General features: G+C 60.9%; 106 protein-coding genes and 1 riboswitch (2 of these 107 cut by a window edge). Of the genes, 28 read left to right on the forward strand and 78 right to left on the reverse strand.

Annotated features, from left to right (window positions below):
• Nucleotides 1-2,346 carry the 5' portion of a putative bifunctional diguanylate cyclase/phosphodiesterase gene (locus tag QUE41_RS19090; RefSeq protein ID WP_286340545.1) on the reverse strand. Its footprint begins 228 nt before the window's first position, so the window shows 2,346 of its 2,574 coding nt (coding positions 1-2,346); it begins with the start codon at nucleotides 2,344-2,346; its stop codon lies off the left edge, out of view.
• Between the two features lie 93 nt (nucleotides 2,347-2,439).
• Here QUE41_RS19090 and QUE41_RS19095 point away from each other — a divergent pair, with 93 nt between their 5' ends.
• Entirely contained in the window at nucleotides 2,440-3,057 is a 618-nt protein-coding gene (locus QUE41_RS19095) for a uracil-DNA glycosylase family protein (protein ID WP_286340546.1), read from the forward strand.
• Between the two features lie 12 nt (nucleotides 3,058-3,069).
• On the opposite strand, the gene QUE41_RS19100 is transcribed toward QUE41_RS19095, so the two are convergent.
• The 3 genes from QUE41_RS19100 to hemE all read right to left on the reverse strand — a co-directional run bounded on the left by QUE41_RS19100 (nucleotide 3,070) and on the right by hemE (nucleotide 6,282).
• Nucleotides 3,070-3,984, reverse strand: coding sequence for a pseudouridine-5'-phosphate glycosidase (locus QUE41_RS19100; RefSeq protein WP_286340547.1), 915 nt, complete (start codon nucleotides 3,982-3,984; stop codon nucleotides 3,070-3,072).
• Nucleotides 3,978-5,072, reverse strand: a complete 1,095-nt coding sequence (locus tag QUE41_RS19105; RefSeq protein ID WP_286340548.1) for a PfkB family carbohydrate kinase — start codon at nucleotides 5,070-5,072, stop codon at nucleotides 3,978-3,980. Before QUE41_RS19105 ends, QUE41_RS19100 begins: the two co-directional genes overlap by 7 nt.
• A gap of 145 nt (nucleotides 5,073-5,217) precedes the next feature.
• Nucleotides 5,218-6,282 (reverse strand): uroporphyrinogen decarboxylase, encoded by a 1,065-nt coding sequence (gene hemE / locus QUE41_RS19110; RefSeq protein ID WP_286340549.1) that lies wholly within the window; start codon nucleotides 6,280-6,282, stop codon nucleotides 5,218-5,220.
• A 421-nt stretch (nucleotides 6,283-6,703) separates the two neighbouring features.
• Here hemE and rsd point away from each other — a divergent pair, with 421 nt between their 5' ends.
• Nucleotides 6,704-7,195: a sigma D regulator gene (gene rsd / locus QUE41_RS19115; protein ID WP_286340550.1), complete on the forward strand. Its 492-nt coding sequence runs from the start codon at nucleotides 6,704-6,706 to the stop codon at nucleotides 7,193-7,195.
• 102 nt (nucleotides 7,196-7,297) lie between these two features.
• On the opposite strand, the gene acnB is transcribed toward rsd, so the two are convergent.
• Nucleotides 7,298-9,895 (reverse strand): bifunctional aconitate hydratase 2/2-methylisocitrate dehydratase, encoded by a 2,598-nt coding sequence (gene acnB, locus QUE41_RS19120; RefSeq protein WP_286340551.1) that lies wholly within the window; start codon nucleotides 9,893-9,895, stop codon nucleotides 7,298-7,300.
• A 278-nt stretch (nucleotides 9,896-10,173) separates the two neighbouring features.
• Nucleotides 10,174-11,181: a DUF4382 domain-containing protein gene (locus tag QUE41_RS19125; RefSeq protein ID WP_286340552.1), complete on the reverse strand. Its 1,008-nt coding sequence runs from the start codon at nucleotides 11,179-11,181 to the stop codon at nucleotides 10,174-10,176.
• A gap of 137 nt (nucleotides 11,182-11,318) precedes the next feature.
• Here QUE41_RS19125 and hxpB point away from each other — a divergent pair, with 137 nt between their 5' ends.
• Nucleotides 11,319-11,966, forward strand: a complete 648-nt coding sequence (gene hxpB / locus QUE41_RS19130) for a hexitol phosphatase HxpB (RefSeq protein WP_286340553.1) — start codon at nucleotides 11,319-11,321, stop codon at nucleotides 11,964-11,966.
• 53 nt (nucleotides 11,967-12,019) lie between these two features.
• On the opposite strand, the gene QUE41_RS19135 is transcribed toward hxpB, so the two are convergent.
• From QUE41_RS19135 to ampD, 8 genes are all read right to left on the reverse strand, one after another.
• Complete coding sequence (locus tag QUE41_RS19135; protein ID WP_286340554.1) at nucleotides 12,020-14,245, reverse strand: patatin-like phospholipase family protein; 2,226 nt, start codon at nucleotides 14,243-14,245, stop codon at nucleotides 12,020-12,022.
• Between the two features lie 171 nt (nucleotides 14,246-14,416).
• Nucleotides 14,417-18,778: an EAL domain-containing protein gene (locus QUE41_RS19140; protein WP_286340555.1), complete on the reverse strand. Its 4,362-nt coding sequence runs from the start codon at nucleotides 18,776-18,778 to the stop codon at nucleotides 14,417-14,419.
• Between the two features lie 154 nt (nucleotides 18,779-18,932).
• Nucleotides 18,933-20,357 carry a dihydrolipoyl dehydrogenase gene (lpdA, locus tag QUE41_RS19145; RefSeq protein WP_286340556.1) on the reverse strand — a complete coding sequence of 475 codons (1,425 nt, stop codon included), beginning with the start codon at nucleotides 20,355-20,357 and terminating at the stop codon, nucleotides 18,933-18,935.
• A 127-nt stretch (nucleotides 20,358-20,484) separates the two neighbouring features.
• A complete protein-coding gene (gene aceF, locus QUE41_RS19150) occupies nucleotides 20,485-22,146 on the reverse strand; it encodes a pyruvate dehydrogenase complex dihydrolipoyllysine-residue acetyltransferase (protein ID WP_286340557.1) in 1,662 nt (553 codons plus the stop codon).
• A 14-nt stretch (nucleotides 22,147-22,160) separates the two neighbouring features.
• On the reverse strand, nucleotides 22,161-24,824 hold the full coding sequence (gene aceE, locus QUE41_RS19155; RefSeq protein ID WP_286340558.1) for a pyruvate dehydrogenase (acetyl-transferring), homodimeric type: 2,664 nt from the start codon (nucleotides 24,822-24,824) through the stop codon (nucleotides 22,161-22,163).
• A 68-nt stretch (nucleotides 24,825-24,892) separates the two neighbouring features.
• Complete coding sequence (pdhR, locus tag QUE41_RS19160) at nucleotides 24,893-25,648, reverse strand: pyruvate dehydrogenase complex transcriptional repressor PdhR (protein WP_028107720.1); 756 nt, start codon at nucleotides 25,646-25,648, stop codon at nucleotides 24,893-24,895.
• Between the two features lie 585 nt (nucleotides 25,649-26,233).
• Nucleotides 26,234-27,082, reverse strand: a complete 849-nt coding sequence (gene ampE, locus QUE41_RS19165) for a beta-lactamase regulator AmpE (protein ID WP_286340559.1) — start codon at nucleotides 27,080-27,082, stop codon at nucleotides 26,234-26,236.
• Nucleotides 27,083-27,655, reverse strand: coding sequence for a 1,6-anhydro-N-acetylmuramyl-L-alanine amidase AmpD (ampD, locus tag QUE41_RS19170; RefSeq protein WP_286340560.1), 573 nt, complete (start codon nucleotides 27,653-27,655; stop codon nucleotides 27,083-27,085).
• A 45-nt stretch (nucleotides 27,656-27,700) separates the two neighbouring features.
• On the opposite strand from ampD, the gene QUE41_RS19175 reads away from it, so the two are divergent.
• From QUE41_RS19175 to yacG, 9 genes are all read left to right on the forward strand, one after another.
• The gene (locus QUE41_RS19175) at nucleotides 27,701-28,201 is read left to right on the forward strand and encodes a retropepsin-like aspartic protease family protein (RefSeq protein ID WP_286340561.1); all 501 of its coding nucleotides are present in this window, start codon (nucleotides 27,701-27,703) and stop codon (nucleotides 28,199-28,201) included.
• Nucleotides 28,202-28,207: 6 nt separating this feature from the next.
• Nucleotides 28,208-29,047 carry a carboxylating nicotinate-nucleotide diphosphorylase gene (gene nadC, locus QUE41_RS19180; protein WP_286340562.1) on the forward strand — a complete coding sequence of 280 codons (840 nt, stop codon included), beginning with the start codon at nucleotides 28,208-28,210 and terminating at the stop codon, nucleotides 29,045-29,047.
• 251 nt (nucleotides 29,048-29,298) lie between these two features.
• A complete protein-coding gene (locus QUE41_RS19185) occupies nucleotides 29,299-29,721 on the forward strand; it encodes a pilin (RefSeq protein ID WP_286340563.1) in 423 nt (140 codons plus the stop codon).
• 9 nt (nucleotides 29,722-29,730) lie between these two features.
• Nucleotides 29,731-31,296: a type IV-A pilus assembly ATPase PilB gene (gene pilB, locus QUE41_RS19190; protein ID WP_286340564.1), complete on the forward strand. Its 1,566-nt coding sequence runs from the start codon at nucleotides 29,731-29,733 to the stop codon at nucleotides 31,294-31,296.
• A complete protein-coding gene (locus QUE41_RS19195) occupies nucleotides 31,293-32,525 on the forward strand; it encodes a type II secretion system F family protein (protein ID WP_286340565.1) in 1,233 nt (410 codons plus the stop codon). The genes pilB and QUE41_RS19195 overlap by 4 nt, the downstream gene beginning before the upstream one ends.
• Nucleotides 32,526-32,560: 35 nt before the next feature.
• Nucleotides 32,561-33,442: a prepilin peptidase gene (locus QUE41_RS19200; protein ID WP_286340566.1), complete on the forward strand. Its 882-nt coding sequence runs from the start codon at nucleotides 32,561-32,563 to the stop codon at nucleotides 33,440-33,442.
• The gene (gene coaE / locus QUE41_RS19205) at nucleotides 33,439-34,044 is read left to right on the forward strand and encodes a dephospho-CoA kinase (RefSeq protein WP_286340567.1); all 606 of its coding nucleotides are present in this window, start codon (nucleotides 33,439-33,441) and stop codon (nucleotides 34,042-34,044) included. Before QUE41_RS19200 ends, coaE begins: the two co-directional genes overlap by 4 nt.
• Nucleotides 34,037-34,792 (forward strand): cell division protein ZapD, encoded by a 756-nt coding sequence (locus tag QUE41_RS19210; protein ID WP_286340568.1) that lies wholly within the window; start codon nucleotides 34,037-34,039, stop codon nucleotides 34,790-34,792. The genes coaE and QUE41_RS19210 overlap by 8 nt, the downstream gene beginning before the upstream one ends.
• On the forward strand, nucleotides 34,789-34,989 hold the full coding sequence (gene yacG, locus QUE41_RS19215; RefSeq protein ID WP_286340569.1) for a DNA gyrase inhibitor YacG: 201 nt from the start codon (nucleotides 34,789-34,791) through the stop codon (nucleotides 34,987-34,989). Before QUE41_RS19210 ends, yacG begins: the two co-directional genes overlap by 4 nt.
• 54 nt (nucleotides 34,990-35,043) lie before the next feature.
• Here yacG and mutT read toward each other — a convergent pair whose 3' ends face one another.
• From mutT to QUE41_RS19230, 3 genes are all read right to left on the reverse strand, one after another.
• Nucleotides 35,044-35,424, reverse strand: coding sequence for an 8-oxo-dGTP diphosphatase MutT (mutT, locus tag QUE41_RS19220; protein ID WP_286340570.1), 381 nt, complete (start codon nucleotides 35,422-35,424; stop codon nucleotides 35,044-35,046).
• 69 nt (nucleotides 35,425-35,493) lie between these two features.
• Nucleotides 35,494-38,181: a preprotein translocase subunit SecA gene (gene secA / locus QUE41_RS19225; protein WP_286340571.1), complete on the reverse strand. Its 2,688-nt coding sequence runs from the start codon at nucleotides 38,179-38,181 to the stop codon at nucleotides 35,494-35,496.
• A gap of 70 nt (nucleotides 38,182-38,251) precedes the next feature.
• Nucleotides 38,252-39,157 (reverse strand): M23 family metallopeptidase, encoded by a 906-nt coding sequence (locus tag QUE41_RS19230; protein WP_286340572.1) that lies wholly within the window; start codon nucleotides 39,155-39,157, stop codon nucleotides 38,252-38,254.
• Nucleotides 39,158-39,188: 31 nt separating this feature from the next.
• On the opposite strand from QUE41_RS19230, the gene QUE41_RS19235 reads away from it, so the two are divergent.
• The gene (locus tag QUE41_RS19235) at nucleotides 39,189-39,638 is read left to right on the forward strand and encodes a DUF721 domain-containing protein (protein WP_286340573.1); all 450 of its coding nucleotides are present in this window, start codon (nucleotides 39,189-39,191) and stop codon (nucleotides 39,636-39,638) included.
• Nucleotide 39,639: 1 nt separating this feature from the next.
• On the opposite strand, the gene lpxC is transcribed toward QUE41_RS19235, so the two are convergent.
• From lpxC to zapE, 25 genes are all read right to left on the reverse strand, one after another.
• The gene (gene lpxC / locus QUE41_RS19240) at nucleotides 39,640-40,551 is read right to left on the reverse strand and encodes a UDP-3-O-acyl-N-acetylglucosamine deacetylase (RefSeq protein WP_286340574.1); all 912 of its coding nucleotides are present in this window, start codon (nucleotides 40,549-40,551) and stop codon (nucleotides 39,640-39,642) included.
• Nucleotides 40,552-40,648: 97 nt separating this feature from the next.
• Nucleotides 40,649-41,878, reverse strand: coding sequence for a cell division protein FtsZ (gene ftsZ / locus QUE41_RS19245; protein ID WP_286340575.1), 1,230 nt, complete (start codon nucleotides 41,876-41,878; stop codon nucleotides 40,649-40,651).
• A 96-nt stretch (nucleotides 41,879-41,974) separates the two neighbouring features.
• Nucleotides 41,975-43,210, reverse strand: coding sequence for a cell division protein FtsA (gene ftsA / locus QUE41_RS19250; protein WP_286340576.1), 1,236 nt, complete (start codon nucleotides 43,208-43,210; stop codon nucleotides 41,975-41,977).
• 7 nt (nucleotides 43,211-43,217) lie between these two features.
• Entirely contained in the window at nucleotides 43,218-43,967 is a 750-nt protein-coding gene (locus QUE41_RS19255; RefSeq protein ID WP_286340577.1) for a cell division protein FtsQ/DivIB, read from the reverse strand.
• A 6-nt stretch (nucleotides 43,968-43,973) separates the two neighbouring features.
• Entirely contained in the window at nucleotides 43,974-44,888 is a 915-nt protein-coding gene (locus QUE41_RS19260; RefSeq protein ID WP_286340578.1) for a D-alanine--D-alanine ligase, read from the reverse strand.
• The gene (gene murC / locus QUE41_RS19265; RefSeq protein WP_286340579.1) at nucleotides 44,881-46,332 is read right to left on the reverse strand and encodes a UDP-N-acetylmuramate--L-alanine ligase; all 1,452 of its coding nucleotides are present in this window, start codon (nucleotides 46,330-46,332) and stop codon (nucleotides 44,881-44,883) included. The genes QUE41_RS19260 and murC overlap by 8 nt, the downstream gene beginning before the upstream one ends.
• A complete protein-coding gene (gene murG / locus QUE41_RS19270) occupies nucleotides 46,325-47,416 on the reverse strand; it encodes an undecaprenyldiphospho-muramoylpentapeptide beta-N-acetylglucosaminyltransferase (RefSeq protein ID WP_286340580.1) in 1,092 nt (363 codons plus the stop codon). Before murG ends, murC begins: the two co-directional genes overlap by 8 nt.
• Nucleotides 47,403-48,581, reverse strand: coding sequence for a cell division protein FtsW (gene ftsW, locus QUE41_RS19275; protein WP_286340581.1), 1,179 nt, complete (start codon nucleotides 48,579-48,581; stop codon nucleotides 47,403-47,405). The genes murG and ftsW overlap by 14 nt, the downstream gene beginning before the upstream one ends.
• Complete coding sequence (gene murD / locus QUE41_RS19280) at nucleotides 48,582-49,874, reverse strand: UDP-N-acetylmuramoyl-L-alanine--D-glutamate ligase (protein ID WP_286342980.1); 1,293 nt, start codon at nucleotides 49,872-49,874, stop codon at nucleotides 48,582-48,584.
• Between the two features lie 8 nt (nucleotides 49,875-49,882).
• On the reverse strand, nucleotides 49,883-50,965 hold the full coding sequence (gene mraY / locus QUE41_RS19285; protein WP_286340582.1) for a phospho-N-acetylmuramoyl-pentapeptide-transferase: 1,083 nt from the start codon (nucleotides 50,963-50,965) through the stop codon (nucleotides 49,883-49,885).
• Nucleotides 50,966-52,330 carry a UDP-N-acetylmuramoyl-tripeptide--D-alanyl-D-alanine ligase gene (locus tag QUE41_RS19290; RefSeq protein WP_286340583.1) on the reverse strand — a complete coding sequence of 455 codons (1,365 nt, stop codon included), beginning with the start codon at nucleotides 52,328-52,330 and terminating at the stop codon, nucleotides 50,966-50,968.
• Nucleotides 52,323-53,792, reverse strand: coding sequence for a UDP-N-acetylmuramoyl-L-alanyl-D-glutamate--2,6-diaminopimelate ligase (gene murE / locus QUE41_RS19295; protein WP_286340584.1), 1,470 nt, complete (start codon nucleotides 53,790-53,792; stop codon nucleotides 52,323-52,325). Before murE ends, QUE41_RS19290 begins: the two co-directional genes overlap by 8 nt.
• Complete coding sequence (locus tag QUE41_RS19300; protein ID WP_286340585.1) at nucleotides 53,779-55,590, reverse strand: penicillin-binding transpeptidase domain-containing protein; 1,812 nt, start codon at nucleotides 55,588-55,590, stop codon at nucleotides 53,779-53,781. The genes murE and QUE41_RS19300 overlap by 14 nt, the downstream gene beginning before the upstream one ends.
• The gene (ftsL, locus tag QUE41_RS19305) at nucleotides 55,587-55,901 is read right to left on the reverse strand and encodes a cell division protein FtsL (protein WP_286340586.1); all 315 of its coding nucleotides are present in this window, start codon (nucleotides 55,899-55,901) and stop codon (nucleotides 55,587-55,589) included. The genes QUE41_RS19300 and ftsL overlap by 4 nt, the downstream gene beginning before the upstream one ends.
• Before the next feature lie 2 nt (nucleotides 55,902-55,903).
• Complete coding sequence (gene rsmH / locus QUE41_RS19310; RefSeq protein ID WP_286340587.1) at nucleotides 55,904-56,854, reverse strand: 16S rRNA (cytosine(1402)-N(4))-methyltransferase RsmH; 951 nt, start codon at nucleotides 56,852-56,854, stop codon at nucleotides 55,904-55,906.
• Nucleotides 56,854-57,312 carry a division/cell wall cluster transcriptional repressor MraZ gene (gene mraZ / locus QUE41_RS19315; RefSeq protein WP_286340588.1) on the reverse strand — a complete coding sequence of 153 codons (459 nt, stop codon included), beginning with the start codon at nucleotides 57,310-57,312 and terminating at the stop codon, nucleotides 56,854-56,856. Before mraZ ends, rsmH begins: the two co-directional genes overlap by 1 nt.
• A 368-nt stretch (nucleotides 57,313-57,680) precedes the next feature.
• Nucleotides 57,681-59,702 (reverse strand): hypothetical protein, encoded by a 2,022-nt coding sequence (locus tag QUE41_RS19320; protein ID WP_286340589.1) that lies wholly within the window; start codon nucleotides 59,700-59,702, stop codon nucleotides 57,681-57,683.
• 82 nt (nucleotides 59,703-59,784) lie between these two features.
• Nucleotides 59,785-59,865, reverse strand: a riboswitch (cyclic di-GMP riboswitch).
• A gap of 467 nt (nucleotides 59,866-60,332) precedes the next feature.
• Nucleotides 60,333-60,770, reverse strand: a complete 438-nt coding sequence (locus tag QUE41_RS19325; protein ID WP_286340590.1) for a ClpXP protease specificity-enhancing factor — start codon at nucleotides 60,768-60,770, stop codon at nucleotides 60,333-60,335.
• Entirely contained in the window at nucleotides 60,763-61,392 is a 630-nt protein-coding gene (sspA, locus tag QUE41_RS19330; RefSeq protein WP_286340591.1) for a stringent starvation protein SspA, read from the reverse strand. The genes QUE41_RS19325 and sspA overlap by 8 nt, the downstream gene beginning before the upstream one ends.
• A 92-nt stretch (nucleotides 61,393-61,484) precedes the next feature.
• Entirely contained in the window at nucleotides 61,485-62,180 is a 696-nt protein-coding gene (locus QUE41_RS19335) for a cytochrome c1 (RefSeq protein WP_286340592.1), read from the reverse strand.
• Entirely contained in the window at nucleotides 62,180-63,391 is a 1,212-nt protein-coding gene (locus tag QUE41_RS19340; protein WP_417345003.1) for a cytochrome b, read from the reverse strand. Before QUE41_RS19340 ends, QUE41_RS19335 begins: the two co-directional genes overlap by 1 nt.
• 2 nt (nucleotides 63,392-63,393) lie before the next feature.
• Nucleotides 63,394-63,984 carry a ubiquinol-cytochrome c reductase iron-sulfur subunit gene (gene petA, locus QUE41_RS19345; RefSeq protein WP_286340593.1) on the reverse strand — a complete coding sequence of 197 codons (591 nt, stop codon included), beginning with the start codon at nucleotides 63,982-63,984 and terminating at the stop codon, nucleotides 63,394-63,396.
• A 284-nt stretch (nucleotides 63,985-64,268) separates the two neighbouring features.
• Complete coding sequence (gene rpsI / locus QUE41_RS19350) at nucleotides 64,269-64,661, reverse strand: 30S ribosomal protein S9 (RefSeq protein ID WP_028107756.1); 393 nt, start codon at nucleotides 64,659-64,661, stop codon at nucleotides 64,269-64,271.
• Between the two features lie 16 nt (nucleotides 64,662-64,677).
• Nucleotides 64,678-65,106, reverse strand: coding sequence for a 50S ribosomal protein L13 (gene rplM, locus QUE41_RS19355; RefSeq protein WP_136850633.1), 429 nt, complete (start codon nucleotides 65,104-65,106; stop codon nucleotides 64,678-64,680).
• Between the two features lie 238 nt (nucleotides 65,107-65,344).
• Complete coding sequence (gene zapE / locus QUE41_RS19360) at nucleotides 65,345-66,454, reverse strand: cell division protein ZapE (RefSeq protein ID WP_286340594.1); 1,110 nt, start codon at nucleotides 66,452-66,454, stop codon at nucleotides 65,345-65,347.
• A 139-nt stretch (nucleotides 66,455-66,593) separates the two neighbouring features.
• Here zapE and QUE41_RS19365 point away from each other — a divergent pair, with 139 nt between their 5' ends.
• The 3 genes from QUE41_RS19365 (at nucleotide 66,594) to degS (ending at nucleotide 69,595) form a co-directional block, all read left to right on the forward strand.
• Nucleotides 66,594-66,983 (forward strand): Z-ring associated ZapG family protein, encoded by a 390-nt coding sequence (locus QUE41_RS19365; RefSeq protein WP_286340595.1) that lies wholly within the window; start codon nucleotides 66,594-66,596, stop codon nucleotides 66,981-66,983.
• Between the two features lie 76 nt (nucleotides 66,984-67,059).
• Complete coding sequence (locus tag QUE41_RS19370; RefSeq protein WP_286340596.1) at nucleotides 67,060-68,421, forward strand: Do family serine endopeptidase; 1,362 nt, start codon at nucleotides 67,060-67,062, stop codon at nucleotides 68,419-68,421.
• 97 nt (nucleotides 68,422-68,518) lie between these two features.
• On the forward strand, nucleotides 68,519-69,595 hold the full coding sequence (gene degS, locus QUE41_RS19375) for an outer membrane-stress sensor serine endopeptidase DegS (protein ID WP_286340597.1): 1,077 nt from the start codon (nucleotides 68,519-68,521) through the stop codon (nucleotides 69,593-69,595).
• A 35-nt stretch (nucleotides 69,596-69,630) separates the two neighbouring features.
• Here degS and QUE41_RS19380 read toward each other — a convergent pair whose 3' ends face one another.
• The 9 genes from QUE41_RS19380 to QUE41_RS19420 all read right to left on the reverse strand — a co-directional run bounded on the left by QUE41_RS19380 (nucleotide 69,631) and on the right by QUE41_RS19420 (nucleotide 76,186).
• Nucleotides 69,631-70,104 (reverse strand): methylated-DNA--[protein]-cysteine S-methyltransferase, encoded by a 474-nt coding sequence (locus QUE41_RS19380; RefSeq protein ID WP_286340598.1) that lies wholly within the window; start codon nucleotides 70,102-70,104, stop codon nucleotides 69,631-69,633.
• The gene (locus QUE41_RS19385; protein WP_286340599.1) at nucleotides 70,101-71,555 is read right to left on the reverse strand and encodes a DNA-3-methyladenine glycosylase 2 family protein; all 1,455 of its coding nucleotides are present in this window, start codon (nucleotides 71,553-71,555) and stop codon (nucleotides 70,101-70,103) included. The genes QUE41_RS19380 and QUE41_RS19385 overlap by 4 nt, the downstream gene beginning before the upstream one ends.
• 98 nt (nucleotides 71,556-71,653) lie before the next feature.
• The gene (murA, locus tag QUE41_RS19390; RefSeq protein ID WP_286340600.1) at nucleotides 71,654-72,913 is read right to left on the reverse strand and encodes a UDP-N-acetylglucosamine 1-carboxyvinyltransferase; all 1,260 of its coding nucleotides are present in this window, start codon (nucleotides 72,911-72,913) and stop codon (nucleotides 71,654-71,656) included.
• Nucleotides 72,914-72,929: 16 nt separating this feature from the next.
• Nucleotides 72,930-73,181, reverse strand: coding sequence for a BolA family protein (locus QUE41_RS19395; protein ID WP_286340601.1), 252 nt, complete (start codon nucleotides 73,179-73,181; stop codon nucleotides 72,930-72,932).
• A gap of 19 nt (nucleotides 73,182-73,200) precedes the next feature.
• Nucleotides 73,201-73,488, reverse strand: a complete 288-nt coding sequence (locus tag QUE41_RS19400; RefSeq protein ID WP_286340602.1) for an STAS domain-containing protein — start codon at nucleotides 73,486-73,488, stop codon at nucleotides 73,201-73,203.
• On the reverse strand, nucleotides 73,485-74,123 hold the full coding sequence (locus tag QUE41_RS19405) for an MlaC/ttg2D family ABC transporter substrate-binding protein (protein WP_286340603.1): 639 nt from the start codon (nucleotides 74,121-74,123) through the stop codon (nucleotides 73,485-73,487). The genes QUE41_RS19400 and QUE41_RS19405 overlap by 4 nt, the downstream gene beginning before the upstream one ends.
• Nucleotides 74,124-74,134: 11 nt before the next feature.
• Nucleotides 74,135-74,602, reverse strand: a complete 468-nt coding sequence (gene mlaD, locus QUE41_RS19410) for an outer membrane lipid asymmetry maintenance protein MlaD (protein WP_286340604.1) — start codon at nucleotides 74,600-74,602, stop codon at nucleotides 74,135-74,137.
• Between the two features lies 1 nt (nucleotide 74,603).
• Nucleotides 74,604-75,386 carry a lipid asymmetry maintenance ABC transporter permease subunit MlaE gene (mlaE, locus tag QUE41_RS19415; RefSeq protein ID WP_286340605.1) on the reverse strand — a complete coding sequence of 261 codons (783 nt, stop codon included), beginning with the start codon at nucleotides 75,384-75,386 and terminating at the stop codon, nucleotides 74,604-74,606.
• Nucleotides 75,383-76,186: an ATP-binding cassette domain-containing protein gene (locus QUE41_RS19420; RefSeq protein ID WP_286340606.1), complete on the reverse strand. Its 804-nt coding sequence runs from the start codon at nucleotides 76,184-76,186 to the stop codon at nucleotides 75,383-75,385. The genes mlaE and QUE41_RS19420 overlap by 4 nt, the downstream gene beginning before the upstream one ends.
• A 295-nt stretch (nucleotides 76,187-76,481) precedes the next feature.
• On the opposite strand from QUE41_RS19420, the gene QUE41_RS19425 reads away from it, so the two are divergent.
• The 11 genes from QUE41_RS19425 to QUE41_RS19475 all read left to right on the forward strand — a co-directional run bounded on the left by QUE41_RS19425 (nucleotide 76,482) and on the right by QUE41_RS19475 (nucleotide 84,190).
• Complete coding sequence (locus QUE41_RS19425) at nucleotides 76,482-77,444, forward strand: calcium/sodium antiporter (protein WP_286340607.1); 963 nt, start codon at nucleotides 76,482-76,484, stop codon at nucleotides 77,442-77,444.
• A 17-nt stretch (nucleotides 77,445-77,461) separates the two neighbouring features.
• Nucleotides 77,462-78,436 carry a KpsF/GutQ family sugar-phosphate isomerase gene (locus QUE41_RS19430; protein WP_286340608.1) on the forward strand — a complete coding sequence of 325 codons (975 nt, stop codon included), beginning with the start codon at nucleotides 77,462-77,464 and terminating at the stop codon, nucleotides 78,434-78,436.
• A gap of 5 nt (nucleotides 78,437-78,441) precedes the next feature.
• Entirely contained in the window at nucleotides 78,442-78,990 is a 549-nt protein-coding gene (kdsC, locus tag QUE41_RS19435; protein WP_286342982.1) for a 3-deoxy-manno-octulosonate-8-phosphatase KdsC, read from the forward strand.
• Nucleotides 78,987-79,541, forward strand: coding sequence for an LPS export ABC transporter periplasmic protein LptC (gene lptC, locus QUE41_RS19440; RefSeq protein ID WP_286340609.1), 555 nt, complete (start codon nucleotides 78,987-78,989; stop codon nucleotides 79,539-79,541). The genes kdsC and lptC overlap by 4 nt, the downstream gene beginning before the upstream one ends.
• Nucleotides 79,528-80,070 (forward strand): lipopolysaccharide transport periplasmic protein LptA, encoded by a 543-nt coding sequence (lptA, locus tag QUE41_RS19445; RefSeq protein WP_286340610.1) that lies wholly within the window; start codon nucleotides 79,528-79,530, stop codon nucleotides 80,068-80,070. The genes lptC and lptA overlap by 14 nt, the downstream gene beginning before the upstream one ends.
• Nucleotides 80,067-80,798 carry an LPS export ABC transporter ATP-binding protein gene (lptB, locus tag QUE41_RS19450; protein ID WP_028107776.1) on the forward strand — a complete coding sequence of 244 codons (732 nt, stop codon included), beginning with the start codon at nucleotides 80,067-80,069 and terminating at the stop codon, nucleotides 80,796-80,798. The genes lptA and lptB overlap by 4 nt, the downstream gene beginning before the upstream one ends.
• A gap of 67 nt (nucleotides 80,799-80,865) precedes the next feature.
• Nucleotides 80,866-82,317, forward strand: a complete 1,452-nt coding sequence (locus QUE41_RS19455) for an RNA polymerase factor sigma-54 (protein WP_286340611.1) — start codon at nucleotides 80,866-80,868, stop codon at nucleotides 82,315-82,317.
• A 23-nt stretch (nucleotides 82,318-82,340) separates the two neighbouring features.
• The gene (gene hpf / locus QUE41_RS19460) at nucleotides 82,341-82,628 is read left to right on the forward strand and encodes a ribosome hibernation promoting factor (protein WP_028107778.1); all 288 of its coding nucleotides are present in this window, start codon (nucleotides 82,341-82,343) and stop codon (nucleotides 82,626-82,628) included.
• A 2-nt stretch (nucleotides 82,629-82,630) separates the two neighbouring features.
• Entirely contained in the window at nucleotides 82,631-83,077 is a 447-nt protein-coding gene (gene ptsN / locus QUE41_RS19465; protein ID WP_286340612.1) for a PTS IIA-like nitrogen regulatory protein PtsN, read from the forward strand.
• Complete coding sequence (rapZ, locus tag QUE41_RS19470) at nucleotides 83,074-83,940, forward strand: RNase adapter RapZ (protein ID WP_286340613.1); 867 nt, start codon at nucleotides 83,074-83,076, stop codon at nucleotides 83,938-83,940. Before ptsN ends, rapZ begins: the two co-directional genes overlap by 4 nt.
• A complete protein-coding gene (locus QUE41_RS19475) occupies nucleotides 83,918-84,190 on the forward strand; it encodes an HPr family phosphocarrier protein (protein WP_286340614.1) in 273 nt (90 codons plus the stop codon). The genes rapZ and QUE41_RS19475 overlap by 23 nt, the downstream gene beginning before the upstream one ends.
• A 51-nt stretch (nucleotides 84,191-84,241) precedes the next feature.
• Here QUE41_RS19475 and pmbA read toward each other — a convergent pair whose 3' ends face one another.
• Nucleotides 84,242-85,582, reverse strand: a complete 1,341-nt coding sequence (gene pmbA / locus QUE41_RS19480) for a metalloprotease PmbA (RefSeq protein ID WP_286340615.1) — start codon at nucleotides 85,580-85,582, stop codon at nucleotides 84,242-84,244.
• Between the two features lie 120 nt (nucleotides 85,583-85,702).
• On the opposite strand from pmbA, the gene yjgA reads away from it, so the two are divergent.
• On the forward strand, nucleotides 85,703-86,227 hold the full coding sequence (gene yjgA, locus QUE41_RS19485) for a ribosome biogenesis factor YjgA (RefSeq protein WP_286340616.1): 525 nt from the start codon (nucleotides 85,703-85,705) through the stop codon (nucleotides 86,225-86,227).
• A 47-nt stretch (nucleotides 86,228-86,274) separates the two neighbouring features.
• Here the strand turns inward: yjgA and QUE41_RS19490 are convergent, their stop codons facing one another.
• From QUE41_RS19490 to QUE41_RS19615, 26 genes are all read right to left on the reverse strand, one after another.
• Entirely contained in the window at nucleotides 86,275-87,129 is an 855-nt protein-coding gene (locus QUE41_RS19490) for a TonB-dependent receptor (RefSeq protein WP_286340617.1), read from the reverse strand.
• A gap of 36 nt (nucleotides 87,130-87,165) precedes the next feature.
• The gene (locus tag QUE41_RS19495; RefSeq protein WP_286340618.1) at nucleotides 87,166-88,320 is read right to left on the reverse strand and encodes an ABC transporter permease; all 1,155 of its coding nucleotides are present in this window, start codon (nucleotides 88,318-88,320) and stop codon (nucleotides 87,166-87,168) included.
• Nucleotides 88,317-89,390, reverse strand: coding sequence for an ABC transporter permease (locus tag QUE41_RS19500; protein WP_286340619.1), 1,074 nt, complete (start codon nucleotides 89,388-89,390; stop codon nucleotides 88,317-88,319). Before QUE41_RS19500 ends, QUE41_RS19495 begins: the two co-directional genes overlap by 4 nt.
• Nucleotides 89,387-90,361: an HlyD family secretion protein gene (locus QUE41_RS19505; RefSeq protein WP_286340620.1), complete on the reverse strand. Its 975-nt coding sequence runs from the start codon at nucleotides 90,359-90,361 to the stop codon at nucleotides 89,387-89,389. The genes QUE41_RS19500 and QUE41_RS19505 overlap by 4 nt, the downstream gene beginning before the upstream one ends.
• Complete coding sequence (locus QUE41_RS19510; protein WP_286340621.1) at nucleotides 90,358-91,725, reverse strand: TolC family protein; 1,368 nt, start codon at nucleotides 91,723-91,725, stop codon at nucleotides 90,358-90,360. The genes QUE41_RS19505 and QUE41_RS19510 overlap by 4 nt, the downstream gene beginning before the upstream one ends.
• A 168-nt stretch (nucleotides 91,726-91,893) precedes the next feature.
• Nucleotides 91,894-93,342, reverse strand: coding sequence for a metalloprotease TldD (gene tldD, locus QUE41_RS19515; protein ID WP_286340622.1), 1,449 nt, complete (start codon nucleotides 93,340-93,342; stop codon nucleotides 91,894-91,896).
• A 25-nt stretch (nucleotides 93,343-93,367) separates the two neighbouring features.
• Nucleotides 93,368-94,180: a carbon-nitrogen hydrolase family protein gene (locus tag QUE41_RS19520; protein WP_286340623.1), complete on the reverse strand. Its 813-nt coding sequence runs from the start codon at nucleotides 94,178-94,180 to the stop codon at nucleotides 93,368-93,370.
• A gap of 8 nt (nucleotides 94,181-94,188) precedes the next feature.
• Nucleotides 94,189-98,094 (reverse strand): YhdP family protein, encoded by a 3,906-nt coding sequence (locus tag QUE41_RS19525; RefSeq protein WP_286340624.1) that lies wholly within the window; start codon nucleotides 98,092-98,094, stop codon nucleotides 94,189-94,191.
• Nucleotides 98,091-99,563 carry a ribonuclease G gene (rng, locus tag QUE41_RS19530; protein WP_286342983.1) on the reverse strand — a complete coding sequence of 491 codons (1,473 nt, stop codon included), beginning with the start codon at nucleotides 99,561-99,563 and terminating at the stop codon, nucleotides 98,091-98,093. Before rng ends, QUE41_RS19525 begins: the two co-directional genes overlap by 4 nt.
• Nucleotides 99,564-99,596: 33 nt before the next feature.
• Complete coding sequence (locus QUE41_RS19535) at nucleotides 99,597-100,160, reverse strand: Maf family protein (protein WP_286340625.1); 564 nt, start codon at nucleotides 100,158-100,160, stop codon at nucleotides 99,597-99,599.
• 2 nt (nucleotides 100,161-100,162) lie between these two features.
• A complete protein-coding gene (gene mreD / locus QUE41_RS19540) occupies nucleotides 100,163-100,645 on the reverse strand; it encodes a rod shape-determining protein MreD (protein WP_286340626.1) in 483 nt (160 codons plus the stop codon).
• Nucleotides 100,638-101,486: a rod shape-determining protein MreC gene (mreC, locus tag QUE41_RS19545; protein WP_286340627.1), complete on the reverse strand. Its 849-nt coding sequence runs from the start codon at nucleotides 101,484-101,486 to the stop codon at nucleotides 100,638-100,640. The genes mreD and mreC overlap by 8 nt, the downstream gene beginning before the upstream one ends.
• An 18-nt stretch (nucleotides 101,487-101,504) precedes the next feature.
• Nucleotides 101,505-102,545: a rod shape-determining protein gene (locus tag QUE41_RS19550; RefSeq protein WP_286340628.1), complete on the reverse strand. Its 1,041-nt coding sequence runs from the start codon at nucleotides 102,543-102,545 to the stop codon at nucleotides 101,505-101,507.
• 204 nt (nucleotides 102,546-102,749) lie between these two features.
• Nucleotides 102,750-105,065, reverse strand: coding sequence for a DUF6701 domain-containing protein (locus QUE41_RS19555; RefSeq protein WP_286340629.1), 2,316 nt, complete (start codon nucleotides 105,063-105,065; stop codon nucleotides 102,750-102,752).
• A gap of 1,608 nt (nucleotides 105,066-106,673) precedes the next feature.
• Nucleotides 106,674-107,105 carry a hypothetical protein gene (locus QUE41_RS19560; RefSeq protein ID WP_286340630.1) on the reverse strand — a complete coding sequence of 144 codons (432 nt, stop codon included), beginning with the start codon at nucleotides 107,103-107,105 and terminating at the stop codon, nucleotides 106,674-106,676.
• The gene (locus tag QUE41_RS19565) at nucleotides 107,095-107,868 is read right to left on the reverse strand and encodes a PulJ/GspJ family protein (protein ID WP_286340631.1); all 774 of its coding nucleotides are present in this window, start codon (nucleotides 107,866-107,868) and stop codon (nucleotides 107,095-107,097) included. The genes QUE41_RS19560 and QUE41_RS19565 overlap by 11 nt, the downstream gene beginning before the upstream one ends.
• The gene (locus QUE41_RS19570; RefSeq protein WP_286340632.1) at nucleotides 107,868-108,356 is read right to left on the reverse strand and encodes a type II secretion system protein; all 489 of its coding nucleotides are present in this window, start codon (nucleotides 108,354-108,356) and stop codon (nucleotides 107,868-107,870) included. The genes QUE41_RS19565 and QUE41_RS19570 overlap by 1 nt, the downstream gene beginning before the upstream one ends.
• Nucleotides 108,346-108,825, reverse strand: a complete 480-nt coding sequence (locus QUE41_RS19575; protein WP_286340633.1) for a pilus assembly FimT family protein — start codon at nucleotides 108,823-108,825, stop codon at nucleotides 108,346-108,348. The genes QUE41_RS19570 and QUE41_RS19575 overlap by 11 nt, the downstream gene beginning before the upstream one ends.
• 19 nt (nucleotides 108,826-108,844) lie before the next feature.
• Complete coding sequence (locus QUE41_RS19580; RefSeq protein ID WP_286340634.1) at nucleotides 108,845-109,315, reverse strand: prepilin-type N-terminal cleavage/methylation domain-containing protein; 471 nt, start codon at nucleotides 109,313-109,315, stop codon at nucleotides 108,845-108,847.
• 84 nt (nucleotides 109,316-109,399) lie between these two features.
• A complete protein-coding gene (locus tag QUE41_RS19585) occupies nucleotides 109,400-109,906 on the reverse strand; it encodes a prepilin-type N-terminal cleavage/methylation domain-containing protein (protein WP_286340635.1) in 507 nt (168 codons plus the stop codon).
• 31 nt (nucleotides 109,907-109,937) lie between these two features.
• On the reverse strand, nucleotides 109,938-110,528 hold the full coding sequence (locus tag QUE41_RS19590; RefSeq protein ID WP_286340636.1) for a prepilin-type N-terminal cleavage/methylation domain-containing protein: 591 nt from the start codon (nucleotides 110,526-110,528) through the stop codon (nucleotides 109,938-109,940).
• A gap of 101 nt (nucleotides 110,529-110,629) precedes the next feature.
• On the reverse strand, nucleotides 110,630-111,106 hold the full coding sequence (locus QUE41_RS19595; RefSeq protein WP_286340637.1) for a hypothetical protein: 477 nt from the start codon (nucleotides 111,104-111,106) through the stop codon (nucleotides 110,630-110,632).
• Nucleotides 111,107-111,108: 2 nt separating this feature from the next.
• A complete protein-coding gene (locus QUE41_RS19600) occupies nucleotides 111,109-112,326 on the reverse strand; it encodes a type II secretion system F family protein (protein WP_286340638.1) in 1,218 nt (405 codons plus the stop codon).
• Between the two features lies 1 nt (nucleotide 112,327).
• Nucleotides 112,328-114,082, reverse strand: a complete 1,755-nt coding sequence (locus QUE41_RS19605) for a GspE/PulE family protein (RefSeq protein WP_286340639.1) — start codon at nucleotides 114,080-114,082, stop codon at nucleotides 112,328-112,330.
• Nucleotides 114,079-115,248: a tetratricopeptide repeat protein gene (locus QUE41_RS19610; protein ID WP_286340640.1), complete on the reverse strand. Its 1,170-nt coding sequence runs from the start codon at nucleotides 115,246-115,248 to the stop codon at nucleotides 114,079-114,081. Before QUE41_RS19610 ends, QUE41_RS19605 begins: the two co-directional genes overlap by 4 nt.
• A protein-coding gene (locus tag QUE41_RS19615; protein ID WP_286340641.1) for an ExeA family protein crosses the window boundary here: on the reverse strand, nucleotides 115,245-115,343 show its end. 819 nt of this gene lie beyond the right edge of the window; only the last 99 of its 918 coding nucleotides appear in the window; the start codon falls outside the window, past its right edge; the stop codon is at nucleotides 115,245-115,247. Before QUE41_RS19615 ends, QUE41_RS19610 begins: the two co-directional genes overlap by 4 nt.

Below are 115,343 nucleotides of genomic sequence, written 5' to 3' on the forward strand. Positions count from 1 at the left end.
CAGGTTACGGACGAAACAACCGTCGATCTTCACATAGTCCACCGGCAGCTGACGCAGGTAACCGTAGGAGGCGAAGCCTGAGCCGAAGTCATCCAGGGCGAAGGCAAATCCTCGGCGGCGCAGGGCATGGAGGATCTCCAGGGCCCGGCTTTCGTTGGCAATCGCCGCGGTCTCGGTTACCTCGAAACAGATGCAGTGAGGCGGGATGTTCAGGCTCTTGGTGAGATCATCAATGTAATCCACCAGGCCGTCACTGGAGAGGGTGGTGCCGGACAGGTTCACCGACAGCACCTGAATCTCCCACAACTCAGGGTGGCGGGCCAGCCATTCGAACGCCTTGCGCACTACCGCCCGGTCGACGGTGGGCATCAGGTTGAAGCGTTCTGCGGCAGCGATGAACTGCCCCGGCGCCAGGATACTGCCGTTCTCTTCCCGAATCCGCAGCAGAATCTCCATCCGGCGTCGCTCCGTCTTATGGGATATCGCCTCAATGGGCTGGAAGAACAGCACCAGGTTGTCGTTGATGATCGCCTCGTTGATCTTCATGGCCCAGGCCGGAGCGTTGCGCTGATGGGCCATATCCTGATCCAGGGAGTCGAAGAAGTGGATCTGACTCTCGCCCTTGGTCTTGGCCGCCTGACAGGCCAGCTCGGCATCTTTGAACACCTCCCTGGGGGTGCTCTCCAGCCCGCGGTGGAAGGCCACACCTATGTGAATGCCGACGGTATAGCTGCCGGAGTCCCAATAGAGGGTGATGGCGCGGACCTTGTCCATCAGCACCTTGAGTTGGCGTGCCGCCTCCAGGGCGGTGGTGTTGGCCAGCACCAGGGCAAACTCATCGCCGCCGATGCGGGCCAGGAAGTCGCCCTTACGGATGCAACGGGCCATTGCCTCGGACACATCCTTGAGCATGCGATCCCCGGCCTCGTGACCACAGCTGTCGTTGATCAGCTTGAAGCGGGCCAGGTCCATGTAGCAGATGGCGTGCTGACCGTCGTCGCTCTCCAGGTTCTGCAGGAACTGATCGAAGCTCTGACGATTGTAGAGCGAGGTGATCACATCGTACTGGGCCTTGCGCTTGAGTTCGCGCTTGAGCAACTCGGAGCGGGTGATGTCCTTGAGGATCACCACGGCGCCCACACACTGCCCCTCCGCTCTGTCCACCCGGGTGATGCTGAAGTCCACCATCCGCGCCAGCTGCTCCCGGGCCAGTTGCACCCGTCCCTCTTCATGAAGCTTGCCGCCATTGAGCAGGGCCACCAGCATGGCATCCAGCTGAGCCCCGGAATTTCCGGGCATGATGGCGGACAGGGGTTTGTGTAGGACCTGGTCGGTTTTCAGCCCCAACAACAACTCGGCCACGGGGCTGAGCTGGATCACCCGCCCCTCCTGGTTGACCATGATGGCCGCATCGGACACCGCATTGAGGGCACTGTGCTGAAACAGGTGGCTTACGGAGATCTCTTCGGACAGGGAGTTGATCAGCTTGGTCAGTTTGCGGGTGGCACTGCTGCCTTTGAGCTTCAGAGGCTTGTGCCAAAGCTTATTCTGCTGATGATTCTCCAGAGCCCCCTTGAGCTCCTGAGCTGGCACCAGCAACTGCCGCCGCAACTGGAACAGCATCACCCCCAGCATCAGCGCGATGGCGCCGATGAACAGGGCCATCAGCGACCACAGCAGGTGGCTCTTCTGCACCCGCTGCCACTGATGGAAGGTGGCGGTCACCCAAAGGGGTTCGCCGGAGAAGGTGGCCACAGGGATGCTGATGTTGCGGCCGATGCGTGACTCGGGCAACAGCAGCAGCTCGCCGATGAGTTCACTGGCGTGACTCAGCGCCTTGAAGCGCTCCGGTGTCAGCTCCTGAATCAGGGCCAGTCCGCGCCAGGCCTTGGTCTGGGCCGGCAGCACCACCACGGTATAGTAACGCTCCCCAAGCGCCATCACGCCACTGCGTTCATACTGAAAGGTGCCCACGTTGAACAGACGGCTGTACTTGTCCAGTATTCCCTGTTCGGTGCCGGTGGGGCGCACCCCGTCCGGCAGCAGCAGACGCAGCTCGCCATGGTGGTTGATCACCAGAGGCACCCGCCCCTGAAGCCGGCTTTGGGCCAACAGGTGATTTCTGAGGGGAGGCTGGGCAACCAGGACGTCGGACAGGTCCCGGCTCTGGCGACGCAGTTCGGTCTCAAGCTCGTCCACCACACCAGCCAGGGTACGGCTGTGCAAGTCGGCGGTCATGGAGGAGAGGCCACTTTCCAGTTGCCAATAGAGGGCGCTGCCGATAAAGATCAATATCGGCAAGGCGATAACCGCAAGTTGTAGTGTAAAGCGCTTGGTTATGCTCATCGACGCCGGTGAGTCGGACCGCTACCTTTTGGAATGATGAAGGTCAAGTTACCGAAAATTCATGCCCTTTTAAATGGCAAATGCGAAATCGATATGGATTCTGATAGACAGGACGCGACAGAGCTCAAAAATGCTTCACAGGCACTGGCCAAACGCATAGGCCGATGCCAGTTGTGTAAAGATGTTCTGCCCCTGGGGCCTCGTCCCGTGGTGCAGTTTTCCAGCAGCAGCCGACTGCTCATCATAGGCCAGGCACCCGGGCTCAAGGTCCACAACAGCGGCATCCCCTGGAACGACCCCAGCGGTGTGCGGCTGCGGGAGTGGATGAACCTGGAACCGGAGCGGTTCTACGACCCAAGCCGGGTCGCCATCATGCCCATGGGTTTCTGTTACCCCGGGCGGGGCAGAAGTGGTGACAATCCGCCGGATCCCCGCTGTGCCCCGCTGTGGCATCAGCAGATTCAGGCATTGATGCCCAGGATTCGATTGACGATTCTGGTGGGCCAGTATGCCCAGCGGCACTACCTGGAAGGATTCAATTCCCTGACCGAGAGCGTACGCCGCTGGCGCACTCACCTGGAACAGGGAATCATTGCCCTGCCCCACCCCTCTCCCAGGAACAACCTGTGGCTCAGGCGCAACCCCTGGTTTGAGGCAGAACTGATAGCGCCGCTGCAACAGAGTGTGGCAGCGGCGCTCAAAGGCAATTAGCCGGATACAGGATTAGCTGCAGTAGGCGGCAGCAATCCTGGCACCCAGACGGGCATTGTTCAGCACCAGCTGGATGTTGGAGTCCAGGCTGTTACCACCGGTCAGCTCGCACACACGGGCCAGCAGGAAGGGGGTGGAGGCCTTGCCGCCGATGCCCTGCTCTTCCGCTTCCTTCAGGGCGGTTTCGATGGCGTCGGTGATCACCTGGGGCGCCATGGCGAACTCTTCTGGAATGGGGTTGGCCACCACCACGCCACCTTTCAGATCCATGGCCCACTTGGCCTTCAGCGCCTCGGCGATCGCTTCCGGGGTATCCAGGCGGTAATCGATGCTGTGCTCACTTTCACGGGTGTAGAACGCAGGCAGGCTGTCGGTCTGGTAGCCCACAACAGGCACCCCTTGAGTCTCCAGATACTCGCGGGTCAGGCCCAGGTCCAGGATGGACTTGGCGCCGGCGCAGATCACCGCCACGTCGGTGTTGGCCAGCTCCTGCAGGTCCGCAGAGATGTCGAAGGTCTCCTGGGCGCCGCGGTGTACACCACCAATGCCGCCGGTGGCAAACACCTTGATGCCGGCCATGGCGGCCAGAATCATGGTGGCAGCGACGGTGGTGGCGCCATCTTTCTTGGCGGCCACGATGAAGGGGATGTCGCGACGGCTCACCTTGGTGACCGCTTGACCGGCCTGACCCAGATGGCGAATCTGCTCCTCATCCAGGCCCACCTTCAGACGACCCTCGATGATGGCGATGGTGGCGGGGATGGCCCCCTGCTCACGAATCGCCTGCTCAACCATCAGCGCAGTTTCCACGTTGCGTGGATAGGGCATACCGTGGGAGATGATGGTGGACTCCAGGGCAACAACGGGCTGGTTGTTGGCCAGGGCTTGGGCCACTTCAGGCTGGATATCCAGATACTGCTCTAACATGATGGGGTCTCCTCCAGCAGACGCTCGACCGCCTGCTCTGACATGGTTGAATTGATGGTGTTGTCGGCAATCAGCGCCAAACGCGCCGCGCCCAGGGCAAAGTCGACACTGCGGTCCCATTGCCATTGATTCATAAAGCCGTGGGTCAGGCCGGCCATCAGGGCGTCACCGGCCCCGGTGACATTGTTGACCTGAGTGGCGGACGCCGGAATGAAGCGATGCTGCTGCCCGTCACTGGCAAAGGCCCCCTCGGCCCCCAGGCTGATCAGCAGGCGCTGGACCCCTCTATCGTGCAGGGCCGCCGCTACATCAGGCAGATCTTCCAGGCGGTTCAGCTGCCGGTCGGCCAGCAGGGCGGCTTCCATACGGTTTGGCTTCAGGGTGTGGATCTTCTCCAGGAAGGGTGCCAGTTTGCCCGCCTTCACCGTAGAGACCGGGTCCACCAGGATTGGCGTGTCCCCATGGCGGTCAAACAGATACTCCAGAGCGTCCTGGCTCAGGTTGGCATCCAGCACCAGGGCACTGGCGCGCTTGAAGATGCCGTCGCGCTTGGCCAGTTGCTCGGCGCCCAGACGTCCGATCAGCGACATGTCGTTCAGCGCCACCTGCATCTCACCGTCTGGACCGTGGATGGACAGGTAACTGCTGGTGGTGGCACCAGCGACGGTCAGACAGTGATCCACCCCAACGCCAGCCTCTCGGCAGGCCTGCTTCAGCTGTTCGCCCCAGTTGTCGTCCCCCAGGGCCCCCACAAACTGAACCCGGCTGCCCAGGCGGCCCAGATTGTCGGCGATGTTGCGACCCACGCCGCCGGCACTGCAGGTGAGGTGGCCGGGATTGGAATCCCCGCTGACCAGGGGCGCATCGGAACGGCCACAGAGGTCCATGTTGGCGCCACCGATCACCACGGCGTACTGCTCCGGTGCCAGAATGTAGCCCTTGCCCTGAATCGCCCCCTTGCGGGTGAGATTCATGATGTGACCAGCCACGGCGCTGCGACTGATGCCAAGACGGTCCGCCAGCTCCTGCTGAGGGATCAGGGGGTCCTGACGCAGTATGGTCAGAATCTGTAATTCCCGCTCGGTCATAAACATTTGTCCGGTTAACAAACTTATGTTTGAGATAATGGATCATCGGCGGGAAAAAGGGAAGGGGAAATTTTGCGATCCCCTCTAAAAAAACGGCGATAAAAAACCCGGCACTTGGCCGGGTTTTTTTAAGTCGAGCAGAACCTTACTTGTGGTAGGGCTCGGACAGCTCGTGTACGGCACGGATAAAGGCGCCGGCGTTCTCTGGATCCACGTGCTGGTGAATGCCGTGGCCCAGGTTGAACACGTGGCCGTTGCCAGGACCGAACTCTTCCAGGATGCGGGACACTTCGCCACGGATCTTGTCCGCTGGCGCGTACAGCCAGGAGGGGTCCATGTTGCCCTGCAGGGCCACCTTGTCACCCACACGCTGACGGGCCGCCTTCATATCCACGGTCCAGTCACAGCCGACGGCGTCACAGCCGGTGGCGGCGATGTCTTCCAGCCACTGGCCACCGCCCTTGGTGAACAGCACGACAGGCACCTTGCGGCCGTCGTTTTCACGGATCAGGCCATCAACGATCTTCTGCATGTACTGCAGGGAGAATTCGCGGTAAGCCGGGCCGGACAGGGCGCCGCCCCAGGTATCGAAGATCTGTACCGCCTGAGCGCCGGCCTTGATCTGGGCGTTCAGGTAGAGGATGACGGAGTCGGCCAGCTTGTCCAGCAGCATGTGCAGGGTGGCGGGCTCAGCGAAGGCCATCTTCTTGATCTTGGCGAAATCTTTGGAGCTGCCGCCCTCAACCATGTAGGTGGCCAGGGTCCAGGGGCTGCCGGAGAAGCCGATCAGAGGCACTTCGCCCTTCAGCTCGCGGCGGATGGTGCGGACCGCATCCATCACGTACTTCAGCTCACCTTCTGGATCAGGCACAGGCAGCTTCTCAATCACCGCCTTGCTGTCACACAAGGTTTCGAAGCGTGGGCCTTCGCCCTGCTCGAAGTAGAGACCCAGACCCATGGCATCTGGCACGGTCAGGATGTCGGAGAACAGGATGGCGGCATCCAGAGGGTAGCGACGCAGAGGCTGCAGGGTCACTTCGCAAGCCAGCTCGGCGTTGCGGCACAGGGACATGAAATCGCCGGCCTCGGCGCGAGTGGCGCGGTACTCAGGCAGGTAGCGTCCAGCCTGACGCATCATCCATACCGGGGTTTTATCTACGGGCTGGCGCAGCAGCGCACGCAAGTAACGATCGTTTTTCAACTCGGACATTTCGCTCATCCCTAACACGCAAGCGGTTCAAAAAGTGGCGCTATTGTAGCACCTGGACACAGCTTTATGACCACGGAGACGTGAGGAGATTCGCAAAATTAGTGGTCAAAAGTTTGAACTGTGACTCAAATTCAGTGGGAACTTATTCGTAACAAGGTATTGCACCTCACCCTCGCCTTTGGTATAAAAATAGCGCGCTAGCAAATAACGCAGAAGCTCGCGGCAAGCGAGCCCTGAAAGACCATATCTTCGGCCCCACAGCATTGCTGTGGGGTTTTTTATTGTACTGTCCCCCCAATACACCACAATCTGCCCCCGCCGCCCCGGGCTCTGCCGGACTAGGTCAAAAAAAACATTGATCAACTGCCCTTCCATTACTTAAATTTGAATCAATAGGATCGCAGAACAAGAGGGACAGGCTATGTTAACCAGACTCCAGAATGCGGTAGAACAGTGGGGGGGAAAGAACACACTCATTGACCAGTGGCTGAACAATCGGCGTCAGTTGCTGATTCACTACTGCCAGCTGGCTAACCTGCCCCCCTACGACAGCGCCCCTCACCTGCCCGACCCGGATGGGGTCCATCACTTCTGCAACCTGCTGGTCGACTACGTCTCCGAAGGCCACTTCGAGGTCTACGATCAGGTGGTCTCCGAGTGCGAGAAACACGGCGAGGAGTGCCGTCAGCTGGCCAGCCGCATCGTTCCCCAAATTGCCAAGAGCACCGACGTCGCCCTGGACTTCAATGACAAGTTCGGCGTGCCCTTCGACGAAGACGATGAACGGATGATGGAGCTGGATGAGTCCCTCTCTCGCCTGGGCCAGGCGATGGAGGAGCGCTTCGCCTTCGAAGACAAGTTGCTGGACACCCTGCATCGCCACTACAGCGAAGAGCTGCAGCCCCAGCCCTGACGCAGGGGAATCACCAGCTGATTGAGTTGGGTCTTAGCCTGTCGACCCAAATAAAAAAAGCCCCGCATCTCACGGGGCTTTTTGTCGTCCAGAGTGTCGGGGTTACACCGCGGTCTGGATGATCACCTCACCGGCCGGCTTGGTGTAGTGCTCCATCTTGTGGAAGTTCAGGTAACGGTAGGTGTCCGCCGCCTGGGCGTCGATCGCCTTGGCGTACTCCTGATACTCCTCGACACTGGGCAGTTTGCCCATGATGGAGGCCACCGCCGCCAGCTCCGCAGAGGCCAGGAACACATTGGCTCCGGTACCCAGACGGTTGGGGAAGTTACGGGTGGAGGTGGAGACCACGGACGCCCCGTCGGCCACCCGGGCCTGGTTACCCATGCACAGGGAGCAACCGGGCTGCTCGGTGCGGGCACCCACACGGCCATAGATGCCGTAGTAACCCTCATCGATCAGCTGCTGCTGATCCATCTTGGTGGGCGGCGCCACCCACAGACGGGTCGGCAATGCACCCTTGTGCTTGTCCAGCAGCTTGCCGGCGGCGCGGAAGTGACCGATGTTGGTCATGCAGGAGCCGATGAACACCTCATCGATGCTTTCGCCCTGAACCTCAGACAACAGGCGGGCATCGTCCGGATCGTTCGGGGCACACAGGATAGGCTCCTTGATCTCGGCCAGGTCGATCTCGATCACCTCGCAGTACTCGGCATCGGCATCGGCTTGCATCAACTCAGGGTTGGCCAGCCACTTCTCCATCGCCTGGATGCGGCGCTCGATGGTACGGCGGTCGCCATAGCCCTCGGCAATCATCCACTTCAGCATCACGATATTGGAGTTCAGGTACTCGGCCACAGACTCCTCGGACAGCTTGATGGTGCACCCGGCGGCGGAGCGCTCGGCGGACGCGTCAGACAGTTCGAACGCCTGTTCCACGGTGAGGTGGTCCAGCCCCTCGATCTCCAGCACGCGGCCGGAGAAGATGTTCTTCTTACCCTGCTTCTCCACGGTCAGCAGGCCCTGCTGAATGGCGTAGTAGGGGATGGCGTGCACCAGGTCGCGCAGGGTGATGCCAGGCTGCATCTCGCCCTTGAAGCGCACCAGTACAGACTCAGGCATATCCAGTGGCATCACACCGGTGGCAGCGGCGAAAGCCACCAGACCGGAACCGGCCGGGAAGGAGATTCCCAGAGGGAAGCGGGTGTGGGAGTCGCCGCCGGTGCCCACGGTATCGGGCAGCAGCATGCGGTTCAGCCAGGAGTGAATCACGCCGTCACCGGGGCGCAGGGAGATGCCGCCACGGTTCATGATGAAGTCAGGCAGGGTGGCGTGAGTGGTCACGTCCACCGGCTTGGGATAGGCGGAGGTGTGGCAGAAGGACTGCATGGTCAGGTCGGCGGAGAAGCCCAGACAGGCCAGGTCCTTCAGCTCATCACGGGTCATGGGGCCGGTGGTGTCCTGGGAACCCACTGTGGTCATCTTGGGCTCACAGTACTGGCCGGGACGAACACCGGCGACGCCACAGGCCTTGCCCACCATCTTCTGGGCCAGAGTGTAGCCCTTGCCACTGTCGGCCACATCGGCGGGACGACGGAACACCTCGCTGGTGCCCAGCTCCAAGGCTTCGCGGGCGCGGTCGGTCAGGCCGCGGCCAATGATCAGCGGAATACGGCCACCGGCACGCACTTCATCCAGCAGTACGTCGGTCTTCAGCTCGAAACGACACAGCTCTTCGCCACTGTCGGCGTTCTTGGCCACGCCCTCATAGGGGTAGATCTCGATGACGTCGCCCATGTTCATCTTGCTGACATCCAGCTCGATGGGCAGGGCGCCGGCGTCTTCCATGGTGTTGAAGAAGATGGGCGCAATCTTGCCACCCAGGCAGTAGCCACCGCCGCGCTTGTTGGGCACATTGGGGATGTCGTCGCCCATAAACCACAGCACCGAGTTGGTGGCGGATTTACGGGAGGAGCCGGTACCCACGACGTCGCCCACATAGGCAACGGGGTGACCCTTCTCCTTCAGCGCCTCGATGGTGCTGATGGGGCCAATCTCACCGTCCTTGTCCGGGGTAATGCCGTCACGGGCAGTCTTCAGCATCGCCAGGGCGTGCAGCGGGATGTCCGGGCGGGACCAGGCATCGGGGGCGGGAGACAGATCATCGGTGTTGGTTTCACCGCTGACCTTGAATACGGTCAGGGTGATCTTCTCAGCCAGTGCAGGCTTGGACAGGAACCACTCCGCTTCAGCCCAGGAGTGCACCACCTGCTTGGCAAAATCGTTGCCGGCGTTCATCTTGTCCACCACATCGTGGAAGGCATCAAACATCAGCAGGGTATGGGACAGAGCCTTGGCGGCCAGAGACGCCAGCTCGGCGTCATCCAGCAGGGCAATCAGCGGTTCGATGTTGTAACCGCCCTGCATGGTGCCCAGCAGTTCAGTGGCACGTGCCTTGCTCAGCAATGGGCTGGCGCTTTCTCCGCGGGCGACGGCGGTCAGGAAGCTGGCCTTCACATAGGCGGCTTCGTCTACGCCGGGGGGGATGCGGTTTTCCAGCAGGTCGACCAGGGTCTCCTCTTCACCGGCGGGGGGATTCTTCAGCAGCTCCACCAGGGCAGCGGTCTGCTCCGCGTCCAGGGGCTTGGGAGCGATACCTTGGTTTGCGCGTTCGGCAACGTGTTCACGGTAGGCTTCTAGCACGGCAAAATTCCTCTTTTACTGGCAGGCTTACAACGAAGCTGCTCGTCCTGTTGTTGATTCCGGATTCTTGGGCACTGCGTCAGATCACAGCGCGTTCCGGTTTTGCGTGGCGTTTTGGTTCCATTTTGTGATGAATGCCACATGTTTCTGGCTGTGGGCAGTATATCTGAATTAAAACGGAAGTTTAAATTGCAACCGCTCCGATGAGCCGGTTTTTTGGACTAAAGTTGAAGAAAGTGAAGCTGGGCGGCACCCAGGACAGGTGCCGCCGCGTTGGATCACAAAATGGGATCCAGGTCTTGAACAGTGGTCAGTCCAGGCTGGACCTGTACCGGAGTGTAGTGCTGGTAGAAGGTGAAGTCCTGCTCTTCGGTCTCGTGACTCTCGGGCAGATCGAAGTTGGCCACACAGGTATAGCCGATGCTGTAGGTCCCCTCTCCGATAAAGCCAAACTCATAGCGATACTCGCCGCTGGCCTCATCCAGGCTGATGTCGGCGGTGGCCACCGGCGCCACCAGAGGTGACCCATCCGGATACCCGGCGTCCCCCACCAGATCACCCATGGTGGTGCGGTCACGTTCCCCGGCAAACAGGTAAGCCACGTGACTGAACTCGGACACCTCCAGCAGAGAGGTCATGTCCGCCTCACACGCCTCTCTCTGCTCCACAGCCAGAACACCGGCGATGTTGCCGGCACCGGCCTCATTCACCAGTTGTACTGCGGTGGGCTTGATGAACATCCCCTCCTGGCCTTGTGGGTCCACCAGCCCCTGACGCAGATTAAACTCCGCCACGTAGTTGTTGATGCCGGTATTGATGGTAAAAGGCTGATTGAAGAAGATGCGCCCCGCCTCGTCGGTGTTGCCTCTGACACCCTGACAGCTGCCTTTGCTGTTCACTCGAAGCGGCACCACCCCCTGATCCTGGGTATTCACGTAAGACAGTTGCTGGGTACCGTCCCCGTCCAGGGCATAGAGGCACATGGTGTACTCGCCCACGGCCAGGGTCTGGCTGTTCACCAGGGTGGCGCTGTTGCTGCCGGTGTAATCCAGCAGGTCGACACTGTCCGGGCCCCCTTCACTCAAGTCGATCAGTATGGGATCGCCGCCGTCCTCGGGCACAAGCACCACTTCGTTGAAGAACAGCACCACTTCGTCCGCCTGCTCCACCGGCGCATCGGACACCGCCAGGGAGAACTGTCCTGTCTGTGGAGAGGAGGAGCCGCTGCTGCCGCCGCAACCGGCCACAAGCAGTGCCAAACTGATGATGGAAAGGGGTTTGATCATAGGGTCACCTTAGAAAAATAGGCTACACTGCCGGCCCGGCAAGGGCGGCAATGGTGTTGATATTGGGTTGAATGCCTTAACCTTAGTCAAAGCTGAAGGCCTTGCAAGGCACACATTCGCGAGTGAGAGGAGTCAAAATGGTCAAAGGGGTCGTTTTCGATATGGACGGCGTGTTGGTGGATTCCGAACCGTTCTGGCAACTTGCTGAAATGGAGGTATTTCCTCAACTGGGGGTACCCATCACCCTGGAAGACACCTTGAAAACCCAAGGATTGAGAATTGATCATGTGGTTCAGTTCTGGTTCAGCCGCCACCCCTGGCAAGGCGCCACCCCCAAGCAGGTGGAGCAACAGATCCTCGATGCCATGGTCAAGGTGATTCAGGAGAAAGGCCAGCCCATGGCCGGGGTACGTTCGACTCTGGACATCCTGCACCAGGCGGGGATCCCCATGGCGGTGGCCACCTCGTCCCCCCATATCCTGATGGAGACCACCCTGGAGAAACTGGCCATCGGCCACTACTTCCAGGCCACCTGCTCCGCCGAGCACCTGCCCCTGGGCAAGCCCCATCCCCAGGTCTACCTCAATGCGGTGGATGCCCTGAATCTCGAGGCTACCCAGTGTCTCGCCATCGAGGACTCCTTCAACGGCCTGCTGGCCGCCAAGGCCGCCAGGATGCACACCCTGGCGGTGCCCGATGCCGACCACAGGGGCGATCCCAGGTATGTGATCGCCGACAGGCAGTATCTCAGCCTGGAGGAGTTCTCCCTGGATCACTGGCGTTAGGCCGAAACGACGAAGGGCACCCGCAGGTGCCCTTCTTTTTTGGATTCGTCCCGTTAGAACCGCTTGCCCAGGAACAGGTAGAGGCTGGAGTCGCCGCTGTCCGCCATACCCCAGGCGATGGCCGCCGGCCCCAGCTTGGTCTCGGCACCGATAAACAGACTGCCGGCATAGATGAGGTCGTCCCAGTCTGCGTCATCCCGGGTCAGCCATACGTTGCCGGCCTCGGCGGAGAAGCCCAGGTACAGGGGCCAGGTGATCCCCAGCACTCCCTTACTCAGATCATAGGTGTACACCCCGGCCACCAGCCCCTTGTGACTGCCCAGCAGAGAGTCCCGGTAGAAGCCGGACAGGTTGAGGAAGCCACCCAGGGAGGTGAAGTGGACGAAGCTGATGCCGTCGCTGTCGATGGTCTCAAGTTCACTCTTGATAAAGAAGCTGTGCTGATCCCAGTTGGTGGCGCCGGTCCACTCCAGGTGGTAGACCAGAGACTCCTGCTTGTTGGTGGGCAGGCCATCGAAGGTCAGATTCGAGCGTTCGTCGATATGAGACACGCTCACCAGCAGCCTGTTGCCCTGGGTGGGGAACATGGCGCCATCCAGGGTATCGTAGCCAAAACTGAACATGGCACCGTGGAACTCGTAGTCCCCCAGTTTAGTCAACACCAGGGCGTGCTCATCGCTGACGTCCCCGGACTCATACTGATACCCCAGCTCCAACTGAGCCGCCAGCCCCAGGTTGATCCCCAGGCCCGCCATCCAGTTGTCCCGTTTCCGCTCGATGCTGCGGAAAGGGAAATCTGCCGAGGGCGAGATCCGTTCCCAGCGCTCCTGTTGCGCCTCGAACTGGGCGCGGCTGTACCAGCGGCCGTTGGCGTCCAGGGGCAGGTAAAATTCACTGCTGAGGCGGCGATTGGTCCCCAAAGACAACTCATTTCGCCACTGGCCATGGAGGCTGGTGATGTTGTTCATGGTGAAGGCGATGTCCAGGTTGGAGGTGGTGGGATTATCAAAGTCATCCTCAAACCTCAGCCCCAGTTCAAACAGGTGGGGGCCCCAGCTCTTGCCGTCGGTGTCCACCACCAGCACCCGCCCCTCGGCCCGCTCCTGAATGTAGGCGTCCACCCGCTCAAACTCGTTGAGGGCATAGACACGGGCGATGGCCTCCTCGATCTCATCCTGGGCCAGGGGTTGCCCGGGCTTGACCCCCAGGGCGGTAAGAATGCGGCTCTCCCCAACCCAGGAGTCGTTATCCAGTTCAATGGCCACCAGCTCTCCGGCGCCCTTATCTTCCCAGAAGCTGCGCAGAGCCTGCTTCTGGGCCCGGTAGCCGGCGTAGCGGGCCTCGGGCAGGGACAGTGCCCTGAGCTGCTCCAGCTTGGCCCGGGCCGCCGCTTCACCTCGGGGAATCATGTCTGGCATCAGGTCGAAGTCCGAGGTTCCCACCCCGTCGATCTCCGGCACCAGCAGGATATCCTGCTCACTCATCAGCGCCACCTGCTGATCCCGGGTCAGGTTGGTCAGGTAGCCGGTCAGCTGATCGACGATGTCGAACACCGACTTGAGATCGTCCTTCCCCTTGAGTGGGGTGCCGATGTCCACGGCGATGACAATGTCCGCCCCCATCGCCTTGACCACGGAGACCGGCAGGTTGTTGGCCATGCCGCCATCCACCAGCATATGGCCGTCGATCTCTATGGGTGCCAGGGCGCCGGGCACCGTCATGCTGGCCTGCATCGCCAGCACCAGGTTGCCGCTCTCCAGCACCACCTCACTGCGATCGGTGAGATCCGTGGCCACGGTACGCAGGGGGATGGGCAGATCATCGAAGTGACCCACCTCCGGAATGTTACCCACGGAGCGGCGAATCAGAGAGCGCATGGTCTGGCCCTGCAGGGCCCCCTTGGGAAAGCGCAACTCCCCCTCCCGGTACCCCATCTGGATCCCCAGGGGGAAGTCATCCCGCTGCTGCTTGTCGCGATAGGCGAGATCTTCCCTGGGGATGTCATCATCGAAGCCGGTATTGAAGTCCATGGAGAGAAGAATGGCTTCTATCTCGTCGGCGCTGTACCCCAGGGCATAGAGGCCGGCGACATAGGAGCCCATGGAGGTGCCGGCGATGTAGTCCACCGGAATCCGGTTCTGCTCCAGCACCCTGAGCACACCGATGTGGGCCGCACCCTTGGCGCCCCCCCCGGAGAGAACCACACCCACAGTGGGACGTTCGGTAGCCTGCAGCCAAAGTGGCAGGAGCAGCAGTAAAGCCAGCGTAGTGCGTAACATAGATCCCTCTAGGGCGCGTTGATCTTGGGCGATGACATTCAGTAAAAGAATAACGGAAGGCTATCAGGGAGTTTGGCTGGAGGTACAGTGACTTTGCATAAAAAACGGTAATAGACCCCGGGCTGTGGTTTGCGTCTTCAACGCACTCAACAGCCCCGGGGTTCAACCAACTCAGGATGAAGCCATCAGCAGTTCGTGTTCACTCGGGGTCCAGTTTGCCAGCCACTGACGACACTGTGAAGACGGCATCGGCCTGGCGAAGTGATACCCCTGAACCAGGTGACAGCCCTGGCTGCGCAGGAACGCCAGTTGATCCGGCGTCTCCACCCCTTCCGCCACCACGTCCAACTCCAGGTTACGGCCCAGATCGAGAATACTGCAGGTGATCGCCCGGTTGGCCTTGTTCTCCAGCATGGACTGGATGAAGGAGCGGTCGATCTTCAGGCTGTTCACCGCAAACTGGCTCAGGTAGGAGAGCGACGAGTAGCCGGTGCCAAAGTCATCCACCGCCACCGAGATCCCCAGCTCCCTCAGGGCCAGCAGGTGGGCCTGGGCCAGGTTGACCTGCCTCATCAGCACCCCTTCGGTGATCTCCAGACACAGCTGTTCCGGTGGAATGCCGGTGCTCTGCAGCACCGACTGGATAAACTCCACGTAATCGTACTGGCGGAAGTGGCTGGCGGAGACGTTGATGGAGAGTTTGAGATCCCCGTTCTCCGGCCAGGACATGAACTCCCGGCAGGCATTCTCCAGCATCCAGCGATCCAGGCGGATGATCAGGCCACTGGACTCCGCCAATTCGATAAAGAGATCCGGCGCCACCGGACTGCCGTCCTCCCGGTTCCAGCGCATCAGCGCCTCGACACCACACACCGAGTTGTCGGAAACGTCAAGCTGTGGCTGGTAATGGATCGCCAGCTTGTCCTGCTCCAGGGCCTGACGCAGCTCGTTCTCCATCTCCAGCTGGTAGGTGGCCTGGGCATCCCGCTCTCGGGTATAGAAGCAGGCGCGTCCCCGCCCCTCCTCCTTGGCGTGGTACATGGCCAGGTCGGCGTTCTTCAGCAGCTCTTCGGCCTGGCTGCCATCCTCTGGGTAGAGGGCGATGCCGATGCTCACCGACAGGTAGAGCACCTGCTGCTGCACCTGAATGGGCTCAGACAGCAGGCTGAGGATCCGCTCCGCCAGGGCCTCCACCTGCAGCCTGTGATTGAAGTCGCGCACTATGATGACGAACTCATCGCCGCCAAAACGGCAGACGGTGCCGCTGCCCCCCACCACAGAGGAGAGCAGGCGGCTCACCTCCACCAGCAGGGCGTCGCCGGTACCATGACCGAAGGTATCGTTGATGTGCTTGAACCTGTCCAGGTCCAGGAACAGCAGGGCCAGGGGATCATCCGGCGAAGCCTGCATCAGGGCACGGATCTGCTGGTCGAACTGGGAACGGTTGGGCAGGCCGGTCACCAAGTCGTAATTGGCCAGCTTCTGCAGCGCCACCTCCTGCTTCTTCCGCTCGGAGATGTCGGAAAACAGCACCACCAGATAGTCGCCGCCACTGTCCAGGGCCATATGGCTGAGGTTGAGCCACACCGGCACCTGACCGCGGCCGCGGCGGCGCATCTGGGCTTCGCCGCTCCAGCGACGCTGGCTCTTCATCTCGGCGAGGATCTCGGATTCGGTCAACAATGTGTCCGCCAGGCTCACCCCCTCCAGCGCCCCCTTGGGGTAACCGAGGATCGCCAGGGCCGACGGGTTGTGCGCAGTCACATTGTACTCCGCATCCAGAATCATCATCCCCTCGGTGGTGTTCTCCATGGCGTGGGCATAGAGGGTGTGCAGGTGAGCCATCTTGCGCACCTTGGTGCGGTCGGCGTACACCCCGGCCACCAGCAACGCCTGGCCGGTATCGGGATCCCGTTCGATCACCGTGCCGGTGGCCCACAGCCAGCGCCATTCGCCGATGGGACTGATGGCCCGGAATTCCACGTTGATCCGCTCCTGATCGCCGGCCAGAAGCTGTTTCCAGGCCTGGGCCACGGGCTGCAGATCCTGACGGTGCAGGGTCATCCCCACCCGGGGAATGCGCATCGGCCTGTTGGTGCGAGACAGGGTGGTCTGACGGTTTTCCACGTAGAAGCTGTCACTCTTGGCATCCCACTCCCAGATGTCTGACCCGCCCCCCTGCAACGCCAGCTGCAGTCTGTGCTGACTCTGGCGCAGTGCCTGGTTGATGCGACGCTGCCGGCGCAATTGATTGCGCCAGTTCACCGCAGTGACAAACAGCATCAGTATGGTGACCGTCAAAAACAGCAGCTGCATCCCCTGCCTGGCCCACCAGTGCTGCTCCACCTTGAAGTTGAGCCTCAGCGGCTCCCTTTGCCAGACGCCGTCAAACTCGCCGTACACCAACAGGGCGTGGTTGCCCGGTGGCAGACGGGACAGGGTGATGCTGGACTCCCCGTCCAGCTCGGTCATGCTGCTGGGCTTGCCGTCGAACACCAGCTGATAGCGGAAGTGAACCGCCGGGCCGGTGATGAGATTGGTGGTGCCCAGGTTGATGTTCACCAGCTCGAAGCTGGGGCGGATCACCATCTTCTGCATCTGGGGGATCAGGAACAGTTCGTTGCCACCCTCGTACTGCACCTTGACCGACTCCAGCTGGACGCTGTTGCTGCTCTTGGCCTCGGTGATGTGCATGGGGTCCACCCGCAGCAGCCCTGTGGTGGTGCCGACCACCAGGGTGTCGTCGGCCAGACGAAAGGCGGCGCCCTCATTGAGCTCGGTGTTAAACAGTCCGCCGTCGTTGCCCACGCTGGAGATGGTCCCGGTATCGCGGTTGTACCGTGCCAACACCTGTGGGCAGCCGATCACCGCCCCCTCCTGGGTCGGCTGGATAAAGTAGGGGGTGGTGCAGTTGAAGCGCCACTGCTCGTTCATGCGGAACGCCAGCTTGAGGCCGGTGTCCACCTCCAGGATCCCTTCGCCGAAACTGCCCACCAGCAGTTTGTCCGGCGCCACCTGAGCCATGGGGCCGAAGTGGTAATCGTCCGGGTCGCCGGGCAGCCAGTTCAGGGTGGATTCGAAACGCCGGTCCATCAACTGGTAGCGGCCAAACAGCTGCTTGCCCCCCAGCCACACCTCATGGCCCAGATCCAGGATGTTGCGCACCTCCATCAGGGGCTGGCCTTCGTCCAGGATCAGTTCAAGGGTGCGACGTTCGGTATCGAACAGATAGAGCCCCATATCGGTGGCCAGCCAGATCCGGCCCGGCCCCTCGGCCATGGTCAGAATCACCCGGTTGCTGAGATCCGGCAAACCGTCATCACCGGTGGCGATCCTGTGGCCCATCCCCTGCGCCCGGTCCACCATAAACAGCCCCTTGGTAGTGCCCACCAGCAGCTCGGTGTCCGAGATGGGCAGGGCACTGAAGGCGGCATCCAGGGCATCGAGGCCCTCCAGCAGCAGAGGCTTGACCGTCCGCCCGACCAGGTCCACCTCATCCACACCCTGGTCGTGGGAGACAAACAACTGCTCAGGTGTGCCACTGAAGCCCCACACCAGATCGGCGCCGATGGCGGGAGAGGTGTGGGTGGACAGACGGTCCAGCACATAGTCTTCCGGCTGGGACAGGGCGGCGATGCCGGCACTGATGGTGGCCACCCAGAGGTTGTCGCTGTCGTCCAGCTCCAGCTTGTGCATGCTGGCTGCGACATCGAACAGCTCTTCACTGCGGCCCATGGCGGTGACTTTCAGGTCCTTGCCATCAATGCGGAACAAGCCCAGGGTGGTCACCACCCACAGATTGCCCTTGCTGTCCTGCTGGATGTCGCGCACCGAACGTCCCACGGGGTCGATGCGGATGAAATTCTGCCCCTGACGCAGATACAGTCCCCGGGTGGAGGTCAGCCACAAGCGGCCCTGACGGTCGGAAAACAGGGTGGTGAGGTTGCCCCGCTCCTTGGGCCAGGGGGCGGACTCCAGAACCTCCCCCTCCATGGAGAAGGTAATTAACTGGTTGCGGGTGCCGGTGACCAGGGTATCGCCGTGGTGCACCAGACCTTGAAAGAAGTGCTTCTGGGCGCCAATCACCGACAACAGGGTGGCCTGCTCCTCGGCCAAATCGAACCGGTAGAGCTGGCCCATCTCGTTCAGTACCCAGAACAGCTGGCCCTCGGCGTCGGTCAGGGCGGTAGAGCCTCCTCCCTGGTAATCCGTGTAGCTGTCACGGCCGAGCATGGAAACCTGGTTGTGGGCCTCATCCAGCAGGAACAGATCATGCTCACTGGAGATCAGGATCTGATTGTCTGGCAGGGTTCGTACCCGGGTCAGAGTGAAATCAGGCAGGAGGACGGTATCGGAGAAACGATCGAGGCGGCGAACCTTGTGGCTGGCGATGCGGTAAAGCCCATCGTGGGTGGTCACCCACAGTTGTCCCCGATCGCTGAAGGCCATATCCGTCACTGAATTGGAGACGAAACCGGAATGGTGATCGAAGACACGGCTCTGGAAGCCGTAAACCGGAAGAACTTGTCCCAACAACAGGACCAATAGCGTGAGCCACCTCAACAGAATGAGCCACCTTCAGGGTTATAGTTATCGAAACGCTACTTTAAAAGTTGTTCTACCAAACTTCCATCGCTCTGTGCATAAAAAAAGCGGCCGAAGCCGCTTAATTCGCATTTGAAGGGTGTTAACGCTTCTTCGCCTTGGGGTTGGGCAGGTCAGTGATGCTGCCCTCATACACCTCGGCGGCCAGGCCCACAGACTCGTGCAGAGTGGGGTGGGCATGGATGGTCAGCGCCAGATCTTCGGCATCACAACCCATCTCGATGGCCAGGCCAATCTCACCCAGCAGTTCGCCGCCGTTGCTGCCGACGATGGCCCCGCCGATCACCCGGTGGGTCTCCTTGTCGAAGATCAGCTTGGTCATGCCGTCAGCGGCATCCTGGGCAATGGCTCGGCCACTGGCAGCCCAGGGGAAGACCGCAGTTTCGTAAGCGATGTTCTGCGCCTTGGCTTCCTTCTCGGTCAGGCCCACCCAGGCCACCTCAGGATCGGTGTAGGCGATGGAGGGGATCACCTTGGGATCGAAGTAGTGCTTCTTACCGGAGATCACCTCGGCGGCCACATGGCCTTCATGCACACCTTTGTGCGCCAGCATCGGCTGGCCGACGATGTCGCCGATGGCGAAGATGTGGTTGACGTTGGTGCGCATCTGCTTGTCGACGTTGATGAAGCCGCGCTCGTCAATCTTCACGCCCGCCTTGTCGGCGTCGATCAGTTTGCCGTTGGGGGTACGGCCGATGGCCACCAGGACCGCGTCATAACGCTGAGGCTCTGCCGGGGCCTTCTTGCCCTCCATGCTGACGTAGATGCCGTCTTCCTTGGCTTCCACCTGGGTGACCTTGGTCTCCAGCATGAAGTCGAACTTGTTCTTCATCCGTTTGGTAAAGACGCGAACCACATCCTTATCGGCTGCGGGGATCACCTGATCCAGCATCTCCACCACGTCCACCTTGGAACCCAGGGTATGGTATACGGTACCCATCTCCAGGCCGATGATGCCGCCGCCCATAACCAGCAGGCGCTCGGGGATCTCTTTCAGCTCCAGGGCGTCGGTGGAGTCCCAGATGCGGGGATCTTCGTGGGGGATGAACGGCAACTCGATGGGGCGCGAACCGGCGGCGATGATGGCGTGGTCAAAGTTCACCACTGTGGTGCCGTCGGCACCCTCTACGGCGATGGAGTTGGGGCCGGTAAACTTACCAAAGCCGTTTACTACCTTCACCTTACGCATCTTGGCCATACCGGACAGACCACCGGTCAGTTGGCCAATCACCTTCTCCTTGTGGGCGCGTACCTTGTCCAGATCGATCTGGGGCTCACCGAAGCTGATGCCGTGATCCGCCATCGCCTTGGCTTCGTCGATCACCTTGGCAACGTGCAGCAGCGCTTTGGAGGGGATACAACCGACGTTCAGGCACACACCACCCAGGGTGGAGTAACGCTCAACGATAACGGTTTCCAGGCCGAGGTCGGCGGCACGAAAAGCGGCGGAGTAACCGGCAGGTCCGGCACCGAGAACCACGACTTGGGTTTTGATCTCGTTGCTCATAATGTCCTCTATTTTTTATTCATTCCGTTGGGGCAGTCACCACCTGACGGCGGGGATGCTGGCATTGTACTGCCCCGATTCCTTAAACAAAAGGCCAACCAGAATGGTCGGCCTTTTATATGCCGATTTACAGAATCAATCGACGGATGTCACCCAGTGTCTGACTCAGGGTGGTGATGAAGCGGGCCGCGTCGGCACCGTCGATCACCCTGTGGTCATAGGACATCGCCAGGGGCAGCATCAGCCGGGGCTGGAACGCCTGGCCATCCCACTTGGGCTTCATCTCGGAGCGGGACACGCCGAGGATGGCCACGTCCGGGGCGTTGACGATGGGGGTAAACTGAGTACCGCCAATGCCGCCCAGGCTGGAGATGGTGAAGCAGCTTCCCTGCATGTCGGTAGCTGTCAACTTACCTTGACGGGCCTTGGTGGAGAGCTCCGCCAGATCCTGAGACAGTTCGATGATCCCTTTCTTGTTCACATCACGAACCACGGGCACCACAAGACCGTTGGGGGTATCCACCGCCACACCGATGTGGATGTACTTCTTCATCACCAGGCTCTCACCGTCTGCAGACAGGGAGCTGTTGAACTTGGGGTGGGTCTCCAGGGCTCGGGCCGCCGCCTTGAGGATGAACACCAGAGGGGTGATCTTCACGCCGCTGTCGCTCTTGGCCGCCAGCTGGTTCTGCTCCTTACGGAACGCCTCCTGCTCGGTGATGTCCGCCTCGTCAAACTGGGTCACATGGGGGATGGTCACCCAGTTGCGATGCAGGTTGGGACCGGAGATCTTCTGGATCCGGGTCAGCGGCACCTCTTCCACTTCACCGAACTTGGCGAAGTCCACCTTAGGCCCTTCAATCACCTGCAAACCGTTACCGGCACCTGTGCTGGTGGCGGCGCTGGCCTTGGGACGGGACAGCTCATACTTGACGTAGGCCTGCACGTCCTCTTTGAGGATGCGGTTCTTACGGCCTGTGCCCTTCACCTTGGTCAGGTCCACACCAAACTCGCTGGCCAGGCGGCGAACCGCCGGAGAAGCGTAGATGGCGCCGGTGGCCTTGGGGGCCGCCGCAGAGGGGTGATGAGGCACAGGTGGCGCGGAGTTCTTGGCCGGAGCCGGCGCAGGGTCCGCCTTAGGCGCTTCGGCAGCAGGCGCCGGAGCAGGTTCAGCCGCCACTGGGGCCGCATCCTGAGTTTCAATCAGGGCCACCAGTCCGCCTTCGCCAATCTTGTCGCCCACGTTGACCTTCAGCTCCTTCACCACACCGGCGAAGGGGGCAGGCACCTCCATGGTGGCCTTGTCGGTCTCCAGGGTGATCAGGCCCTGTTCCGCCTCGACGCTGTCACCCACGGCAACCAGCACCTCGATGATGTCCACTTCACCGGACTCACCGATGTCGGGCACGGTCACCTCTTTCACCACAGGCCCGGAAACGGCCACCGGCGCCTCGGCGGCGGCAGGGGCTTCAGGGGCAGGGGCAGGCTCGGCAGGAGCCGGGGTTTCCGCTGGGGTCGCTTCGGCCGCCGGGGCCTCGGCGGCCGCTTCACCGGCCACCTCCACCAGGGCGATCAGGTCCCCTTCGGAGACCTTGTCACCTACCTGGACTTTCAGCTCAACCACGGTACCCGCGTCTTCGCTGGGCACATCCATGGTGGCCTTGTCGGTTTCCACGGTGATCAGCGAACCTTCCGCTTCAACGGCGTCGCCAGCGGCCACGCACAGCTCGATGATCTCTACCGCATCGCCGCCCACGTCGGGCAGACGGATCTCTTTGATTTGTGACATTTATCTAATCCCTATCAAGCCCACAGCGGATTCGGTTTGGCGGTATCGATGCCGTACTGCTCAATGGTCTGGGTCAGCACCTCAACCGGCAGCTCGCCACGGTCCACCAGGGACTTGAGCGCGGCCAGAACCACCCAGCGAGAGTCCACTTCGAAGTGGTGACGCAGGTTGGCGCGGCTGTCGGAGCGGCCGAAGCCGTCGGTGCCCAGTACGCTGTAGTCGCCGGGAACCCAGGCACGAACCTGATCGGCGTAGGACTTCATGTAGTCGGTCGCGGCGATAACAGGGGACTCATCCAGCACAGTGCTGATGTAGGCCTGCTTAGGTTTGGCAGTGGGGTTCAGCAGGTTGTGGCGTTCAATGTCCTGACCGTCACGGGTCAGTTCGTTGAAGCTGGTGACGCTGAATACGTCCACATCGATGCCGTAGTCCTTGGCCAGGGCGTCGGCGGCCTTGCGAACTTGCTGCAGGATGGAACCACAACCCAGCAGCTGTACCTTGCCTTTGCCGGACCCCTTGATGCTGTCCAGCTTGTAGATACCCTTGATGATCCCCTCTTCCACGCCTTCTGGCATGGCAGGTTGCTCATAGTTCTCGTTCAGGGTGGTCAGGTAGTAGAACACGTCTTCCTGGGCATCGCCGTACATCCGCTCCAGGCCGTCGTGGACGATGACCGCCACTTCGTAGCCATAGGTTGGGTCATAGGTGATGCAGCTTGGGATGGTGTTCGCCTGAATGTGGCTGTGGCCATCCTGGTGCTGCAGACCTTCGCCGTTGAGGGTGGTGCGTCCGGAAGTACCGCCAATCATGAATCCACGGGCACGCTGGTCACCGGCCGCCCAGGCCATGTCACCGATGCGCTGGAAGCCAAACATGGAGTAGTAGATGTAGAACGGAATGGTCGGGGCGTCGTTGGTGGAGTAACTGGTCGCCGCCGCCAGCCAGGAGCTCATGGCGCCCAGCTCGTTGATCCCTTCCTGCAGTACCTGGCCCTTCTTGTCCTCACGGTAGTAGGCCACCTGGTCCTTGTCCTGAGGGGTGTACTTCTGGCCTTCATGGGCATAGATGCCCACCTGACGGAACAGGCCTTCCATACCAAAGGTACGGGCTTCATCCGGGATGATGGGCACGATGCGCTTGCCGATCTGCTTGTCTTTGAGCAGGGCGGTCAGGACGCGGACGAACGCCATGGTGGTGGAGATTTCGCGGCCGTTGGAGCCCTTGAGCACGGCGTCAAACGCCTTCAGCGGCGGGGTGATCAGCTCCTCGGTGAACTTGGAGCTGCGGGCCGGCATGTAGCCTTTCAGGGCTTCACGGCGCTCGCGCAGGTATTTCACCTCTTCGGAATCTTCACCCGGGTGGTAGTAAGGGATGTCTTCCAGCTGATCGTCGCTCAGAGGGATGTTGAAGCGGTCACGGAAGTGCTTGATCGCATCCATGTCCATCTTCTTCACGCCGTGGGCGATGTTCTTACCTTCACCGGCTTCACCCATGCCGTAACCTTTAACGGTCTTGGCCAGGATCACCGTGGGGCGACCCTTGGTTTCGGTAGCCTGCTTCAGGGCGGCGTAGACCTTCACCGGATCGTGACCACCACGGTTCAGGCGCCAGATGTCGCTGTCGGACATGTTGGCCACCATCTCGGCGGTCTCCGGGTACTTACCGAAGAAGTGCTCACGGGTGTAGGCGCCACCCTTGGCTTTGCAGTTCTGGTATTCGCCGTCGACGGTCTCTTCCATCAGTTGCAGCAGCTTGCCGGAGGTGTCCTGGGCCAACAGGGGATCCCAGTAGCGACCCCAGATCACCTTGATCACTTCCCAGCCAGCGCCGCGGAATTCACCTTCCAGCTCCTGGATGATCTTACCGTTACCCCGTACCGGGCCGTCCAGACGTTGCAGGTTGCAGTTGACGATGAAGATCAGGTTGTCCAGCTCTTCACGGGCCGCCAGGCCGATGGCGCCCAGGGCTTCCGGCTCATCCACTTCACCGTCACCGAGGAAGCAGTAGACCTTCTGTTCGGAACAGTCTTTGATGCCGCGGTCGGTCAGGTACTTGAGGTAGCGCGCCTGGTAGATGGCGGCAATGGGACCCAGACCCATGGATACGGTGGGGAACTGCCAGTAATCGGGCATCAGACGGGGGTGAGGGTAGGAGGAGAGACCCTTACCGTCCACCTCCTGGCGGAAGTTATCCAGCTGAGATTCGGTCAGGCGGCCTTCCAGGAAAGAGCGGGAGTAGATGCCGGGGGCGATGTGACCCTGGAAGTACACCAGATCACCACCATCCTTCTCGTTGGGTGCACGGAAGAAGTGGTTGAAGCACACGTCATACAGGGTGGCACTGGAGGCAAAGCTGGAGATGTGGCCCCCAAGCTCCAGGTCCTTCTTGGACGCACGCAGTACCATGGCCAGGGCGTTCCAGCGAACGATGGCACGAATACGCTCCTCCAGCTCCTGGTTACCAGGCATGTGGGGTTCGGAGCCAACAGGGATGGTATTCACATAGGCGGTGGTGGGTTTGTAGGGCAGATGGGCACCGCTGCGGCGGGCCTTGTCGATCATCTGCTCCAGCAGGTAATGAGCCCGCTCGGGACCATCCTGCTCCAATACCGCCGCAAGGGCGCCCAGCCATTCATGAGTTTCTTGCGGATCCACGTCGTGTGGCATCATTTCCGGCATCACAAAATTCCTCTTCCATCGTTGCTTGTGATGGGGCGGCCCGAAGGACCGCCTTTACTCGCATTCTGCTAGTAGTCGTTCCGCAGGCGGCGCAGGCTGCGCTGCTGACGACTGTCTTCCTGGCGCACCTCGATGGTCACTTCCTCGATGTAGGCCAGGTGTTCATTAGATGCCCTGCGCGCCACTTCGGGCTCGCGATTCAAGATCGCTTTTAACAGAGCTTCCCGGTGCAGGTTGGCGTAATGGGCGGAGCCCTCCCGGCGGTACAGAAGACCGAGGTTTTCCGTCACATTACGCTCGAGCAGAGGCGACAGACTCAACACCACGTGCAACATGGCAACGTTGTGTGAGGCTTCGGCCACCGCACGGTAGAAGTCCACGATCGCCTTGGCTTCAAGCTCAAGCTGACCCTGGACCTCATGGAGTCGTTCAATTCGCTGCTTAAGAATGGCGTGATCCGAATCGGTACCACGCAATGCTGCATAATAGGCCATCATTCCCTCGGTTGCGTGACGGAACTCCAGGAGGTCGTACTGAGTCTCCGGGTTGTCCGCCAGCAATTCGATGAGGGGATCGGCCAAGCTTTTCCACAGCTGATCCTGCACGTAGGTGCCGCCACCCTGGCGCCGATTCAACAGGCCTTTCACCTCCAGCTTCTGAATCGCCTCCCTCAGAGAGGGTCGGGATACTTCAAACTGTTGTGCCAGCTCCCGCTCCGGCGGCAGTTTCTGCCCCGGTTTCAGGCTGCCTTCGAGGATCATCTTCTCCAGTTGGTTAACGATGACGTCGGACAGCTTTGGCTGACTGATTTTTTGGTAGGCCATGGTCGGATAACTTCCCAGTCTGCTAATGGTTTGTCAATTGGTAAGACCATTATGAGTGCGGCACAAAATGTAGCAGATCACACTCTTTAATGGCAACCACTTTGATTGAAATCACAGAATGCATTTAATAGATCGACCTGATCAATAAAACCGAACAGGCCTTGCAATCAATGGTATGACCACTTTACAACATTTTGATCTCAAAGGAATCTGTGAATGAGATTCTGGCAGGCAAAGGGGATTGCTGCCACGTTGGATCATCCCTTGTTTGAGAGATAGATCAACCGACCGGTTCGCAATTTCGACAATTGAAGTGAGTCGAATTCTGTTGGCAATTCAATCCAGCCTAAAATCGCTGATTCTTCAACCGGCTTTTCACTGGTCAGACTGACCCATGTGCGCCAGATCACTCCTTGGGTCTCGGCGGTGTGAACTGATTCGGAGTCGGAGATGAAAAAGGGGAGCCGGAGGGCTCCCCTGGGTCATTGAATTGACCAGAGACACAGACGGCGGCGCTCTTGAGCTGAACCGGCCTGCATCCGCAGTGAACTGGCAGACTTTTGGATGAGTCTCGCCGCAGCAAACCTAACTGAGCACGCCGAAGATGGTCAGCAGGGAGACCAGGATCAGCAGCAGGGTGACATTGCGCTTGGCCAGCTTCAGCAGGTTGAGGGTGGACTGGACGCAAACCGGCGCCGCGGTCTCCACCGGAATCTCCTCCGCCACCAGGGCAACCCGGTAGATCAGGGTGCGGGCCGACACCGTGGGCTTGAATGCCAGTGACAGCCACACCGACAGGGCGCGGCTGAAATGGCCGGAAAGGGCAAAGCCGAACGCCACCAGACGCACCGGTACCCAGTCCAGCAGGGTCATCAATCCGGAGACCAGGGGACGATTGAGCTGATGCCGTTCGAAGTGGTCGTGGTAGCCACGCACCACACAATAGAAGGTCGCCACCGCTGGGCCCAACAACACAAAGTAGAGGGCCACCGCCGCATAGTAGCGGTAGTTCAGCCAGGCGGCCACCTGCCCCATACGCTGTCCCAGCTCGCGCTCGGTCACCGCCTCCAGGGGCACAGGGTCCACCTTGTCGGCAATGTGGAAACTGGCCTGAAGATCGGCCCGGCAGGCGGCTTCGAGGTACTCCTTGAACGCCGCCCTCAGCTCCATGTGACTGAACAACACCACCCCCACCAACAGCCACAGGGCCAGATGCCAGACGCCATAGTGCACCCCTTCGAACTCATAGGCGAGCAACGCCACCAGGGCAGGCGCCAGAGCCAGGGAGAACAGCATCTTCCAGCCGCTGCGCAACTCACTGTCGTTAAATAACCTGCTGCGATAGGCATCAAACACCGCATTAAACTGCAGTGAAGGGCCGATCAACTTCAGCCGCTCCAGCAGCAGTACCACCAGTAGTGAAAACAGAGCCATTTAGCTTGCCTTGTCTAATCCGAGCCTGTAACGGTTCCAGTCAAAATGGGGGCCGGGGTCGGTCTTCCTTCCCGGGGCGATATCACTGTGACCCACAATTCTGTCCAGGGTGATATCGGGGTAAGACGCTAATAAAGCAGAAGTTACCCCGATGAGACTATGGTATTGTGCCATGGTGAAGGGGCGATGATCACTGCCCTCCATCTCAATTCCTATGCTGAAGTCATTGCAGCGGCTCTGCCCAGCCAGTTCACTGACTCCCGCATGCCAGGCACGGCGATCGAAGGGGACATACTGAATCACCTGGCCGCTTCGCCGTATAAAGAGATGGGCTGACACCCTCAGCCCCCGGACGTCCGCCAATACCGGGTGATCCACCTGGACGCAGCCAAGGAACAGCTGGTCGACGTAGTCGCTGCCAAACTGATCCGGCAACAGGCTGATGTTGTGGATCACCAGGGCGCTGATGGGAAGTCCCTCCGGGCGGGCATCCTGGAAGGGACTGAATCTGTGGGTCGCGCCCCTGAGCCAGCGCCCCTGAGGATCCAGAGTATAGTGGTTGCCCTTGTCCATGGAGAACACCGATAATGCTAAAACCCACACTGTAGCAGGTCCGGTATGAAGAGAACACGTCCGCACTCTCCCCTGGGAAAGCCCATGCTCTTTCTGGCCTGGCTATCCATGCTGGGTCTGCTCTACCTCTATTTCGACGACAAGCTGGCACGCCAGCACAACCCCAACCTGGACCCTGTGATTCAGGGAGAGGAGCTGGTGCTGAAGCAGAATCGTCGCGGCCATTACGTGGTGGCCGGGGACCTCAATGGCCAACCGGTCACCCTGATGCTGGACACCGGGGCCACCACCATCTCGGTGCCCGCCCACCTCGGCCCGGCACTGGGGCTGAAGCCCGGCTTCCCCTATCCGGTCAGTACCGCCAACGGCACCATCACGGTGCACCGCACCACCATAGAGACACTCACAATCGGGCCGCTGACCCTGTATAATCTGGACGCCAGTCTCAACCCCGGCCAGGAGGACGACACCATACTGCTGGGGATGAACGCCCTGAGGCACCTGGAGCTGGTGCAACGGGGACAAACACTTACTATCAGGAAGTAACTCACTATGCTGGAAAACGACATCCGCCTCACCGTGGCCGCCGCCCTCACCGAAGACCTGGGTGGACTCCATGCCGACGAGGGGGACATCACCGCCCAACTGATCCCTGCCGAGCGCAACGCCGAGGCCACCATCATCAGCCGCGAAGAGGCGGTGTTTTGTGGTAAAGCCTGGGTGGAGCAGGTGTTCAACCAACTGGGGGGCGAAGTGGCCCTTCACTGGCACGTGGATGATGGCGATCTGGTGCTGCCCAATCAGGTCCTGTGCGAGCTCTCCGGCCCCGCCCGCAAGCTGCTGACCGGCGAACGGGTGGCACTGAACTTTGTCCAGACCCTGTCCGGCGTGGCCACCCTGGTCAACCAGTATGTGATGAAGCTGGAGGGCACCGGCACCCAGTTGCTGGATACCCGCAAGACCCTGCCGGGGCTGCGCACTGCCCAGAAATACGCCGTCACCTGCGGCGGCGGTAAGAACCACCGCATCGGTCTGTTCGACGCCTTCCTGATCAAGGAGAACCACATCGCCGCCTGTGGTGGCATCGGTGCCGCCATCGCCGCGGCCCGCGCCCTGCACGCCGACAAGCCGGTGGAAGTGGAAGTGGAAAACCTGAATGAACTGCAGCAGGCCATTGACCATGGCGCCGACATCGTGATGCTGGACAACTTTGACCTGACCATGCAGATGCAGGCGGTGGAGCTGAACCAGGGGCGCGCCAAGCTTGAGGTAAGCGGCAACGTCACCATAGACAGCATCGCCGAGTTTGCCCACACCGGCATCGACTACATCTCGGTGGGCGCCCTGACCAAACACGTCAAGGCCGTTGACCTCTCCATGCGCTTCCGCTAATCGGGATATCGATCCGGCATCAGCATCCAAGACGGCACCCCTGGGTGCCGTTTTCTTTTTTTGCCTTTCAACCACTTCCAGCAACCTGCTGATTATCAGGAGTAAAAGGCTTGGCTCCTTGATGAACCAGAGTTTTTTGGCTCTGAACGCCTTGTGACGGCAGCACTTTGTACTAGCTTTTAGGTTGACTGACCTCTTCGCAGGACGCGAAGAGGAGACAAGGATTGTCGCCAAAGCAAAGGAGTGTCCAGATGCGTAACCGTGCCCGCCAGACAGGCTTTACCCTGATTGAACTGATGATCGTCGTGGCCATCGTCGGCATCCTCGCCGCCATCGCCCTGCCCGCCTACCAAACCTACACCCAACGCGCCAAGTTCAGTGAAGTGATCTCTGCCACCGGCTCCATCAAGACCCAGATAGAGGTGTGTGTGCAGACCAAGGGCACCACTGGCGACGCCGCAGCGGTACACACCGCCTGTAACGGCTCGGTCAGCACCGCAGGCGCCGACTCAGGCGCCTACGTGAACAGCGTGACCTTTACCACAGCGGGCATTACTGCCACCGGCACTTCAGACGTCGACAGCAAAACCTATATCCTGGTGCCCACCGCCAGCAGCGGCACCATCACCTGGAATCAGACCACGGGCAGCTGCGTCGCCGCCGGTCTCTGTTAAGGATCTCGGATGGACGGGCATTATTATCAGCAGGCGCGCGACCTGGGCGCGCCGCTGTTTGATGTCCGCCACCTCAATACCGACACCCTGCCAGTTGAGCTGATCAGCCTGAAGCTGGTGGAGCGTCACCGCTGCCTGCCCCTCTCCTCCCGGGGCGGACAGCTGTTTGTCGCCACCTGTGACGCCGCCAACCTGACGGTGCTGGAAGATTTCGAGTTCAACACCGGCCTGAGGGCGGTGCCGGTTCTGGTGGACCAGAGCGCCCTGGAGCAGGTGATTGAGCAGTTCCTGGAGAGCGACTTCGACGCCCTGGAGCTGACCGAGCTGGATGAACAGAACCTGGGCAGCATCGAGGTGGAGGAGCAGGGCGAGGAGCGCGACGCGCCACCGGCCGCCGACGACGCCCCCATCGTCATCTACATCAACAAGCTGCTCACCGACGCCATCAAACGAGGGGCCTCGGATCTGCATTTCGAACCCTTTGAGTCCAGCTACCGCATACGCTTTCGCATCGACGGCGTGCTGCACACCGTCTCCACGCCGCCCGCCAACCTGGCCAGCCGCATCTCTGCCCGGCTCAAGGTGATGTCCAAGCTGGACATCGCCGAGCGCAGGCTGCCTCAGGATGGCCGTATCAAGCTGCGCCTCAGCCCCAAGCGGGCCATCGATTTTCGGGTCTCCACCCTGCCCACTCTGTTTGGGGAGAAGATCGTAATGCGGATCCTCGATGGGTCTGCCGCCCTGCTCAACATCGATGTCCTCGGCTATCACCCGCACCAGAAGACCCTCTATCTGGGGGCGTTGCAACGGCCCCAGGGGATGATCCTGGTCACCGGCCCCACCGGCTCCGGCAAGACGGTGTCCCTTTATACCGGCCTGAATATCCTCAATACCGAGCAGCGCAACATCTCCACCGCCGAAGACCCAGTGGAGATAAACCTGCCCGGCATCAACCAGGTACAGATCAACAACAGGGCCGGCCTCACCTTCGCCGCCGCCCTGCGCGCCTTCCTGCGCCAGGATCCCGACGTGGTCATGGTGGGGGAGATCCGGGACCTGGAAACCGCAGAGATCGCCATCAAGGCGGCCCAGACCGGCCATCTGGTGCTCTCAACCCTGCACACCAACTCCGCCGCCGAGACCCTGACCCGGCTGCTGAACATGGGGGTGCCCGCCTACAACATCGCCGCCTCGGTGTCGCTGATCATCGCCCAGCGGCTGGCTCGAAGGTTGTGCCGCCACTGCAGGCAGCCGGAGTCTCTGAGCCCCGAGGTACTCAGGGAAGCGGGCTTCAGCGAGGCCCAGATCGCCTCAGGGCCGACCCTGTATCAGGCCAAAGGCTGTGAACACTGCACCGGAGGCTACAAGGGGCGACTGGGGGTGTATGAGCTGCTGCCCATGTCGCCGCCCCTGGCGGAGCTGATCATGGCCAATGGCAACTCTCTGGAGCTGGCCCAGGTCGCCATGGAGGGAGGCATGGTCCCCCTGCGTCAGTCCGGCCTGGCTCAGGTGGCCGCCGGAGTCACCAGTCTGGCGGAGATCAATCGCATCACCGACTGGGAGGCCCAGAGATGACCCATCAGGCCAAAGGGGGCGACGCCTCCATCATCGAATTTCTGTGGCAGGGGGCCAATGCCAACGGTCGCCGCACCAAGGGTGAGATCCGCGCCATCAGTTCGGAGGAGGCCCGCGCCCAGCTGCGCAAACAGGGGATCCACGCGGTGCGGTTGAGGCGCAAGCCCAAGCCCCTGTTCGGAAGGGGCGCCAGCGTGACCCCTATGGAGATGGCCATGGTCACCCGACAGGTGGCCACCATGCTGATGGCTGGCGTCCCCCTGGTCACCACCCTGCAGATGATAGGCCGGGGCCATGACAAGGAGGCGATGCGCACCCTGCTGGGGGAGATCCTGCTGCAGGTGGAAGCTGGACTGCCCCTCTCCAAGGCCCTGCGCCCCCACCCCAAGCAGTTCGACGACCTCTACTGCGATCTGGTGGAGGCGGGGGAACACTCCGGGGCCCTGGACCGAGTGTTTGACCGCATCGCCACCTACAGGGAGAAGGCGGAGGCGCTCAAGTCCAAGATCAAGAAGGCGATGTTCTATCCCACGGCGGTGATTGTGGTGGCGGTGATCGTCACGGTGATCCTGCTGCTGTTCGTGGTGCCCCAGTTTGAGGAGATCTTCGCCAGCTTCGATGCGCAGCTGCCGACGTTCACCCAGCTGGTGATTCAGCTGTCCCGCTTCCTTCAGCTGGCCTGGCCCTATTTTGCCGGGGGGCTGATTGCTCTGATCTGGGGGTTCATCCAGGCCCATCGCCGCTCCCAGAGGTTCAAAGACTGGATTGACGCCCTGCTGCTGAAGCTGCCCCTGGTGGGCCCGATCCTCAACAAAGGTGCCGTCGCCCGCTTCTCCCGCACCTTGGCCACCACTTTTGCCGCCGGGGTCCCGCTGATCGACGGGCTGGAGTCCGCCGCCGGTGCCGCCGGTAATGCCGTCTACCGAGATGCGGTTCAGGCGGTGCGCCACGAGGTGATCTCCGGACTGCAGATGAACATGGCGATGCGTACCCAGGGGGTGTTTCCAGACATGCTGATTCAGATGGTGCTGATCGGCGAGGAGTCCGGGTCCCTGGATGAGATGCTCAACAAGGTGGCCAACATCTATGAGATGCAGGTGGATGATGCCGTAGATGGGCTCTCTACCCTGATTGAACCCCTGCTGATGGTGGTGATCGGCTCACTCGTGGGTGGATTAGTGGTGGCAATGTATCTTCCGATCTTCCAATTGGGTAGCGTGGTCGGCTAGGATCTACGGGTTAACTCACTAAACCGAATCGATAAATGGATTACTGGATCACCCTATTTCACACACAGCCCTGGCTGTTCATCACCCTGGTTGCCCTGCTGGGCCTGATCCTGGGCAGCTTCCTCAATGTGGTGATCCACCGTCTGCCCATCATGATGGACAGGGACTGGCGCATCGAATGCCAGGAATACTGCGAGCAGCCGGTGACCCGCTCCGACCTGCCAGAGACATTCAACCTGGCCACCCCGAGATCCCGCTGCGGTCACTGTCAGACCCCCATCCCCATGAAGCACAACATTCCTGTGCTCAGCTATCTGCTGTTGGGGGGCAAGTGCCACAGCTGCCAAGGCAGCATAGGCCTGCGTTACCCCATGGTGGAGCTGATGACCGCGGCGGTATTGGCAATGATGGCCTGGCAGTTCGGGCCCACCCCGACCTTTGCCGCCCTGTCGCTGCTGAGCCTGGGGCTGATCGCCCTGGCCTTCATCGACGCCGACACCATGCTGCTGCCGGACCAGATCACCCTGCCCCTGCTGTGGCTGGGCCTGCTGTTCAACATCAAGGATGGCCTGGTGCCCCTGGAACAGGCGGTCGCTGGCGCGGCCTTCGGCTACCTCAGCCTGTGGAGCGTCTTCCAGCTGTTCAAGGTGGTCACCGGCAAGGAGGGGATGGGGTTTGGCGACTTCAAGCTGCTGGCACTCTTTGGTGCCTGGCTGGGGTGGAAGCCGCTGCTGCTGATCATCCTGCTCTCCTCGGTACTTGGCGCGGCCTACGGCATACTGCAGCTGGCCCTGGGCAAGCTGAAGCGGGACAACCCCATGCCCTTCGGCCCCTGGATCATCTTGGCAGGCTGGATAGCCCTGCTCTGGGGCGACCAGATTGTCCATTGGTACCTGACCCGGGTGCTGGGCCTGTGAGCGCCCTGCTGATCGGCCTCACCGGCGGCATTGGCTCCGGCAAGACCACGGTGGCCAACCTGTTTGCCGACCGGGGCATCGAACTGATCGACGCAGACATCATCGCCCGCGAGGTGGTGGCGCCGGGCAGCGACGGCCTCAAGGCGATCGTTGACCATTTTGGCAAGGAGATGCTCTCCAGGGGGGAGCTGGACCGGGCGGCACTGAGGGCCAGGGTGTTCAATAACCCCCAGGAGCTGCAGTGGCTCAACAACCTGATCCACCCCTTGGTACGCACCACCATGACCGAGCGGGGCAAGGCCGCCGCCTCCCCCTATGCCCTGCTGGTGATTCCGCTGCTGGTGGAGAACGGCCTGCAGTCCCTGGTGGAACGGGTTCTGGTGGTGGATCTGCCGGAAGAGGAGCAGCTCAGGCGCACCATGAGCCGCGACAGCAACGACCGTGCCCTGGTGGAAAAGATCATGGCCAACCAGGCCAGCCGCGAACAACGCCTGGCCGCGGCAGACGATCGCATTGACAACGGCGGCAATCTTGCCGACCTTAACACACAGGTGGAACGACTCCATCAACACTATCTGACACTTGCCGGGAGCCATGAGTAACTCGACTCTGTATGAACACCCCCTAAATGAGCGAACCCGCTTCTACCTGCGGGTGGAGCAGCTGATCCAGTCTCTGGAGGACTGCCGCAACGGCGACTGCCCCAGTGCCCACCGCAGCCTGTTTCGCACCCTGTTTGAGCTGTGTGACCTGTTGGAGCGCTCCGACATCAAGGGCGAACTGGCCAAACAGGTGGACCAGAGCCTGACGCTGGTAAACCAGTGGCAGAGTCAGCCCGGGGTGGATCAACAACAGCTGCAAGCCCTGGTGGATACTCTCAAGGGGCAGAGCAGTGCCCTGCTGCAGATGGAGCGGCCGGGCAGCACCCTGCGCCAGGACCGCTTCCTCAGCCAAATTCGCCAGAGGGTCAACCTGGCCGGCGGCGCCTGTGGGTTTGATCTGCCCAGGCTGCAGTTCTGGCTGGGTCAACCCAGAGAACAACGGATCCGGGACATTGAGGCCTGGCAGGCCACCCTGGCCCCGCTGACCGAGGCGATCACCCTGCAACTGCAACTGATCCGCGAATGCAGCCATTGGGAGAACAAGGTGGCGATCCAGGGGCAGTTTCTCCATAATGCCGACCATCCCCTGGCGCTGTTGCGGGTGCGACTGGACAACCACTACGGCTGCTACCCTGTAGTGAGTGGCCACAAGAACCGCTTCAGCCTGCATATGATGAATGCCAGCACAGGCAGTGCCGAGGTTCGTAACCTGCCCTTTAGCCTGTCGCTGTCGATGGAGACCCCATGACCCTGGAAGTACAATGCCCCACCTGCAAGAAGACAGTGACCTGGGACAGTGACCACCCCTTCAAGCCCTTTTGCAGTGAGCGCTGTAAGCTGATTGACCTCGGCGACTGGGCAGACGAGAAACACGCCATCCCTGCCGAACCTGAGATCCCCGACGACCTGGGCTACGACGAAGGCGACTTCTTCAAAGAGGACTGATGCCAGAAACCGGCACAACAAAAAGGCTCCGATTGGAGCCTTTTTCGTTTGCCGCTACAGGGCGTCGATGACCGAGTCATTGGCCTTGGGGAAGGGCAGAGCCCGAAGCTCCTCCACACTGGCCCATTTCAGGGGCTGGCCCTCCCTCGCCTGTGCCTCTCCCAGATAGCCGGTCACCCGGAAGAAGTGCAGCTCCAGGGTGCGGTCATCAAATTCAAACACCTTACGCTCCATCAGCTCGGCCTGGGTCAATTCCAGTCCCACCTCCTCATGAAGCTCACGGGCCAGGGCCGTCAGTTCATCTTCCCCTGCCTCCGCCTTTCCGCCGGGGAACTCCCACTTGCCCGCCAGGTGCTGATCCCCCTGGCGCAAGCTGATCAGGTAGTGGTTCTGCTGGTTCTTCACCAGACCAATGACGATTTTCTGGATGCTCATCCGTTGTTACCTTCCTAATACAAAAATGCCAGTCCGGAGACTGGCATTTGCGGTTCGATTCAAGCCTTATCAGGCCAGCTTACCGTGGCACTGCTTGTACTTCTTGCCGGAGCCACAGGGACAGGGCTCATTGCGGCCAACCTTGGGCTGGGGCGCTTCTTCACCCTCCGGGGCACCGGAGTAGTTGCGCTGGGCCGCCAGGGCTTCCTCCTGCTCACGGCGCTTGGCCTCCATCTCATCCACCTCGGACTGGGTCTGTACCCGCACCTTGGAGAGGATGGAGATCACGTCGTGCTTCAGGGTCTCCAGCATGTTCTCAAACAGCTCGAAGGACTCGCGCTTGTACTCCTGCTTGGGGTTCTTCTGGGCGTAACCGCGCAGATGAATGCCCTGACGCAGGTGATCCATGGCCGCCAGGTGCTCCTTCCACAGGTTGTCCAGGGTCTGCAGCATGATCGCCTTCTCGAACTGGCGCAGCACAGGCTCACCCACGGACTCCTCTTTCTGCTTGTACACCTCAGCCCAGGCCTGGCTGATGCGCTCGCGCAGGGTCTCTTCGTGGAGGTCTTCCTCATCCTCGAGCCACTTGCTGATGGGCAGCTCCAGGTTGAACTCGGAGTTCAGGCGCTCTTCCAGGCCGGGCACGTCCCACATCTCTTCCAGAGACTGAGGCGGAATGTAGCTGTTGATGACGTTCGCCAGCACATCGTCACGAATCACCTGAATGGTCTCGGCGATGCTGTCGCTGTCCATCAGCTCGTTACGCTGGGCGTACACCACCTTACGCTGGTCGTTGGCCACATCATCGAACTCCAGCAGCTGCTTACGGATGTCGAAGTTGCGGGCCTCCACCTTGCGCTGGGCGCCTTCGATGGATTTGGTCACCCAGGGGTGCTCGATGGCTTCACCGCGCTCCATGCCCAGCTTCTTCATCAGGCCGGACACCCGATCAGAGGCGAATATGCGCATCAGCGAGTCTTCCATGGACAGGTAGAAGCGGGAGGAACCGGCGTCACCCTGACGGCCGGAACGACCACGCAGCTGGTTGTCGATACGGCGGGATTCGTGACGCTCGGTACCGATGATGTGCAGACCACCGGCTTCCAGAACCGCGTCGTGGCGCTTCTGCCAGTCGGCCTGCATCTCGGCAATCTGCTCCTCGGTGGCACCCTTGGCCTTGAGCTCGTCCAGCTCCGCCTGCCAGCTGCCACCCAGCACGATGTCGGTACCACGACCGGCCATGTTGGTGGCGATGGTTACGGCGCCGCTGCGGCCGGCGTCGGCCACGATCTGGGCTTCCTGCTCGTGGAACTTGGCGTTCAGCACGTTGTGCTTGATCTTGGACTTGCGCAGGGCGTTGGAGAGACGCTCGGACGCCTCAATGGAGATGGTGCCCACCAGGGCAGGCTGGCCACGCTCCTGACAATCGATGATGTCGGCGATGATCGCTTCGAACTTCTCCTCCTCGGTCAGGTACACCTGATCGGGGCGGTCATCACGAATCATCGGACGGTTGGTGGGGATCACCACGGTGTCCAGATTGTAGATGTGCTGGAATTCGAACGCTTCGGTGTCGGCAGTACCGGTCATGCCACCGAGCTTGTCGTACAGACGGAAGTAGTTCTGGAAGGTGATGGAGGCCAGAGTCTGGTTCTCGTTCTGGATCTTCACACCCTCTTTGGCTTCCACCGCCTGGTGCAGGCCTTCGGACCAGCGACGACCCGGCATGGTACGGCCGGTGTGCTCATCCACGATGACGATCTCGCCTTCCTGGATGATGTAGTCCACATCCTTCTCGAACAGGGTGTGGGCGCGCAGGGCGGCGTTGACGTGGTGCAGCAGGGAGATGTTGGCGGCGCTGTAGAGGGAGTCGCCCTCCGGCAGCATGCCGATCTCCGCCAGCAGCAACTCCACCTTCTCCTGGCCGCGCTCGGTCAGGTGAACCTGTTTGCCCTTCTCGTCGATGGTGTAGTCACCTTCGCCGGTGTACTCCTCGGTGTCTTCCTTCTCCTGACGCTCCAGGCGGGGGATCAGCTTGTCCACCTTGATGTAGGCTTCGGAGCTGTCTTCGGCGGCACCGGAGATGATCAGCGGAGTACGGGCTTCGTCGATCAGGATGGAGTCCACCTCATCGATGATGGCGTAGAACAGGGGGCGCTGCACCCGCTCAGGGGCGGAGAAGGCCATGTTGTCACGCAGGTAGTCGAAGCCAAACTCGTTGTTGGTGCCGTAAGTGATGTCGGCGGCGTAGGCCTCTTTCTTCTGCTGGGGTGCCATGCCGGGCACGTTGGTGCCTACGGTCATGCCCAGGAATTCGAACAGGGGACGGTTCCAGTCGGCGTCACGGGTGGCCAGGTAGTCGTTCACGGTAATCACGTGAACCCCTTTGCCGGTCAGGGCGTTCAGGTAGGCGGGCAGAGTCGCGGTCAGGGTTTTACCCTCACCGGTGCGCATCTCGGCGATGCGGCCGGACTGCAGCACCATGCCACCCACCAGCTGCACGTCGAAGTGGCGCATACCGAACACCCGCTTGGAGGCTTCGCGAACGGTGGCAAAAGCCTCAGGCAGAATGTCGTCCAGGCTGGCCCCATCATTGATGCGCTGCTTGAACTCCTCAGTCTTGGCCTTGAGCTCTTCGTCACCCAGGGCCTCGAATTCCGCTTCCAGCTGATTGATCTGCGCGGCAACCTTGCGCAGTTGCTTCAAGGTGCGCTCGTTCTTGCTACCAAATATCTTGGTGAGGAGTTGTGCAAACATCGTATTTTTTCACTTTCTAGAAAGGTCTTGGGCCAGACTCCGCCGGTCCCACCAGGATTGCCACCCCCGCTTAACTGCGGGGCTTACGATAAACGTATTTGTTAGGGTTGACCTGACGATCGTTGCGCAACACTTCATAGTGGACGTGTGGTCCAGTCGAGCGGCCGGTGTTGCCCAGTTCGGCAACCACGTCTCCCTTCTTCACCACCTGGCCTGCTTTGACAAGCAGGGACTTGTTATGACCGTAACGGGTCTTGAGCCCGTTACCGTGATCAATCTCGACCAGATTGCCATAGCCATACATCTCTCCGGAATAGGTCACTACTCCCGCTCCGGTGGCTACGACGTCGCCTCCTTCCGTTCCCGCAAAATCGATGCCTTTGTGCATGGCGGGACGGCCGGTAAATGGATCGTTGCGCATCCCATAGTCAGAGGACTGCCAGCCCTTGACGATGGGACGTCCTGACAAATAACTGCTTAGGTCTATATGGTGATTGCGCTCGACAGTTTCAAGTAGCGCCAGCTGGTTGTCTGAGCTGTCCAGCCGTTTGGCCAGTTGCTCCATATCCAGCAGCAGCTGCTTGAGCTCCACATCACCCAACTCATCGGCATTGGCGCCACCCAGGCCCACTGCCGATGAGAAATCAAACTGTTCGGTAAGTTCGGCCCGATCGGCCAGTGCGATACCCAGGGACTCCAGGCGGTTCATCTGCGCCTGCATCCGCCCGAGGCGGACCGCCAGGGTGGCCAGCTGGGTCTGGGACAGCTGACGGATCTCATCCACCTGCTCCTGACCTTCGGCCTGACTCTCCTGGGCCTGAGCCAATTTTTGCTCGGCCTGGTGCAACTGTTCCTTATGGGCCTGGAACAGGCCGACACCCGCAGCCACCAGCATCAGCGGCAGTAAAAACCACCCCTTGCCTGGTTGCCAGTGTCGTACACCGTGCTTTCCCTTAATAAAGACTGTTACACTCATGGAGTTCTTTTCTTATGTTTCGTGTCTTGGTATGAAGTCAAAACCAACCGATGTTGCCGAACTGATGGGCCAGAGGCTCCGCCAGGTTCAGGAGCGAACCGAATCGCTCAGACAGCTGCAGCAAGTAACCGCCGACATCCTGGGGAATGACCTCAAGGGGCGGTACCGGGTGGCCAACATTCGCAACGGTGTCATGATCATCGAGACCGACAGCGGCGCCTGGGCGACCCGGCTGCAGTTTATGAAACTGCAGCTGCTGCAGCAGTTGCGGCAACAAAACTTCCCAATGCTCACCACTATTGAGATCAAAGTCAACCCGGCACTGTCCAGGATTGAGCGTCCGGTAACGCAAAATCTCAATAAGCTCAGCCCTCAGTCCGCGAGCCAGATTCAGGAACTGGCAGAATCTATAGGCGGCAGTCTGGGAGAGAAGCTAAAAAAACTGGCCGCCCATGGGGGCGGCCAGCAAGGTAACTCTTAGGTCAGGCGGTAACCGGTGCCAGGTAGTCCATGGGCACCTCCTGAGCCTCCTCGAAGCTCACCAGCTCCCAGGCTTCCTGATTCTCCAGAACGGCGCGAATCAGCTGATTGTTCAGGGCGTGGCCGGACTTGAAGGCGGTAAACTCGCCCAGGATGGCGTAACCACCCAGGTAGAGATCGCCCACCGCATCCAGAATCTTGTGCTTAACGAACTCATCTTCCACCCTCAGACCATCGGGGTTGAGGATGCGGAACTCGTCCAGCACCACCGCATTTTCCATGCTGCCGCCCAGGGCCAGGTTGTTGGCCCGCAGGTACTCGATGTCGCGCATGAATCCGAAGGTCCGGGCGCGGCTCACCTGCTTGATGTACTCGGCGGAGGAGAACTCCATCACCATCTTCTGCTGGCTGCGAGCGATCTCCGGATGATCAAAGTCGATGGCAAAGTTGAGCTTAAAGCCATTATGGGGACGGAACTCCGCCCACTTGTCTCCCTCTTCGACCCGGATCGGCTTACGGATGCGCAGGTACTGTTTGGACGCAGGCTGCTCTACCAGGCCGGCGGTCTGAAGAAGGAATACAAAGGGACTGGCACTGCCGTCCATAATGGGGATCTCGGGGGCATCCACCTCGATGATGGCATTGTCCACGCCGAGACCGGCCAGGGCAGACATCAGGTGCTCCACCGTCGCAATGCGGTGGCCCTCGTCGCTGACCAGGCCTGTACACAGGGTGGTTTCACGCACCAGCGCAGCACTGGCGGGAATTTCCGCCACCGGGGTCAGATCAGTGCGCCGGAACACGATCCCTGTGCCCACTGGGGCGGGATTGATGCTCATGGTCACCTTATCACCGGAGTGAAGGCCCACACCGGTTGCCTGAACCGGGCGCTGTAGAGTGCGTTGTTTACTCATTAACCGTCCTGCTCTCTATAAACTCAATGAAGGGCGCGTATTTTACCAGAAAAAACGCCCAGAACCAAAATCTGGTCTGATCAGCCAGTAAAGCCTTTTAATCCAGCTGCTTACGCAGAAACGCCGGAATATCCAGGTAGGCACCCTTCTGGGATTCCTGGGCGGGCGCGGCGTTGCCGTGGTTGCTGCTGGCCGGAGCCGGCGCAGGTGCAACGGGCTCGGCAGCCGGGACCGCAGGCTCAACACGGATAGGCTGCATGGACACCGGAGGCTGCTCCATCGGCTTGGGCTCGGGCTGAGCCACAGGCTGAGGCGCTGGCGCCGGGGTCGCGGCCTTGGGTGGCACCACGATCTGGATGTCAGGCTTCTTGTCTGCGCCGATGCCGGTGGCCACAACGGTCACGCGGATCTCGTCGCTCATCTCAGGCTCGATGACGGTACCTACCACGATGGTAGCATTCTCAGACGCGTAGGCGCGAACGTGGTCACCGATGAGGGTGTACTCTTCGATGGACAGGTCCATGCCACAGGTGATGTTCACCAATACGCCCTTGGCGCCGGTCAGGTCGATGTCTTCCAGCAGCGGACTGGAGACGGCGGCCTCGGCAGCCTCTTCCGCACGGTTCTCGCCACGGGCCACGCCTGTGCCCATCATGGCGTTGCCCATCTCGGACATCACCGTCTTCACGTCGGCGAAGTCGACGTTGATCAGACCGGTACGGGTGATCAGTTCGGCGATGCCCTGTACCGCACCCAGCAGCACGTTGTTGGCGGCGCTGAACGCCTCCAGCAGGCTGGTCTTGGTGCCCAGTACCTTGAGCAGCTTGTCGTTGGGCACGGTGATCAGGGAGTCCACATGCTTGGACAGCTCCTCGATCCCCTGCTCGGCGTAGGCCGCGCGCTTCTTGCCTTCAAAGACAAATGGCTTGGTCACCACGGCCACGGTGAGGATCCCCTCCTCCTTGGCCACCTCGGCAACCACAGGCGCCGCGCCGGTACCTGTGCCCCCGCCCATACCGGCGGCGATGAATACCATGTCGGAACCGGTCAGGGCCGCACGGATGGACTCTTTGTCCTCCATGGCCGCTTCGTAGCCAACCGCAGGGTTGGCACCGGCACCCAGGCCCTTGGTGACGTTCTTACCCAGCTGAATGGTGGTACCAGCGGTGGACTTGCGCAGTGCCTGCGAGTCCGTGTTGGCCACGATAAACTGAGCCCCTTCGATGGTCTGCTCGACCATGTGCTCGATGGCGTTACCACCACCGCCCCCTACACCGATCACCTTAATGACCGCATCTTCGGTGTGCGCGTCCACAACCTCAAACATACTTTTATCTCCGTTTAGCCTGCGTCCAAATTGAATCTGTTACCTAGCGGCTGTGTCACCGGGGTCAATCCTAACCCCGTTCCACTCAGCGGGCCGCTAAAACTCGCCCTTAAACCAGCCTTGGATCCTGTCCAGCAGGCTGGTCACTCCGTGTTTGGTGTGGCGTTCTACTTCCCGATCGCGGATGCGCTCGGCGCCAAAGTACAGCAAGCCGACGGAGGTTGCAAAGCTTGGCTCGCTGACGTATTCCTTCAGTCCCTTGGGCTCGTGGGGCACCGCCACCCGAACCGGCATGCCGAAGCACTCTTCGGCCACCTCGACCGCCCCTTCGATGGCGGAGGTGCCTCCGGTGAGCACCACCCCTGCGGCCACCTGCTCCTCGAAACCACTGGCCCTGAGCTCCTCCTGGACCAGTTCGAAGATCTCCTGGTAACGAGGCTCCACCACCTCCGCCAGGGTATGGCGGGACATGGTGCGCGACGGCCGGCCACCGACGGAGTGCACGTCGATGCTCTCCTCCTGGCTGACCAGGGCACTGCGGGCCGAGGCGTACTGCACCTTTATCTGCTCCGCGTAGGAGAGCGGGGTGCGGAAGATCTTGGCGATGTCGCTGGTCACCTGATTGCCGGCCACCGGAATCACCGCGCAGTGGCGCAGGGCTCCGTTGGTGTAGATGGAGATGTCAGTGGTGCCGCCACCGATGTCCACCAGGCAGGCGCCCAGATCCTTCTCATCCTGGGTCAGCACCGAATCGGCACTGGCCAGGGCGGAGAACACCAGATCCTCCACCTGGATGCCGCAGCGCTCGACGCACTTGATGATGTTCTTGGCCCAGTCGTTGGAACAGGTGACGATGTGGACATCCACCTCCATGCGCATGCCGGAGATCCCCACGGGACTGCGGATCCCCTCCTGCTCATCAATGGTAAACTCCTGGGGCAGCACGTGCAGGATGCGTCGCTCCGTGGGGATCTTCACCGAACGGGCGGTGTGAATGGCGTGGTCTACGTCATCCTGGGTCACCTCATCGTCGTCGATGGAGACCATCCCCTTCTCATTCTGGCTGTCCACGTGACGACCGGAGATGCTCAGGAACACCGAGTCCACCTGGCAGTCCGCCATCATCTCCGCCTGGCCAATGGCGTTCTTGATGCTGCGGGAGACCGAATCCAGGTCGTTCACTCCGCCCTTGTCCATGCCACGGGAGGGCTGACTGCCCAGGCCGGCGATACTGATGGCGCCGTCAGGCAGCACCTCGCCGATGATCGCCACCACCTTGGAGGTGCCGATGTCCAAGCCCACAATTAGGTTTCGCTCCTGACTTTTGGTCATGATTTCATCAATCTCTCTGTTCCAACTGCCAGCCGACAGCCAATCCCGTATCGTACCGAATATCAATGTATTGTGCTCGCCTTCCTTGCTTGGAAAGCGTGGGCCACAGCTCAATAAATCGCTGCAACCGCTCTATCCCTTCGATGCGCCCCAGCCTGAGCTCCAACCCATCTTCCAGGGTCAGGGTCCAGGCATGGCGATGACTCAGGGTAAGACTCTGAGGCATAAAGCCATTTAACCTCAGAAGCTCGCTGAATTTCAGCCAGTTCTGCCACACTTTTTCACTGCTGCCTTCCGGCCCGGCCAGTTCAGGCAATTTGCCCACTCCGGCGCGTTCGGGTGCCTGGAAGGCTTCGGCGTCCTGATTCAGCCACTGATCACCGTTCCAGTGCGCCATGGGGCGCTGCTCCACCAGATAGAGCCGCAGCCGGTTGGGCCACTCGCGCCGCACCGTCACCCGGTTGACCCAGGGCAGCTGGGTCAGGGCGCTGCGCACCTTCTCCATGTCGGCGGTGACCAGGCTGTCCCCTTCGATGTGGGACAGGGCCAGGCGAACCTCCTCATCCTGGGTGTAGCTGCGCTGCCCCACCAGGGCGATCTCATCGATGGGCAAGCGCTCCGCATCGGCCAGGATCTGCCCCAGCAGCCGCCCTCCCCAGGCCAGGGCGATCAGTACCGCAATCAGCAGCAGCACGCCGCACACCGAGTACCAGTTCACCCTGGGCCGGGTCCAGTTGCGCCACACCGCCAGCCCCATCGCCGGTTACTCCGCCGTTTGCGCCAGGATGGCGGTCACCAGTTGCTGGAAATCCAGCCCCACCGCCTTGGCCGCCTTGGGCACCAGGCTGGTTTCGGTCATGCCAGGAACCGTGTTCACCTCCAGCAGCTGCCAGCGGCCATCTTTGGTGCGCATCACATCGACGCGACCCCAGCCACTGGCGCCCACGGCCCGAAACGCCCTTAATGCCAGGTCCCTGAGCTCCTGCTCCTCGGATTCCGGCAGGTGACAGGGGCAGAGGTAACGGGTTTGTGTCGACTGATACTTGGCCTGATAGTCGTAAAAGGCGTTGTCGGTCTGCATCTCGATGGCAGGCAGGGCACGCTCGCCCAGGATGGAGACGGTGTACTCGGGACCGTCGATCCACTGCTCCACCAATACCTCGTCGTCATACTCGTGGGCGGCGGCAACCGCCTGGGCCAGCTGCTCGCCGGACTCGGCGATGGCCATGCCGATGGAGGAGCCCTCATTGGCGGGCTTCACCATCACCTTGCCCCCCAGTCGGGACAGCATCTGGGACGCGGTCTCAGGCTTGAACTGACCGGCCACCGCCACTTCGAAGGCGGCGGTGGGCAGCCCCTGGCCGGCCCACAGGCTCTTGGTCCGCACCTTGTCCATGGCCAGGGCGCAGCCCAGCACGCCACTGCCGGTGTAGGGCAGATTCATGTGCTCCAGCGCCCCTTGCAGGGTGCCATCTTCGCCACCACGGCCATGCAATACGATGAAAGCGCGATCAAATTCGTTCAGCTCTGCCAGGGGGCGTTCCGCCGGGTCGAAGGGGTAAGCGTCCACCCCGGCCTTCAGCAGGCCCGCCAGCACCGCATTGCCGGATTTGAGGGAGATCTCCCGCTCGGCACTGCTGCCACCAAACATCACGGCGACTTTGCCAAACTCAGTCATGCTGTTCCCCTTTCATCTTCTCCACCGACAGCGCCATGGCGCCCAGTTTTCTGGCCAGGGCGCCGATGTTGCCAGCCCCCTGAGTCAACACCACGTCCCCGTCCTGCAGCACCTCCGCCAGCATCGCCGGCAGGGCTTCGGGCCCGGGCACATAGATGGGGTCCACCTTGCCACGCCCACGGATGGTGCGGGCCAGGGCCCGGCTGTCGGCACCGGCGATGGCCTCCTCACCGGCGGCGTACACCTCCAGCAACAGCAACTGATCGACCTGAGCCAGCACCTGAGCGAAATCGTCATAGAGATCCCGGGTGCGGCTGTAGCGGTGGGGCTGATAGGCCATCACCAGGCGGCGCTCAGGCCAGGCCGCACGAGCGGCCTTGATGGTGGCGGCCACCTCACTGGGGTGATGACCATAGTCATCCACCAACAGCGCCTTGCCGCGGCCGGTATCGAACTCGCCATACTGCTGGAAACGCCGGCCAATCCCCTCGAAGCTGGCCAGGGCGGCGACGATGGCATCGTCTGGGATCCCGGCATCCGTGGCCACGGCGATGGCCGCCAGGGCGTTAAGGGCGTTGTGGCGCCCGGGCAGGGCCAGGGTCACCTTGAGATCCGCCTTGCCGGCGCGCTGAACCAGGAACTCGGAGTGAGTGCCACTCTGGCTGAAGTCGGTGCCGCGCACGTCCACCCCAGCCTCAAAGCCGTAGGTCACCAGGTGGCGGCCGATTCTGGGCAGCAGCTCCTGCACCCCGGGGTCGTCGGCACAGACCACGGCCAGTCCATAGAACGGCAGGTTGTGCAGGAACTCCACGAAGGTGTCGTGCAGCTTGCTGACGTCACCCCCATAGGTGTCCATATGATCCGGCTCCACATTGGTTACCACGGAGACCATGGGCTGCAGATGCAGGAAGCTGGCGTCGGACTCGTCCGCTTCGGCGATCAGGAATTTGCCGGAGCCCAGTCGGGCATTGGTGCCGGCGCTGTTGAGCAAGCCACCGATGACAAAGGTCGGGTCCAGCTGGGCCTGGGCAAAGATGCTGGCGATCAGGCTGGTGGTGGTGGTTTTACCGTGGGTGCCGGCGATGGCGATGCCGTGGCGAAAACGCATCAGCTCCGCCAGCATCTGCGCCCGCTGTACCACAGGGATGCGGCCGGCTCTGGCCGCCGCCACCTCGGGATTATCCTGCTTGATGGCGGTGGAGACCACCACCACGTCCTTCTCCTCCACCCACCGGGCATCGTGGCCGATGTGGATGGTGGCGCCCAGCGCCTTGAGGCGCTCGGTGACCGCGTTGTCGGCGATGTCACTGCCACTGATGGCATAGCCTTCATTGACCAGCACCTCGGCGATGCCACCCATGCCGGCACCACCGATGCCAACGAAGTGGATCCCTTTCACCCGTCTCATGGCGGGCAGGCCGTTTGCCGTCGTTCTGTTACTCATTGTTGCCTCCGGCAGCCTGGATACACTCCTCGGCCACCAACTGGGTGGCTTGGGGTACCGCCACCTGGGTTGCCGCCCTTGCCATGGCGGTCAACCGTTCTGAATCTTCTGCCAGCTCGGTGAGCAGGGCCGCCAGACCCTCTGGGGTCAGGCTGGATTGGGGCTGCAGCCTGGCCGCCCCAGCCGCCACCAGGGCTTCGCTGTTTTTGGTCTGGTGATCGTCCACCGCATGGGGGAAGGGCACCAGGATGGCGGGACGGCCGCAGGCCGCCAGCTCCGCCACGGTCAGGGCGCCGGCTCGGCAGATCACCAGATCCGCCCAGGTGTAGGCCGCCGCCATATCGTCAATAAACTCGGACACCTGCACGCCGACTGCCGGAGCCAGAGTTTGCCAGGCCTCCCGGGTCACCGCTTCATTGCCACGGCCCACCTGATGCCAGACGGTGAGACTGGTGCCTGGGCCCAGCAATTGAGCCGCCTGGGGCAGGGTCTCATTCAGCACCCGGGCCCCCAGGCTGCCGCCGACGATCAGCACCTTGAGCTGGTCGCCTGGCACCACAGGATGCTCCTTGCCCACCGCCAGCAGCTCCTCACGCACCGGGTTACCCACCCGCTGAGCCTCTTTCCCGGGGAACACCCCATCGAAGGCACACAGGATCCGCTTGGCGAAACGGGCCAGAATGCGGTTGGTGGCACCGGCCACGGCATTTTGTTCATGGAGCACCACAGGGGTGCCCCGAAGCCAGGCGGCGATGCCTCCGGGTCCGGCGGCATAACCGCCCATGCCCAGCACCACATCCGGCTTGCGCTGACGCTGGATGCGCCAGGACTGGTACACCGCCTTGAGGATCTGCAGGGGCGCCTTGAGCTTGCGCAGTACGCCGTTGCCACGCACGCCCTGGATGTCGATAAAATCGATCTCAAAACCATGCTGAGGCACCACCCGGGCCTCCATCCGGTCGGAGGTGCCGAGCCAGCTCACCTGCCAGCCCTGCTCCTGCAGGCGGCGAGCCACCGCCAGGGCGGGGAAGACATGGCCGCCGGTGCCACCGGCCATCACCATCAGTCGCTTAGGCGCCGTCATTGCTCTCCCCCTTGGCGTCTCGCTGTGCCAGACGCCGCTCGTAGTCGATGCGCAGCAATACTACGGCTGCGCCCGTTGTTACCCATAAACTGCTTCCACCATAACTGACCATGGGCAGCGTCAACCCCTTGGTGGGCAACAAACCCACGCTGGCGCCGACGTTTACCGCGGTCTGAAAACTGAACCAGATGCCGATGCCGTAGGCCAGGTAGCCCGAAAACGCCTGGTTGGCCTGCAGGGCCAGATTGCCGATGCGCAAGGCCCGCAATGCCAGCATCAGCACCAGCACCAGTACACAGGTGACGCCGACAAAGCCCAGCTCTTCACCCAGTACCGCAAAAATAAAGTCCGTGTGGGCCTCGGGCAGGTACTCCAGCTTCTGGATGCTGTTGCCCAGCCCCTGCCCCAGCCAGTCACCCCGACCGTAGGCCATCAACGACTGTGTCAGCTGATAACCGGCGCCGAAGGGATCCTCCCAGGGATCCCAGAAGCTGGTCACCCGCTTCATCCGATAGGGTGCCGACACGATCAGCAACACCACCATGGCCACCCCCAAGAGCATCAGGGCGAAGAAGTCTCGCAACTTGGCCCCGGCCAGGAACAGCATCCCCATCACGGTGACAAACATCACCACTGTGGTCCCCAGGTCCGGCTGCATCAGCAGCAACACGGCGTACATCCCCAGGGCGACGAAGGGCTTGAGGAAGCCTTTGATCTCCTCCCGTACCTCCTGATGACGTCGCACCAGGTACCCGGCCAGGTAGAGGAACAGGGTGAACTTGGCCACCTCCGCCACCTGCAGGTTGAACGGCCCCAGGGGGATCCAGCGGGTGGCGCCATTGACGCTGCGGCCACCGATGAGCACCGCCACCAGCAACACCAGGCCGACGAACATCAGCGGCGTGCTGTATTTCTGCCAGAAGGCGATGGGGATCCTCACCCCAACCGCCACAATCACCCCGGCCATGGCCAGGAAGAACAGGTGGCGCTTCACAAAGTGGAAGGGATCGCCGGTGAGGTTCTCCGCCTCCGCCAGGGATGCCGAGGTCACCATCACCAAACCGACACAGGCCAGCACCATCATCAGCAACAGCAGCAGCCGGTCATACAGCAATGGCTGTGACGGCGACTCCCTGAGATCCAATGACAGTTGACCCACTCCCATCTACAACGCCTCCACCGCGTGGCGGAACGCGTCACCGCGCACCATGTAGTTGGCGAACATATCCAGGCTGGCGCACGCTGGCGAGAGCAGCACCATGTCCCCGGGCCGGGTCTTGCCGGCCAGCAGCTGAACCGCCTCTTCGAGAGAGTCACAGCGCAGCGCGTCCGGCTTCATCGCGGCGATGACGTCGCCATCCTGCCCCAGGGTCACCAGGTAGGTCACCTGGGTGTCCAGCCAGGGCGCCAGGGGCGAGAAGTCCGCCCCCTTGCCGACACCGCCGGCGATCAGGTGCAGCCGGCCGGAGAAATCCGCCAGCCCCTGCAGCGCCGCCAGGGTGGCCCCCACGTTGGTGGCCTTGGAATCGTTGATGTAGTGGACCCCGTCTTTCACCGCCACGGTCTCGCAGCGGTGAGGCAGGCCACCGAACTGCTTCAGCGCGGTCACCATGGCCTCATAGGGCAAGGCCAGCGCCTCGGCCATGGCGATGGCCGCCAGGGCATTGGCCTGGTTGTGGCGGCCGACCAGGGCCATCTCGGTCACCGGCAGCACGGCGTGGCCTTTGGCCATCAGTTGCCCGTCATCCAGGCAATAGTCGCCTGTCTCCAGACCAAAGGTCAGCGCATCTTGCCGACCGCTGCGGGTTTCCGGGTCATCGGCATTCTCCAGCACCAGTTCGGCACCGGCGTAGATGGTGGCCTTGGTGTCCCGGTAGTGGTCGAAGTCGCGGTATCTGTCCAGATGGTCATCGCTGACGTTCAGCACGGTGGCGATGCGTGGTCTTAAACTGGTGGTGGTCTCCAGCTGGAAACTGGAGAGCTCCAGAACGTAACAGTCGTGGCCCTGTCCCAGCAGGTCCAGGGCCGGGGTGCCGATGTTGCCCCCGACCCCAATGCTGCGACCGGCGGCACTGGCCATCTCACCCACCAGGGTGGTCACCGTGGACTTGCCGTTGGAGCCGGTAATGGCCACCACGGGCGCGTCTGCCTCCCGGGCAAAGAGTTCGATATCGCCTATCGCCTCTGTCCCGGCGGCGATGGCCTGGGCAATGGCAGGGTGTGCCAGGGGAATCCCCGGAGAGACCACCAGAGTCTTGGCCTGTCGCAGGGCCTGGGGGTCGAACTCTCCGGTATACAGGGGCACACCGGGGAACTCCCTGGCCAGGGTGTCGGCCCCGGGAGGATTCTCCCGGCTGTCCCACACCGCCAGGGTGTCACCGCGTCGATGCAGATGGCGCACACAGGAGAGACCGGTGATACCCAGTCCCAGAATCAGCCATTGCACCGGCGCAGTCATTTGTTTCATCAGCGCACCTTCAGGGTCGCCAGACCCAGCAGAACCAGACACAGGGAGATGATCCAGAAGCGCACGATCACCCGGGGCTCGGGCCAGCCCTTAAGCTCGTAGTGATGGTGGATGGGGGCCATCTTGAAGATCCGCTTGCGACGCATCTTGAAGGAGCCCACCTGCAGGATCACCGACAAGGTCTCGATGACGAAGATGCCGCCCATGATCACCAGCAGGATCTCCTGACGGGTCAGCACCGCAATGGCGCCCAGGGCGGCGCCCAGAGCCAGGGAGCCGACATCGCCCATAAACACCTGGGCCGGATAGGTGTTGAACCACAGGAAGCCCAGTCCGGCGCCCACCATGGCGGTACAGACGATCACCAGTTCGCCCACCCCGGGCAGGTAGGGGATGTGCAGGTAGCGGGAGAATTCGGCGTGGCCGGACAGATACGCCACCAGGGCAAAGGCCGCCGCCACCATCACGGTGGGCACAATGGCCAGGCCGTCCAGGCCATCGGTCAGGTTCACCGCGTTGGAGCTGCCCACGATGGTGAAATAGACCAGCAGCACAAAGAGTCCGCCCAGTTGGGGCATCACATCTTTGAAGAAGGGCAGCACCAGCATGGTCTCGTCCGGGCTGCGGGCACTCCACAGCAGGTAGGCAGCCACCACCAGGGCGATGGCGGACTGCCAGAAATACTTCCAGCGGGCGATCAGGCCCTTGGGGTCCTTGCGGATCACCTTGCGGTAGTCATCGACGAAGCCGATGGCGCCGAAGGAGCCCAGGACAAACAGCATCACCAGCACGTAGCGGTTGGTCAGCTCACCCCACAGCAGCACACTGACAAAGATGCCACCGAGGATCATGATGCCCCCCATGGTGGGCGTGCCGCGCTTGCTGAAGTGGGACTCGGGACCGTCGTCCCGGACCACCTGGCCAATCTGCATGTTTTGCAGGTAGCGAATCAGGTGTGGCCCGGCGAACAGGCAGAACACCAGGGCGGTCAACAATCCGAGAATGGAGCGGAACGTCAGATAGGAAAAGACGTTAAACCCGCTATTAAACTGGGCCAGGTATTCGGCCAGGTAAACCAGCATCTACTTCTGTTCTCCATAGTGATCCGACAGCGCTTCGATCACCCGCTCCATGGCGGCGCTTCGGGATCCCTTCACCAATAGGGTTATGGGCCGGTCGCTCTCCTTCACCAGCGCCTTGACGGCAGCCACCAGGGCGGGCTGATCCGTAAAGTGGCGTCCCCTGGGATGGGACGCGGAAATCGAGCGGCTTAATGTACCCACTGTCAGCACGTGGTCAATCTCTTTTTTCACCCCATGGGCACCGACCTCGGCATGCAGCTGCTCGGCGTTTTCACCGAGCTCTCCCATATCGCCGAAAATCAGCACTTTAAGAGAAGCCGTCTGTGCCAGCACATCGATGGCAGCCTTACCGGACGCCACACTGGCGTTGTAACTGTCGTCGATCACCGTCAGGCCGCTGGCCAGGGTCACCGGACGCATCCGCCCCTTGACCGGTTCAACGCTCTGCAGGCCCCGGACTATGGTGTCCAGCTCAAGACCGGCGGCGGTCGCCAGAGACGCCGCCGCCAGGGCGTTGTCCACCTGATGACGTCCCACCAGAGGCAGGGTCACTGTCCGGGCACCGTCGATCCTGTGCAGGGTGAAGCGATAACAACCGTTGTCGAGCGCCTCCAGATCCTCCGCATAGAGATCGGCAAAGGTGTGGCTGGAGAAGGTCAGAATGGGTCTGGGCCCCAGGGTCGCTTTTATAAAGTCGGCTTTATGGTCGTCGAGATTAACTACGGCAACGCCATCGTCGGTCAGATGTTCGAAGATCTCGCTCTTGGCCCGGGCCACCCCCTCGATGGAACCGAAGCCTTCCAGGTGGGCGGCCTGAACATTGTTGATCATCGCCACGTTGGGTTTGACCAGGGAGGAGGTGTAACGGATCTCGCCGGGGTGATTGGCCCCCAGTTCGAAGACACCGAATTGGTGCTGAGGTTCCAGCCGGAGCAGAGTCAGGGGCACACCCAGATCGTTGTTGAAGTTGCCTTTGGTGGCCAGGGTGGCCCCCTGGCAGCCGAAGATGGCCGCCGCCATCTCCTTCACCGAGGTCTTGCCCACGGAGCCGGTGATGGCGACGCGATAAGGGTTGAGTTTGCGGCTCAGCCAGGCACCCAACTGACCCAGGGCCAGACGGGTGTCCGCCACCACCACCTGTGGCAGATTTGACGGCTGGGGCTCGCTCACCAGGGCAGCGGCGGCGGTTTCGGCCACCTGACTCAGGTAGTGATGGCCATCGAAGTGTTCTCCCTTGAGGGCCACAAACACGCCGCCCGCCTGCGGACGGCGGCTGTCGGTAAACAGGCTGGAGACCATCCGGTCCTCGCCCACCAGCTCACCGGAGAGGATCTCCGCCATCCGACTCAGGGTCAGCTCAATCATCCTTGGCCTCCATCAACTGTTGCACCCAGCGACGTTCGTCATAGTCCAGCCGCTCGGTGCCGATAATCTGGTAATCCTCATGGCCCTTGCCGGCCACCAGAATCATGTCGTTCTCGTCGGCTTCGGTCAGCGCCAGGGCCACCGCCCGGGCTCGATCGGTCTCGACGCGGCAGGGAATACGTCCGGTCAGTCCCTGACGCATCTGGCCGATGATGTGATCCACCGATTCGGTGCGGGGGTTGTCGGCGGTGAGCACCAGCTCGTCGGCCACCGCTTCCGCTTCCATGGCCATCAGCGGACGCTTGCCAGCGTCGCGGTCGCCGCCGCAACCAAAGACGCACCAGAGGCGGCCACGACAGTGACGCCTCAACGCCTTGAGCGCCTGGCCCAGGGCATCCGGTGTGTGGGCATAGTCGACCACCACCGCCACCTTACCGGTCGCGGTGAACGCTTCCATCCGGCCCAGGGCCGGCTTCAGCAGACCGGCCGCCTCAATCAGCGGCTTAAGCGGCACACCGCGCACCAACAGCGCCCCCAGTGCCGCCAGCAGGTTGGCCAGGTTAAAGGCACCGATCAGCGGCGAGTTCAGCTCGAAGCTGCCCCAACTGGAGTCCAGCTGCGCCTTTACCCCACCTGGGTGGTAGTCGGCAGACTGCACCGAGAGGAACTGTCCCCGGCAGGTGGCCCCATCCAGGCTGTAGCCCACCGAAGGCTTGTCTGCGGGCCAGCGCCGGTGCCACTGGGCCCCATACTGGTCATCCAGGTTGAACACTCCGGCGCCCAGCTGAGGCAGGTCAAACAGCCGGGCCTTGGCCTCGGCATAGCCGTTCATGTCGCCGTGATAGTCCAGGTGATCCCGGCTGAGGTTGGTGAACACCCCCACCGCAAAGGGCAGACCGTCCACCCGGTGCTGACTCAATCCATGGCTGCTCACCTCCAGGGCGATGGCCCGGGCCCCTTGCCCGGCCTGCTCCGCCAATGAGCGGGCCACGGTAATGGCGTCGGAGGTGGTGTTGGCTGAGGGCTCCAGGGCCCCCCACAGGCCGTTGCCCACGGTGCCCATCACCCCGGCCTTCTCCCCCATCAGGTGGTGGAGCTGAGCCAGCAGCTGGGTCACCGTGGTCTTGCCATTGGTGCCGGTCACCCCATAGAGCACGGGCTTTGCCGCCTGTGGATAGGCGCGCAGGGCGATGCCACTGAGCTGGCTGGCCAGCTTGGGCAGGCCGATGCGCAGCACTGGCTGGGTGGCGAGGACGCCGGCGCGCTCCGCCTCCTCCAGCACCGCCACGGCCCCCTTGGCCACGGCGGCGTCGATGTATTTGCGGCCATCCACCAGATGGCCGGGTATGGCCACAAAGCAGTCACCGGGGACCACCTTGCGGCTGTCCAGGGTCAGACCCTGAACCTCTGTCTGTGTGTCGAGCGTCATCCAGGGCGCCAACAGATCATCAAGAGCGATCATTTGCGCCTCCTCGGCGGGCCACCAGATTACCGGCCCGCTCCTTATCACTTACGGGTGCCACGTTGAGCATCTGCAGGGCACCGGACATCACCTTGGCAAACACCGGGGCCGCCACCGTCCCCCCGTAGTAATCCTCCCCCTTGGGGTCGTTGATCACCACGGAGATCGCCAGCCTGGGCCGCTCGGCAGGCGCCAATCCGGCAAAGAAGGTGACGAAGTCATCGCCATAGCCACCGGCAATGGCCTTGCGGGAGGTGCCGGTCTTACCGGCCACGGTATAGCCATCGATGTGGGCCCGCTTGGCGGTGCCTTCCGGGCCGGTAATGCCGGAGAGCATGGACACCACCTCTTCGGCGGCCCACTCGGGAATCACCTGCTCCGCCGGCGGCATCTGGTCCGGCTTCACCTTAAGGATCGATACCGGGTTCTTGCGGCCACCATTGCCGAGGATGGCGTACATCCTGGCCACCTGCAGGGGGGTGGCACTCAGGCCATAGCCGAAGGAGAGGGTGGCCCGTTCAAAGTCGGACCAACGATGGCGGCGGGAGAGCACGCCGGTGGACTCGCCGGGCAGGTTGATCCCCGAATACTCGCCGATGCCGAATCCGGCATAGCTGTCCAACAGGGTCTCGATGTCCATCCGCAGGGCCAGGTTGGAGGTGCCCATGTTGGAGGACTTGAGCAGCACATGGGCGATGTCCAGTTTGCCGAAGTTACGGGTATCCCGCACCATGCTGCCGCCGATGCGGCGGTAGCCCGGACTGGTGTTGATCACCTCGGCGGGCTCGGTCACTCCCTCGGCCAGGGCCGTAGCCACCACCAGGGGTTTCACCGTGGAGCCGGGCTCGAAGGTGTCGGTCACCGCCCGGTTGCGCATGGCAAAACTCTGCATCCCCGCCCTCTGGTTGGGGTTGTAGCTCGGGGTGTTGACCATGGCCAACACCTCGCTGGTGGCCACATCCAGAATGACGATGGAGCCGGAGCTGGCCATATGGTATTCGGTGGCCTTCTTCAGCTCCTCATAAGCCAGAGACTGCAAGCGCATGTCGATGCTGAGCTTGAGATCATTGGGGTTCTCCCCCTCCTCAATCACCGACAGGTTCTCCACCACCTTACCGTCCCGGGACTTGCGCACCCGGCGCTTGCTGGCCGAGCCGGTGAGCCAGTCGTCGTACTGGCGTTCCAGCCCCTCCAGGCCCTTGTCGTCGATGTTGGTGATCCCCACCAGCTGGGCGGTGATCTCTCCCGCCGGATAGTAGCGGCGAGACTCCGGTTTGAGGCCGATGCCGGCGATCTTCAGCTCCCGCACGTAACGGGCCAGGGCCGGGGTCACCTGACGTTTGAGATAGACGAAGCGACGTTTGGGGTTGGCCTTGAGGCGGGCCGCCAGCGTGTCGGCGTCTTCCCCCACCACCTCGGCCAGGGCCTGCCAGCGGCGGCTATCGGCGAAACTGTTCTTCTGGTTGAGCACCTTGGGGTCGGCCCAGATCGCCTCGGCGGGCACACTGACCGCCAGCATCTCGCCGTTGCGGTCGGTGACCAGGCCGCGCTGGACCTCCCGGGTCTGGGTTCGCAGGGAGCGCATGTCCCCTTCGTAGATCAGCCGGTCCGGCGAGATCACCTGGATGTAGGCGGCCCGGCCAACGATGGCCAGGAATACGGCGCACAGGGCAAACACCACGAAGCGGTAGCGGTACTGGAACAGGGTGGGATGCAGGTTCTGCTTGGCCCCGGACTTGGCCGGTGCCTTGGCACTGCGTCGCTTCAATGGGCGCTTCTTGCGCGTTGCTGGTTTCATGGCAGCCTCACCACAACCTCTTGTCCCGGAGCGGGACGTCCCATACCCAACTGCTTCTCCGCCATCCGCCCTACCCGGCTGTGCTCGGTCAGGGTCTGCTCCTCGAGGAGCAGGTGGCGCCACTCAATATCCAGCTCATCCCTGTGTTGCAACTGCTGGTTCAATGCGTTGGTCATCGCCCGGGCTTCATAGGCGGTCCATACCACGGCCAGGGCACTGCCCAGGACGAACACGCCCAGAAGCAGTACCGGCCACTGGCGGCGCAGATCCGCCAGGATGGCGGAACCGAGACCGGCATCGCCCAGGATCATCTTCAGCCCAGCCTTTCCGCCACCCGCAGAACCGAGCTGCGGGAACGGGTATTGTCATCCACTTCCAGATCGCTTGGCTTGAGTGCCTTGCCGACGGTCTTCATGGTGCGGGTCTGGTTGATCTGGTCCTCGGTCAGAGGCAGACCGGGAGGCAGGGGCTCACCCTGGCTCTGCCGGCGCATAAAGCGTTTCACCATGCGGTCTTCCAGTGAGTGGAAGCTGATCACCGACAGCCGGCCTTCGGGCGCCAGCGCCAGCAGGGAACCGGCCAGGGCCCGCTCAATCTCCTCGAGCTCGCTGTTGATGTAGATGCGAATCGCCTGGAAGGTGCGGGTGGCCGGATGCTTGCCCTTCTCCAGCTTGTGTTTCGGAGTGATGGACTCGATCAGCCCCGCCAGGTCCCGGGTGCGGGTCAGGGGCTTGCCCTCCTCCAGATGGGCCTTGATGGCGCGGGAGATGGGACCGGCGTACTTGTCCTCACCGAAGGTGCGAATCACCCAGGCGATGTCCTTGGCATCCGCCCGCTCCAGCCACTGAGCCGCGGTCTCGCCCTGGCTGTTGTCCATGCGCATATCCAGCGGACCGTCCCGCAGGAAGCTGAAGCCGCGCTCGGCGTCATCCAGCTGAGGAGAAGACACCCCCAGATCCAGCAGGACGCCATCCACCTTGCCTTCGAGTCCGCGCTCTTTCAGGTAGTCTGCCAGGCCGGAGAAGGGACCGTGAATGATGCGGAACCTGGAATCGGTCCGCTCCAGCTCCTCGGCCACCGCCACCGCCTGAGGGTCGCGGTCGATGCCGTACAGGCGACCATCGGGCCCCAGGCGAGACAAGATCTCCCGGCTGTGACCACCACGGCCGAAGGTACCGTCGACATAGATGCCGTCCGGTTTGATGTTCAATCCATCCACCGCCTCTTTGAGCAGCACGGTGACATGACTAAAAGTTTCCGCCATCAGAGGGCAAATTCCTGTAAACGTTGATTATCGATAAAGGCTTCCGCTTCCACTGCGGCATGGGAGGCTTCAATCTGGTTCTGCCAGTTCTCTTCCGACCAGATCTCAAACTTGTTCAGTTGGCCCACCAGCATCAGCTGCTTCTCCAGAGAGGCGAATTGACGCAGGGGAGGCGGTATCAGTACCCTTCCCATGCGGTCTATCTCCACGTCGCTGGCATAACCGAGCAGCAACCGTTTTACGGCCCGCTCACTGGGCTGGGTATCCGACAGGCGCGCCAGTTTCTGCTCCACTTCGCTCCAGGCTTGGAGGGGGTACAGCAACAGGCAGGGGGAGTGAATGTCTACGGTAACCACCAAGGGACCGGCGTCTTCCGCACACAACAACGGCCGGTATCGCTTTGGTATGGCGATCCGGCCTTTGGCATCAAGTGCGATGCTGCTGGCGCCTCTGAACACTGGCTACTCCATCCCTGTTAAATTTCAGTCGGACAAGGTTTTCCCACAAATAACCACTTTTTCCCACAAGCTACCAAGTTTATGGACACAAAGCGAGGATTGTCAAGGAAGCCAGATGAAGGCTAAAGCCTGTATTTTCGGGGCTTTACGCTTAGTTTTTAGAGAGTTATCCGGGAATTAATCGCAGGTGGGAATGATGGATAAATCCCACTTGGCAGGAAAGAGTCACGGGGCCCGACCAGGGACCCCGTGATGTATATCGGCTTTGTGCCGGTCAGTCTGATGACCCCTAGCAGGCGAGCCCCCCCGAACAGCCTTGCGGTCGAGTCCAGTTCACTCATCGGAGCTGGCCTGCGGGTCATCCCCTGTTACTGGGCCTGAGCCTGCCAGTAGAGGGAGTTGGCCGCCCCCAGATAGGCACGATACCAGCTCAGATCTCCGTAGTGGCGCAGGATGTGGTCGGCCACCAGACCCACGCGGGGATCCCATCCCTGCAGCTCAATCCAGTCGTAGCCGATGGCCATCTGGTCCCAGGTGGAGCTGACTCCGGTGCCATCCACGCCGAAGCTGGCCATGGCCGGTGCCAGGAATACGCGCTCGACCAGGGCATTGGCCATACAGGTCAGAGGCTCATCGTTATCCAGCAGGCCCTCCTGGCGGGCCACCACCATGAAGCCAACATCCAGGTGGGCATGGTTGAAGTCCTCCATCTTGCCGCCACCGTTGGCCAGGAACTGGTAGTCCCAGTTACACAGGTTGTCGCTCTCCATCCTCAGGTTGTCCATGTAGAAACCGAGGATCTCCCTGGCTTTCTGACCCAGGTCGCTGTTGCCCTGTCCCCACTTGTCCAGGTAGATCATCGCCGTACCCAGAGTCATGTCGTGGTTGAACGGCAGCGGGTTGGAGAACAGACCACCGTCGCCATAGTCCTCGTTCTTGTAGTTCACATAGAAGTAGGACCCCTGAATGGCACCGTTCTTGGTGGTGCTGAACGAGCTGTCGTGGGCACGCACGATTCGCTCGGCCCGGCCGATGTAGTAATCCGCCCGCTCCATGTACTGGGTGAGGTTCTCACTCTTGATGTGATCCACCAGCCGCAGGATGCTGTTGAGGATCATACCGTCGGTCAGCGCCTCATTTCGCCAGGCACCGTTATAGGGACGACGCCAGCCAGGTACCGGCAGACCCGGGGTATTCAGGTACAGCTTGGGTGCCAGTCCCTCATAGGGCTCGTTATGGATATTCAACTCACCACGCTCTACCCGCTTCTCATCGGTGTAGTTGAACATGTGGTCAGCCAGCTCCACGGCATAATCCAGGTACTTGGTGTCACCATAGGTCTCAGCCATACGCACATAGGCACGCATCCAGTAATGACCCTGCCAGGCAAACTTCTTCTCGTCATTGCCATTGGTGGTCCCGATCAGCGGACGCTGGTTTGGATAGCTCTTGTCAAACTCAGCATCCCAGTCCGCCTGACTGGCCACATGGGGCACAGGCGCCGACACGTTGGAGGTGATCGCCTGCCAGTCGCCACTGCCCAGTCCGTGCAACAGGTGAGTGCCCTCGGCGCCGTCGCCGGAGGCCACCACACCCTGGTCCTGATCGAAGGTCAGGGTGCGGGTCTTCTCCGCGTTGTCCAGATCCACCAGTGCCAGGGCCTGAAGTCCCCCTGAGGAGTAGCTGTCGTTCAGACGGTAGATCCAGCGGTAGGTGGCGGCATCCGCGTCCACCGCACCGTCGTTGATGCTGGCCTGGCTCTCGCCATCGGACGCGCTGAGCTTACCGTTATCCACGGTGATCTCCACATAGCGGGTACGGTTGAACTCGAACGGACCGGTGAGCGACACGGTGTTGCCGTTCCAGCGACCTTCGACGCTGTTGTGACTGAAGGAGAGGTAGTCTCCGTCGTCAGCGGACACCAGTACGGTGCTGGCTCCCGGGTCACTGTTCACGTCGTCCAGCCAGGCCACCAAACGGAACTCGCCGTCGGCTTGCCAGTCGGCAATCTCGCCATAGGCATTCTGACCGTTGAAGTAGACTGCGTCCCCCTGCAGCACCGGGGCCACCTCTGGGTCCGGTTCAGGCTCAGGATCCGGGTCCGGCTCGGGATCCGGGTCCGGCTCAGGATCCGGCTCTGGCTCAGGATCCGGGTCCGGCTCGGGATCCGGGTCGGGCTCAGGATCCGGGTCCGGCTCTGGGTCTGGATCCGGGTCCGGCTCAGGATCCGGGTCAGGAATCACCGGCGGTGGCTCAGGGTCCGGATTTGGATTGCTGCTGTCCCCACCTGAACCGCCACAGGCGCTCAGGGTAAAAGTAAGAAGTGCTGCCCCAAACAAGCTCTTCAACGGTACGATGCCGTTGTTAATCTGTTCTTGTTGCCGATTCAAGTCTGATTTCTCCAACTGTCGGCAGATAAGAGACGTGCGCAGGCAGGGACTTCAACCCGGGAAGGAAGACCATTGCCAGACATGAGGTAGTCCCGCTGTCTTGCCACTGACGGTAAGACCGGTGACTTTGCGCCTCCCACCAGGGGAGTTGCCTTTATCTGCTGTCTGATTATTGAGTGTTGAACAGGCGCGGCCCCCAGGGGATGCGCCGACATAACTGGGGAACAGAATACTGATCGACCACTTTCTGGACAAACCACTCAAAATGGCCAAGTTGACTTGAAAAGAGGCCCATTCCTGAGTGATTTATGACCTTGTTTAACGACACTTTAGTATCGTGTTAACCAAGGACTTCATCAAGAAATTGCCGAAGAATCAGGGTAAGTCTCTGGGATGCGGTATCTTTCTTCCACCGACTCTGGCGAGAACATGGAAGTCGTCGCTTGCTGGAAAACTTTAGCCCACGAAGTCCATTTTGCGATCCAGATCACACAAATGAGATCGGTTACAATTCGTCCAACTTGAAGCACGGAGTTATCCCGAAGCTTTGCTCCAGATTACCGAACAAAGTTCAGGGAACTTTCCAGAAAAAGCGCAAAAAAAAAACGCGGCCATCGCCGCGTTTCTTGTCTATTTGATCACCCTTAAGCTGGGGCGTCCCTTTGCCGGGGCCTCCGGCTTGGGTTCTGCCTCTGTGGGCGATGGCTCAGGCAGGGGAGCGTCATCCCCTTCGAGCACCTGCTCGTACGCCTCTTCCGGCGGGAACAGAGTCCCAGCGCCGTTCTCACGGGCATAGATCGCCTCGATGGCGTACAGGGGCACAACCAGCGCCTGTGGCTGTCCGCCAAATCGGGCGTTAAACCTGACTTCGTCGATACCCAGCTGCAGATTGCCCACAGCATGGGGCGCCACATTCAATACGATCTGACCATCATTCACATACTGACGGGGCACGACTACACCGGGAAGATCCGCATTGACCGCCAGGTGGGGGGTCAGACCGTTGTCCACCAGCCAGTCATACATCGCCCGCAACAGGTAGGGGCGTTGAGGGCTCAGCTCAGACACCGATGCGCAGCTCACGCTCGGCTTCGGTCAGGGAAGCCTTGAAGGACTCACGCTCAAACACGCGGGTCATGTAGGCTTTCACCTCGTTGCTGCCGCGACCGCTCACTTCGATACCCAGCTGAGGCAAACGCCAGAACAGGGCCGCCAGGTAACAGTCGACCAGGGTGAACTCCTCACTCATGAAGTAGGGAGTCTCGGCAAACACGGGCGCCAGACCCAGGATGCTTTCGGTCAGCTCTTTACGGGCCGCTTCCGCGCGGTCACCACGCATGATGCGCTCGGCCAGGGCATACCAATCTTTCTGGATGCGGTACATCATCAGACGGCTCTGGCCACGGGATACAGGGTATACCGGCATAAGCGGTGGATGAGGGAAACGCTCGTCCAGGTACTCCATGATGATGCGGGAGTTATACAGTACAAGCTCGCGGTCCAGCAGGGTCGGTACGCTGTTGTAGGGGTTCAACTCCACCAGCTCATCCGGCAGATGGTTGGGGTCAACCTGAATCACCTCGACACCCACGCCCTTCTCAGCCAACACGATGCGCACTTGGTGGCTGTACAGATCACTAGCACCGGAAAACAGTGCCATTACAGAGCGCTTATTGGCAGCAACAGCCATCGAATCCTCCAAACTCTTTCAGAAACGGTAAAACAGTTGGGGGCGAGACCGCCCCCAACTGCGCAAGAGGTAGATTGTAACCTTATTGGCGTTTAGTGTACATCTCGCCAGTATTCCTTCTTCAACAGGTAAGCGATGATAAAGAAGATAAACAGGAAACCCAGTACCCATTTGCCGAGACGTTCACGCTCCAGCTTCACCGGCTCACCGGTGTAGGCCAGGAAGTTGGTGATGTCACGAACATACTGATCGTACTCCTCGGCAGTCAGAGAACCGCCGGTCGCCACTATGGTGCCATCTTCCTGCAGCACCGGAGTGCCTTGCAGCCCCTCCAGCACATGAGGCATGCCCACGGCAGGGAACACCAGGTTGTTGACGCCGAATGGACGGCTCTCATCCACATAGAAGGTCTTCAGATAGGAGTAGATCCAGTCCGGGCTCTTCAGACGGGCTTCCAGAGTCAGATCCGGTGGCGCCGCACCAAACCACTGGGCACCGTCATCAGTGCTCAGGGCCGTGGTGATCTGCTCACCCACCTTGGCATCGGTGTGAATCAGGGCGCTGACCTCATCTTCGGTCATCTCCAGATCGTCGGCGATGCGCTGATAGCGCTGGTACTGCAGGCTGTGACAGCCGGCGCAGTTGTCCATAAACGCCTGGGCGCCACGCTTGAGAGAGTCCTTATCGGTCAGGTCGATGTTGGCGCTGACCACGTGTTCATTGTTGCCACCGGCGGCGTATGCCAGGGCCGGCAGGCAAGCGATCAATACTGCGAATACCTTTTTCATTAGCCTGTCACCCTCTCTGGAACCGGTTTGCACTTTTCGTTCTTGCTGTAGACAAACAGCAATACGAAGAAGCCGAAGTAGCCCAGGGTACAGACTCGGGCCAGCAGGGTCAGGGCAGGAGTGGCCTGAACTGCGCCCAGGTAACCCAGGATGATGAAACACACCACGAATTGGGCCAGGTTCAGCTTGTGCAGACCGCTGCGGTAGCGGATGGACTTCACCTTGCAGCGATCCAGCCAGGGCAGTACGAAGAGGACGCCGATGGCCGCACCCATGCCGACCACACCCAGCAACTTGTCTGGAATGGCACGCAGGATGGCGTAGAAGGGGGTGAAGTACCACACCGGAGCGATGTGCTCAGGGGTCTTCAGCGGGTTGGCCGCTTCGAAGTTAGGACGTTCCAGGAAGTAGCCGCCGCCTTCAGGCATGAAGAACAGCACGTAGCAGAACAGAATCAGGAAGCCCGCCACGCCCATGATGTCCTTCACGGTGTAGTAGGGGTGGAAGGGGATTGCATCCACAGGCCAGCCGTCCGGGCCCTTGTTCTTCTTCACTTCGATGCCATCAGGGTTGTTGGAACCCACTTCGTGCAGGGCGATGATGTGCAGGAACACCAGCACCACCAGCACCAGAGGCAGGGCAATCACGTGCAGGGCGAAGAAACGGTTCAGGGTGGCGCCGGACACCACGTAGTCACCACGGATCCACAGGGTCAGGTCATCGCCAATCACCGGAATGGCACCGAACAGGGAGATGATCACCTGGGCACCCCAGTAGGACATCTGGCCCCAGGGCAGCAGGTAGCCCATAAAGGCTTCGGCCATCAGGATCAGGAAGATCAGCATGCCGAAAATCCACAGCAGTTCACGCGGCTTCTGGTAGGAGCCGTACATCATGCCGCGGAACATATGCAGATACACCACCACGAAGAAGGCGGACGCACCGGTGGAGTGCATGTAGCGCAGCAGCCAACCGTACTCCACATCACGCATGATGTACTCCACAGAGGCGAAGGCGCCTTCTGCGGTGGGCACGTAGTTCATGGTCAGCCACACACCGGTGAGCAGCTGGTTTACCAGTACCAGCATCGCCAGAGAGCCGAAGTAGTACCAGAAGTTGAAGTTTTTGGGAGCGGGATACTGGCCAACATGCTTGTTGTAGGTGGCCGTCATCGGGATCCGCTCGTCGATCCAGTCAATGATCTTTTTCATAATCAGGCCGTCCCCTTCTCAATACCGACCAGGATGGTGTTCTCATCCACATAGGTGTGAGGCGGAATCACCAGGTTCAGCGGGGCAGGTACGCCCTGGAACACCCGGCCAGCCATGTCGAACTTGGAGCCGTGACAGGGACAGAAAAATCCGGAAGCAACGCCTTCGACCTGCTGGCCAAAGGTGTCGGGTTGATAGGTTGGGGAGCACCCGAGGTGGGTACACAGGCCTACGGCCACAAAGTACTCATCTTTGATGGAACGGAAGGCGTTCTGGGCATACTCGGGCTGTTGAGGTTCAACAGACTCCGGGTCACGCAGCTGGTCAGCCAGCTTGGTCAGGCCATCCAGTACCTCCGGGGTACGACGTACGATCCATACCGGCTTGCCGCGCCACTCGACACGCAGAAGCTGGCCTGGTTCCAATTTACTGATGTTGACTTCTACTGGAGCGCCGGCGGCTTTCGCCTTGGCACTCGGGTTCCATGATTTGATAAATGGAACCGCAACAGCAGCGGCGCCGACACTGCCCACTACGGCTGTAGCAGCGGTCAGGAATCTGCGACGTCCATTATCGACAGGCGCATTGCTCATCCACTAAATCTCCCATTAGGGTCTGCTTATTTTTTAGTCTTTCCGAGCAGGGAGTCACCCCAAAGTGGTCTTTTGGTACCGCTAAAGCTCGGTCGCGCGCCCATTATATAGAAAAATTAGAGATAGATCATACTTTCCGTGGGGATATTGTTCTGAATAACAATAATTTGGAAACATGAATACGAGATAACTTTACAAAACAGCAGATTGCGCCTTGTTTTGTGAGGTGCATAAAAAAACCCGCTGCCAGGCAGCGGGTTTTCCAGTCCGAAGTTCCGGGCGAATTAACGCTTGGAGAACTGAGGACGACGACGTGCTTTGCGCAGACCAACTTTCTTACGCTCAACCTCACGGGCGTCACGAGTAACGAAGCCAGCTTTACGCAGAACAGGACGCAGAGTCTCATCGTACTCCATCAGGGCACGGGTGATACCGTGACGGATAGCACCGGCTTGGCCAGTGGTACCGCCGCCCTGAACGGTGACGTAGATGTCCAGCTTCTCCAGCATTTCAACCAGCTCGAGAGGCTGACGAACTACCATACGAGCAGTCTCACGACCGAAGTAGGTGTCCAGAGTACGCTTGTTAACAGTGATGTTACCACTGCCAGCTTTGATGAATACGCGAGCGGTAGAGCTCTTGCGGCGGCCAGTGCCGTAGTATTGAGTTTGTGCCATTGCCAAAATCTCCGTATTAGATGTCTAGTACTTGAGGCTGTTGAGCAGCGTGTGCGTGCTCGGCGCCGGCGTACACTTTCAGCTTACGGAACATGGCGCGGCCCAGAGGACCCTTCGGCAGCATGCCCTTAACCGCTTTCTCGATGATCATCTCAGGCTTGCGAGCCTGCAGATCAGCGAAGTTGATCTCTTTGATACCGCCAGGGTAACCAGAGTGGCTGTAGTACATCTTGTCCTGAGACTTGTTACCGGTAACGGTAACTTTCTCAGCGTTGATGATTACGATGTAGTCACCAGTGTCAACGTGAGGGGTGTACTCAGGCTTGTGCTTGCCGCGCAGGCGACGAGCAACTTCAGTGGCCAGACGACCCAGAGTTTTGCCATCGGCATCGATGACGAACCAGTCACGCTGAACGCTTTCTGGTTTTGCAGTAAAGGTTTTCATCTAACTAATAACCCAAATTAGCTGTTACACATCAGTACAATGTCGGGGCCGACACTGTACGCTATGTTGGTTTCTTCCGTGCCCCTTCGAACACGTCGCAAACCGAGTGTCTGGTTGAATAATCAACCATTCGTAACGTGGGCAGGGCGCGAATTATAGAGTAAGGCGAGCCAAAAATCACCCGTTTTTTGCAGGAAAACGGTGGTTTTGGCCCAGCTTCAGCGTCGGCGGGCCAAAATCATGGTAAGTGAGGGCGGGCCAGGTAGTCGTGACTCTGCATCTCCTGCAGCCGGCTCAGGCAGCGGCGGAACTCAAACTCCAGGCCTCCACCGGCGTAGATCCGCTCCAGAGGCACCTCGCTGGAGATGATCAGCTTGACCCCTCGTTCATAGAACTCATCCACCAGGGCCAGGAAACGGCGGGCGATGTCGTCCCCGGTCTGTTGGGCCCCCATGGCGGTGAGGCCACTCATCAATACGGTGTGATAGCAGCGGGCCAGCTCCATGTAGTCCACCTGGCTTCTGGGGCCATCACACAGGGCGAGGAAATCCGCCAGCAACACCCCATCCGCTTCCCGGCGTACGGGGATGAAGCGCCCCTCCACCTCAATGGTGCCTCCGACCCGTCCCTCCTCCGGGGCCAGTTGTTCGAAGTAACAGTGCAGATTGGTGTCCGCCTGCTCATCCAGGGGGTGGTGGAAGATCTCCGCCTGTTCCAGGGCCCTCAGGCGATAGTCGATGCCATGATCCACATTGACCACCTGACAGTGGGTCTCAATAAGATCGATGGCGGGCAGGAAACGGGCACGCTGCAAACCGTTGCGGTAGAGCTCTGCCGGGGGAATGTTGGAGGTGGCCACCAGCACCACCCCCCGCTCAAACAGGGCCCTTAGCAGCCCCGCCAACAGCATGGCATCGGTGATGTCCGACACAAAAAATTCATCGAAGCAGATCACCTCCGCTTCGGCGGCCAGGGCATCGGCCACCGCCTCCAGGGGATTGGCCTGGCCCTTAAGCCTGTCCAGCTCCCGGTGCACCCGGTGCATGAAGCGGTGAAAATGGATGCGCAGTTTGCGCTCGATGGGCAGGACCTCGTAGAAGGTGTCCACCAGATAGGTCTTGCCCCGGCCTACTCCACCCCAGAAGTAGAGGCCCTGAACCTGGGTCGGCGCATCCCCCTTGCCAAACAGCCGGGACAGCAGCCCGGGCCTGGGGGCCTGTTGACGTTGAATCAGCTTCTCATACAGAGACTGAAGATGTTCAACCGCCTGCCTCTGGGCAGGATCTTCATGGAAATCTGGGCGTTGCAGATCCGCCTGATAACGCTCTAGGGGGGTCGCCTGCGGCACGTCCTTGGCCCTCTCAACTGGTCTAAGCTTTGGGTCCGCATGGTACCACGGAGGGCGCAGCCGATGTATAGTTGTTCTATAACAAGTACAATGCCCTCAAGTATTCAGACCCGAGCGCAGGGGTCGCCATGGAGTAGATATGAACGAAGTTTGGATTGTGTTGGCCTTTATCCTCGGAGCCGGGGTGGGCTATCTGATTCGCTGGAAGAGCGGCGGCAGTGCGGAGGAAGCCCCGCAACTGAAGCAGTCTCTGGAGCAGGCCAAGTTTGACCTGGAGCAGCAGCGTCAGGAGATGGCGGACTACTTTGAGCAGTCTCATGCCACCCTGTTGCAGCTGAGCCAGAATCTGGATAAGGCCAATAAACTGTGGAACGACTCTGCGTCACACCTGTTTAACGAGCAACTCTCCACCGCCCAACTGCCCCTGCATGAGCCGGAGCCAGTGGTGATAGACAGTGAAGAGTTCCAGCCCAACGACTATGTTCAGGGCTCTCACGGAATCATTACACCCCGTAAAAAAGTAAGTTAACAAGCGGAACTAAAACGGCGGCAGGCTGTCCGAAAGCAAGTAGACAAATTTGCTGATATACGGAGAGTTTTTATAGATGAAAAAGTCTGTCGCTGTTTTGACCGCCGCTTTATTATCTGCCGGTCTTTCTCTGTTTCCGGCCACTAGCCAGGCGGCGTTGCCCATGGTGGTGGACGGGCAGCAGTTGCCCAGCCTGGCTCCGATGATTGAGCAGGTGGGCCCCGCCGTTGTGTCGGTTTCCGTATCAGGAACCCAGGTCTCCCGTCAGGAGATTCCCGAGCCCTTCCGTTACTTCTTTGGTCCCAACGCTCCCCGCGAGCGGGTTCAGGAGCGCCCCTTCCGCGGCCTGGGCTCAGGTGTGATCATCGACGCGGACGATGGCTACATCGTCACCAACCACCACGTGATTGATGGTGCAGACAAGATTCTCATCAGCCTGGCCGACGGCCGGGAGTTTGAAGCCAAGCTGATCGGCTCCGATCAGAGCAGTGACGTGGCCCTGCTTCAGGTGGAAGCCGATGATCTGACCGAAGTGAAGCTGGCCAAGTCCGACGAACTGCGCGTGGGCGATTTCGCCGTGGCCATCGGTAACCCCTTTGGTCTGGGCCAGACCGTCACCTCCGGCATCGTCAGCGCCCTGGGGCGCAGCGGCCTCAACATCGAAAGCCTGGAGAACTTCATCCAGACCGACGCCGCCATCAACAGCGGTAACTCAGGCGGCGCCCTGGTAAACCTCAATGGTGAGCTGATTGGCATCAACACCGCCATCCTGGCCCCCAGCGGCGGCAACGTCGGCATTGGCTTTGCCATCCCCTCCGACATGGTGAAGGGACTGGCTGAACAGATCATCGAATTCGGCGAAGTGCGCCGCGGCGTCCTCGGTGTTCTGGGTCGCGAACTGGACAACGAAACCGCCAAGCTGTTTGGCCTGGAATCTCAACACGGTGCCTTCGTCAGCCAGGTTGTGCCCGATTCCGCCGCCGACAAGGCGGGCCTGAAGGCCGGCGACATCATCGTCTCCGTCAACGGTCGCAAGATCCGCACCTTCGCCGAATTGCGTGCCAAGGTGGCCACCATGGGCGCCGGCTCCAAGGTGAAGATCGGTGTCATCCGCGACGGCGATAAGGAGAACTTCAACGTCACCCTGAGCGAAGCGGAGGGGGAGAACGTCAAGGCCAGTGTGGTGCACCCTGCGCTGGAGGGCGCCAAGCTCTCCACCTACAGTCAGGATGGCATTCAGGGTGTGGCCATTACCGAACTGGAGGAGCGCTCTCCGGCGGCCCGTCAGGGATTGCGCAAGGGTGACATCATCCTGGGCATCAACCGTGAGCGGGTGCAGAGCCTCAAGGAGCTGCGTGGCCTGCTGGAGGATTATGAAGGCGCCCTGGCCCTGAACATCCGCCGGGATGACGCCAACATGTACCTGATCATCCGCTAAGGATGGAATCAGCAAAACGCCGCGGCCTGTCCGCGGCGTTTTTTATCCAGTTTCGGCGATATGATATCCTATTGTTTTTCATCGGACCCTGAGCGTTATGGCACGTCTACTTCTCTACATCGCTAAACCCATACTGGCCGGTTTGGTGCTGGCGTCAGCCATCGTCCTCCTGATCCCCAACCTGCGTCAGCAGTTGCCAGAGTTCAACTGGCCCACCAGTCAGGTGAACCGCAACAGCTTCTCCCACGCGGTGAAGCGCGCCTCACCGGCGGTGGTGAACATCTATACCCGCGTGCAGAACTCACAACTGCCCAGTCAGTCCACCAGTGCAGGCCTGGGCTCCGGCATCATCATGCGCGAAGACGGCTATGTGCTGACCAACTACCATGTGGTGAGCCGTGCCGACCTCATCTACGTGGCACTGCAGGATGGCCGCTGGGGCTCGGCGGTGATGATCGGCGCCGATCCCTGGACCGACCTGGCGGTGCTCTACCTGGATACCCAGGGCCAGAGCCTGCCCACCATCCCCTATGACCTGGACCGCACCACCGAAGTGGGCGACGCCGTGCTGGCCATTGGTAACCCCTATAACCTGGGACAAACCATCACCCAGGGGATCGTCAGTGCCCGCGGCCGCACCGGCCTGAGCTCCCAGTATCAGGACTTTATCCAGACCGACGCCGCCATCAACCAGGGCAACTCAGGCGGCGCCCTGGTGGACGCCGACGGCTACCTGGTCGGGGTCAACACCGCCAACTACAACGTTCGCGGTGAGAGTGGCCTGGGGATCAACTTCGCCATCCCGCTGCAGCTGGCCAATAACATCATGCAGAAACTGATCAAGGATGGCCGGGTTATCCGGGGACACCTGGGCGTTTCCGCAGCCAATGTGGATGTTACCCGCTCTCAGCTGATGGGACTGAACGACGTGCAGGGGGTGATTCTGACTGGAATCGATCGTAATGGACCGGCCCACCAGGCCGGACTCCTGCCTGGAGACGTCATCATCGACGTGAACGGGCAGCCCCTGAAGGGGGTCAATGCCATGATGGATGACATTGCTGAAACGCCGCCGGGCACAGAAATGAACATGACCCTGATCCGCGAAGGCAAGAGATTGCAATTGCCGGTGACCATAGGTGAAAAGCCCCCCTATCAGGGGCCGGAAAGATAACGCCGAAAAGAGAGGGGCTCGTTCGAGCCCCTTTTTTATTGTCCGCGCTGTTCGTGACTGAGCAGCGCCTGCTTGATCGCCAGACCGCCGGCATAGCCGGTCAAGCTGCCACTGGCACCAATGACCCGGTGACAGGGCACCACCAGGGCCACCGGGTTGCGGCCATTGGCGGCACCCACGGCCCTGACCGCCTTGGGGCGGCCGATCTGCCTGGCAATATCACCATAGCTGCGAGTCTCGCCACTGGGAATGGTGGTCAGTGCCTGCCACACCTGGCGCTGAAACTCGGTCCCCACCATGTCCAGGGGCAGCTCAAACGAATCCCGCTCCCCTGCGGCGTACTGCTGACATTGCTGTCGCACCTGCGCCAGGGCAGAGGCATCCCTTTGCCAGTGAGGTTCGGGCGTAACCGGCTGAGCCCCCTGCTGAAACGACAGCAGCGCCAGCCCCCTGTCGCTGACCGCCGCCAGGATCTCTCCCCAGGGGCTGTCCCACATATCGTATCTCATCGTTTCTCTCCCAGTGAACTCCATAACAACATCACCCCATAGGCGCGCCAGGGACGCCAGGATTCGGCCGCGGCCAGGGTCTGCTTTGGCGTGCCCTTCTCCAACCCCAGCGCATGGTACAGCCCCAGGTCCGAGGCCACGAACGCATCGCTCTCGCCGAACGCCCGCATGCATACGTAGTGGGCGGTCCAGTCCCCCACCCCTTTCAGGGTTTTCAGTGTGGCGACCCGGCTGGCCAGGTCGCCCTCCCCGGCACTGAACCCCTGGCTGTAGCACTGGGCGATATGGCTGATCCAGCCTGCCCGGGTCTGCGTCAGCCCCAGTCCCGACAGATCTGCGCCGGCCAGCTGAGCAGCCTGGGGGAACGTCCGCCCCAGTTGCGGCCCCGCCATCGGGCTACCAAAACGCTCACACAACCGGGTCAGTATGGTCCGGGCCCCTTTAACGCTGATCTGCTGACCGACAATGGCCCGCACCAGGGCTTCAAACTCACTCCAGATCCCCGGCAGTCGCACCATCTCACCACCACACTGTCCAGCCAGGACAGGGTCCTTGGACAGCTGCCGATGGAGATGCAGGGGATCCAGGTCCAGATCGAACATCTGCCTGATGCGTTGCACCACAGGGCGTATCGCCCTGGGCTGATCGCAGTGCAGGGTCAGCGCCAACGCGTTCTTGCCGACGATGGGGGACAGTTCAAACCAGCCACAGGCCTGCTGCCAGCGAAACGTGCGCCGGTACACCTCCCCCTCGATCGCCTCGACGCCGGGCAAGGCCCGCTCAGACAGGAAGCGGAGCAGCCCCGCCCAATCCAGCGGCGGCCGATAGTTCAGCGTCAGGCAGCACCCCTGGGACTGCCCCACCGCACCGCGGCGCACCTGACTTGGCGTCAGCCGGAACTGGCGAACAAAGGCATCGTTGAAGCGCCGGCGGGACTGAAAACCGCACGCCAGAGCAACGTCCATCACAGGCAACTGACTCTCCGCCAGCAGTTGCTTGGCAAACAGCAGCCTGTGGTTCAGGGCGTAATTCAATGGCGACACCCCGAGGTGACACTGAAACAGGCGACGCAGGTGACGGTCGCTGACCCCCAGTCGCTCAGAAAACGGTCCCAGGGGCCCATCGAGTTCACCGGCGTGAATCAGTCCGAGGGCACGCTCCACCGTGGTTTCGCTGCCTCGCCACGCCGGGCTCAGGGGCGCAGTTTCCGGTCGACAACGCAGACAGGGGCGATAACCCGCCGCCGCCGCGGACGCGGCGTTGTCAAAATACTCGACGTTTTCAGGCTTGGGCGGGGGCGCCGGGCACACGGGGCGGCAATAGATGCCGGTGCTCTTCACCGCAGTAAAAAAGCGGCCATCGAAGCGGCTGTCGCGGGCCAATCGGGCCTGTTCACACTGGTCATGGGTCAGTTTCATGTCAGCCAGCTTACCACAGGCCAGGGAGGGCATAGGCCGGATCCGGACCTCAACCTCAGGGCCGGATTGTCCCCTGAAGATCGAAAACGGGAGCCCTGAGGCTCCCGCTATAATTTCGATGGCACTGGCTGTTACTTCAGGCGCACCACGTCGGCACCGAGGCCCGCCATCTTGGCTTCAATATGCTCGTAGCCACGGTCCAGATGGTAGATGCGATCCACTATGGTGGTGCCCTCCGCCACCAGGCCGGCGATCACCAGGCAGGCTGACGCACGCAAATCGGTGGCCATCACCTGGGCACCGGTCAGGCGAGCGCCCCCCTTGATCAGGGCGGTGTTGCCTTCAAGGTCGACGCTGGCGCCCATGCGCTGCAGCTCAGGAATGTGCATGAAGCGGTTCTCGAAGATGGTCTCGGTCACCTTGCTCACCCCTTCGGCCACCACGTTCATGGCGCAGAACTGGGCCTGCATGTCCGTGGGAAACGCCGGGTGCGGCGCCGTTTTCAGGTCCACGGCCTGAGGTTTCTTGCCGAGCATATCCAGGGCGATCCAGTCGTCGCCGCGCTCGATGGAGGCGCCGGCCTCCTCGAGCTTCAGCAGGACGGCGTCCATGGTCTCCGGCGCCGCACGGCGGCAGACGATGCGGCCACCGGTGGCGGCAGCGGCCACCAGATAGGTCCCGGTCTCGATACGGTCGGGCATCACGTCATAGTGGATGCCGGACAGGCGCTCCACGCCGTGAATCTCCAGAGTGTCGGTTCCGGCGCCGCGCACATCGGCGCCCATGGCGTTCAGGCAGTTGGCCAGGTCCACCACCTCGGGCTCCCGGGCGGCGTTTTCGATGATGGTGACACCGTCGGCCAGGGCCGCGGCCATCATCAAGTTCTCGGTGCCGGTCACGGACACCATGTCCATCAGGATGGTGGCGCCTTTCAGGCGACCATCGACCCGGGCCTTGATGTAGCCCTCCTCCACCACCACATCGGCGCCCATCAATTGCAGGCCGTGAATGTGCAGGTTAACCGGACGGGCACCGATGGCGCAGCCGCCAGGCAGGGAGACATCGGCGCGGCCAAACTTGGCCAGCAGCGGACCGAGAATCATGATGGACGCGCGCATGGTCTTCACCAGGTCGTAGGGCGCCACACACTGATCTATGGTCTGAGGGCGAATGGCAATCACCCCCTCTTTCAGTTCGCTGACCTCAGCGCCGAGTTGGCGCAGCAGCTGAGCACTGGTGTTCACGTCTCTCAGGGCGGGAACGTTGCCGATGCGCATCTCATCATCCGCCAGCACTGTGGCCATCAGAATGGGGAGAGCGGCGTTTTTTGCACCAGAGATGGTGACTTCGCCGGCTAAGGGGCCGGCTGCCCGAATTTGCAGTTTATCCACGCTGAATCAATCACACTCAGAGGTTGAACATCTTTTCGCGTTGCCACTCCGCTGGCGTGAATGCCTTGATGGTCAAGGCGTGCAGGGTGCCGTCGGTGATCCTCTCCATCAGCGGGCCATACACGGCCTGCTGGCGCTTCACCTTGCTCATTCCGTCAAAGACCTCGCCCACGGCGATCACCTTGTAGTGGGTACCTTCTGAGGTCACGATAACCTCATCCAGCTCCATGGTGCCCTTCAACAGATCGGCCACTTCACTGTTCTGCATTTCCCTCTCCCTCTCGCCCTCAGGCGAGTGTTAAGAATTCGATATCGTAGAGCTCGAGGAGCGCGTTTACCTTAGCCGGTACCGACACCAGACTCAGGGTACGCCCCTGCCCCTGGGCCTCGGCCACCCACTGCAGCAGCAGGGCCACACCGGCGCTGTCGCAGTGGCTCAGGCCACTCAAATCCAGCTCGGTGACGGCGTCAGTCAGGGGGTTATGCCCCGGCTTGATAAAGTAGGGCACTGAGTCCAGATCCAGCCGGCCGTTTAGGCTCAGGCGGGCTCCCTGGACGGTGGCGGTTGCGCTCATTGGCTCTGTCCTGTGGTGGCCACAATACCCTGTCGATTGCGCTCCGCCAACTGTGCCGTGACAGATTCGATGCCGTTCTGACGAATCAATCCGCCCAGTTCGGCCTGTTGAGACGCCAACAGGCTGATACCTTCCGCCACCAGATCAAAGACTTTCCAATGACCCTTCTTGTTCTTGCGCGCCTTGAACTGAAGATCCACCGGCTCACGGCGCTCTTCGATCAATTTCACGTTGATGGCCACGATCTTGGCATCCCCATAGGGTTGCTCAGGGGCGAACTGCAGGGTCTGGTCGTTGTACTTGTTAAAAGCGTTGGCGAACGTCGCCAGCATGTACTCTTTGAACTGTTCGGTAAACGCCAGGCGCTGCTCCTTGGTGGCACGGCGTGCCTGCTGGCCCATCACCTTGTAGGCGGCGTACTTGTAATCGATGTAGGGCAGCAGCTCCTCATCGATGAGGGCGCGCACCTTGGCAGGGTCCTGCTCCAGTTCGCCACGCTCCTGTGCCAGACGGCTGAACGCCTTGTCCGCCACCTCTTGCATCATCACATAGGGGTTGGTGTAGCTGGTGGCCTTGGCTGGCATCACTGCCGCCACAAGCAGAACCAGGCCCAGTTGTAGAATCCGTTTGATCATCGGCTCCTCCGTTACTCTTTGCCGGCGCTATACAGGAATTGGCCTATCAGTTCCTCCAGAACCATGGCGCTGCGGGTGTCCTCCAGACGCCCGCCATCCTCCAGAATTTCAGATTCATCGTCGATGAACCCAGGGGTGAGGCCGATGTACTGCTCACCCAGCAGGCCGGAGGTCAGGATTGAGGCACTGCTGTTGTCTGAGAACTGATTGAATCGGGTCTCGATGGCCAGGGTCACCTCAGGGATCAACAACTCAGGATCCAGGTCAATCTTGGCCACACGGCCCACAACCACCCCCCCCACCTTCACCGGCGAACGCTCCTTCAGGCTGCCGATGTTGTCGAACTTGGCGGTCAGGTAGTACACATTGTTGTGCGCCCGGGGATCGATGTCCGCCACCTTGAATACCAGCACCAGGAAGGCGATCAATCCGGCCGCCAGGAATGCACCTACGGCCAACTCCAGTTTTCTATTCGTCATGCTAGTTTCCAAACATCAATGCGGTCAGCAAAAAATCCAGTCCCAATACGGCCAGGGAGGCGTGCACTACGGTGTCCGTGGTGGCTCTTCCCAATCCTTCGGCCGTGGGAACGGCGTTGTAGCCCTTGTAGGTGGCGATCCAGGTCACGACCACTGCAAAGGCGACAGATTTAATCAGACAATTCACAATATCCTGGCGCCACTCCACCGAGGCTTGCAGGATAGACCAGAAGGCACCGTCGTCGATCCCTTTCCACTCCACGCCCACCAGATGGCCGCCCCAGATACCCACGGCGACAAACATCAGCGTCAGCAGAGGCATGGAGATCACCCCGGCCCAGAATCGGGGAGCAATCACCCGACGCAGCGGATCCACCGCCATCATCTCCAGGCTGGCCAGCTGCTCGGTGGCCTTCATCAGACCAATTTCGGCGGTCAGGGCAGAGCCCGCCCGGCCGGCGAACAGCAGGGCGGTCACCACCGGCCCCAGTTCACGAAGCAGGGACAGGGCCACCATGGGGCCCAGGCTGTCCTCGGTGCCGAAGTCCACCAGGATGGTGTAGCCCTGAAGTCCCAGCACCATGCCGATGAACAAGCCGGACACCAGGATGATCAACATGGAGAGCACCCCCACGTTGTAGATCTGGCGTGCCAGCAGCGGCCACATCTTGGCCGGCTGAGGGCGGTGCACCAGCGCCCCCCACAGCATCAAGCCTGCCCGGCCCAGGGAGCTGATCTTATCCAGCCCCGCAGCACCGAGGCGGGCAACGGATTCGAGAATCATTTGTGCATCAGCTCCTGTTGATAATCCTGAGCCGGATAATGGAAGGCCACAGGACCGTCCGCCAGCCCCTTGAGGAACTGGTTCAACTGGGGTGCACCATTGGACAGCAGGCTCTGGCTGTCTCCGGCACCGATCACCTGGCCGTCGGCAATCACATAGGCGTAATCGGCGATGGAGAGCACCTCCTGCACATCATGGCTCACCACCACAGAGGTCAGATCCAGGGCCTGGCCCAGCTCCTTGATCAGCTTCACCAGCACCGCCATGGAGATGGGGTCCTGGCCGGCAAAAGGCTCATCGTACATCACCAGATCCGGCTCCAGGGCGATGGCCCTGGCCAGGGCGGCGCGACGCTGCATCCCCCCGGAGAGTTCGGAGGGCATCAGGCCCGCGGCCCCGCGCAGCCCCACCGCCTCCAGCTTCATCAGCACCAGCTTGCGAATCAGTGACTCACTCAGCTGGGTATGCTCGCGCAGGGGGAAGGCGATGTTGTCGTACACCGACATGTCGGTGAACAGGGCGCCGGACTGGAACAGCATGCTCATGCGGCGGCGCATCTTAAACAGATCCTGGCGACCGGCCTGATGGAGATCCTCACCATCAAACAACACCCGCCCGGAGTCGGGCCGCAACTGGCCGCCAATCAGTTTAAGCAGAGTAGTTTTACCAATGCCGCTGGGGCCCATGATGGCCGTGACCTTCCCCTTGGGGATCACCAGGTCCAGCCCTTTGAAGATGCGGCGGTTGCCGCGACTGAAGGTCAGCCCCTCAACCTCGATCAGGTTGTGTTGAGTATCCACTTAGAACGTCATTCCCTAATTTCAGACACGACTTCAGATCGTAATGGGTCAGATTACCAAGAATCGGGAAGAAATTTAACAACAAAACAGCGTCCTCCCCCCACGATTCAGTTTCAGTTCAGACAGCGCAACGTCGCTGGAGTTTCCGCAGGGCGAAGCCGGTTTTCGCCCAGGCCGGGCACTGAACCCAGTTTATCCACCCCAAAATTTGCACTCAACAACGGGGGACGCCCTTTTCTTTTCAAAATGTTCGGGCGACAATGCGCCTCTTATACTGCCAGGCATTTTTTCAACCATGTTGCTCAACCTGTTACTTCTAGCCGGCGGGCTTGCCCTGCTGGTGTGGAGCGCCGACCGATTCGTTTACGGCGCCGCCGGCATTGCCCGCAACCTGGGCCTGCCCTCACTGATCATCGGCCTGACCATCGTCTCCATGGGCTCCTCCGCGCCGGAGATGATGGTGTCTGCCACCGCGGCCCTGGAGGGGCGCGGCGATACCGCCATAGGTAACGTTCTCGGTTCCAACATCGCCAACATCACCTTTATCCTCGGCGCCACCGCCCTGTTGCGCCCGCTGGTGGTCAGCAGCACCACACTCAAGCGTGAGATGCCGTTGATGATGGCCGGAACCCTGCTGGCCGGCTACCTGCTCAGCGATCTGGAGCTGAGCCGCACCGACGGCCTGATTCTGCTGGTGGCCTTCGTGGCCATTTTAGGGTTTCTCTGCGTTCAGGCCTGGCAGAACCGGGATACCGACCCCCTGGCTCAGGACAGCGACGATGAGATCCCCAAGGACCTCTCCACGCCGAGGGCCCTGTTCTGGCTGGTGCTGGGTATGGGGCTGCTGCCCCTGGCCTCGGGCTGGATGGTGGACGGCGCCGTGGGCATCGCCCAATGGTTCGGCATGTCCGATCTGGTGATCGGCCTGACCATCATCGCCGTGGGCACCAGCCTGCCGGAGCTGGCCGCCTGCGTCGCCGGCGTCCTCAAGAATGAAGACGACCTGGCCATTGGCAACGTGGTTGGCTCCAACCTGTTCAATATTCTTGCGGTGCTGGCGATTCCGGCACTGCTGGCCCCGGGCCAGGTGGACGCCAACGCCGCCGGCCGGGATCTCTATATGATGCTGGCCACCAGCCTGGCGCCTCTGCTGCTATTGTGGATGAAAAAGCGTCAGATTCTGGGACGCATCGAAGGGCTTATCCTTCTGGTTGTATTTATTGCCTATCAGGGCATGCTGTTTAGTCAGGCGGGTTAAAGGAGCAAAGCGACACCATGACCAACCCCTCTCAACTGCGTCAATGGGGACGCGAAGTGATCGATGTGGAGATTGAAGCCCTGCAGGGGATGCAACAATACATCGACGACAGCTTTGTGGCCGCCTGTGAACAGCTCCTGGCCTGTCAGGGCAAGGTGATCGTCATGGGGATGGGCAAATCCGGTCACGTGGGCAACAAGATTGCCGCCACCCTGGCCAGTACCGGCACCCCCTCCTTCTTCGTCCACCCCGGCGAGGCCAGCCACGGCGACCTGGGGATGCTCACCGAGCAGGACGTGGTGGTGGCCATCTCCAACTCCGGCGAGGCCAGCGAAATCATGACCCTGATGCCGGTGATTCGCCGCCTGGGCATCCCGGTGATCGCCATGACCGGCAAACCGGACTCCAGCCTGGCCCGACTGGCTCAGGTGCACCTGTGCATCAAGGTGGAGAAGGAAGCCTGCCCCCTGGGTCTGGCCCCCACCTCTTCCACCACCGCCACCCTGGTGATGGGGGACGCCCTGGCGGTCGCCCTGCTGCAGGCCAAAGGCTTCACCGCCGACGACTTTGCCCTGTCTCACCCCGGCGGCGCCCTGGGGCGCAAGTTGCTGCTGCGCGTCGACGACCTGACCCATCGGGGCGAGCACCTGCCCTGCGTCGAGGAGAAGGTCCCCCTGTCCGAAGCCCTGCTGGAGATCTCCGCCAAGGGACTGGGGATGACCTGTGTCACCGATGCAAACGGCATACTGACCGGCATCTTCACCGACGGCGACCTGCGCCGGGTGCTGGATGCCCGGGTGGAGATCCACAACAGCACCATAGGTCAGGTGATGACCGCCAACCCCATTACCCTGGCGGACAACATCCTGGCGGCCGAAGCCCTCAAGTTGATGGAGGAGCGCAAGATCAATGGCCTGGTGCGCATCGACGACCAGGGTCGGCCCGTTGGCGCCCTTAACATGATGGACATGCTCAAAGCGGGAGTACTCTGATGACCATGATCGATACCCTCTATGGCCCTGTATCCCAGGACAACCTGGACCGTGCCGCCAACATCCGACTGCTGGTGTGTGACGTGGACGGCGTCTTCTCCGATGGCCGCATCTACCTGGGCAACCAGGGGGAAGAGCTCAAGGCGTTCCACACCAGAGACGGTTTTGGCATCAAAGCCCTGCAGGGCACCGGCGTTCAGGTGGCGGTGATCACCGGCCGCCGCTCCGAGATTGTCCAGACCCGCATGAGCGCCCTCGGCGTCGCCCACATCTACCAGGGCGTAGAGGACAAGGTCAGTGCCTATGAGGAGCTGAAAACCACTCTGGGTCTTGAGGACCATCAGTGCGCCTACATCGGCGATGATCTGGTGGACGCCCCGGTGATGGAACTCGCCGGCCTGTCCGTGGCGGTCAACGACGCCCACCCGTTGCTGCTGCGCCAGGCACACCTGGTGACCGGCACCCGCGGCGGCTTTGGCGCCGTCCGTGAGCTGTGCGATCTGATCATGGAAGCCCAGGGCACCTTCAAGGACGCCAAAGGGATGAGCGTATGAAGCGCGAAGGGATAGCCATTGCCATCCTGTTTGGTGCCGCCATCCTGCTGACCTGGCGCTCCATGGTGATGAAGGACCAGGCCCAGGTGGACGTCAAACCCAGCTACCAGCCGGACTTCGTCGCCGAGAACCTGCGCAGCCGCGTCTACTCGGAGTCGGGCCGCCTCAGTGCCGAGATCAGCGCCGACCAGATGGAGCACTACCAGGCCCTGGCCCTGACCCGCCTGCAGGAACCGGACTATCTGCTCTACCCTGAAGACAGCCAGGGGCAGTGGCGGGTGCAGGCCACTCAGGGGCAACTCAGCGACGGCCGCCACGTGGTACTGGAAAATGATGTTATCATCACAGCCATCGAGCCCAATGAACCACTTAAGACCATCACCACCGACTATCTGGAACTGGACCTGGAGACGATGATCATGACCTCCAACCGCCAGATCAAAGGCAATGGCGAGGGCTTTAACATCACCGCCAAAGGGTTGTGGGCGGATCTGAATTTGAACCGGATTGAATTAAAGAGTCAGGTAAATGCCATCTATGAAACCCATTAAACTGCTTCTGGCCGCCATGATGCTGCTGGGCAGCACCGGCGCCGCAGCCCTGGACAGCGACATTCACGAGAAAGTGGAGGTCAAAGCCGATAACTCCAGGGCGGATCTGCCCAACGGCATGCTGATCTACTCGGGCCGGGTTCGCATCACCCAGGGCACCCTGCTGATCAACGCCGACGAACTGCGTGCCGAAGCCACCGACGACAAGGTGGTGACCACCCTGATCGCCTCCGGTTCTCCCGCCACCTATCAACAGATGATGGAGAACGGCAAGCTGGCCCAGGCCGAAGCCGCCGAAATTCGCTACGACATCCAGAAGCGCATCCTGACCCTGAAGGGGAAAGCGGAGATGCGCCAGTCCGGCAGCCTGGTCCAGGGCGACACCATCCAGTACGACCTGGAGAAGCAGATGCTGGTGGCCGAAGGCAACAAGGATGAGCAGATCACCACCATCTTCCAGCCTGCAGAAACCGATCTCAAATCCCTGGCCGAGCCCAAGGAAAAGAAAGAGGGTGAGAAGCAGCAATGACCCGCTCAACCCTGACCGCAGAGAAACTGGCCAAGGCCTACAAGGGCCGGGAAGTGGTCAAGAACGTTGGCCTTGAGGTCAGCACCGGCCAGATCGTCGGCCTGCTGGGCCCCAACGGCGCCGGCAAGACCACCACCTTCTACATGGTGGTGGGCCTGGTGCAGAACGACCGGGGCCGGATCCTCATTGACGGCGAGGAGATCACCCTGCTGCCGATGCACAGCCGTGCCCGCAAGGGGATTGGCTACCTGCCTCAGGAATCCTCCATCTTCCGCAAGCTGTCGGTGTACGACAACCTGATGGCGGTGCTGCAGACCCGCAAGGGCCTGAGCCAGTCCCAGCGGGTAGAGAAGCTGGAACAGCTTCTGGAGGAGTTCAACATCACCCACATCCGCGACAGCCTGGGAATGAGCCTGTCCGGCGGCGAGCGCCGCCGGGTAGAGATCGCCCGGGCCCTGGCTGCCGATCCCAAGTTCATCCTGCTGGACGAGCCCTTCGCCGGCGTCGACCCCATCTCGGTGATCGACATCAAGAAGATCATCCAGCACCTGAGAGATCGCGGCCTGGGCGTACTGATCACCGACCACAATGTTCGGGAGACTCTGGACGTCTGTGAACACGCCTACATCGTCAGCCACGGCGAGCTGATCGCCCAGGGTGAACCCGCCGCCATCCTAGAGAACAAGCTGGTGCGCTCGGTATACTTGGGCGACCAGTTCAAGCTATAGTAATTTGAACTCCCGACCAGGAATACAACCGGAAATAACAAGAAGGAATAAGGACAGGTTGTTGTAAATGAAGACTTCTCTACAGCTAAAGCTGGGACAGCAGCTCACCATGACCCCGCAGTTGCAACAGGCCATTCGCCTGCTGCAACTGTCGACGCTGGATCTCCAACAGGAGATTCAGGAGGCTCTGGATGCCAACCCCCTGCTTGAGGTCGAGGAGGATCTCAGCCCAGCCGTCCCCGACACCCCGGACACCGCCACCCGGGATGAGTTGGAGCCCGCTCCGGAAGCCGCCAGCCTGGACACCAGCGAGGCCCTGAGTCAGACCGACATGCCCGATGACCTTCAGGTCGACACCTCCTGGGACGAATACTACACCTCCTCCCCGGCCCCCATGTCCAGCCGGGAAGACGACATGCCCTTTCAGGGCAGCACCGGCGACAGCCTTCAAAGCCATCTGCTGTGGCAGATGGAACTGACCCCCATGTCCGATACCGACCGCGCCATCGCGGTGGCCATCATTGATGCCACCGACGAACGCGGCTACCTGACCCAGACCGCCGAAGACATTCTCGAAGCCATGGGCGACGATGAGGTGGAGCTGGACGAGGTGGAAGCGGTGCTCAAGCGGGTGCAACGATTCGATCCTGTGGGCGTCTGTGCCCGGGATCTGGCCGAGTGCCTGCTGGTGCAACTGAGTCAGTTTGATGGGGGAACCCCCTGGCTGGCAGAGGCCAGGATGCTGATCCAGGAGCACATGGATCTGCTGGCCAATCGCGACTTCCGCGGCCTGATGCGCAAGACCCGCCTCAAGGAGGAGGAGCTCAAAGAGGCGATGGAGCTGATCCAGACCCTCAACCCGCGTCCCGGCAGCGCCCTGGTCAGCGATAACGACCAGTACGTGATTCCCGATGTGGCGGTCTCCAAGCGCAAGGGGCGCTGGGTAGTGGAACTCAATCCGGACACCATGCCCAAGATCCGCATCAACGAACAGTATGCGGCCCTGAGCCGCAACAGCCGCAATCAGGCAGACAGCCAATTCGTTCGCGGTCACCTGCAGGAAGCCAAGTGGTTCCTGAAGAGCCTGGAGAGCCGCAACGACACCCTGCTCAAGGTGGCCAACTGCATCGTCCAGTTCCAGCAAGGCTTCCTGGAGTATGGTGACGAGGCGATGAAGCCCATGGTGCTCAACGATGTGGCGGAAGCGGTGGACATGCACGAGTCCACTATCTCCCGGGTGACCACCCAGAAATACATGCATACGCCCCGTGGCATCTTCGAGCTGAAATACTTCTTTTCCAGCCACGTCAGCACCGACAGTGGCGGCGAGTGCTCATCCACGGCAATTCGTGCTTTAATTAAAAAATTGGTTGCTGCTGAGAATCCTAAAAAACCTCTCAGTGACAGCAAAATGGCGGAGCTGCTGGCAGAACAGGGAATCAAGGTGGCGAGACGGACCATCGCCAAGTACAGGGAAGCCCTGGGCATAGCTCCATCCAATCAGCGGAAACAGCTGTAACCAGCAAAAAAGGAGGAACCTATATGCAAATCAATCTGACCGGTCATCACGTCGAGATCACAACCGCTCTGAGAGATTATGTGCACACCAAGTTCGACAAGCTGGAGCGCCACTTTGACCATATCTCCAATGTCTACGTGGTGCTGAATGTGGAGAAAGCACAGCAAACCGCCGAAGCCAAACTGAACCTGAGTGGCCGCGAAGTGTACGCGACCCACCACCACGACAACATGTACGCTGCCATCGACGGCCTGATCGACAAGCTGGACCGTCAGGTTATCAAGCATAAAGAGAAAATTTCACGCCATTAATCATGGACATAACCACGTTACTCAGCCCGGAGTGCGCCACCATCGCCGCTCCGGGCCTTAGCAAAAAGCGCGCCCTGGAGATGATCTCCCAACTGGCGGGCGAGCATCACGGCAGTCTCAACCCCCAGCAGCTGTTCGAAAGCCTGCTGGCCAGGGAGAGGATGGGCAGCACCGGCATCGGCAAGGGAATCGCCCTGCCCCATGGCCGGCTGGCGAACATCGAGCGCCCCATCGCCGTGTTCATCAAGTGCGACGAAGCGATCCCCTTCGACGCCATCGATGGCAAGCCAGTGGACCTGCTGTTTGCCCTGTTTGTCCCCGAGGACGCCGTACAGGAGCACCTGGCCACTCTGGCCGCCATGGCCAAGACCCTGCAGGACAAAGAGACCTGCCGGGCACTGCGCAAATGCAGCAATGACTCTGAGCTCTATGCCCTGGTGACCTCGTGAAACTGATCATCCTCTCCGGACGTTCCGGTGCCGGCAAATCCGTCGCCCTCCGGGTCCTCGAAGACCTGGGCTGCTACTGTGTCGACAACCTGCCCGCGGTGATGCTGCCCTCCCTGGTGGAGGAGATGCTGGATCAATGCGACACCCTGGCGGTCAGCCTGGACATCCGCAACCTGCCGGACCAGGCGGAACAGATTCCTGAGATACTCAAGCACCTGCCGGATTCCATCGAGCGACAGATCTACTTCCTGGATGCGTCGGATGCCAGCCTGATCAAGCGCTACAGCGAGACCCGCAGACTGCATCCCCTGTCGCGCAGCGGCACTTCCCTGGCGGAGGCGATCGCCTCAGAGACCCAACTGCTGGCCCCCATTCGCGACCTGGCCGACCACAGTTTCATGACCGATGGCCTGTCGGTCCATCAGTTGGCCGACGAGATGCGTACCCGACTGCTGGGGCAGGCGGAACGGGAACTGCTGCTGGTGTTTGAGTCCTTCGGATTCAAGCATGGCATCCCCAAGGATGCGGACTACGTGTTCGACGTACGCTTTCTGCCCAACCCTCACTGGGATCCCGCCCTGCGTCCCCTCACCGGCCTGGACAAGCCGGTGCAGCGCTACTTCGCCAAGGAGTGGATGGTGGCGCGCTTTATCGAACACACCGAAAACTTTCTGCTCAACTGGCTGCCGATGCTGGAGCGCAACAACCGCGCCTACCTGACCATCGCCATCGGCTGTACCGGCGGCCAGCACCGCAGCGTCTACATCGCCGAACAGCTGGAGCAACGCTTCCGCCAGCGGCAGAAGCAGACCTCGGTCCGTCATCGTGAACTGGACAAACGTGAAGCTGACAAGAACCCTTAAGGTGGTCAACAAGCTGGGCCTGCACGCCCGCGCCGCCACCCGGCTGGCGCAGCTGGCCCACAACTACGACGCCCACATTCAGGTGGTCCATGGAGACCAGAGCGCCAGTGCCGACAGCGTGCTGGGGCTGCTGATGCTGCAAACCTGTCAGGGACAGGAGGTGACGGTGATCTGCGAAGGCCAGGACGCCGAGCCCGCCCTGGAAGCGGTCACCCAACTGTTCAGCGGGCGATTCGACGAATCAGAATAAAAAAACCGGAGCCTGGCTCCGGTTTTTTGTTTTTCGACACTAGGTCCCCAATCAGTTACCGGCCACCTTCATGGCGCTCAGCAGGATGGACCCCGTCTTGATGCTGGTGCGGGGATCCACATCTGTGCCCACCGCCACCATATCCCGGTACATCTGCTTCAGGTTACCGGCGATGGTGATCTCGTGCACCGGATACTGGATGATGCCGTTCTCCACCCAGAAGCCGGCGGCGCCACGGGAGTAATCACCGGTCACGCCGTTCACACCATGGCCCATCAGCTCGGTCACATACAGGCCGGTGCCCATCTGCTTCAGCATGGAGGCCAGATCGCCGCCATTGCTGGCCAGTTGCCAGTTGTAGATGCCACCGGCGTGACCCGTGGTGGTCATCCCCAGGCGGCGGGCGGAGTAAGCGGTCAGCAGGTAGGACTCCAGTACGCCGTCACGGACAATCTGCCGGGCACGGGTGGCCACACCCTCCCCATCGAAGGGAGCGCTGGCCAGGCCCACGGGCAGATGAGGATTCTCTTCGATTGAGAACCACTGGGGCAGAATCTCGGTGCCTAGGCTGTCCAGCAGGAAGGAGGACTGACGATAGAGTGACGCACCGCTGATGGCGCCCACCAGGTGACCCACCAGGCCGGTGGCGGTCTCGGCGGAGAACAGCACTGGCACTTCGCAGGTGTCGATCTTGCGCGCACCCAGACGGGCGCTGACCTTAGCGGCGGCGCTGATGCCCAGGGCCTCCGGGTTCACCAGATCGCCAAATCGACGCCCCACGGTGTAGTCATAGTCTCGCTCCATCCCCTGCTCATCCTTGCCGATCAGCACACAGGAGAGGCTGTGGCGGGAGGAAGCATAGCTGCCGATAAAGCCATGGCTGTTGCCGTACACCTTGATGCCGGCGTGGCTGTTGCAGCTGGCACCGTCGGACATCTCGATGCCGTGGTCGCTCTCCAGGGCCGCCTGTTCACAACGGGCCGCCAGATCGATCCCCTCCTCCGGGGTCAGGGCATGGGGGTGGTAGAGATCCAGGTCAGGAAGCGACGTAGGCATCAGTTCGGCTTCGGCCAGGCCGTTATGCTGGTCCGCCGTGGTATGTCGGGCGATGCCATCGGCGGCCCGCACCGCATCGACAATCGCCTGGGCACTGAGGTCCGAGGTGGACGCATTGCCCTTGGCTCCCTCACGGTAGAGGGAGATGCCCAGGGCACCGTCCTTATTGAACTCCACGGTCTCCACTTCACCCATGCGGGTGGAGACGCTCAAGCCCTGCTGCTTACTGATGGCCACCTCTGCGGCAGACACCCCCAGTTTTTTGGCCTCTTCCAGGGCCAGGGCTACCGCCTCCTCCAGCTGCTGACGCTGGGCTTCAATGCTGACTTGGGTCACTCGTCGATTCCATAAAATTCAGTTGCAAGAAAGGATAGCAAACCCCGCCCCTGCTCCGATAGGGGCATGACGGCTCATAGCCTGCTAGAATAGGCGCCCAAATCATTTAGGAGAACAGCTATGGCAGCAAAACGCCCGGAACCGGAGCTCCAGGAAGAGGAGTGGATCAGCAAATCGGAGCTTAAGCGGGAAGCGGAACAGCTGCAGAAGATCGGCAACGAAATTGTGGCCCTGGGCAAGAACGACCTGGCCAAGGTGCCCATGGACGAAGAGCTGGAGGTCGCCGTTGCCCTGGCCCAGCGCCTGAAGGGGAAAAACGAAGCCCACCGCCGCCAACTGCAGTTTGTTGGCAAGCTGCTGCGCAGCCGGGATCCCGAGCCTCTGGTGGCCGCCCTGGACAAGATTCGCAACAAGCACAACCAGGCCAACCAGGAGTTCCACAAGATGGAGCAGTGGCGCGACCGGCTGATTGCAGAGGGTGACGATGCCATGCAGGCGCTGTTTGCCGAAGTCCCCGCCATGGCCGAGGAGCGCCAGCGGGTGCGTCAACTGATTCGTCAGGCCGCCAAAGAAGCCAAGGCCAGCAAGCCGCCCAAGTCCTCCCGGGAGCTGTTCAAGCTGATTCGTCAGTACATGGAAGAGTAGATACCAAGAGGGAGGCAAATGCCTCCCTGCTTTTTAACTGAATCACCTCAGAAATGAGTGGTCACCACCACGCCCAAGGCACTTTCTGAAGACAGGTCCCGCTTGTCCCCGCCGTTAGGCCCTCGCAGAGAGAACTCCCCTTCGGAGCGGTGCCCCAGGTAGGCGGACAGACGCCAGCCCCCTTCGGCGGTGAAACTGCCCCGCAGGAAACTTAGGGGCTGTTCAATCTCAATGGCCCCCTCATCCACGGCAAAGTTCTGGGTCCGGAAAGCCATGCCCGCCCCAAACTCCCAGGTGGGATTGAGCCTGTAGGAGAGCTCCAGGCCGCCGCGGCCGGCGAAGCCGGGCTCGAAGGGGTTATCCAGCCTGAGCTTATCGGTGATCTGCCACTTGATGAACAGCACCGGCATCCAGCGCACATCATAGGGGTCGTTGAAATAGCCCCCGCCAAAGCCCAGGGTCAGGGTGTCGCTGACCGGATAGCTGGCCCCTGCCAGCAGACCATAACCGAAGCCGTCACCGAACGAGGTGGTGTCCGCGTAGGCCCACTGAACCCTGGGCCCCAGGAACCAGGTCAGGCCGGTTCGGTTGGGCTTGGTGAAGTTCACCCCCACCCCCAGGGTCTTGACGTTATCCCAGGCCTCGAGCCGCCCGTCCATCAGCGAGCTTCTATTGAAATCAAAGTCACTGTAGGCCCCCTCCAGCTGCCAGCTCATCAGCCACTGGTCATTGAGGCGTCCCCCCTTATCCAGGGTAAAACCATAGATCTCCTGGCCCACCTTGCCATTGTCCTCGAGGGACGCCGAGGGAAAGGCCACGGTATAGGGAGTAAAGGTCAGGGCGGGCTGATTGGCGCTGGCGCCGAACGCCAGCAGCAGTAATCCAAGATAACGGCAGTTCATCACGATTCCTTGTTAATCAAAACAACATGATACGAATCAGACGTCGGTGGGATCATGGCTGCCCAAGGCCTGACGTCGTTTCAGCCCCAACAGGGCCAGGATGCCCCATGCTAGCACCTGTAGCCACAGGGAGGACAGTTCGTACCCCAATCCAGACAGCCCCAAATTCAATTGGTTCGCCTTGATCATGGCGATCATCGCCGGCTGGGCCGGCAGCCAGGCAAACAGACCACTGAGCAGGGCGGACATGCTGTCCGTGGGCCAGACGAAACCACTGGTAAACAGGATCGGCATGCCAGTCAGCACCATCAGCTGTACCGGCACCGCCCGACGCTGAAACAGGGTGCTGATGGCCACCCCGGCCAGGGCGGTGGCCAGCAGGAAGGGGGTCAGCACGCTGACCATGGTCGCCACAGAGGCCGCCATGGCCACCGACTGCCAGGGCAGCACCAGGTCAAAATAGAGAACGCAGGAGGGCAGATAGAGGCAGGCCAGCATCGCGGTGCGGGCGCACAGCCAGGTGACGGTGGGGTAGCCGGGCCAGGCGCCACGGGTGTTCCAGTTGTTGGCCCCCAGCATCGCCGCCACCATCAGCAAAGTCTGGTGGAGAATCAGCACCAGGGCGCCGGGCAGCACATAACTGGAGTAGCTCATGCCCGGGTTGAACACCGGCTGGAACTGAGTCTCCACCGGCTGCAACCGGCGCAGCTCTGTGGCGATGTCACCGCCGGAGGCCACGCTGCGTTGCAGCCGCACCGACGCCCCAAGGTAACCCGCCCCCTGCAGGGCAGCGGTGGCCAGATTGCTGTAGGGCAGCAGGAAACTGCCGTCCCCGGCGGCGGCCAGTTGCACCTGCTCTCCCCGATACAGGTTACGCTCGAACTGATGGGGGATGACGATCATCCCCTTCAGGTCCCCTTCGGTCAGGGCAGACTCCGCCGCCCGCTGATCAGGGTAAACCCGGGTCAGCGCCACCTTGGGCGAGGCCAGCCAGATTCTCAGGAGCTGACGACTGCTGGCACTCTGGTCCAGGTCCACCACCGCCACTGGCTGGTCCAGGGCCACATGATTGGAGTAGGGAAGAGGATAGATCACCGCATAGAACAGGATGCCGCCGATGGCGGTGAGCATCGCCGCCTTGTCCGCCAGCAGCCCCTGCCACTCCTGCTTGAACAGTTGCCACCAGCTCATGGCATCCTCCGGTAGAGACAGGCCACGGGGATCAGCAGCAGGGACATCATCAACAGCGGCCAGGTGGCCGACCAGTTGTGGTTGGCCCCCGCCTGCAGCATCAGCGGCAGGTAGTGGGTACTGGGCATCAGCACCCGCCAGATCTGGGCGGCCGCAGGCATAGACTCCAGGGGAAAACTGATCCCCATGTAGGCGAAGGCCGGGGCAAACAGGGCACCGCCGACGCTGGTGGCCCGCACCGGGTCATCCACCACCATGGCCACCAGCAGGATGATGCCGGCGATGGCCCCCAGCAGGGGGATCATCCCCAGCCACAGGATCAGCATCGACCCCGCCATGGGCAAATTGAGCCCGGAATAGAGCAGCAGCAGACCAATGCCTCCCATCAGCCACCACCACAGCAGCAGCAACATGATCCGCAGGGGGAGGCCTCGCTTGCCCCTGGCCACCGCATTCACCAGGGTGGCACTGACCAGCAGTTGGTAGAGTGCCAATAGCAAACCGGGCAGCAGGAAGGGCAGATAGCCCAGGTCCGGATTGAACATGGGGGTCATGGAGACATTCACCGGGGCCATGACCGCGGGCAGCGACTCCGTTGGGGTGCCGTCGGCGAGGGCCCCCTGGGCCCCCACCTCAGCCAGTCCGCCGCGAATGGCGCCGGCGGCGGCGGAGTAGAGCCGTTTGCCCATGAGCAGATACTGGGCGTTATAGCGCATCGGCAGCTGGGGCTGACGGCCAGCAATCAGATCTGCGGCAAACCTGGGCGGAATCACTACCTGGGCATACACCTGACCCCGTCGCATCGCCCGCTCTGCGTCCGCCTCGGTGGCGTAGGCCACCAGGCCGATGGCCGGACTGGCCTGCAACTGCCTGCCCAGGGCACGACTGACCGTGGTGTTGTCCATGTCTGTCCAGGCCACCGGCAATTGGGTGGGCAGGCTGCGGGCAAACACTCCCCACAGAGACAGGGCCAACAGCACCGGCAACCAGGTCATCAGACTGGCCTGCCAGGGGTCCGACAGCAGATCCCGGATACTGCGGTGCAGCAGGACGACGATGGATTTGGTCATTGCTCGATCAGCGCGGTCATCCCGGCTCGCAGACCGGGGATGGTGTCCACAGGCACCAGCTCCACCTCAAAGGTGCGCAGGTCGAAGGCCATGCCGGATTCGGTGGCGTTCCAGGTGGCGTAATCCCCCAGCACCGAGCGGTAGCGCACCTTGAAGGGGAAGCTGCTGTCCAGGGCGGGGATGCGCACCTGCACCTGTTCTCCCTCGGGGAAACGGGCCAGGCTGTCCTCTCGAACGTTAAACAGGGCCCAGGCATCGCTCATGTCCACCAGGGTCACCACAGGGAAACCTGTGGGCGCCAGCTCCCCCTCATCCAGCAACACCTGGCTGACCTCGCCGGTTCGCGGGGCTCGCATCTGGCTGTCCGCCAGTACCGCCTGCACCTCGTCCAACTGGCCCCGTGCGGCCAGCGCCTTGCCGGCGGCGGCATCCCGGGTCTCCTGGCGGGCACCCTCCTCCGCCATCTGGTACACCGCTTCCGCGGCCTTCTCGGTGAATTGGGCCGCCTGCCACTGGGTGTAGGCTTCGTCCCGCTTCTGGCGAGCCACCACCCCTTCGTCGAACAGGGCTTCCACCCGGTCAAAGGTCACCCGGGCCAGCTCGGCGGCGGCCTGAGCCTTGTGCCACTGTTCGCGGGCCGCCAACACCTCCTGACGGCGGGCACCATTGTCCGCCTGGGCCTTAAGCGCCTCGGCCGCCTCCAGGCCGGCTCTGGCCTGAGTCTGCTTGGCTTCCAGCTCCGGGCTGCTGATGGCAAACAGCAGGTCGCCCCGCTCTACCTGATCGCCACGATGGACCAGAATCCGTTCCAGGCGCCCAGGCACCTTGGAGGAGACGTGGTATTGACGGGCTTCGATCTGGCCCTGGATAAACTTGGCGTCCGGCTGGCTCAGGGTCCAGGCGGCTCGGCCTGCCAGTCCCGCCAGCAGCAATACCGCCAGCAGACCAAAAAGTTGATTCAGTCGTTTCATTGGGTTTCGGTACTCATCAGAAGTTGGAACAGCAGCGACTGGTTGTCACTCATGGCCGCCAGTTGCCCCAGGGCCACCAGGTAGTGGTACTGGGCTGCGGCGCGGGCGGTCTGCACCTCCAGCAGCTTGTCACCGGCGTCCACCTGATCGATGGAGGTGCCCAGCCCCTGGGCAAACGCCAATTGACGCAACCTGAGGTTCTCCCTGGCCAGGGATTCGGCGCTGGCCAGGGCACGGTACTCATGCTGGGCCTGGGTCAGCTGCTGCTCCCTGGAGGCCATCAGCAGATCCAGGTCCTGCCGGGTTTGCGCCTTGAGGTGCTGCACCTGAAGCTGAGCGCTTTTGGCCGCACGAACCCGGTCATTGCGCCCATCATTGGTGAAGATCGGCACCTTGAGGGTTACCCCTACCATCCACTCGGGCTCCAGCTCGGAGAGCAGGCTCTCATCCACATCGAAGCTGTAGTTGCCCACCAGCGCCAGCTCCGGTTTATAGCGGCCCCGTTCTGCCTCGATGGCCCCCTTGGCCTGGGCCTCTTTGGCGCCGAACAACGCCAAGGCAGGATGGGTGTCCAGCATCTGCCGGTGCCAGCTATCCAGATCCGGGCTTTGCATCGGCAGAGCCAGGGGTTGGCTCAATTCGCTGCCCTTCTGCTGCAACAGGGTATCCAGGGCCATCTGGGCCAGGACACGTCGACGGCTCGCCTGAGACAGGGCCACCTCCCCCTGCTCCATGGCCACCTGGGCATTGAGCTTCTCCACTTCGGCGATCTGCCCCTGACGCTGCAGCGCCTCGGCATTGGCCAGGTGTTGCTTCAATGTCTCCAGCCTCGCCTGATGCAGCTGCTCCACCTTGCGGGTCAATGCCAGGGCAAAGTAACGCTCCACCAGGGTGGTAAAGCGCTCCTGGGTATCCAGTCGGGTCTGCTGTTTCTGCTGCTCCGCTTCGGCGGCCTTGATGCTCTTGGCCGCCTCGATGCGCCCGCCCACATACAGGGGCCACACCGCCTGCAGGCTGGCATGGTAGATATCGCGGTCGGTGATCTCGGTTTTCCAGGCGGAGTCCGGCAAAGGGGGAAGCAATCCGGCCGGCAGCGCCGACAGCAGTTGCGGCAGGGGGTTGATTGCCCTGGCGTCCAGCTCCACCGGCCGGTCCAGCCTCAGGTAGCTGCCTCTCAGGGTCAGGCTGGGGTCACCCAACTGCTGCGCCACGCCCAGCTCCGCCTCGGCCCGCTGATGGGCCTGCTGCTGCGCCTGAAGCTTGTCACTGACGCTCTCCACCCGCTGCCAGGCCTGGTGCAGGCTCAGGGGCTGAGCAGACAGGGCGCCACTGAAGCAAAGCAGGGCACAGATCCAATGTCTCATCGTCTGTCCAAGTTAGAGTCGAAACTCTAGATCTTACTCCATCCAGTTCCACAGTCGAGTGCTTTCGTACTCGTCTGATCTCTAAGTCGCACCAACACCAGAGTTTTTTCACGGCAGCAACAAAAACGGGGCCCCAAAGGACCCCGCATTTCTGTGCCTCAAGCAGGCTTAGTCTGTGCCGCCCACGGTCAGACGGTCCAGCTTCAGGGTGGGCTGGCCCACGCCGACGGGGACACTCTGCCCCTCCTTGCCGCAAACACCCACCCCTTTGTCCAGGGAGAGGTCGTTGCCCACCATGGAGATGGTCTGCATCGCTTCCGGACCGTTGCCAATCAGGGTCGCCCCCTTGATGGGGGTGGTGATTTTGCCGTTCTCGATCAGGTAGGCCTCTGAAGCGGAGAACACGAACTTGCCCGAGGTGATGTCCACCTGGCCACCGCCGAAGTTGGGCGCATAGATGCCCCGCTCCACGGACTCGATGATCTCACCCGGTTCCTTGTCACCACCCAGCATGTAGGTGTTGGTCATCCGAGGCATGGGCATGTGGGCGTAGGACTCGCGGCGGCCGTTACCGGTCGGCGCCATCCCCATCAGCCGGGCATTGAGCTTGTCCTGCATGTAACCCTTGAGGATGCCGTTCTCGATCAGCACGGTGTGCTGACCCTCGGTGCCCTCATCGTCGATGCTGACCGAACCGCGGCGCCCCTCCAGGGTGCCATCGTCCACCACGGTGCACAGATCGCTGGCCACCTTCTCGCCAATACGACCGGCAAAGGCACTGGAGCCCTTGCGGTTGAAGTCCCCTTCCAGGCCGTGGCCTACCGCTTCGTGCAGCAGCACCCCGGGCCAGCCAGGCCCCAGGACCACCGGCATCTCACCGGCGGGGGCGTCCACCGCCCTCAGGTTGACCTCGGCCTGACGCACCGCTTCGTGACACAGCTGCAATGCGCGGCGACGATCCTGCTCGTCGGTCACATCCAGCTGTTCGAAGCCATGACGGCCGCCCATGCCGGCGCTGCCACGTTCCCGGCGATCCCCTTCCACCATGATCACCGAACAGTTCAGGCGCACCAGGGGCCGCACATCGGCAGCCAGGGTGCCGTCGGATGCGGCCACCAGCACCTCCTCGTAGGCGGCACTGAGGCTGACGATCACCTGCTGCACCCGGCTGTCCAGGGCGCGCACATAGGCGTCCATCTCCTGAAGCAGCGACAGCTTCTGCTGCTGCTCCCAGGTGCCGATGGGGTCGATGGCAGGATAACGCCGGGCACTGCCAACGCCGGCCAGGGCATTGATCCTGCCCTCGCCGCCACTGGCGGCAATGCCACGGGCGGCATCGGCGGATTGCTGCAGGGAGTCCAGGGTCACCTCATCGGCGTAGGCGAAGCCGGTCTTCTCACCGTCGATGGCGCGGATGCCCACACCCTGCTCGATGTTGAAGCTGCCCTCCTTGACGATGCCATCCTCCAGCACCCAGGATTCATGGCGGGCCGACTGCAGGTAGATATCGGAGTAATCCAGTTTGTGACTGTGGATGCGGGACAGAATCCGCTCCAGATCATTGAGGTCCAGCCCGGCGGGCTGCAGCAGGGTTGCGCTGGCTTTCTCTAAAGTCATGGCGTCCTAGGTTCCTTGTGCTGCCCTACAGGGGCAACCGAATATGATTGAGGCAAGGCATCGCCTGCCTCACCTCCTGAATACGTTCTCTGTCGAAGGGGGCATCAATCATCCCCTCCTGTTCACCGGCGTCGGCCAGCTGCTCACCCCAGGGGTCGAGGATCATCGAATGACCCCAGGTCTGCCGGCCGTTGGCATGCACGCCCACCTGACCGGCGGCCACCAGATACACCTGGTTTTCGATGGCGCGGGCCTTGAGCAGCGCCTCCCAGTGAGCCTCTCCGGTGACACGGGTGAAGGCGCTGGGCAACACCAGGATCTGTGCGCCCCGGGCGGTCATCTCCCGAAACAGTTCGGGAAAACGCAGATCGTAACACACCGCCAGACCCACTCGTCCCAGGGATGTTTCTATCACCTCAATCTGCTGGCCAGGATGGGTGGTGTCACTCTCCCGATAGTGGCCGGTATTGTCTCCAACGGTCACATCAAACAGATGAAGCTTGTCGTACCGCCCCACACGCCGCCCCCGGGAATCAAACACCAGGGACGAGGCGTAGGCCCGGCCATCCTCCGCCAGGATGGGCAGAGTGCCGGCCACCAGGGTGCACCCGGCCAGTTGGGCCAGCTCCGCCATCTGGGCCTGCATGGGCCCCTCGTCCAGGGGCTCCGCCAGTGCCTGCCATTGTCCCTTGGGACCATCGAAAGCCAGCACGCATTCGGGCAACACCACCAGCTTGTCGCCGGGTTGTGCCGCCAGTGGGGCGAGCTGCCGGCGCAACCGCGCCAGATTCTCTTCGGGGTCTGCTGTGGAGCAGCACTGCAGGGCGTACAGCCGCATAAACTCTCCTACTGACCTACCGTACGACTCTCACCTTCGGGTAAGGGCTCCGGCAGGGCTTCCATGTAATCGGGGGCCTGAGTGTTGGGCCTGACCTGAGACTGAGGCTCAGGCTGTGGTTCCTCTTCGATGATGCGGATCTCCCGCTTGTCCCGTTCCAGTTCCTCCAGAACCGGATCATCGAAGGTACCTGTAAGTTTATAGTTTAGCTGGGTAATCACCTCAATCACCGGTTCCAGAATCTTGGACACGGCGAAGGCGCCGACCCCGACGGTCAGGGAGGCACCGGACATCAGCGCCACCGCGGGGACACTGGCGGTCAGGGCGGGCGAGAAGGTGATGCGATAATTCAGCTCCCGGTTCACCAGGTTGGAGCTGCCGCGAATCTTCATGACCCCCGCATCCCCGTCCAGCTCGGTGTTGCGGGTGCTGGCCAGCCCATCATTGAACTGGATGGAACCGTCAAAACTGGTGTAATAGAAGCCTTTGCCGAAGACGTCGGTAAAGTCCAGCGACAGCTTTCTCAGCAGGGAATCCAGGCTGAACATGGAGAGAATCCGGGCGCCCTTGTCGGACACCTGGGACAGATGGCCCTTGCCGAAGGCAAACTCAAGGTCACCGTCCAGACTTGGCATATCCATGGCCCAGGGCGCATCCTGCCAGCTCACGTCGAACCTGGCATCCAGGGTGGACTCCTCCACCCCCAGAGGCTGACCGATGACCGAGCTCATCTTGCCGAAGTCCTCGCTCTCCAGAGAGCCGGAGAGATCGAAGCGGGTCAGCTCCCCCTCAGGCTGCCAGAACCCCTGGGCCTGCAACTGATATTCGGGGCGCGACAGCTGTAGTTGCTGAACCCGGTAACCGCCGGTTTCATGGGCGGTGGTCAGGGTCAGTTCACCCAGGTCCAGATCGCGGATGTGGAAACTGCCTACTTTGGCCTGCACCGCCGGCATCTGCGCGATCAGGGCAGCCGCTTCCGGCTCACTGGGGCCCTCTTTGCTGTCCCACTCCATCTGCAATCGGTCGGCGTCGATGCTCAGGCCATCCTGCTGCCAGTCCCGGCCGAACAGCACCTCGCCGCGCATCTGATCCGCTTCTGCCCTGAAACGCCAGCCCTGCTCCTCGGGCCAACCCTCCAGCAGGGTCTGGTCGAAGTGCAAACCAAAGATATCTAAGCGGGACAGGGAGCCACTCACCCGGGTCAGTGGCGGCACCACCCCCTGGGAACCGTCTCCTGTGGTGGTGACGAATCCGGTGATCAGAGGCAACCAGTCCTGCAGTTTCACCTGGGACATGGCCAGGTCGATGGACCCGGAGCCCACCCCAATCAGGCTGGGGCGCTTGCCGATGGCCAACTGGTATCTGGGCCAGTGGAACCCCATGCTGTCGACTTCAAACTCGGCCAGATACCCGACGCGCACACCCTGAGTCGCCATCAGCCGGGCCCCGGCCTGGTCACCATTCACCTCGAGCACGGTGCGAATCGGGGTAGAGGCACTCTTGCCCACAGGGGCCGGCAGGTCCACCTCCAGCCCTTCCAGACTGGTCTCCACCTTGGCCTGATAGGCATAGGCCCCATCCTGGCGGAAGTTCATCTCCAGCTTGCCCTGCCACTGGGCCTGCCCCTCGATATGGTCAAACAGGGGGAAGCTCTGCCCTTCGGGAATGTTGTCTGTGTGCCAGCGGCCGCTAAGGTCCACCTGGGCGCGATAGACGTCGCCATCGTTGCCCGTGTCCACCTTGAGGGTCAGTGGCTGATTGAAGATCTGCGCCTGCAAGCCTTCTGAGCGGACCTTGTCGGAGTCGAAGCTCAGCTCACCCCGGACCGAGGAGAGCTCAGTCGAGAGTGCTTGGATATGGATGGGGTTGTCCCACAGGGCCACCCGCCCAAGAATGCTGGGGGATTGATCTGAAACGGCACTGCCCAGGGGGAAGGTGAGATCCAGGCTGGTGGCCACATCACCGCCGATCTGCAGCTGTTTCAGGGTGGCACCCACGCTGCTGGACAGAGAGGACTTGGCCATCAGTTCACTGGCCGCAGTGGCATCGGTGCGCACCGCAGCGGCCACGGTCAGAGTGGCACTGCGATTCAGGGTGGGAATGAACACATGGGCATTTTCCACCGGTACCTGATCCAGCAGTCCCTGGCGCAGCCAGATGTCCATGCGCATGTTCTCAAACATGGCATCAAGAGTGATGTCGGTGACCGCCGGCCAGGACTCGAGGAACTGGAACTGTCCCTGCTCCATGGTAAAGCCCGCCTGGAACACCCCTTCACCATGGGCATAAGGGTAGTCGGCAAAGTCGCCATGCCAGAGCACCTGGGCATTATCGGTATGCCCACCCTGGATCGCCGCAGCCAGGTAGTCTGACAGACCCTCGCCCATCGCTTTGCGGGGGAACAGCTTGTCCGCTTCCTCCATCTGTTTCAGTCCGGCGTTTCCGTAGAGCTGCAGCCGCACCGGCTGCTCCTTGGGCAACAGCAGAGCCGCCTCAAGATCCGCCTCCAGGATCTCCCCGTCCAGGCGCAGATTGTCCGTGGTGATGACCCAACCATCCTGCTGATGAATGAACAGATCGCCACTGAGCTCGGAGAACTTGACCGTATGGCTGAACTGCCAGGGCCAGTACAGGGCGGCCTTCTGGCTGGGCAGGTGCAGGTGCCCCAGGGCGCCGGTCCAGGTCAGGCGGCCATTGATGCCGGCGACGCCGGGCACCTTGCCGCTCATGTCCCACCCCAGGTCTTTCAGGTCGGCAGCCAGGGCCCACTGCCCATCCCGCCGCTGGGCGCGGATCTGTTGAATCTCACCCCGGCCATTGGCCGCCAGCATGTCGGACAGGGAGCGGTTCTTGATGCCCGGAATCACCCCCAGCAGGGGCTTGAGCTTATCCAGCTGCAGCCCACTGAACCACAGGCTGAGATCCCCCTGGCCGTGGCGCAGGGCAAAATGGGTAGGTTGCCAGGGCTCGCCGTTACTCTGAAACTGCAGGTCCTGGCTGGCCAGCAGGCCACCGGCTTCCGTCGGAGACCACACCAGGCGGCCGCCGCTGATGGCCATGCGCTGGGGTTCGGGCTGCTGCCAGCTGAAGTCACTCTCGCCAAACTCCACCTGGCCACTGCGCAGGCCATGTTCATCGAAGGTCACCCAGGATTCCATGTTCAGAACCCCGGAGAACTGGCGGCTGTCACTGCCCATCTGCCGTGCCAGCCAGTCACCGATATCCAGTTGCGCCGCCTGCACATAGCCGCGACCGAACAACTCATCCTGATCGCTGCGCAGTTCCAGCGCCAGCCTCATGGTTTCGTCCTGATTGCTGTCGCTGTCCAGGTAGAGGCGGCCCTCGCCCAGGTGACGGTTGCCCTGGTTACGCCATTGCAGATTGGCAAAATGGATGGGTTCCCCCTCCTGTTCAGACAGGGGGAGATAGAGTCGGGCGTCTTCCAGGTTCAACTGGCGCAGGCCGTGGAGGAAGGTGCGCTTGAAGGCGTCGATGGCGCCGCCAGAGCCGGTTCCGCTGCCGGTGCTAAGCTGCCCCATCAGGCGCACCTCCACGCCGGAGAAACTGACCTGGTCAAAACGCAGGTCCAGATCGGCCAGCGACGCCCAGAAGTCCAACTGGGCCACCGCCTCCTCGACCCTCACATCCAGGTCGAGATCTTCCTGGGCGGGCAGACGGAAGTTCTGAATCACCAGCTGCGGCCCCTTGGGCTTCCAGCTGGCCCCAAGGCGGCCAAACTCCAGCTCAAGGCCACTCTGGGCACTCAGTTGGGCGGTCACTTCTTCCCGGATGGAATCCAGCTCAGGCAGCAGGGTACGCACCGCCGCCACCAACAGCGCAAACAGCACTATCAGGGTTGCAGCGGTGTACCAACAGAAGCTCAGCAGTCGCCGGAATCCGGGGCCCAGGGTCACATCATCACCACGTCGAACTTATCCTGGGCATAGAGGGGTTCGGGTTGAAGACGGATGCGCTTGCCAATGAACACTTCAAGCTCAGCCAGGCTGTGAGCCTCATCCCCAATCAAGGCATCGTGCACCGCGGGGGAAACGTAAACGGAAAACTCGTCGGCGTCGTACTGGCGATCCACCCGGATGATCTCCCGGAACATCTCGTAACAGACGGTCTCCACCGTCTTCAGGGTGCCGGTGCCCTTGCACACCGGACACTCACCGCAGAGCACGTGCTCCAGGCTTTCCCGGGTACGTTTGCGGGTCACCTCCACCAGCCCAAGGCGGGAGAAGCCGCTGACACTGGTCTTCACCCTGTCCACCGCCAGGGCGGCCTCCAGGGTGCTCAGGACCCGGTTGCGGTGCTCGTCCGAGGTCATGTCGATGAAATCGATGATGATGATCCCACCCAGGTTGCGAAGGCGCAGCTGGTGGGCAATGGCCCGGGTCGCTTCCAGGTTGGTGTTGAAGATGGTCTCTTCCAGGTTACGGTGACCCACGAAGGCGCCGGTGTTGATGTCGATGGTGGTCATCGCCTCGGTCTGATCGATGATCAGGTAACCGCCGTTCTTCAGCTCCACCTTGCGCTCCAGGGCCCGCTGGATCTCGTTCTCCACGTCGTAGAGATCGAACAGGGGCGATGGGCCGGTGAAGTGCTCCAGAACCGGTGCCACGTCGGGTACAAACTCCTGGGCGAACTCGCTGAGCTCCTTGATGGCGGTACGGGAGTCCACCTGCACCCGCTCGATGTTGCAGATCGCCAGGTCCCGCAGCAGGCGTCTGGGCAGAGTCAGATCCTCATACAGGGGGATCACCTTGCCGCCGGGTCGCTGCTGACGCTCGCTGACTTTGCGCCACACCCGACGCAGGAAGGCGGCATCATGGGCCAGCTCCTTCTCACAGGCCCCCTCGGCGGCGGTACGGATGATGAAGCCGCCATCGGTGTCCACAAACTGGGCCACCAGTTTCTTCAGGCGCTCCCGCTCCTCCTCGGATTCGATGCGCTGAGACACCCCCACATGGGCGGCGCCGGGCATAAACACCAGGTAGCGGGAAGGCAGGGTGATGTCGGTGGTCAGCCGGGCGCCTTTGGTGCCCAGAGGGTCCTTGGTCACCTGGACGGTGATGTCCTGGCCGGGACGCACCAGGGAGGCAATGTCCTGAGCCTGAAACTGCTTCTGCTCAGGCTCCGCCACACATTCGGTGTGAGGGATGATGTCTGACGCATGGAGAAAAGCCGCTTTCTCATGGCCGATGTCCACGAAGGCCGCCTGCATGCCAGGCAACACCCGGGTCACCTTGCCACGGTAGATGTTACCGACGATCCCCAGTCGGCCACGCCGTTCGACGTGCACCTCCTGAAGTTGGCCACGTTCCAGTAGCGCCACCCGGTTCTCGGTGGGGGTGACGTTGATCAGTAGTTCGGTACCGATGACTGATGAGGGATGCACCTGACCTCCAAGCTGTTAAAAACGGGATAAGAGTTCTCGGGTCTCTACCAAGGGTAGGCCCACCACGGCAGAGTAGCTGCCGTTTATCGCCTTCACATAGGCGCCGCCCAATCCCTGGATGCCATAGCTGCCGGCCTTGTCCATGGGCTCGCCACTGGCCACATATTCCTGAATCTGTTGCGGGGACATGGCGCTGAAGCTGACCTGGGTGGTCACCAGAGCCTGCTCCAGCCGCTCCCCCTGAACCAGGGCCACGGCGGTCATCACTTGATGGTCGCGCCCCTGCAGGGCGGCCAGGGTCTCCATGGCGTCGGCTTCATCCGCAGGCTTACCCAGGATCCGGCCGTCGAGCACCACCACGGTGTCCGATCCCAGCACGGGACGGCTGCGGTCGGTCAGGGCTTCACCCGCGCGGGCTTTTTCCCTGGCCAGGCGAGCCACATAATCAGTTGGACTCTCACCGACTCCCGGGGTTTCATCGATCTCTGGGCTGACACACTCAAATTGACAGCCCAGCTGTCCCAGCAGCTCCCTCCGGCGAGGGGAGGAGGAGGCCAGGAAGCAGTTTGGCAGGGTCATGACTATTTAACCTTGTAGTGACGGCGGGTACGCCTGAGCAACCAGAAAACCCAGGGCCACAGCAGGGGGGTTATCACCACCGGCTTCAGGTATTCCCAGGAGAGCTGGACACCGCTATGCAGATATTCTGCCCAGAATACCAGAAGATGGCTGAGCAGGCTCAGCATGGCAATGACGCTCATCTGCTGAACCCAGGCAAAGTGACGCAGCTTCTGGTACTGCAGCACCACCAGGTAGATCACCACGGACAGCGCCAGTGAGCGCACCCCCAGGGTGGCCCCCAGCAGCACATCCAGCAACAGGCCGACCACAAAGGCGGTCAGAATACCGGCCCGGTGAGGCAGGGCCAGGGTCCAGTAGGCCAGCACCAGCATCACCCAGTCCGGGCGCCAGTCTGCCACCAGTTGAGGCAGGGGCATGATCTGCAGGAACAGGGCAATCAGGATGCTGATCCAGATGATGCCGTAACGCTGTGGCTTATCCATCTGAGTTCTCCTGAGAGGCATTGCCCTGTACTTCGTTCTGCCACAGCAGCAGCAGATAACGGATTCGATCCAGGTGGGCCACGGGTTCGGCACTGATCTGGGCCCAGGTCATCCCCTCGTCCCGCACCACCTGGGTTACGGTGGCCACCGGGTAACCTTCGGGGAAGCGCTGCCCCAATCCTGAGGAGATCAGCAGATCCCCCACGCGAACGTCGGTGCTCATGGGCACATTGGCCAGCTCCAGCTGATTCAGTTTGCCGCTGCCATGGGCCACCGCTCGCACGTCATTGCGAGCTACCCGCACCGGAATGGCGTGGGTAAAGTCGGCGATCAGCAACACCCGGGCGGTGGTCTGAGCCACCTCGGTCACCTGCCCCACCACGCCGGAGTCGTCCAGCACGGGCTGGCCCACATACACCCCTTCGTTCAGCCCCTTGTCGATCAGCACCTGGCTCTTGAAGGGATCACGGTCCACAAACATCACCTCGGCCACCATGCGGCGGGCGTCTTTGCGGGTCGGGGATTGCAGCAGGGCACGCAGGCGGGCGTTCTCCTCCTGCAGGTTGGCCATCTTCAGCAGCTGCTCACTCATCAGCAACTGGCGCTGCTGCAGGCGGTCGTTCTCCTTGAGGAGTTCGGCTCGGGTAGACAGGTTGGTGGAGAGCTCATCCAGCACCAGAGCGGGCACATTCGCCAGGTACTGCAGCGGGCTCACCAGGGTGGCCATGGCGGAGCGCAGGGGCAACAGCCGGTCGTTGGCCAGAATCAGGGCGAGAGAAAGCAATACCGCCATGAACAGGCGGTATTGCGGAGACGCACCTTGGATAAAGAAGGGTTTCATTCAGCGGTAATCCGCCAATTACTCTTCGGCGAAGATGTCACCGCCGTGGACGTCGATCATCTCCAGGGCCTTACCACCGCCCAGGGCAACACAGGTCAGAGGCTCATCGGCAATCACCACGGGGATGCCGGTCTCCTCCTGCAGCAGGTGGTCCAGGTCACGCAGCATGGCGCCACCACCGGTGAGCACCATACCGCGCTCGGAGATGTCGGAAGCCAGTTCTGGTGGGGACTGCTCCAGGGCGGTCATCACGGCGCTGACGATGCCGGACAGAGGCTCCTGCAGGGCTTCCAGAATTTCGTTGCTGTTCAGGGTGAAGCTGCGTGGCACACCCTCGGCCAGGTTGCGGCCGCGCACTTCGATTTCGCGAACCTCATCACCTGGGTAGGCGGAACCGATCTCGTGCTTGATGCGCTCGGCGGTGGCTTCACCAATCAGACTGCCGTAGTTGCGGCGCACGTAGTTGATGATCGCTTCATCAAACTTGTCACCACCCACACGGGCAGAGGCGGAGTACACCACGCCGTTCAGGGAGATGATCGCCACTTCGGTAGTACCACCACCGATGTCCACCACCATGGAACCTGTGGCTTCAGACACCGGCAGGCCAGCACCGATGGCCGCCGCCATGGGCTCGTCAATCAGATAGACTTCGCGGGCACCGGCACCCAGGGCTGATTCGCGGATGGCACGACGCTCAACCTGGGTGGAACCACAGGGAACGCAGATCAGAACCCGGGGGCTTGGGCGGAACAGACCGCTGTCGTGTACCTGTTTGATGAAGTACTGCAGCATCTTCTCACACACCATAAAGTCGGCGATCACACCGTCTTTCATGGGGCGGATTGCCTTGATGTTGCCTGGGGTACGCCCCAGCATACGCTTAGCTGCACTACCAACGGCTGCAACGCTCTTGGCGTTGGGCCCCTCCTGACGGATGGCCACTACGGATGGCTCATTCAGGACGATTCCCTGATCTTTTACGTAGATCAGCGTGTTGGCGGTACCTAAATCGATAGATAGGTCGTTGGAGAAAACTCCACGAAGCTTTTTGAACATGTACCAGCCCTGTATGCGAAACGGTAAGAAATGCGAAAATCAGCTAACTTTACCAACGCCCCGACCAATCCACAACCCGCTTTACTACTGGGGTTAATGGTTATTTCGCAGTGACGAAAAATCGACTTGCTCCAATTTTCCGACACCAGCCTTCAGCCGCGGCTTAAAAAGCGCCTTTTTGTAAGGTTAAGTTTCCCAGAATCCTCAGAACACCTCTCGGCGGTAGATCACTTTATCGTGACCCCGATACCGACCAAGGGTCACCTCGGCGCTGGGGTTCTGCAGCACCGAGGGATGGTCTTTGTCCCAGTACCACTGCAGCCAGGTGGGCGCCATGGAGGACGCCTCCGGGAAGGTGCAGCCAGTCTGACTGGCAAAGGGGTGCTCCAGGTGATACTCCAGGGTCAGCGGCGGATTGGTCACCGCGCCGGCCCCTGCAATAGAGAGTGACCCAAAGATGCCGGACAGGGAGTACGCCTGACCTGAAGTCACCGGCAGCGGATTCAGGGAACCGGTCAGGGTGACCCTGCCCGAAGTGGCAGGAGATCCCGCGTTCAGGGCGCGTCCGTCCCCGTAGAAGCCGGTATCCAGCAAGTTGGTGGCGAACTGCAGACCGTTGAAATACTCCAGGGTCAGGGGCATTCGCACCACCTGATTTTCACTGCCATAGGCACTGGCCAGCACGGCGCGTCCATAGCGCAGCTGCGGGCCCTGGATGTAACCCAGACTGGTACCGCCACTCAAGGTGGTAAAGGCGGCACTTTCACAGCTGCCCCACTGCCCCAGGCACAACTGATCGCCGCTGACGGTGAACGCGGCAGCTGGCAGGTTCAAGGTAGTCTGACTGCCGGAGGCGGTGGTGCCCAGAGGTGCAACCGGTGCGGTTGGCCTGGTAAAGCTTATCCAGCTCTTGTCGACGCTGAAGCGGCGGCTGCCATCCAGATCATTGGCGTCCGACTCGGTCACGGCGATGCCACTGGGCTCCTGCACGCTGACCGATGCATTCTGGGTGGCATAGGCCCTGGAACTCATGGGGTTGGGCAGATTCCAGAATGCCGAATCAAAGTTTTGGGTGACGCTGCCGTCGACGGCATAGCCGGTCACGGTCAACACTGGGGACGAAGTATAGGGCACGGGCTGGCCCAGATAACTAAAGCTGTTGCAGTAGGCGCCCAGAGCCGTACTGGAGGTCTCTGCCCCCAGATAGGCTGGCGTCACCCGGCCAATATTGGCGGCACTGGCATTGCTCTTGGCCAGTTGATGACCCAGGTAGTCGATGTCGTTCTTGGGCACGAAACGGAATACGCCGACCTCATCCAGCACCCTGGCCACGGTACCGCTGCCGTCATTACCAATCACCGCATTGCCGCTGGCATCCGCCGGCAGGTCGGCGCTGTTCTGGCCGCCACTGGGTGCCACCAGCTCAGGCTCGAGATCGATGCCGCTGTGGCGGAAGTTGCGGGTTCTGGGGTTGTTGCCGAAATTCCCGTCATCATTGGAAACCCAGCAGTGGGCGGTCACATTCACGTCCACACTGTTCCCCGCCTTCATCAGGGGATCGCAACTTTCATCACCGGCGGTGCACAGGGCGTCGCCGGCGCTGATGTGCAGCCCCGCCGGCAGCCAGTCCACATCCGCCTCCCCGGTCAGGGTGACCTGGCCAGAGCCAGTTCCCCGAAGCATGGTCGCCGACACCTTGAGCCTGCCCGCTTCATTGTATTGAATCGGCAGTTGATCGATGCCGTCGGTCTCAAAGTTCATCTGACGGGTCAACGCTTCGCCGGTGTTCAGCGAAACACCATCAATCAGCAGGGGCTCAGAAACACTGAGGCCACTGGAGGGGTTGGCATACTGGAACGTAAAGGCCACAGGCTCATCCCCGGCGGTCACCGGCAAACACTGCTGAGGATCCTGAGTGTTGGTCTCCACCACGGACACCTGAAGATTGTCTCCGGTCTTACAGGAGGTCTGATAGTTCTGGCCGGTGCTTAACAGCAAGCCGCTGGGGGTGAAGGTAATCAGGCAATCGCTGTCACCATCGCCACTCAGACACTGACTGGCGTGGGAAGACACCCCTATGGTCACATCGACATTGTTGATGGCGTCGGATTGCCACAGGCGCAGCCGATCATTGTGCTGCACCTGCAGGGTCGAGCCGGTGTCGCCGGTGCGCAGGTTTTGCCAGGTCACCGAACCCGTGGCGGTCAGGGCCAGAGAATAGGTATTGCTGGTGTCGAACGCTGTGCAATTGCTGTTACTGCAGACATCCACCACCACCTCGGCACCGGCACAGCTGATGGCAGTATCAGGGTGGCGCAGTCGCATTGTGGCCGCAGGCTGATCCTGAGGCCCCTCGATGGCCAGGAAACCGAACTGCTCACGATAGTGCTGGCGATCATTATCGAGGGCAATGTCCTCCTCAATAACAACGTTTACCACGTCCTCAGTTAGGGTGCACACCCGGGCCCAGCCACCGTCACCGCCGTGGCGAGTGTTCTTATCCGCAAACAGGTAAGGCACCGAAGGAAAGTTCTGGCTAAACGCTTGATCATTGCTGCTACTGCACTGCTGCTGAAGATTTCGGGTAACAGTATGGCTGCTGGCACTTTTGTCATGGCTAAACAGGTTGTTTCCGGACTCAACCAATCGATAGCTGCCACCAATCAGTACTTCACCTTCCCCCTCAACAGCAAGATAAGCCAAGGTTTCTTGATCAGTACCTGCCCAGTCTCTGTCTGAGAAACGGTTTGATACTTCACTGCCTTCCAGGCTGAAACTGGCGCCGCTTCCAGAGACATTTTGAATATTCACAGTGTAAAACGGGGCTAGAACACCGTACCACCAACTGTCATGAGCATTGTGCGTCTGAAGCTCACCAAGAACAGCCACAGAGCTTCCAAACCCATAGCTAAAGCTGATGTTATTCAAACCTTTACTGCAGCCGTCCCAACCGGAGGATTCCTTTCCTTGATAAGTACATGTTCTGTAAGAATCCGCTTCTATGGTCACCCTTACTTGACCACTTCTGTCAGCAAGGTGGTGCAACCCTGGTTCAATAACAAGATAATCCACTGTATTGATGCTTGACTGGGAAGAGCCAGGTGGCAACCAGGTAGAAATATTTGCACCATTAATATCAATGCCGTCAACCACTGCAGACTCTGGTTGCTGGTTGTTAATATTGGTCTTGCTGATGGGGGGCATCACAAACAGCAAAGGGGTTTCAGAACCTGTATAGCCGTCAAAGCTAACATAGGCCGCACCAGAGCTGACATCCGCCCGGCCAAAACGGATGTACTTAGTGGTTGGCTCTGGGCCGGAAGAGCAGGAGTATCCCCCTTGCACCAGCGCCCCGGATTTGATGATGATCTCGTTGCCAGCAGTCAGGCTCCCCCTTAGGGTGGCATTTTCCTTTATCTCTGCTTTTTTCTTAACGTATACAAAGGCAGCCAGCTGAGATTGGGACTTCATTTCCAGATCGTCGTAGACCCAAAGGTCCAAACGTCCAGGCACATAGTTTCCAGATACCTGACTGATATTTATAGACGAAGACTCTTCCATCTTAAGGTCCTTCACATAAAGAACCGTATCGTCACTAAGAGAGATCTGAGCTAGATACTTCAGCTTAAGCTCATCAATCCAATAAGTTCCACTGCCAAAGTTAGCTGTAGTGCGCTCCTCCATCTTCAGCTCTTTGATTCGATACTCTTGCCCGGCAACAAAGTTCAATGAGCTGCCATACTTCAGTTTTATCTCTTTAAAATTGAAGCCATCAGACGAGGTAAGTGTTCGAGAAGCATTGTTGTTCAGCTCAATTTCCTCGTTACCACTGGCATTTTTGAAGCTAGGGAAGGACACAGAATCAGCCCGATCTCCCGAGGCAACACAGGAGCCACCGTCACAACGGAACTGCGATTTTAGGTCAAATTTATTGTCGTTGGAGAAGCCCAGGTTGCCACTGGTGGTCCCGGTAATATTGCCGTTTTCCTCACCTTTAAGCTTGGTACTCGACTTGTAACCATTCACCGGAGTCGGGAAACGTTCGTCACACTGCTCAATGGCCAGCGCCTGCCAGCTAATTAGGAGTAACAGTGAAGTGAAGATTCTCAGCATCGTCTTCTCCTGACCCTAATCAAACGCCTGGGACTCGAAGGCGCGGCTAACCGCCAGACCTCCGGTTCCGCAACTGGCGTTGGAGCTGATGATAAAGCGATTACGCACATCGCCACCCAAAGAGAAAGCCGTGTGATCGCAACTGACCTGAACCCGACAACTACCCAAACCGGCGCCAGTCGGCAAGCCGGCGCCGCCACTCAAAGTGGTGCTGGCCGCAGTACAGGCGGTATTGGCTGCCACCGCGCCCCGATTAAGAACCTGTGCCAGCCCCCAATCCAGGCCGGCCTGGCCGGCGGACCAGGTGCGAGCGCCGTTGACCTCAAGCACCATCTGGTCATCCTGGCTGTCCAGCATCTGCACCAGAGTCACCCCCAGCACCAACATCACCACCACGATAAACAGGGCGATGATCAGGGTAGAGCCACGCTGTTTGTCAGGGGACATTTTCAACCTGGACCTCCTGAGCAAAGCGTTGGGTCTGACCCGCCTCGGTCAGCCAGAACTGCAGCTTGACCACATTGTTTCTGGCAAGACTGGGGGGCAATAGAGTGAAGGGGCACTGTTCATTGTCTCTGTCCGACAGATCGCAACCACCCAGGTTGTTGCTGAACCCCTCCCCCATCAAGCTGGTGCTCCCATTCGATGAACGGCTGAGATTGCCTGTGTTACTCAGGCAGTAGCTGACACTGTTTCCCGCCACGAAGAAGCGCTTACCCACGGAGAAATCCCCCTGAGTCAGGTCCTGATCCAGAGTCAGGGTACAGATGCCATTGCTGCAACTCGATGCGTTCACTTGTGGCAAAGTCGCTGGCACTGAGTACCCATCAAGAATCGCCAGCCCTTGTCCCATGTTGCAGGCATTGCAGTTCGCCGTCGTGCAGCAAGGCATGGCAAAAATGGAGATCTGCCGTGCATTATTGTGCACCGGCGCCTCAATGAAGTGACCGCTATCGATAATGGGACGGAAGTTCACACACTGACTGGTGCCATTGGCACCGACAGAGACACTGCCTGGCAGAGCATCCCTCAGCTCTCTCGACAGGCGCTGCAGGCCAAAACGATACTGGCTGATGGACTCTGACCATGCCTGACTGTCCGCATAGATGCGGGTGGCGTAGGTGACAAAGCTGGAGACACCGATGGAGACAATGCTCAGCAACATGATAGTTATCACCAGCTCCATCAGGGTAAAACCGCGCGCTCGCATCAGAAGTTCCCCCTCACCATCTGGAAGGGGTAGCGGCTGCCGTCCGGCGCCACGGCGGTAATGGTGATCACCTTGGCACCGCCGGACCAGTTGGTACTGCCGACCGCTGCGGTGTTGCAGCTGATATCCACCTCCAGTTGGAAGCGCTCATAGGCACTGTTCCCCAGCAGGTCATCGGCATTGCCACGATAGCCGTTGTAGTCCTCTAAAAAGGCCCAGGCCGTCGGGTCGTTGCCGGCCGTCACCTTGGTGCAATTCAGGTTGGTGACCCGACCGCCACCATTGGGCGTATTGCGATCAAACTGCCTTCCCATCAGCTCGCCCATCACCGCCTGCCCAAGCTGGGCAGCGCGAACCTGATAGAGACTCTGAGCCGCCCGCTCCGCCTGGGGGAACACCAAAGTGGCCAGCATCACCAGAGCGATGCCCATCACCACCATGCCCACCACCATCTCCAGCAGGGTAAAACCGCGGTTGTTAGCAGCCATGGATGTACCCCTCAGATTCGATGCACACCGCGAGGGTTTCACTGCCGGTGAGGGTCAAACGGCAGATGCCGCCGGTGAGAGTACAGCCTGTGATTCGCCCCAGATCATCCATCCCCAGGGTGAAGGTGGTATTGCCTGCCATATTCAGGCCGACGCCATCATTAAGGCAGACACCGTTGGTGATGGTATCCCCTGAGTCACACTGCTCCTGGCGGCTTTGCCGAGCCGGTGAACCACAGGTGGCGGACAGCCAGAAACCGCGAGGCGCGACGCTCAGTTGGCAATTTTGCCCAGCCAGGGAGAGTTGTTGCAGATAGGAGAGTTCAGAAAGGAGTTGGTCCTGGGCGGCGCGGACCGCGAATTGGTCCGCCCCCAGAAACCGGGTCATGGCGGCGACAGAGAGTATGGTGACCAAAAGAATGATGGTCACCAGCTCTACCAGAGTAAAACCTCGATTCTGCCGCCCCATAGGCCAATCCTAAATTGGATTAACAGCCAGTACCGTCGACAACGTAACTTACTACACCGGCGGTATTGGTGTAAGTCAGCTTACAGGTGCCATTGGAAGCGAAACCGTTAGGCACAATAGTTGCGGTATTGGTGCCTTCGAAGATGCCCCATTCTGCAGTAGCAACAGTGTCAGCCGCAGCCAGTTTGGCACTGCCGAAGTCAGCATCTACCGCTTCGTCCAGAGCAGCAAAGGTAGGTGCAACGTAACCATTCACGATGGCCACACCAGCTACGCTGTCGCTTGATTCATTCTCTTTGCCTTCGATGGCTGCCTTGGCGTAGACCAGGGAGTTGGCCCCCTGTACCGAGGCTTTCATGCCATCCAGAGTGGCCTTGCGGGCATCATTCTGCAGGTTGATGAACTTAGGAGCGGCAGTAACGGCCAGGATACCCAGCACGATAATCACTACCACCAACTCAATCAGGGTAAAACCGGACTGTCGCTTCATAACAAGAATCCCAAAAGGTCAAAAGTCGCCACTCGTGGCGATTAAACCGGGAAGCGCAAAGCGCTTCCCAAAAATTACGACTGATTAACAGCCATTATCTTCGATGGTGTACTGAGCTACCGCACTGCTGGTCGCAGGAACATACTCCAACTGACAAGCTTTGGACTTATCAGCGCCAGTCACCACACTAACGCCTTCAGGAGTGATATACACAGTTCCGGAAGTAGTACTATCATCCACGCCCCATTCTGCATCAGTAAGATCAGCAGCGGCTTGAATTTGATCCTTGTCGGCAGCAAGAGAGCCAAAAACTGGGGTCACAGCAGTAGAGCTTCCCTCTACACTAATGTCATCGCAGCCTGCAGGTTTGGAAGCCAAAGTACAGTTCAGTGACAAATCGTTATTGATGGCTGCTTTGGAATAAACCAGAGCATTGGCACTTTGCAAAGCACCCTTGGCACCTTGCAAGGTCGCAGCGCGAGCATCAGTCTGCAGGTCAATAAACTTAGGTGCGGCAGTCACTGCCAGGATGCCCAGAACGATGATCACCACCACCAGTTCAATCAGGGTAAAACCACGTTGTGCTTTCATAATCTTAATTCCGTACTAGTTACAACAAGTCTTAGTTGGAGAAGGTCACAACCTGGCCAGTACCAGGGTTGTATTTGAAGCCTTTTCCTTGGCCGCCATCGAAGCTGGCTGGCATGTTACTGGTGTCCAGAGTCGCCAGCTGGACGTAGTAGCACTCATCCAGGCCGGTAATATCAGTTCCACCGGGAATCACCAAGCTGCCACCAGTGCCGCCGCTCACATCTACTGCGTAACGGGCATCTGCCAAATCAGCCGCGTTTGCGCTACGCAGTACTGCTGGCGGTGGGCTTTGTAGAATTTCGTTAAAGACGTTCAGGCAGCGCGTTGCGTTCATGCTTGTAGGCGCCTGACCCTGCTGGCCCGACGGGTAGCCGTAGTCATTTACATTCACGTACTGACCATCGAGGACCACATTTCCGTCATCCGGACGACCTTCCACTTCCCACTGAGCACGGGTAATGCCCACGGCAGAAGCAAAGCCACCTGCTACGCCCTCAGAGGCCGCGTCTTCGGCCTGATCGGTAATATCAATAAAGTGGGGAAGCGCTACAGCGGCCAGCAGGCCCAGCACTACAACCACGATAACCAACTCAACCAGAGAGAAACCGGTTTGTCTTTTCATGTTTCGCTTCCTTTTGTCGCTCAAAAAAGAAAAAGTGTGATCCCAAACAAATTGTACCCTTAGGGTACCTAAAACAAAATCTTATATGCCAAAAGTGACGATTATTCGTCGTCCGACAACAAAATGACGCTTCCTGTGGCGGAATCATACCGTAGAAACGGCTGTGAGTGAAAACTGACCCAGCAACTCTTGCCATCTTTACGAAGAGTTACATTGCTGTTGGACAACTCCCTCCCCATCATCATAGACCACCAATTAGCACAGTTACTTACAGGATCGGGCCAACCTCGATCATTTACCTGCATTTTTGTCTGAATCGGGCCCGACCCTGCGTCAGAGGTCGGAGCAGTCCAAAAAATCTCTTTCGGTCTGCCCTGTTGCATCCAGCTAACCCGCGCCAGGTTGACACTGGTCACAAGTCTCCCCTGCAGGATATAGGCCAAATTTCTGTCAATCTCGGGCTGCTTATTGTTCCAGCCACGCAGCAGCAAAAACATCACCGCCAACACCACCACCAGGGTGAGCAACTGGGAAAAATCGCGTTTTAAGCGCAACTCCACCCTCTGATGCAGATTCATCACTATCCGCCCTTGTAGGCACTGAACATGTCCCACATAGGCAGATACACACCCAGGGCCAGCACCATCACCATGGCCGCCACAATGATCAGCAGGATCGGCTCAATCTTGGCGGTCAGTGTCTTGAGGTCGTAATCCACCTCCCGCTCATAGTACTCGGCAGCATCATCCAGCAGTTCGTCGATGCGTCCGGTTTCCTCGCCCACCGACAACATCTGCAGCACCAGAGGAGTGAACAGCTGCGACTGGGCCGCAGTACGGGTGATGGATTCGCCCCCCTCAATGCCACGGCGCATCTCAACAATGCGGTCGTGCATATAGCGATTGTCCACCGCATCGGCCACCAGAGAGAGGGACTGGTTCACGGGCACGCCGCCTCGCAGCATCATCGACAGGCTTCGGGCAAACCGGGCCAGAGTCGCCCTGTCGAGGATGGTGCCGATAATGGGCATGCGCAGCTTGAATCGGTCGAAGGTCCAGCGCCCCTTGTCCGTATTCAACCAAACACGCCAGCCGAAGATGGTGCCCACCAGCCCGACAATCAACAGCGGCCAATAGTTGAGGAAAAAGTCTGAAGTGCCAATCAGGATACGGGTGGGCAGAGGCAACTCGGCGCCAAACTTGGCAAACATCTTGGCAAACTCAGGGATCACCAAAACGTTAATCACCACCAGGGCGATGGCGATAAACGCCAGCACCAGGATAGGGTAACGCAGTGCAGTATTGATGCGGCGCTTGGTGTCCTGCTCCATCTCAAGGTGAACGGACAGACGCTCAAACGCCTGGTCCAACTGACCGGTGTTTTCGCCCACGTGCACCATGGCCACATACAGCTCGTTGAATACGTGGGGGTGCTGATTCAGGGCCGACGAGAGGGCATAGCCCGACGTCAGTTGACTGGCCACCTCTTTAAGAGCCTCAGACAACACCTTGCAGTGGGTGGACTCCGCCAGACCGTTAATAGCACGCAGCAAAGGGATGCCTGAGCGAGTCAGAGACAGCATCTGGCGGGTAAACATCTGCAAGTCTGCCATCTTCACCTTGCGGCGGAACAGCACCTTGAGATCGATGCTCTGAGACTCCCGCTTCAGCTCGATGCGCAGCGGCACTATGGCGCGGCGCATCAGTTGATCGGCGGCGGCACTCTCATTGGCCGCTTCCAGCACCCCTTCCACCTGGGTACCACTGCCATCCCGCCCCTGATATCGGTAGTGCGCCATATCAGCCTCTCATCTCGCGGGCACGGTCAATCAGAGGGGAGGCCAGTTCACTGACATCCTCGGCCAGGCGCATGGCATCTTCGATGCTGGTGATCCCTTGAGAGGCATACTCCAGCGCACTGTCCACCAAGGGGCGGAACTGACCGCTGTTGCGCACCGCGGCGGCAAACTCATCCGGGCTGCCCTTACGCAGCGCTTCCACCATGGGCTCATCCAGCTCCAGCATCTCGAACACACCGATACGGCCACGATAACCAGTATGGTTGCAGTATTGGCAGCCCCGGCCTTTACGGTAATTCTGGGATTCGTGCTCCACCTGGGGCTGAATATGGCGCAACCAAGCCATCTCGGAAGGTGGCGGCGTGTGGTCCTCACCACAGCGTGGACAGATGCGCCGTACCAGTCGCTGGGCGATGATCGCCCGCAGGGCACTGGCCACCAGATAAGGGGCCGCCCCCATATCAATCAATCGCAGGGTCGAGGTGATGGCGTCGTTGGTGTGCAGGGTCGAGAGCACCAGGTGACCGGTGATCGCGCCTCGCAAACCAATCTCGGCGGTTTCCTGGTCTCGCATCTCACCGACCATGATGATGTCAGGATCCTGACGCAAAGTGGTGCGCAGTACTTCGGAGAAGCCCAGGCCAATTTTCTGATTCACCTGCACCTGATTCACTCGAGGCAAACGGTATTCCACCGGGTCCTCTACGGTGATGATCTTGGCGTTGGGCTTGTTCAGCTCATTCAGTGCCGCATAGAGGGTGGTGGTTTTACCCGAGCCGGTCGGCCCGGTCACCAGGATCATGCCGTGTGGGCGATTAATCTGGTGTCGCAGGCGGGCAATGATCTCCGCCGGCATCCCGGTCTGTTCCAGCTCCAGTAAGCCAGCGGACTGGTCCAGCAATCGCATCACCACAGACTCACCAAACTGAACCGGCATGGTGGACACCCGCACATCCAGTTGGTGCTTACCCACTTCGAAGTGGAAGCGGCCATCCTGGGGAATCCTTTTCTCGGAGATATCCAGGCTGGCCATCAATTTGATCCTCAGCACCAGAGCACCGGCAATGCCGTACTCGGTCAGCACGGTTTCCTGAAGCTGACCATCCACCCGCTGGCGAATCCTCAGCTCCTTGTCACCGGGCTCAATGTGGATGTCCGAAGCCCGGATACGGATGGCATCCTCGAAGATGGAGTTGAGCAGCCGAACCACGGTGGCTTCGTTATCTGCATCCTGGGCCGTGATGCTGGCCAGGTCGAACTCCTGCTCCTGCTGGTGCTCCTGCTGCAGCTCACCGGCGATGGAGGCGATGCGATCCGTCTGGCGATAGAGGCTGTCGATCCCCTCAAACAACTGGCTTTCGGTCACCAGGGCCAGCTCCACCATACGGGGAGATAGCATAGGCACTATGGCGTCGTAAGCCGCCAGGTCCGCCGGGTCGCTCATGGCCACGGTGGCGCGATTGTCGTCGGCGTCGATCACCAGGGCGCGGAAGCGGCGGGCGTGCATCTCGGGGATCAACTTCACCACATTGGGGTCGAGCCGACGCTCACTGATGTCCACGAAGGGCACATTCATCTGCCTGGAGAGGAAAGAGAGCAGCTGCTCCTCGCCGATAAATCCGAGATCGATCAGGGTACGCCCCAGCTTACGGCCACCACTGCGCTGGGCGGTCAGTGCCTGATTCAGCTGCTCTTCGGTAATGATCTGCTGACTGACCAGCAAATCACCCAAACGCTGTTTTAACTGAGGTTTCATCCTGCGTCTCCAAGCTGTTGCAAGCGCTGCTCAATGTATCGTCTGGCGCTGTCCGACAGAGTGCGGGTGGACAACGCCTGGCGGTAAGCGGAAGCCGCCTCGCCATAGTTGCCGAGCCGGTCCAGGCTGTGGGCCAGACCCAGCCACCAGCGCCCCTGACGGGGATCGGCATTGGCCAGTCCCCGGTAATCATTAACCGCCAGCGTGAGCATCGACAACTCCCTGGCCAGATCCGCCCGCCGGGCCATCATCGGCAGCGACAGGGGTTGTTGGTTCAGTTGTCCCAGCCACAGGGCCGCCTGCTCACGGGCACCGGAGCCCAGGGCGACCTCGGCGGCGGTAAGAGGGTAATCCAGCTCCCCGGGCCAGCGGCGGCTGGCCTCCGCCAGAATCACCAGAGCCTCCCCTGGATCACTGACTGCCAGACGCTGAGCCAACAGCACCCGGGCCTGATGCAGAGACGCGTCCAGGGCCAGGGCCTGACGCAATGCATCTGTGTCTTGCTGCTCCTTCCCCTGCTGGTAGAGCGCCTGTGCCTGCTGCTTATGGGAAAGTTTGGCCGGCGCCACCACCATCACCTGCCGCTTGGGCTTCGGCTCGGTAACCTGTGCCGTCTCTTCGGTTTGTGGCGACCTTAGCGGCTCATCAACATCGGTCGTCTCGACCTCCTCTACCCCGTTGGTTTGGGTTGAGGCCAGATCCAGGGTCACCGGCTCGGTCACCCCTTTGGGCTTGGCGAGGGGCTCGGGCGCTCCAGGTGCTGCCTTTATCTCTGGCGGAAGTTCGGCAACAGTTGAATGGGCCAGAGCCTCAGGTTCGGGTTGCGGCACAGGCTCAGGCTGTGCCTCAATCGGTGCGGCTTCAACATCAGGTGTGGTGCCCGGCTCACTCGCCACAGCCGGTGCCTCTGTAGGCACAACTGGCATCGGATTCACCGCCTCAACGCCCTGCTGTGGGGAGTTGTCGGCCAGACGCACCTGCAGTCTTGGCCAGAGTCCCACCCAGATCACCAGGGTCAGCACCAGGCTGAGCAGCAGAATCCACCACCAGCCGCTGCGCTTATTCTGCCCCTGATGAGGCAGGGTGGCACTGGCCAGATTCGGCTGGAGAATCCTCTGACGCTGCTGCTGGTCCAGGTCCTTCAGCATCTTGTTGATGACGCTCATAAGGGCCCCTCCAGATAGAGGCTCAACGCCAATCCGGCACCCGCCAGCAGCAACATGGTCAAAGAGAGCACCATCAGCAGGTTCTCCCGCCACCA

The organism is Ferrimonas sp. YFM, assembly GCF_030296015.1.
Lineage (GTDB): Bacteria > Pseudomonadota > Gammaproteobacteria > Enterobacterales > Shewanellaceae > Ferrimonas.

Coding starts and splice junctions, on each gene's coding strand:
- hpf (WP_028107778.1), top strand. CDS start 82,341: ATGCAAATCAATCTGACCGGTCATCACGTCGAGATCACAACCGCTCTG.
- aceE (WP_286340558.1), bottom strand. CDS start 24,824: ATGCCGGAAATGATGCCACACGACGTGGATCCGCAAGAAACTCATGAA.
- QUE41_RS19365 (WP_286340595.1), top strand. CDS start 66,594: ATGAACGAAGTTTGGATTGTGTTGGCCTTTATCCTCGGAGCCGGGGTG.
- mlaE (WP_286340605.1), bottom strand. CDS start 75,386: ATGATTCTCGAATCCGTTGCCCGCCTCGGTGCTGCGGGGCTGGATAAG.
- QUE41_RS19385 (WP_286340599.1), bottom strand. CDS start 71,555: ATGCCCTCCCTGGCCTGTGGTAAGCTGGCTGACATGAAACTGACCCAT.
- QUE41_RS19395 (WP_286340601.1), bottom strand. CDS start 73,181: ATGCAGAACAGTGAAGTGGCCGATCTGTTGAAGGGCACCATGGAGCTG.
- pdhR (WP_028107720.1), bottom strand. CDS start 25,648: ATGGCCTACCAAAAAATCAGTCAGCCAAAGCTGTCCGACGTCATCGTT.
- rpsI (WP_028107756.1), bottom strand. CDS start 64,661: ATGGCACAAACTCAATACTACGGCACTGGCCGCCGCAAGAGCTCTACC.
- QUE41_RS19610 (WP_286340640.1), bottom strand. CDS start 115,248: ATGAGCGTCATCAACAAGATGCTGAAGGACCTGGACCAGCAGCAGCGT.
- pilB (WP_286340564.1), top strand. CDS start 29,731: ATGGACGGGCATTATTATCAGCAGGCGCGCGACCTGGGCGCGCCGCTG.
- degS (WP_286340597.1), top strand. CDS start 68,519: ATGGCACGTCTACTTCTCTACATCGCTAAACCCATACTGGCCGGTTTG.
- QUE41_RS19570 (WP_286340632.1), bottom strand. CDS start 108,356: ATGGCTGCTAACAACCGCGGTTTTACCCTGCTGGAGATGGTGGTGGGC.
- yjgA (WP_286340616.1), top strand. CDS start 85,703: ATGGCAGCAAAACGCCCGGAACCGGAGCTCCAGGAAGAGGAGTGGATC.
- petA (WP_286340593.1), bottom strand. CDS start 63,984: ATGAGCAATGCGCCTGTCGATAATGGACGTCGCAGATTCCTGACCGCT.
- QUE41_RS19340 (WP_417345003.1), bottom strand. CDS start 63,391: ATGAAAAAGATCATTGACTGGATCGACGAGCGGATCCCGATGACGGCC.
- lptB (WP_028107776.1), top strand. CDS start 80,067: ATGACCCGCTCAACCCTGACCGCAGAGAAACTGGCCAAGGCCTACAAG.
- tldD (WP_286340622.1), bottom strand. CDS start 93,342: ATGACTTTAGAGAAAGCCAGCGCAACCCTGCTGCAGCCCGCCGGGCTG.
- murE (WP_286340584.1), bottom strand. CDS start 53,792: ATGATCGCTCTTGATGATCTGTTGGCGCCCTGGATGACGCTCGACACA.
- mlaD (WP_286340604.1), bottom strand. CDS start 74,602: ATGACGAATAGAAAACTGGAGTTGGCCGTAGGTGCATTCCTGGCGGCC.
- QUE41_RS19495 (WP_286340618.1), bottom strand. CDS start 88,320: ATGAGCTGGTGGCAACTGTTCAAGCAGGAGTGGCAGGGGCTGCTGGCG.
- QUE41_RS19135 (WP_286340554.1), bottom strand. CDS start 14,245: ATGTTACGCACTACGCTGGCTTTACTGCTGCTCCTGCCACTTTGGCTG.
- hemE (WP_286340549.1), bottom strand. CDS start 6,282: ATGTCCGAGTTGAAAAACGATCGTTACTTGCGTGCGCTGCTGCGCCAG.
- QUE41_RS19380 (WP_286340598.1), bottom strand. CDS start 70,104: ATGAGATACGATATGTGGGACAGCCCCTGGGGAGAGATCCTGGCGGCG.
- QUE41_RS19195 (WP_286340565.1), top strand. CDS start 31,293: ATGACCCATCAGGCCAAAGGGGGCGACGCCTCCATCATCGAATTTCTG.
- mreC (WP_286340627.1), bottom strand. CDS start 101,486: ATGAAACCCTTCTTTATCCAAGGTGCGTCTCCGCAATACCGCCTGTTC.
- mreD (WP_286340626.1), bottom strand. CDS start 100,645: ATGGATAAGCCACAGCGTTACGGCATCATCTGGATCAGCATCCTGATT.
- QUE41_RS19210 (WP_286340568.1), top strand. CDS start 34,037: ATGAGTAACTCGACTCTGTATGAACACCCCCTAAATGAGCGAACCCGC.
- ampE (WP_286340559.1), bottom strand. CDS start 27,082: ATGGCTCTGTTTTCACTACTGGTGGTACTGCTGCTGGAGCGGCTGAAG.
- QUE41_RS19370 (WP_286340596.1), top strand. CDS start 67,060: ATGAAAAAGTCTGTCGCTGTTTTGACCGCCGCTTTATTATCTGCCGGT.
- mutT (WP_286340570.1), bottom strand. CDS start 35,424: ATGAGCATCCAGAAAATCGTCATTGGTCTGGTGAAGAACCAGCAGAAC.
- rsd (WP_286340550.1), top strand. CDS start 6,704: ATGTTAACCAGACTCCAGAATGCGGTAGAACAGTGGGGGGGAAAGAAC.
- rplM (WP_136850633.1), bottom strand. CDS start 65,106: ATGAAAACCTTTACTGCAAAACCAGAAAGCGTTCAGCGTGACTGGTTC.
- QUE41_RS19185 (WP_286340563.1), top strand. CDS start 29,299: ATGCGTAACCGTGCCCGCCAGACAGGCTTTACCCTGATTGAACTGATG.
- QUE41_RS19175 (WP_286340561.1), top strand. CDS start 27,701: ATGAAGAGAACACGTCCGCACTCTCCCCTGGGAAAGCCCATGCTCTTT.
- QUE41_RS19595 (WP_286340637.1), bottom strand. CDS start 111,106: ATGAATCTGCATCAGAGGGTGGAGTTGCGCTTAAAACGCGATTTTTCC.
- QUE41_RS19105 (WP_286340548.1), bottom strand. CDS start 5,072: ATGACCGAGCGGGAATTACAGATTCTGACCATACTGCGTCAGGACCCC.
- QUE41_RS19430 (WP_286340608.1), top strand. CDS start 77,462: ATGACCAACCCCTCTCAACTGCGTCAATGGGGACGCGAAGTGATCGAT.
- QUE41_RS19590 (WP_286340636.1), bottom strand. CDS start 110,528: ATGAAAAGACAAACCGGTTTCTCTCTGGTTGAGTTGGTTATCGTGGTT.
- nadC (WP_286340562.1), top strand. CDS start 28,208: ATGCTGGAAAACGACATCCGCCTCACCGTGGCCGCCGCCCTCACCGAA.
- QUE41_RS19600 (WP_286340638.1), bottom strand. CDS start 112,326: ATGGCGCACTACCGATATCAGGGGCGGGATGGCAGTGGTACCCAGGTG.
- kdsC (WP_286342982.1), top strand. CDS start 78,442: ATGATCGATACCCTCTATGGCCCTGTATCCCAGGACAACCTGGACCGT.
- QUE41_RS19560 (WP_286340630.1), bottom strand. CDS start 107,105: ATGTCCCCTGACAAACAGCGTGGCTCTACCCTGATCATCGCCCTGTTT.
- QUE41_RS19125 (WP_286340552.1), bottom strand. CDS start 11,181: ATGATCAAACCCCTTTCCATCATCAGTTTGGCACTGCTTGTGGCCGGT.
- lptA (WP_286340610.1), top strand. CDS start 79,528: ATGAAACCCATTAAACTGCTTCTGGCCGCCATGATGCTGCTGGGCAGC.
- QUE41_RS19490 (WP_286340617.1), bottom strand. CDS start 87,129: ATGAACTGCCGTTATCTTGGATTACTGCTGCTGGCGTTCGGCGCCAGC.
- hxpB (WP_286340553.1), top strand. CDS start 11,319: ATGGTCAAAGGGGTCGTTTTCGATATGGACGGCGTGTTGGTGGATTCC.
- aceF (WP_286340557.1), bottom strand. CDS start 22,146: ATGTCACAAATCAAAGAGATCCGTCTGCCCGACGTGGGCGGCGATGCG.
- QUE41_RS19255 (WP_286340577.1), bottom strand. CDS start 43,967: ATGGGGCTGGCGGTGTGGCGCAACTGGACCCGGCCCAGGGTGAACTGG.
- murG (WP_286340580.1), bottom strand. CDS start 47,416: ATGACGGCGCCTAAGCGACTGATGGTGATGGCCGGTGGCACCGGCGGC.
- QUE41_RS19405 (WP_286340603.1), bottom strand. CDS start 74,123: ATGATCAAACGGATTCTACAACTGGGCCTGGTTCTGCTTGTGGCGGCA.
- QUE41_RS19550 (WP_286340628.1), bottom strand. CDS start 102,545: ATGTTCAAAAAGCTTCGTGGAGTTTTCTCCAACGACCTATCTATCGAT.
- ptsN (WP_286340612.1), top strand. CDS start 82,631: ATGGACATAACCACGTTACTCAGCCCGGAGTGCGCCACCATCGCCGCT.
- secA (WP_286340571.1), bottom strand. CDS start 38,181: ATGTTTGCACAACTCCTCACCAAGATATTTGGTAGCAAGAACGAGCGC.
- yacG (WP_286340569.1), top strand. CDS start 34,789: ATGACCCTGGAAGTACAATGCCCCACCTGCAAGAAGACAGTGACCTGG.
- mraY (WP_286340582.1), bottom strand. CDS start 50,965: ATGCTGGTTTACCTGGCCGAATACCTGGCCCAGTTTAATAGCGGGTTT.
- QUE41_RS19575 (WP_286340633.1), bottom strand. CDS start 108,825: ATGGGGCGGCAGAATCGAGGTTTTACTCTGGTAGAGCTGGTGACCATC.
- ftsZ (WP_286340575.1), bottom strand. CDS start 41,878: ATGTTTGAGGTTGTGGACGCGCACACCGAAGATGCGGTCATTAAGGTG.
- QUE41_RS19095 (WP_286340546.1), top strand. CDS start 2,440: ATGGATTCTGATAGACAGGACGCGACAGAGCTCAAAAATGCTTCACAG.
- lpxC (WP_286340574.1), bottom strand. CDS start 40,551: ATGAGTAAACAACGCACTCTACAGCGCCCGGTTCAGGCAACCGGTGTG.
- sspA (WP_286340591.1), bottom strand. CDS start 61,392: ATGGCTGTTGCTGCCAATAAGCGCTCTGTAATGGCACTGTTTTCCGGT.
- murD (WP_286342980.1), bottom strand. CDS start 49,874: ATGACTGCGCCGGTGCAATGGCTGATTCTGGGACTGGGTATCACCGGT.
- rsmH (WP_286340587.1), bottom strand. CDS start 56,854: ATGGCGGAAACTTTTAGTCATGTCACCGTGCTGCTCAAAGAGGCGGTG.
- QUE41_RS19230 (WP_286340572.1), bottom strand. CDS start 39,157: ATGAGTGTAACAGTCTTTATTAAGGGAAAGCACGGTGTACGACACTGG.
- QUE41_RS19510 (WP_286340621.1), bottom strand. CDS start 91,725: ATGAGACATTGGATCTGTGCCCTGCTTTGCTTCAGTGGCGCCCTGTCT.
- QUE41_RS19335 (WP_286340592.1), bottom strand. CDS start 62,180: ATGAAAAAGGTATTCGCAGTATTGATCGCTTGCCTGCCGGCCCTGGCA.
- ampD (WP_286340560.1), bottom strand. CDS start 27,655: ATGGACAAGGGCAACCACTATACTCTGGATCCTCAGGGGCGCTGGCTC.
- QUE41_RS19300 (WP_286340585.1), bottom strand. CDS start 55,590: ATGAAACCAGCAACGCGCAAGAAGCGCCCATTGAAGCGACGCAGTGCC.
- QUE41_RS19425 (WP_286340607.1), top strand. CDS start 76,482: ATGTTGCTCAACCTGTTACTTCTAGCCGGCGGGCTTGCCCTGCTGGTG.
- ftsW (WP_286340581.1), bottom strand. CDS start 48,581: ATGGGAGTGGGTCAACTGTCATTGGATCTCAGGGAGTCGCCGTCACAG.
- QUE41_RS19235 (WP_286340573.1), top strand. CDS start 39,189: ATGAAGTCAAAACCAACCGATGTTGCCGAACTGATGGGCCAGAGGCTC.
- QUE41_RS19585 (WP_286340635.1), bottom strand. CDS start 109,906: ATGAAAGCACAACGTGGTTTTACCCTGATTGAACTGGTGGTGGTGATC.
- QUE41_RS19565 (WP_286340631.1), bottom strand. CDS start 107,868: ATGCGAGCGCGCGGTTTTACCCTGATGGAGCTGGTGATAACTATCATG.
- QUE41_RS19100 (WP_286340547.1), bottom strand. CDS start 3,984: ATGTTAGAGCAGTATCTGGATATCCAGCCTGAAGTGGCCCAAGCCCTG.
- murC (WP_286340579.1), bottom strand. CDS start 46,332: ATGAGTAACAGAACGACGGCAAACGGCCTGCCCGCCATGAGACGGGTG.
- lpdA (WP_286340556.1), bottom strand. CDS start 20,357: ATGAGCAACGAGATCAAAACCCAAGTCGTGGTTCTCGGTGCCGGACCT.
- lptC (WP_286340609.1), top strand. CDS start 78,987: ATGAAGCGCGAAGGGATAGCCATTGCCATCCTGTTTGGTGCCGCCATC.
- QUE41_RS19260 (WP_286340578.1), bottom strand. CDS start 44,888: ATGACTGAGTTTGGCAAAGTCGCCGTGATGTTTGGTGGCAGCAGTGCC.
- QUE41_RS19605 (WP_286340639.1), bottom strand. CDS start 114,082: ATGAAACCTCAGTTAAAACAGCGTTTGGGTGATTTGCTGGTCAGTCAG.
- QUE41_RS19455 (WP_286340611.1), top strand. CDS start 80,866: ATGAAGACTTCTCTACAGCTAAAGCTGGGACAGCAGCTCACCATGACC.
- QUE41_RS19200 (WP_286340566.1), top strand. CDS start 32,561: ATGGATTACTGGATCACCCTATTTCACACACAGCCCTGGCTGTTCATC.
- QUE41_RS19500 (WP_286340619.1), bottom strand. CDS start 89,390: ATGACCAAATCCATCGTCGTCCTGCTGCACCGCAGTATCCGGGATCTG.
- QUE41_RS19535 (WP_286340625.1), bottom strand. CDS start 100,160: ATGACCCTGCCAAACTGCTTCCTGGCCTCCTCCTCCCCTCGCCGGAGG.
- QUE41_RS19400 (WP_286340602.1), bottom strand. CDS start 73,488: ATGAGCGCAACCGCCACCGTCCAGGGAGCCCGCCTGAGCCTAAACGGC.
- QUE41_RS19520 (WP_286340623.1), bottom strand. CDS start 94,180: ATGCGGCTGTACGCCCTGCAGTGCTGCTCCACAGCAGACCCCGAAGAG.
- QUE41_RS19580 (WP_286340634.1), bottom strand. CDS start 109,315: ATGAAGCGACAGTCCGGTTTTACCCTGATTGAGTTGGTGGTAGTGATT.
- QUE41_RS19290 (WP_286340583.1), bottom strand. CDS start 52,330: ATGATTGAGCTGACCCTGAGTCGGATGGCGGAGATCCTCTCCGGTGAG.
- QUE41_RS19505 (WP_286340620.1), bottom strand. CDS start 90,361: ATGAAACGACTGAATCAACTTTTTGGTCTGCTGGCGGTATTGCTGCTG.
- ftsL (WP_286340586.1), bottom strand. CDS start 55,901: ATGATCCTGGGCGATGCCGGTCTCGGTTCCGCCATCCTGGCGGATCTG.
- ftsA (WP_286340576.1), bottom strand. CDS start 43,210: ATGACCAAAAGTCAGGAGCGAAACCTAATTGTGGGCTTGGACATCGGC.